We start from the raw sequence: 96,495 nt of genomic DNA on the forward strand, positions 1-96,495 counted from the left end.
GGTACTCCACCTCGTTCATCGCCGGGTGGAAGAACAGCGTCAGATACACACCCGTCAAAATGATGATGATGAAGCTGTAGAGCGCAACCTCACCCAGCATGAACGACCAGTGGTCCGGAAAGATCTTGCGCATATTGGCCTTCGCCAGGCCATAAATGCCCAGCCGGCCGTCCGCCCAGTCCGCCACCCGCTCGCCCGTCCGCCTCATCACGTAACCTCCCTCCCCAGAAACGGGGAGGACTCCCCGGTTCACCGCGGACGACCATAGCAGCAACTGGGGAGGTGTCCCCAGTTAGGGGGTTGCTCCTGCTAGGGTCGCCCTCGTGGGCAAGACCGAGCGACCGGCGACGCTGCGACGCGACGCTCAGCGCAACAGGGAACTGCTGATCGCGGCCGCCCGGCAGGTGTTCGCCGAACAAGGCCTGGCGGCACCGCTGGACGACATCGCCCGCCGGGCCGGCGTCGGCAACGCCACGCTCTACCGGCGCTTCCCCACCCGGCAGGACCTCATCGAAGCCGTCTTCGGTGAATCTCTCGCCGCGACCAGGCAGGCCGGTGAGGAAGCCCGGCTGGCCGCGGATGCCTGGAGCGGGCTGACCCGGTACCTGGAGCGGATCTTCGAAGGCCTGGCCGATGACCGCGGCGCCAACGACCTGCTGACCACCGGCATCCGAGGCGTCCCGTCCCTCGACGCGCTGCACCCCCACAACCGCGAGACGATCGGCATCCTGATCGCGCGCGCTCAGGAGCAGGGCACCGTACGGGCCGATGTCGTTGCCGAGGACCTGCTGTTCACCCTCGCGGCGCTGGGCAAGGTCGTGCCGGCCTCCGTCGCCGTCGCCCCCGATGCCTGGCGCCGATACCTCGCGCTGTTCCTCGACGGGCTCCGCCCCGACGCCGCCCGCCCGCTCCCGGCTCCGCCGCTCACCTACGGCCAAATGGCGGGCGCCCTGGACGAGTTGCGCACCGATCGCTCGGGCTAGGCACTGCGCCGCCGGCGCCCGACGGCCGGGCCGTCGGGGGGTTGCGCTCGCGCGTCGAGTGCATCGCGGGCGGACGGATCACGTGACCCGGGACCCTGCCGTGCCGTGCCCGCACCCTGCCGTGCCGTGCCGTGCCCGCACCCTGCCGCGCCGCGCCCGCGCGAAATCCAACAACTCAGTACGCGAGTCCATTTTCCGGAGCAAGCCCTTGCGGCAGGCTTGGCATAGACCGACGTCAAGGGCCGCCATCGAGGAGAAGCATGAGCAACCCGCAGGACGTCCTCGCCGAACGCGATCTCCCGTACTACGAGGACGTCTCCCCTGCCCGGGGCACCCTCCCGCCCCGCGCCTGGTTTGCGTCCTCCGATGCCGCCCGGCTGTGTCTGAACGGCATCTGGCGCTTCCGGCTCTCGCCGACCGCGACCGCCGCGGACGACTCCTTCGCACACCGCGAGTTCGACGTCTCCGGATGGGACGAACTGCCCGTCCCCGCTCACTGGGTGCTGCACGGGCACGGCTCCCCCGCGTACACCAACACGCCGTACCCCTTCCCGGTCGACCCGCCGCACCTGCCCACCGAGAATCCGACCGGCGACCACCGCTTCACCTTCGACCTGCCGCCCGGCTGGGGCGGCGGCGAGACCGGCCAGGCCGCCGTGCTGCGCTTCGACGGCGTCGAGTCCTGTGCCCGCGTGTGGCTCAACGGGCAGGAGCTGGGCACCTTCAAGGGCAGTCGGCTGCCGCACGAGTTCGAGGTCGGCGGGCTGCTGCGGCCGCGCGGCAATCTGCTGGCCGTACGGGTCCACCAGTGGTCGTCCGGCAGTTATCTGGAGGACCAGGACCAGTGGTGGCTGCCCGGCATCTTCCGGGACGTGACGCTGCTGCACCGCCCCGAGGGCGCGGTGCGCGACTTCTTCGTCCACGCCTCGTACGACCACGCCGACGGCACCGGCACCCTGCGCGTGGAGGCGGAGCCCGGAGGCCGCGTCACCGTGCCCGAGCTGGGGCTCGACCTCGCGACCGGCGAGTCGGCGACCGTGCCCGTCGAGCCGTGGAGCGCCGAGATCCCGCGGCTGTACGACGCCGTACTGGAGACGGACGGCGAGCGCGTCCCGCTGCGCATCGGGTTCCGTACGGTCGCGGTCCAGGGCGGCGTGCTCAAGGTCAACGGCCGCCGCATCCTCTTCCGGGGCGTCAACCGGCACGAGTTCCACCCCGAGCACGGGCGGGCCGTCGACCTCGAGACGATGCGCCGCGACCTGCTGCTGATGAAGCAGCACAACATCAACGCCGTGCGCACCAGCCACTATCCGCCGCACCCGGCCTTCCTCGACCTGTGCGACGAGCTGGGCCTGTGGGTGATCGACGAGTGCGACCTGGAGACGCACGGCTTCCACGCCGTGGGCTGGCGCGGCAACCCGGTGGACGACGAGCGCTGGACCCCGGCGCTGCTCGACCGGGCGGCCCGGATGGTCGAGCGCGACAAGAACCACCCGTCCGTCGTGCTCTGGTCGCTGGGCAACGAGTGCGGGACAGGTCGCGGTCTGACCGCCATGGCCCGGTGGATCCGGGAGCGTGACCCGGCGCGGCCCCTCCACTACGAGGGCGACCTGTCCTGCGCGGACGTGGACGTCTACTCCCGGATGTACGCCGACCACGCCGAGGTCGAGCGGATCGGCCGGCGCGCCGAAGCCCCGTGGGCCGACGGCGAGTTGGATGCGCGGCGGCGCGCCATGCCGTTCATCCTGTGCGAGTACGCGCACGCGATGGGCAACGGACCCGGCGGCCTCTCCGAGTACCAGCGGCTGTTCGAGACGTACGAGCGCTGCCAGGGCGGGTTCGTGTGGGAGTGGATCGACCACGGCATCGCCCGCCACACGGGCGACGGGGAGTCCTGGTACGCGTACGGCGGGGATTTCGGCGAGGAGTTGCACGACGGGAACTTCGTGTGCGACGGGCTGCTGTTCCCCGATCGCACCCCCTCCCCAGGGCTGACCGAGTACAAGAAGGTGATCGAGCCCGTCCGGATCGGCGGCGACGGCAGGGCGGGCACGGTGCGGATCGCCAACGGGTACGACTTCGCCGACCTGTCGGGCCTGTCGTTCCACTGGTCGTACGAGGTCGAGGGCCTGGCGGTCGGGCACGGGGAGCTGGCCGTACCGCCGCTCGGGCCCGGCGAGTCGACGGAGCTGAAGCTGCCGGAGCCGCCCGCTCCGGAGCGTCCGGGCGAGGCGCTGTGGACCGTGCGGGCCGTGCTCGCGGGCGACACCGACTGGGCGGGGGCCGGGCACGAGATCGCATGGGCTCAGCTCCCGGCCGTACCGCACCCGCCGCTGACGTCCTCCGGCGCGCCGGCTTTGCTGCGGCAGGGCGAGGGCAACCTGTTCGTGCTCGGCCGCGGCGCCTTCGACACGGCCACCGGCGAGCTCCGCTACCTGGACGGGTTCGAGATCGTGCCGCCGCGGCTGGACGTGTGGCGGGCCCCGACGGACAACGACGAGGGCGCGGAGTGGCAGCCGGACGCCCGCCACGGCACGATCTGGCGCCGGCTCGGCCTGCACCGGATGCGGCACCGGGTGGTCTCGGTACGGGAGGGGGAGACCGAGCTGGTGGTCCGTACGCGGGTGGCCCCGGCCGCGACCGACCTGGGCCTGGACACGGCCTTCCGGTGGACCGCGGACGGGACGGCGCTGCGGCTCGACGTCTCGGTGGTACCGGAGGGCGACTGGCCATGCCCGTTGCCGCGGCTCGGCGTACGGCTGGGGGTGTGCACCAGCCTCGGACTCGCGGAGTGGTACGGCGGCGGGCCGGGTGAGGCGTACCCGGACACGCGCGCGGCCTCCCGGATCGGCCGCTGGACACTGCCGGTTGACGCGCTGCAGACCCCGTACGTGCGACCGCAGGAGAACGGCGCGCGGGCGGATGTGCGGTGGGCGGAGCTGCGCCGCGAGGACGGCATGGGGCTGCGGGTGGAGGGCGCGCCGGCCTTCTGGTTCACGGCGAGGCGCTGGACGAGCGAGGATCTGGACGCGGCCGCGCACACGACGGACTTGCGGCCGGGCGGGGCGGTGTGGGTGAACCTGGACCACGGGCTGCACGGCATCGGGAGCCAGTCCTGTGGGCCCGGGGTGCTCCCCCAGCACCGTCTCACTGCGGCGCCGGCCGACTTCTCGCTCACCTTCCGCACGGTGGAGCCAGACGCCGGAAGTCGCCCGTAGCGGGTGCGGCCAGCGCTGTGGCGGAGACCGGCGGTGTCGAATCGACCGCAACCCTCGCGGTCGCAGGTGACGGAGCGTTCACTACCGCCGGGGTCCGCCCGCGGCGGGGAACCCGTACGGGCCTACGCCGTTGCCGAACCGGCGCTGGTGCTCGTCGTGCCGTCCTTCGCGGCGGCGTCGGCGGCGCCCACGTCCGCAGCGGGCACGGTGCCCGGGGGCCGACCGGCCGCCCCCAACTCCGCGGCGACCGCACGCCACCACGCGTCGACGGCCTGCTCGTCGGCGGGCCGCACATCCGCGGGCTCGAACGGTACGCCCGGCCGCGGCACGGCGACCTTCGCCCTGGTCTCCCGCGCCGCCGCGACCGTCCGCTCGGCCGGCTCCGCCCACGGGTGCGGAGCGAGATTGAACGTGCCCCAGTGGATCGGCAGCAGCACCCCGGCCGGGCTCCCGCCCGACAGGTCGGCGTGCGTCAGGAGCCCCTCCTCCGGCGTCATATGGATCTCCGGCCAGAACTCGCTGTACGCACCGATCTGGATCATCGTCACGTCGAACGGCCCGTACTGCGCGCCGATTTCCCGGAAGCCGGGGAAATAGCCGGTGTCCCCGCTGTGGAAGATCCGGTGCTCGGGTCCTGCCACGACCCAGGAGGCCCACAGCGTACGCATCCCGCCGCGCAGCCCCCGCCCGCAGAAGTGCCGGGCAGGCGTCGCGGTCAGGGTCAGCGACCCGACCCGGGCCGATTCGTTCCAGTCCAGCTCGGTGATCTGCTTCTCCGCGACGCCCCAGTGCTCCAGGTCGGCGCCGACGCCCAGCGGCACGGCGAACAGCGTGCCCGTACGGGCCAGGGCGCGGATCGAGGGCATGTCGAGGTGGTCGTAGTGGTCGTGGGAGATGACGACGACGTCGACCGGGTCGAGTTCCGCCAGCGGCACCGGCACGGGGTGCAGCCGCCGCGGCCCGACGAAGGTGAAGGGCGAACAGCGCTCGCCCCAGACCGGGTCGAACAGCACCCGGTCCCCGTCGATCTCCGCGAGCACGCTGGAGTGCCCCATCCAGGTCAGTCGCAGGCCGGAGGCGGGCGGCTCGCCCCAGTCGGCGGCGGTGGGCCGGTGTACCGGCACGGGACGGGCGGGTGCCCTGCGGGCCCGGTCGGCACGGCTCAGCTGGGTGCGCAGCATGGGCAGGGTGGCGCCGGGGACCATGGTGCGGGTAAGGACGGGGTTCCGGAACTGCCCGTCGCGGTAATTGGGTGACCGCCGGACCCGCTCCAGCCGCTCTCCGGCCGGGTCCGCGCCGAAGGATGCGGGACGCAGGCCCACCAGGGGGGAGCGACGGGGGCTGGATCCGGACACGAAACCTCCAGGACGAGGACGGCGTGGACTACGCCCCGTGCGCGGGCGCACTCCGGTCGTTCCATTATGTGCGCCGAGATGTGATCTCGGCGGGTCGTCCCAGCATCTGCCCTGGTCACGGACCGTGAGAGGGGTCACCTCCGCGCGGGGCGGGCGCGGGTCACCGCCCGCACGGATCGCCCCCGGTGGAATCCGGCAACGTGAGCGCATGCTCATCGTGATCGCCTGCGGGCGGGCGGGCTGTGGGGCAGGTGCGAGAGGCGTTGGAGGGCGGGGAAGCGCGGGGCGGCGAAGCCGAGGGAGTGGTAGAGGCTCAGGCCGTCGGGGGTGGCGTTCAGATTGATGACGCCGACGTCGGTCTCGTCCCGGTACCAGGCGAGGAGCGCGTCCAGGCAGGCCCTGGCGTATCCGAGCCGGCGGCGGCGCGGATCCGTGCTGATGTTGAAGACATGGCCGTGCAGGCCGCTGAGGTTCGCGGGCCCGGGCGCGTGGCGGTCGCAAGTGCCGACCGCGCTGCTGACCACGCCGAGTTCCGGCTCGTGCGCGACGAAAGCGGCGAAGTCCCCCTTCTCGTGGAGCCGTTGTACGAACCACTCCTCGGCCGCGCGGCGCCAGGGCGCGTCCTGACCGCCGACATCCACCCCCATGTCGTGGAGCATCTGCGCCCGCAGGCGGACCAGGGCGGGGGCGTCGCCCGCCCCCGCGCGGCGAATTGAGGCTCCGGTTGCGGATGCGGAAGCGGATGTGGATCCGGCTCCGGCTTCGGATCCGGCTTCGGCTCCGGCTTCAGGCGGCCTCGCGGCGTTGGTCGTCATGCAGCGCCCTGCCCCGAGGAAGCGGGCTCGAAGAAGAGCTGGAGGTGGTCCTCCACCGGCCGGTAGCCGATGCGCTGGTAAAGCGCGTTGCTCGTGGTGTTCGCGAGGTCCGTGAAGAGGAGGACCTCCTCGGCGCCGGAGTCCAGGGCCGCGCCGCTGACGGCGGCCGTTGCGGCGCCCGCGTAGCCGCGGCCGCGCAGCGGCTGCGGGGTGTATACGGGTGCGACGCGCGCCATGCCCGCGATCGTTCGCGTGACACCGGCGAAGGAGACGGGAGCTCCGTCGACCTCCCAGAGCGTGAGCCCGCCGTAGCTGAGCCGGTCGTCGACACTGCCGGCATGGTCGCCTCCGTGGGCGGAGGTCTCCCGGTCGAACGACTCGTACCACTCGATGAGCAGTTCGCGGTCGGCGGGCCCGGCCACGCGGGCGCGGCCGGGTGGCGCGGGCCGGGGCCAGGTGAGCTCGCCGAGGCGGTAGAGCCGGTTGGTCTCGCCGTGCCGCGCCGTCGCGCCCGTCCGGCGCTGCCAGCCCGCCGCGAACGCCTCGGCGGCCACGCGACCGCCGTTGACCCCGCCGGTCGGCCGCTCCCGCTCGACGAGTACGCCCGCCAGGTCGTCCGCCGCCTCGCCCGGCATCTGCGACAGCAGGACGGGGTACGGCGGGGTGCGCAGGAAGGCGCCCGCGGTTCTGCCGTCGGGCGCGCGCCACCAGCCGTATTCGGGCGGGGCGGCGCCGAACACCCGCGTGCTGGCCCGCAGCGATGCGGTGACCGTCAGCAGGACGGTGTGCTGCGCGGGGTGCGCTCGCAGGAAGCCGCCCGCGGCGGCCAGAAACTCTTCGAGGTCATCCGTCGTGATCCACGCCATGCCACAGCTTCCCGCGCGGCCGGGGCGGGCCGCACGATATTTTCGGGCTGCCCGCACCGGCGGGCGGGGGCGGGACGGGGCGGGGCTGGGTCAGCGTGGGCGGCTCCGGTCAGGGCGGTCAGGGCGGTCAGCGCGGGCGGCGGGGGCGGCTCCGGTCAACGCGGGCGCCGGCGGCGCCGGGCGGCCCGCTCAGCGCGGGAGACGGTGGCCCTCGCGGCTGACGCGGACGAACGGTTCGCTCACGTCACGGCTCGTCAGTGTCGCGTAGGCGCTGGGGCGTCGGAACGCGTTCCCCCAGGTTTCCCGGCGCCGGTAGTCCCGCAGTGCGTCGAGATCGAAGACCGCCGGATACACCCCCGGGCTCTCACCCGCCTCGACGACGAGCATGTCGCGGGAGCCCCCGTCGGCGTACGCGATGCCGTCGAAGGCGATGGAGTGCCCGAGGCCGGGCCCCGCGTAGTTGGCCATGGCCAGGCCCACCATGTTCTCGAAGGCACGCGCGCGGTACTGGGCGAGCCGGTTGATCTCCAGCTCGCAGGCGTTCGGGGTGAGGATGATCTCCGCCCCGGCGAGCATCAACGCGCGGGCGCTCTCCGGGAATTCACGGTCATAGCAGATCATCGCGCCCACCGAGACCGCACCGGCCGCGGTGTCCAGCGTGCAGACGTCGAAGGAGTCAGCTGGTGTCAGGGCGGCTTCGGGGAGGCCGAAGGCACAGGGGTGCACCTTGGCCTGGCTCAGCGCGATACGGCCGTGCCGGTCGATGAGGGAGGCGGTGTTGCGGGGTGCCCCGTCCCACTGCTCGAGGTAGGTCAGGGCGATCGCCATGTCCAAGTCCGCGGCCAGCTCTCGGAAGTGGCCCACAAAGGCCGAGTCCCGGGTGATCGCCTCGCCGCGCCACGCCGCCGCGCCGCGCCCAGCCTCCGCCTCGCCCCCGGGGCAAGCGTCGGCATCGGCACCGGCCCACAGCCCCGGATGCCGGTAGACGTTCTGCTCCCCCGGCTCGGGCGGGACGGCCGAGGCGTAGCCGTTGCTCCACATCTCGGGGAACAGGGCGATGTCCGCCCCAAGTGCCTTGGCCCGGCGGCAGCCGGCCTCCCCCGTGACGAGGTTCGCCCGGAGACCGTGCCCGGGCCGGGCGAGCTGGAGCAGGGCGATGGTCAACGTGCTCATGATGAGGGCTCCTCCGTTGCCTGGCCTGATGAGGCACTGCCGCCGTCAGGGTCGTTGACAGGCCCGGACGCGGTCCTGATACTGAATCGCTATTCAGTTAACCGGCCCAGGAGGTACCATGTCCGTCCTCCCCACCGAGCCGTGCCCGCTCTCCCCCGAGCAGAGCGACATCGTCGAGCTGACCCGCGCCTTCGCCCGGGACGAGATCCGGCCCCGGGCCCGTGCCGTCGACGAGGCCGACACCGCCACGCCGTGGGACCTGTGGCGGGCCGCGGCAGAGGTGGGCATCACCGGTTTCATGCTGCCGATCGAACCATGGATGCGGGACGCCAAGTTGGAGGAGACCGAGGAAGGCACCTCCGACATCATGCGGCTGATCATCTCCCGGGGCCTGTGATGCGGCCGTCCACCTCGATGCGGTCATCCACCACGATGCGGCCGTCCACCTCGTGTTCCCGGAGGCTGACCGGCGGGGAGGCTGTCGTACGGGCGCTCGCCGCGCACGGCACCGACCTCGCCTTCGGCATCCCGGGCACGCACAACCTCGAGATCTACCGGCACCTCGGCACGTACGGGATCCGGCACATCGCGCCCCGCCACGAGCAGGGCGCCGGCTACGCAGCCGACGGATACGCCCGTACGACCGGCCGGCCCGGGATCGCCATCACCACCACCGGGCCCGCGCTGCTCAACATCGCGGCAGCCGTCGGACAGGCGTACTCCGACAGCGTGCCGCTGCTCGTCGTCTCGCCCGGCATGCCGCTGCGTCACCCCCGGCAGCCGGTCGGGCTGCTGCATGAAACCCACGGCCAGAGCGAGATGTTCGGCAGCATCGCCGCCTTCGGCCACCGCGTGTCGTCGGTCGGCGAGATCGACGCGGCGGTGGCCCGCGCGTTCACGCTCTTCCGCGGCGAACGTCCACGGCCGGTGCACATCGAGATCCCGCTCGACCTTCTGGAGACGGCCGAGGAGGTGGGCCCGGCGCGCCTCGCGCCTGCCGCGGCGCCCGCGCGGCCCGCGCCCAAGGCCGTACGCGCGGCAGCCGCGGCTCTCGGCGCGGCTCGCCGCCCGGCCATGGTGCTGGGCGGCGGAGCGCGCGGGGCCGCGGAGGAGTGCCTGGCGCTCGCGTTAGCCGAGCAGTTGGACGCGCCGGTGGTGACGACCGCCAACGGGAAGGGAGTCGTCCCCGAGTCCCATCCGCTCTCCGTCGGTGTCGCCCTGCACAGCCGCGCCGTACGCGACTGGCTCGCGGACTGCGACGTGGTTCTCGCGGTCGGCACGGAGCTGGCGGAGTCGGACGTGTGGTGCGACGACCTGGAGCTGCGCGGCACGCTGATCCGGGTCGACATCGACCCGGCGCAGATGTACGTGGGGCTGCCGGCGGGGATCGCCCTGGTCGGCGACGCGCGCACGGCCTTGGCGGACCTCCGGCACGCCGCATGGGCCCCCCGGGGCGGCTCGGCCGATGTGCCGGAAGGCCGCGAGGCGGCAGCCGCGCTGCGCGCGGCCCTGCTCGCTGAGACCGCAGAGCGCGACGCGCGCTGGCTGCCCTACCTCGCCGCCATCCGGTCCGTCCTCCCACCGGAGGCGATCCTCACCTCCGACAGCGCGCAGTGCTGCTACTACGGCGCCCTCCCGCACCTCCCCGTCGACCCGCCGGGCCGCTACCTCCACCCCACCGGCTTCGGCACGCTCGGCTACGCGCTCCCCGCGGCCATCGGCGCGAAAGCCGCCGCCCCGGAGCGGCAGGTGGTCGCGCTGAGCGGCGACGGCGGGCTGCAGTTCACCGTCCAGGAGCTGGCCACCGCCGCTCAGCTCCGACTCCCGCTCCCCGTCGTCGTGTTCGACAACGGCGGCTACGGCGAGATCCGGGACGAGATGGCCGCGCGGGGCGACACCCCGGACGCCGTGGACCTGGCGCAGGTGGACCTGAGCGCCCTCGCCCGCGCGTACGGCGGCCACGGCGTCCGCGTCTCGGCTCCCGACGAGCTCGCGCGCGCCCTCCGTACCGCCCTCGACACGCCCGGCCCCACCGTCATCACCGTGCCGGAAGAACCCGCCGTACACGACACGCCCGGGCCACTCGAAGCCCTCGACGCACCCGGGCAGCCCGAGTAGCCCGTAGCAGCCCGAGCAACCCCAACAACCCGAAGAGCCGACGAACCCATAGAGCCCAACGAACCCATAGAGCGCAACGCGCCCGAAGAACGCCGGGAACCCGAGGAGAGCGCCCCGTGACCACGCCGCCCCTGCTGTCCACCACCTGGACCGACCACGTCACCGGCCGCCAGGGCTTCCTCGTCGTGGAACGACTCGTGCGCGGCGTGTGCAGCGGCGGTCTGCGCATGCGAGCGGGCTGCACCCTGGAGGAGGTGGCCGGGCTCGCGCACGGCATGACCATGAAGGAGGCCCTGCACTACGACCCCGGCGCCCGGTACGTCCCGCTCGGCGGCGCCAAGGGCGGCATCGACTGCGACCCGCACGACCCGGAGGCGTACGGCGTCCTCGTCCGCTATCTCCGCGCGATGCGCCCGTACATCGAGCGGTTCTGGACCACGGGCGAGGACCTCGGCCTCACCCAGGACCTGGTCGACGGGGCGGCCGTCGAGGCGGGGCTCGTCTCCTCCATCCAGGCCGTGTATCCCCTGCTGGACGACGAAGGGGCCGCGCGCCGGCGGCTGGCCGACGCGTTCGCCGTCGAGGTGGAGGGCATCGGCCTCGACGAGCTGGTCGGCGGCTGCGGGGTTGCCGAGTCGGTGCTCGCGGCCCTCGACCGGGCGGGCATGCCGTACGAGGGGACGCGCGTCGCCGTACAGGGCCTCGGCACGATGGGCGGTGCCACCGCGCGCTTCCTGGCCCGCGCGGGCCTGCGGGTCGTCGCCGTCGCCGACGTCAAGGGCACGATCGCGAACCCGGCAGGGCTCGATATCGAGGCGCTGCTCGCCGCCCGCGACCCCTTCGGCACGGTGGACCGCTCCGCCCTCCGCGCCGGAGCCGACACCGAACAGCCGGGGGCGGCCTGGCTGGAGGCCGAAGCGGAGGTGCTGGTCCCGGCCGCGGTCTCGTACGCCATCGATGCCGCCAACCAGCACAGAATCACGGCGCGTTGGGTGGTCGAGGCGGCCAACATGCCGGTCCTGCCGCAGGCCGAGGAGCTGCTTGCGGCGCGCGGGGTGACCGTCCTGCCGGACGTCGTCGTCAACTCCGGTACGAACGCGTGGTGGTGGTGGACGCTCTTCGGTGACATCGGGCCCGACGCGGATGATGCCTTCGGCCACGTCCGGCGGTCCATGCGCGCCCTGATCGACCGGATGCTGGCGAGGGCCGAGGCCGACGGCAGCACGCCCCGCGCGGCGGCCCATGCGATCGTCGCGGAACGGCTTCCGGTGATCGCGGAGCGTTTCGGGTGGTACGGGTGACGACGAGGGAGCGCGCGGACGCCCAGCCCCCGGGCCCGCCACCCTGTGGGCCTGACCGGCGAAACGGAGGCAGGCGGCGGCGCCCTGGGGATTCAGGACGAGGCCGGACTGCGGGCGGCGTCCTCCCGAATGCGGTCAGCGACCGGCGCGACCCGCCACGCGGTGGAGGCCACGGCATCCCCGCCGCACACGGTCGAGCTCATCGCCGGTGTGCACACGCACAGTTCGTAGTGGACGACTGTGGCCCCCGCCTCGCGGGAGTGCCAAGGGGCCGTCAGGAACCTTCCGGCCGGTGAGAGGCCGTGACGGAGGTAGGGTGGCGGCGTGGCGAGAGTCCGGTTGAGCGTGCAGGAACGGCGCGAGGAGCTGCTGCGGGCGGCCGTCGAGCAGATCGAGGAGCGCGGAGTCGCCGCGCTGCGCATCGCCGATGTGGCCACGGCGCTCGATGTGAGCAACGCCCTCGTCCTGTACCACTTCTCGACCAAGGAGAAGCTCGTCGCGGCGGCCTTCACGCACGCCGCCGAGGCCGACCTCGAGCGGCTGCGCACCCTGGTCGGACGCGGCGGCAGCGCCGTGCGCAGGCTGCGCTCCGCGGTGCGCTGGTACTCGCCGACCGGGCAGGCCAAGGGCTGGAAGCTGTGGATCGAGGGCTGGGCCGTCTCGCTGCGGGAACCGGGGCTGCGCGAGGTGACGCTCGGTCTCGACCGGCAGTGGAAGGCCACCCTCACCGAGGTGATCGCGCAGGGTGCGGACGCGGGCGAGTACGACTGCCCCGACCCGCGGGCCGCGGCCTGGCGGCTCACGGCGCTCCTCGACGGCCTCGCCGTGCAGATGACGGCGTTCTCCGGCGCGCTCAGCCGGCGGCAGATGGAGTCCTGGGTCGACGACGCCCTCGCCGGCGAGCTGGGTCTCGACCGCGCGGAGCTGGTGGCGGGCCGCTGACGGCGCCGGGAGGTGTGCGGCCGGGCCCCGGGCCGATGGCACGGCCGATGTCACATCCTGGCGATCCCGTCCGTCGCACAGGTGCAAGCAGCACCACAGCGCACACGCACAGGACAGGAGGCCCGCCATGGCCCGCATCTCGCTCGACCCGCCGCGCACACTCCTCGTACGCCTCACCGACTGGTACTCCCGCCGCACCTACGGCACCGTTCTCGACCCCGTCCGGGCCGGGGCCCACAACCCGCGCGTGCTGATCTCCCAGGCCCGCTTCGAGCGCTCCCTCGCGAAGTGGAACAGGCTCGACCCGGGGCTGAAGGCGCTCGCCGTCATGGCCTCGGCCGCCTCCATCGGCTGCTCGTGGTGCATGGACTTCGGCTACTGGGAGAACAGGCGGCACGGCATGGACCACCGCAAGCTCCATGACGTACCGGCGTGGCGCGACAGCGACGTCTACACGCCGTTGGAGCGGGACGTGATGGCGTACGCCGAGGCCGTGACCGCCACGCCGCCGACCGTCGACGACGAGCTGGTGGAGCGGCTCCGCAGGCAGCTCGGCGAGGCCGGTCTCGTGGAGCTGACCGCGATGGTCGCCGTGGAGAACCTCCGTTCGCGCGTCAACGCGGCACTCGGCCTCACCAGCCAGGGTTTCAAGGACAGCTGCGACGTGCCTCAGCCCCTAGGCTGACGACGCCCTGGACAGCCGGGACAGCCGGGACAGCCTGGACAACCTGGACGAGGGGCGCGGCAAGGCGGCACCGGCGGCAGTACGTACGGGAGAGGCCCGTACGGGAGAGGACGGACACGGCATGAGCAGCACGGAGGAGCGGGCGGACGCGCCGTACGACGTCCTGGTCGTCGGCGGGGCCGGCGTCGACACGGTCGTACGCGTGGACACCCTGCCGGTGCCGTATGCCGACTCGTACGGCGTGCCGCCGATCCGCGAGTGGGCCGGGCACACCGGCACGGGCGTGGCGCTCGGCTGCGCCGCGCTCGGACTCGCCACCGGCTTCCTCGACCTGATCGGGGACGACCCGCAGGGAGAGCTGGTGCGGCGGCGGCTGGCCGAGAGCGGCGTGCAGTTCGATCCGCTGGTGTCGCCGCACGGCACCCGGCGGGCCGTGAACCTCGTGGACGCCCAGGGACGCCGCACCTCCTTCTACGACGGCCGCGACCCGCAGCTCGACCTGCGCATGCCGCCCGACCACTATCTGCGGCACCTGCGGCGCGCCCGGCACGTACACATGTCGATCATGCACTTCGCGCGCTTCCTCTTCGACGACATCGAGGAGCTCGGCGTCCCGGTCTCCACCGACCTCCACGACTGGGACGGGCTCGACGGCCACCACCGCGAGTTCGCGCTCCGGGCCGACCTGGTCTTCCTCAGCGCGTCGGGTGCGGGGGAGCGGCTCGCCGACGTGATGCGCCGCATCATCGCCGACGGGCGGGCGGAGGCCGTGATCGCGACCGCGGGCGCGGGCGGCGCGTACGTGCTGGCGCGCGAGGGCGGCGGCTCGCTCCGCCACGTGCCCGCGGCCGCGCCGCCCGCGCCCGTGGTGGACAGCAACGGCGCGGGAGACGCCTTCGCCTGCGGCTTCCTCTACGGGCGGCTGGTGGGCCTCGACCTCGAGGACTGCACCCGGCTGGGCGCGGCGGCGGGCGCGTACGCCTGCACCGGGGAAGGCACGCATACGACGCTGATCGACGAGGCCGGCCTGGCCGCTGTGCTGGACGAGGACGGTCCGGCCGGCGGGGCTGATCAGGGTCTTCGCGAGAACGCCCAGGAGGGCCGGGCGGGCGGACCGGCCGCAGTGCGCTCGTGATCGACGATCACCCAGCAGGTGACGGCCGGATCCTCAGCTCTTGCGGCCCACCCCGCCGTAGAAGCCGATCCTGCCGAGCTCCTCATCGGACAGCGGCGGACCCTCAGGGCGCCACAGCGGCACCTGCACCAGCCCGGGTTCCAGCAGCTCGAACCCGTCGAAGAACGGCAGGATGTGGGCGTACGAGCGGGTGTTCAGCGTGGCCGTGGCGCTCTGGTAGACCTGCACGGCGGTGGGGAAGCCGTCGGGGTGGAAGTCCGCGGTGCCGTGGGACAGTACGAGATGGCTGCCCGCGGGCAGCGCCTCGGCCAGCGTCGCGACGATCCGGCCCGGCTCCTCCTCGTCCCTGACGAAGTGGAGTACGGCGACGAGCAGTAGCGCCACCGGCTCGTCGAAATCGATGACCTTGCGGATCCCCGGGTGTTCCAGGACCGACTCCGGCTTGCGGACGTCGGCCAGGGCGAAACTCGTATTGCTGGTGCCGGTCAGCCGCGCGCCCGCGTGCGACGCGACGATGGGGTCGTTGTCGACGTAGGCCACCCGGACGTCCGGGGAGACCGCCTGCGCGACCTCGTGGGTGTTGGGTGAGGTGGGGATGCCCGTGCCGATGTCGACGACCTGCCGGATCCCGCTCTCCACCACGAACTTGACGGCCCGTCGGAGGAACGCGCGGTTCGCCTGCGCGGTGGGCCGTATCTCCGGAATCTCCCCGATGACGCGCTCGGCGGCCGCGCGGTCGACCTCGTAGTTGTCCCGCCCGCCCAGGTAGTAGTCGTACATCCGGGCGGGGTGCGGCCTGCTGGTGTCTATCTCTTCAGCGGAGAAGCCGTGGTCGGTCACGACGGTCTCCCTTCGGTGGTCGTGGTGCTGGAGGTGGCCATGGCTGTCAGGCGAGCAGGAAGTCGGCCTCGCCGGCCTTCGCGCCCTGGATGAACGTCTTGATCTCGTGGTGGGTGTAGATCAGGGCGGGACCGTCGGGGTCGGTGGACTGACGCAGTGCCACGCGTCCGTCGCTCAGCTTCATGGCTTCGAGACAGCTTCCCCCGTTGCCGCCGCTCCACGGCTTGCGCCAGCCCTCGGTGCCGAGGTCCTTGGCAGGCATGCCGTTGTATATGCGACCCATCTATCAGAACTCCTTGCGAATGCCACCGAGGTATCCCTCTGTGGTGTGTGCCGGCGCGGCTTGCGCGCACATCCGGTCCAGTGCCTCCAGGAATGCCGAGACGTCGTCGCGCTGGTCGAGGTAGACGCCGCCCACGAGGCTCTCGGTGTAGGCGATGTCCGGCAGTTCCTGGATCGGAAACCGGAAGATGTGGAAGGGCCCGTACATCGCGGGGTGCGGGCCCGCGGCGAACGGCATGATCTGCAGCCGGACGTTCGGCATCGAGGTGGCCTCGATCAGCCGGTCCACCTGCTCCCGCATGACGGCGGGTCCCCCGATGGGCCGGCGCATGACGGTTTCGTCCATGACGACCCACAAAAGCGGCGCGTCCTGCTTGGTCAGCACCGCCTGGCGTTCGATACGCAGGGCGACGCCGCGCTCGATCTCGTCGTCCGGGGCGTGCGGCTTGCCTGCGCGGAGCACGGCCCGGGCGTAGGCCTGAGTCTGCAGCAACCCCGGGACGTAGTGCGGCTCGTAGGCGCGTATGAGGTTGGCCTCGCCCTCCAGCGCCACGAACGCGCTGAACCACTCGGGCAGTACGTCCCGGAAGCGGTGCCACCAGCCGCGCCGATTCGCCTGCCGGGCCAGCGAGAGGAAGTCCTCGAGCTCCTCCTGCGCGGTGACGCCGTACGTCCTGAGCAGCTTCTCGACGTACGGGATCTTCAGGCCGACCTCGGCCTTCTCCATCCTGCGGATGGTGGCGTGGGTGACGTCGAGGGCCCGGCCCGCGTCCTCGTACGACAGTCCCGCCCTCTCGCGAAGGTCCTGCAGGCGCTTGCCGAGCACCACACGCAGGACGGTCGGGGCGCCGCCGGACCGCGTATCCGCCACTACCCATCCCCTCCAACTGCCGTCACAGCACGAAAGTGTGGCATGCCGTCACCTGAGGCAACAGGCTGTCCTTGAAACTCTGCAATTTGCAGATTGAACCTTGCCATACGTCAGTCACGACCCGCATAGTTACGGAGTGGCTTCCTTCCAAGACGCTCTCCGATTAGCGGACCGGGGTGACTTCGTTGCCGTGGACCGTCGGAACGCGTTCCAGTTGCCGGCGCTGCGCACCTCCGCCGCCGAGGCGCGGCGCCGCGTGCTGGCGCAGCTGCGCGAGTGGGGTGCGAACGGGGAGACGCTGGACGGTGCCGAGTTGGTGATCTCGGAACTGTTCACCAACGCCGTATGCCACACGGACAGTGACGCCATAGGCTGTGAACTGCAGCTTGTCGGGTCGCTGTTGAGGATGGAAGTGGTTGACGAGGGGTGGGCGTCGACGGCGCCGCACCCGGGGCCCGGCGACCTCGACGGCGAGGGCGGGCGCGGCCTGCTGTTGGTCGATGCCCTGTCGGAGGCGTGGGGCGTACGACCGGCGGCCGGCGGCTGCGGGCATGTCGTCTGGGCCGAGCTGCGGTACGGGCCCGCGAACGACCGCTAGGGGCGCTCGCGGCGATTTTCCCGTCCCTTGCCGCTGGGGGCACCTCCCAGCGGTCGTGGGGGAGTTCGGTGCACCGCCCTTCCGCCCTAGAGCGGGAGCAGGTCCGGCCGCTTCGGCTCGACGCCGTCCCCCGAGGACTCGCCGCGCAGCCGCCGCCCGATCCAGGGGACGAGGTGTTCGCGCGCCCACTGGACGTTGTCCTGGATGTTGTCCCGGCGCACCGCGGAGGCCGGGCGCTCCGGCTGCGGCGGCCAGGGCTGGTCAGGGTCGGCGGGCACGTCGAGGCCGAGGACCTGGGCGGCCCGCAGCGCGACCCGGGTGTGCCCGTCGGGCGACAGGTGGAGCCGGTCGGGGTCCCAGGCGCGCCGGTCCTGCACCGAGCGCAGCGACCAGAGGTCGAGCACCGGGCACGCGTACCGGTCGGCGATGGCCCGTACATGTGCGGTGTAGGTGGCGATCTTGCCCCGGAGGTGGCGGAGCACGGGCACGCCGCGGGTGTCGAACCCGGTGGTCACCATGACGACGGGGACCGCGTTCGTCAGGTCCGCGACCGCGGCCTCGAACCGCTCGGCCACGTCGTCGGGGTCGCTGCCCGGCCTGATGATGTCGTTGCCGCCGGCACAGAAGGTCACGAGGTCGGGGCCGAGCTCCTTGGCGCGGGGCACCTGCTCGGCGACGATCCTGTCGAGCAGCCGGCCGCGGATCGCAAGGTTGGCGTAGCGGAAGTCACCGTCGGGCCGGTGATCGGAGAGGAGTACGGCGAGGCGGTCGGCCCAGCCGATGAAGGTGCCGTCGGGCCCGGGGTCGCCCACACCCTCGGTGAAGCTGTCCCCGACCGCCGTGTACGACCCGATTGCGCCACTGGTGATTGATGTCGAATCGTCTGCCACGGCAGCACATACTTCCGCCCCGGTAGTGACTTACGCCACCGTAACCAGGTGTTGACGAGGCGTGATTTAAACCACCGGGTCAATTGCTGTCACCCCGGAATAGAGCGGCCGGGTCATGATGATTGCCCAGTGAACCTGTTGTCGTATCGTCGACATGTCACTGAGTCGGCAGCGAGAGCCGACGCCAGGACACCCGCACAGAGGAGCGCCCGTGACGCAGACGCCGCAGGTCCCGCAGCCCCCGTCGACCGAGCCCGAGCTGTCGGGGGTTCGCAACTTCCGCGACGTCGGCGGGCTGCCGACCGAGGACGGCAGGCTGTTGCGGACCGGCGTGCTCTTCCGCAGCGGCCATCTCGCGCACGCGACCCCGGAGGACGCCGCGTTCCTGTCCTCACTCGGCCTGCACACGATCTTCGACTTCCGCAATTCGGCCGACATGGCCCTCGAAGGCCCGGACGTCGACCTGCCGGGCGTACGGCATGTGAACCTTCCGCTCACCGACCCCGCGCAGGGTGCGGACTTCTGGCGGATGGTGCGCGACGGCAAGGTCTCACAGCTGCGGGAGGCGCTCGCGGACGGCAAGGCGGCCCAACGGATGACAGCCACGTACCGGCACATCATCCGCACCCGCACCGCCGAGCAGGGCCAGGTGCTGCACGCGCTCGCCGACCACAGCGTCCCCGCGCTGATGCACTGCGCGGCCGGGAAGGACCGCGCGGGGCTGTCCATCGCCGTGACCCTGCTGGCGCTCGGCGTCGAGCGGGACGCCATCGAGGCCGACTACCTGGCGAGCAACGCCACCCACCGCCGCTACCGGGTGCGCCGCGGCAACGAGACGGAGGCCGAGATGTCCGCCGAGGTCAGGGGGTTGCTGAGCCCGCTCTTCGACGCCCGAGCCGAGTACCTGGCGGCCGCCTTCGCGACCATCGACGAGATGTGGGGGTCGGTCGACGCCTACCTCACGGAGGGGCTGGCGTTCGGCCCGGAGCATCGCGAGCGGCTGCGCGCCCGGCTCCTCGACGGCTCGGCCTGAGCGCCGCGCTCCAAGGCCAGCGGGGGGCGGGTCAGCGCAGGGCGACGGCCTGCTTGACGAGCGTGCGGCCGAAATCCCAGATCAGGCCGCCTCCGCTGTGGGCGTCATCCATGACCTGCGTAAACGCGCCGACGAAACGGTCGACCTCCCGCTCTCCGATGATCAGCGGCGGGATCAGCTTGATCACCTCGAGGTGGTCCCCGGAGACCTGCGTCAGGATCCGGTGCCGCTGCAGCAGCGGCACCACCACCATCTGCGCGAAGAGTCCCTTACGAGCTGCCTGGAGCATCGCCCAGCGGCTGCGCAGGCCCAGTGACGTGGGCCTGCCGAACTCGATGCCGATCATCAGGCCGCGGCCGCGTACGTCGTGCAGCAGCTCGTAGCGGTCCACGAGCTCGGCGAGCCGGGATCTCAGCAGATCCCCGGTGAGCCGGGCGTTGGCGGTGATCTGCTCGTCCTCCATCACCGCGAGGGTGGCGAGCCCGGCCGCCATCGCCTGGGCGTTGGCACCGAAGCTCGCGGAGTGCACCAGCACCCGGTCCATGGACGAGTACACCTTCTTGAAGATCCAGTCCTTGCCGAGCGTCGCCCCGACCGGGACGTAGCCGCCCGACAGCGACTTCGCGACACACACCAGGTCCGGTTCGACGCCCTCCTCGTGCTGGTAGGCGAAGAAGTCCCCGGTCCGGCCGAGGCCCGTCTGCACCTCGTCGGCGATCAGCAGCGCCTTGTGGCGGCGCAGCAGGTTCTGTGCGGCACGCAGGAAGCCGGGCGGCGCGGCGTGTACGCCCTTGCCCTGGATCGGCTCGATGATCAGCGCGGCGACGTCGCCGCGCCCCAGCTCCCGCTCGAGCGCGGCCAGATCGCCCAGGTCGACCGGCGTGTCGGGCAGCAGCGGCTCGAAGCCGGAGCGGAAGCCGTCCTCGCCGTTGACCGACAGCGAACCGGTGGTCAGCCCGTGGAAGGCGTGCGTGCAGTAGAGGACGCGCGGCCGGCCCGTGGCGTAGCGGGCGAACTTGAGCGCGGTCTCGACCGCCTCCGCCCCGCTGTTCCCGAAGAACACCCGGTCCAGGTGCGGGACATGCGCCAGCAGCCGCTCGGCGAGGAGACCGGGCAGCGGCTGGCAGTCGAAGCGGACGAGGTCGGCGAGGGAGGCGTCGAGGACGTCGTGCAGCGCCTTGCGTACGACCGGGTGGTGGCGGCCGAGCCCCATCACCCCGAACCCCGCCAGCATGTCGAGGTAGTCCTGCCCGTCCGTGTCCCAGAAGTACGCGCCCTCGGCCCGCTCGTAGACCTTGTCGAAGCCGATGGTGTGCAGCATGCGCGGCAGCTGATGGTTGAGGTGCCGGGTATGCAGCTCGTAGCGCTCGGCTCCGCGTTCCGCCAGCAGCTTCCCCAGGTCGAAGCCCAACGCCGTGGAACTCCCGGCCTCTCGGGACACGCCGGGCCCTCCGGACTCGCCCGAGCCGGCGGACTCAGTGGGGTGGGCGGACGTCATGCGCGGTTCTCCTCACGGACGAGGGTGCCTCCCCGCGGGCCAGGGCGGCGCTGATCCGGCCCGCGATCTCGGCCGGGGTGAGCCCGATGTCGGCCAGCACCTCGCTCCGCTTGGCGTGGGCGAGGAACTGCTCGGGGATGCCGAAGGTGCGTACGGGCAGGTCCACGTCGGCGTCGCGCAGCGCCTGGGCGACGGCGGCGCCGACGCCGCCGTTGCGGCTGTTGTCCTCGACGACCGCTACGAGGCGGTGCTGCTCGGCCAGTTCGGTCAGCACGGGGTCGACCGGCTTGACCCAGCGCGGGTCCACGACCGTGCAGCCGGTGCCGCGCGCCGCGAGCAGCTCCGCGACCTGCAGGCATACGGGCGCCAGGACGCCGACGGAGACGAGCAGCACGTCCGTCCCGGCGCCGGCGTCGCCGTCCCGGTGGAGCACGTCCGTGCCGCCGATCCGCTCCACGGCCGGAACCGGCTCGCCGACTTCGCTCTTGGGGAAGCGGACGACGGTCGGCGCGTCGTCCACATCCACGGCCTCGCGCAGCTGGGCGCGGAGCTGGTCGGCGTCGCGCGGCGCGGCGATCCGCAGCCCGGGCACCACCTGGAGGACCGACATGTCCCACATGCCGTTGTGGGAGGCGCCGTCGGTGCCGGTGATCCCGGCCCGGTCCAGGACGAAGGTGACCCCGCACTGGTGCAGGGCCACGTCCATCAGGAGCTGGTCGAAGGCGCGGTTGAGGAAGGTCGCGTAGACGGCCACGACCGGGTGCAGACCGCCGGTGGCCAGGCCCGCGGCCGAGACCGCCGCGTGCTGCTCCGCGATACCCACGTCCCATACGCGGTCGGGGTACGCGGCGGCGAACTCGGTGAGCCCGACGGGGTGCAGCATCGCGGCGGTGATGGCCACGACGTCGGGCCGCTCGGCCCCGATCCGCACCAGCTCGTCGCCGAAGACAGACGTCCACGACGGGCCGCCGGGCGCGGACAGCGGCTCGCAGGTGAGCGGGTCCATCACCCCGACCGTGTGGAAGCGGTCGGCGTCGTCCTCCAGGGCGGGCGCGTAGCCGCGGCCCTTCTCCGTGCGGCAGTGGATGAGGACGGGTCCCGTGAAGCGCTTCGCGCGGCGCAGGGCGGACTCGACGGCGGCGACGTCGTGGCCGTCGATGGGGCCGACGTACTTCAGGCCCAGGTCCTCGAACATCCCCTGGGGCGCGAAGGCGTCCTTGAAGCCCTTCTTCGCGCCGTGCAGCGACCCGTACAGCGGCTGTCCGACCACCGGCGTGTTCTGCAGCACCTCCTTGCCCCAGGCGAGGAAGCGCTCGTAGCCGTCGGTGGTACGGAGAGTGGCGAGGTGGTAGGCGAGGCCGCCGATCGTGGGGGCGTACGAGCGCTCGTTGTCGTTGACGACGATGACGAGCGGGCGGTCCTTGGCGGCGGCGATGTTGTTCAGCGCCTCCCAGGCCATGCCGCCGGTCAGGGCGCCGTCGCCGATCACCGCGACGACGTGGTCGCGCCTGCCCAGGACCTGGTTGGCCTTGGCGAGGCCGTCGGCCCAGCCGAGGACGGTCGAGGCGTGGCTGTTCTCGATGACGTCGTGCTCGGACTCCTCGCGCGAGGGATAGCCGGAGAGACCCCCCTTGCCGCGGAGCTTGGAGAAGTCCTGACGGCCCGTGAGCAGCTTGTGGACGTAACTCTGGTGCCCGGTGTCCCACAGGATGCGGTCGGCGGGCGAGTCGAAGACCCGGTGCAGGGCGATCGTCAGCTCGACGACGCCGAGGTTGGGCCCCAGGTGGCCGCCGGTCTTCGCCACGGCCTGGATCAGGAACTGCCGGATGTCCTCGGCCAGTTCGTCGAGCAGCTCTTCGGGAAGCGCTTTGAGGTCACGCGGTTCCCTGATGTTGTCCAACAACGACACTCCGGGCCCCCTCTGTGTTTCTGTGCCTGTTCAGCCCAGCTTGCTCAGCCCAGCTCGTTCAGCCCACGCTCACGCCGGGCGCGGCCGTCACCCGCGGTTCCCGGTGACCGTCTCCCGTGCCGCGCGCAGGGACTCCTTGAGCGACCCCATGGTGGCGAGCACGGCCGTCGGCTCGTATCCGCAGTGCGCCATGCAGTTCGCGCAGCGATCGTCCTTCCCGCGCCCGTACGCGTCCCAGTCGGTCTCCTCGATCAGCTGCTTGTACGTGGGCACATACCCGTCGGCCATCAGGTAGCAGGGCCGCTGCCAGCCGAAGAGCGAATAGTTGGGAATCGCCCACGCGGTGCACGGGAAGTCCGCCTTGCCCTCGAGGAAGTCCAGGAAGAGCGGGCTGTGGTTGAGCCGCCAGCGCCGCCGGTTGCCGCCCGCGAAGGACTTCTTGAACAGCTCCCGGGTCTGCTCCACACCCAGGAAGTGCTCCTGGTCGGGGGCTTTCTCATAAGCGTAGGCAGGCGAGATCATCATCTGGTCCACGCGCAGGTCGTCGTTGAGGTAGTTGAGCACCTCGATGACGGTCTGCGGGGTGTCGGTGTTGAAGAACGTCGAATTGGTGGTGACCCGGAAGCCGCGCCGCTTGGCCTCCTGGATGGCCGCCACCGCCTCGTCGAACACGCCCTCCTTGGCGACCGACTCGTCATGCCGCTCTCGCAGCCCGTCGATGTGCACGGCGAAAGCGAAGTACGGCGACGGCTGGAATTTATCGATCTTCTTACGCAGCAGCAGCGCATTCGTGCAAAGGAACACGTACTTCCGCCGGGCCACGAGCTGCCGGGCGATTTCGTCGATCTGCGGGTGCATCAGGGGCTCGCCGCCCGCGATCGAAACCATCGGCGCGCCGGACTCCAGCACCGCACCGACCGCCTGCGCGACCGGCATGCGCTGCTTGAGCACGCCGGCCGGGTGCTGGATCTTGCCGCATCCCTCGCACTTCAGATTGCAGGCGTACAGCGGTTCGAGCTCGACGATCAGGGGGAACTTCTCGCGACGCCGGAGCCTCTGTTCAAGGAGATACGTCCCGACCCTGATGGTCTGGCGGAGCGGCATGGCCATCTGGCTCACCTCCTGGGGAGCAGTAAAGAACGGTGCCATTCGAAGAAAGCCGGAAGGACAGCGCGCAGGACTCGGAAAGCTGATATTCCACCGCGCAGTGTCCCGATTCGGACGAGCTCATGCTCTGGAGCGTCCACGACCACCCGTACGGCCGCAACCGGGCGGGGCCCGGCGCGCACGGCGCTGCGGAGCGTGGCCGCGGACTCCATGTCGACGGCGATGGCGCCGGTGGCGCGCAATTCGGCCCGCTCAGCACCGCGCACCACGTGGCCGGAGCCGGTGAGCGGCCCGGTGTGGATGGCGCGGCCGGGGCGGCCCGGGCGGTTCGCGACGAGCTCCGCGAGCGCCGCGGCGAGCACATCGGTGCCGGTGCAGACGGTACGACCCGCCGCGTCGCGGGTCTCGTCGGCGACGACCAGGTCCCCGGGGTGCATCCCGGGTGCGAGGCCCGCGCAGAAGCCGGTGGCGATCACCGCCGCGTCCGAGGCCGAGGGATCGTCACCGAGCGCACGGGCCATGGCCCGCTCGGCGGCCTGCGGGCCCATGCCCGTACGCAGGATGGTCACGGGCCCCGGCGCGGCGCCGCTGCGCAGGGCCAGCCGCTCGATGCCGAGCGCGCAGGCGATCAGCAGCGGTGCCGTGCGGGCCGGCGCGCCGGGGGCGTCCGCCATCAGGCCCCCTGCGGGTGTCTGAGCAGATCCGGCTCGCCGTGGACGTACCGGCCCAGTGCCGTGAGCGGGAACACGTGCCGGTAGAGGTGGTAGTTGATCGAGAAGTCCCAGGGGAAGCCGGTGCCGGTGAAGTACGGCTCGTCCCAGGTGCCGTCCTCGGTCTGCGTCTGCGCGAGCCAGCTCACCCCCCGCTGCACGGCCTTGCCGTCCCGCTCCCCCGCCGCCAGCAGGGCGAGCAGCGCCCACCCGGTCTGCGACGCGGTGGAGGCGCCGCGCCCGATCCACTCGGGGTCGGGGTACGAGCGCTGGTCCTCGCCCCAGCCGCCGTCGTCGTTCTGGACGCTCTCCAGCCAGGCGACGGCGCGGCGGATCCCGGGGTGCGAGGCGGGGATCCCGGCGGCCACGAGCGCGGGGACGACCGACCCCGTGCCGTACACGTAGTTGGTGCCCCAGCGGCCGAACCAGGCGCCGCAGTCCTCCTGCTCCGCGAGCAGCCATGCGACACCGCGCCGGGTGCGGCTGTCGTGCGCCCTGCCCTCGGCCGCGAGCATCTCCACGACGTGCGCGGTGACGTCGGCGGACGGCGGGTCGATGACCTCGCCGAAGTCGCAGAACGGCAGCCGGTCGGGAAAGGAGCTGGTGTTGTCGACGTCGAAGGCGCCCCAGGCGCCGTTCTTCGACTGCATGCCGAGATTCCAGCGCACGCCCCGCCCGACCGCGGCGTCGACCCGCCCGGGGTCCGGGTGCCGTACACGGCGCAGCGCCAGAACGACTTCCGCGGTGTCATCGATGTCGGGGTAGTTGTCGTTGTGGAACTCGAACGCCCAGCCGCCCGGGGGCAGCCCCGGCCGCCGTACGGACCAGTCCCCCGGCCGTACGATCTGCTCGCCGAGCATCCAGTCCGCGGCCTTGACCAGGGCCGGGTGGTCGGGGCGCAGCCCTGCGTCCGCGAGCGCGATCGTGGCGAGGCAGGTGTCCCAGACCGGTGACTGGCAGGCCTCGATCATGCGGCTGCCGTCCTCGGGCCACACGGCGAACCGGTCGAGCGATTCGAGGCCCGCGCGGAGCACGGGGTGCTGGAGGTCGTAGCCCATCAGGTGGAGAGCGATGATCGAGTAGACGGCCGGGGGCTGGATGCCGCCCCAGCAGCCGTCGTTCTCCTGCCGCTCGACGATCCAGCGGGCGGCCGACCGCATCGCCGCCTTGCGCAGCCCGGGGATCGCCACCTTGTGGTACGCGTGCAGGGCCCGGTCGAGCCGCTGGAAGACGCCGTCCCAGGTGGTGGCGAGGGCCTTGCGGCGCGGGGGATTGGGGCGCGCGGAATCCAATGAGGCGCGCAGCGCCTTCGAATGAGGGTGGCGGTGGGCGACGGGCGGGAGCAGTTCGTCGAGGGGGAACGGAGCGGGCCGTACAGGGCGCTTGGCGGAGACGACGGTGAGCGGCACGATGGTCTGCCGCGCCCAGCAGCCGAAGTCGTAGATGTTGAGCGGGAACCACTTCGGGAAGTAGATGAGCTCGGGCGGCAGCTCGGGCAGCTCCTCCCACTTCCACCAGCCGAAGAGCGCGAGCCAGATGCGGGTGAAGACCCGGGAGGCGGCGATGCCGCCCTGGGCGCGGACCCAGGCGGAGGCGGCCGCCATGTGCGGCGCGTCGGGCGCGTCCCCGGCGAGCCGGAGCGCGACGTACGCCTCGATGGTGGTGGAGAGCTCGCCGGGCCCGCCGTGGAAGGTGGCCCAGGTGCCGTCCTCGCGCTGCTCGGAGCGGATGAAGCGGGCGGCGGCCTGGGTGGTCCTCTCGTCCCTGATGCCGAGGAACTGACGGAGCAGCAGGTCTTCGGCGTCCATGGTGACGTTGGTCTCCAGGTCGCCCTTCCACCAGCCCTCGGCGTCCTGCCGACCGAGCAGGTGCTCGACCGCCCGGGCGGTCGCCCGCTCGGCGGCGGCCTGCGTGCCGGGGGCCTCCTCGGGCGGTCCCGAGGGCTCACGGACCGGTGCGGGCACTTCTGCCGTGGCGGCCGCGTGCTCCTGAGGCGGTACCGCCCCGCCGCTGCCGCCGGTCGTCGCTGTCATGGCTTCCCCTCCGTGCAGTGGTTCCTCTGCTGTGCTGGGGCTTGCCGTCGGCCGGGCCCGTCCGTCAATCCGTGGAGGTCGTACGGGCTTCCGGCCGGCGACTGCGAGCTATATGACGTGGCCGCCCATCATCGCTCTCGCACGACCACGAAGTCCGCGAGCGCCACCAACTGCTCCCGGACGTGTCCTGGGATCTCCACCCGGCTCAGCGCCTCGATGGCGGTGGTGTGCTGGCGGCGGGCCTCGCTGGAGGTCCACTCGCGGCCGCCCGCCTCCTCGATCAGCGCCGCGCGGGTGGCGAAGGCGTGCTCGTCGAAGTTGGACAGATCGTGGCTCTTGGCGTCCCTGGCGAGGAGTTCGGCGAGCCGCTCCGACGCGGGCCCGCCGGCGGCCAGCGCGGCCACGACCGGGAGGGACTTCTTGCGCTGCCGCAGGTCACTCCAGGTCTGCTTGCCGGTGGCCTCCGGGTCGCCCCAGATGCCGAGCAGGTCGTCGACGGCCTGGAAGGCCAGGCCGAGGTGGTACCCGTACGCCTCGAGCGTGTCGGCCAGGTCATCGTCCGCGCCGCCGAGGACCGCGCCGATGGAGCAGGCACAGGCCAGCAGGGCGCCGGTCTTGTTGCCCTCCATCTCCAGGCACTCCTCGACGCTGACCCGCTCCCGGTGCTCGTAACTGATGTCCTGGGCCTGACCGTCGATCAGCTTGCGGGTGGCGGTGGTGAGCCGGCGTGTCGCCCTGCCCGCCGCGACGGTGCCGAGCTCCAGCAGGATCTCGTTGGCGAGGGCGAAGAGGGCGTCGCCGACGAGGATGGCCTGGGCGGCGCCGTGCACCTTCCACACGGTGTCGCGGTGCCTGCGCTGCTCGTCACCGTCCATCAGGTCGTCGTGCAGCAGCGAGAAGTTGTGCACCAGCTCGACCGCGACGGCGCCGGGGATACCGACCTCGGGCGGGGCGCCCGCGGCCTCGGCGGACAGCAGGGCGAGGGCGGGGCGCACCGCCTTGCCGCCGTCCGCGGCGGAGGGGCGTCCCTCCGCGTCGATCCAGCCGAAGTGGTAGGCGGCCACGGTGTCCATGGGCGGGGCGAGCCGGTCCACGGCGGCGCGGAGCACCGGCGTGGCGAGCGTCCGTCCGCGCTCCAGCAGCGCCGCGACGCCCGCGGTGTCCTTGGCCGGGTCTTGCGAAGACACGGTCTCTCCTCTGTGTCCTGTGGTCGTGCTGGTGTTGCTCGTGGTGCTCATCGTGCTCATGCCGCCTCCGGCTGGGGGTTCCCCCGCCCGAAGGCGGGGTGAGGGTTGAGGTGCGGGCGGCCGAGTTGGGCGAGTGCCGCGCCCGCCGCGGTGATCCCGCTGCGGACGGCGCCCTCCATGGTCGCGGGCCAGCCTGTGTCGGTCCACGCGCCGGCCAGGAAGAGGCCGGGAGCACGGGTACGGGCCCCTGGGCGGAGCCGTCCGACGCCCGGTGCCGGGGCGAACGTCGCTGTGCGCTCCCGGGTGACGAAGAAGTCGCGCACCCGCGCGCGCCGGGCGGCGGGCAGCAGCCGCTCGAGCTCGGGCAGATAGCGCTCGCGCAGCGCGGCGACCGGCGTGTCGATCTCGTCGTGAGCCGCGGACTGGGAGAGGGCCAGGTACTGGCCGCCGCCGGTGAGCCCGGAGGCGGCCGTACGGTCGAAGACCCACTGGACGGGCGTGCCGAGCGCCGCGAAGAAGGGGCGGTGCAGCACGGTGCGGTCGTAGACGACATGGACGTTGAGGATCGGCGATGTGCCGATGGACAGCAGCCGGTCGGGGTCCTCGAGGGCGCCGTCGGGCAGCAGGCCGTGGGTCTCGTGCTGCGGTACGGCGAGGACGACCGTGTCGGTGTGCAGTTGCTCCGAGCCGGTGTGCCCGGCCCCGCTGCCCCTGGGTCCTGAGGTGATGTCGACGAGCCAGCCCCGGTCGGCGGCGCGGCTGACGACCTGGGCGCGCCCCTGCAGCACGGTGCGAACCCCGGCCTTGTCGAGGGCGGCGCGCGCGAGCGTGTCGTGCAATTCGCCGAGCGGTACGCGGGACCAGCCGATGTCGGCGGCGCCCGGCTCGGAGAGCAGGCCGGTCTTGAACACCATGGCGGCGAGCCCCAGAGAGGCCTGCGCGGCGCGGGCGTTGAGGGTCGCCACGCCGACGAGGTCCCACAGGGCTTCGACGGCGCGCGGCGACTGGCCCTGCCGGTGCAGCCAGGTGGCGAAGTCGGTGCCGTCCAGGGCCGGGTCTGCCGGGTCGAGGCCCTTGAGGGCGAGGGCGGCGCGGGCGACCTGGGCGCGCTCGGCCAGCGAGAGGTGGGGGTAGCGGGCGAGGCTGGCGGCCAGGTGCAGGGGCACCGGCAGCGCGGTGCGGCGCAGCCGACCGAGCCGCAGCCCCCGGGCGTCGAGGACGGGTACGTCGAGCCGGTCCTGGAGCGGTGCGAGGCGGCTGCCGTCGATCCGGTCGAGGAACCAGCGGTACGCGGTGCAGCAGCGCAGATAGACGTGCTGACCGTTGTCGACGCTCAGCTCGCCCGCCTTCCCTTCGCGGCGGAAGGAGAAGGCGAGGCCGCCGAGCCGCGGCCGGCCCTCGACGAGGGTCACCCGCAGACCGCCGTCCGCCAGCGCGAGCGCGGCGGTGATCCCGGCGATTCCGCCCCCGATCACCACAGCCACCCCCTGGGAGCGGGCTGCCGCACTCGGACTCGCTGCGTCGTCACGGCCGTTCGCGCGCGTGGACATCAGGCCCGCCTCCGGACCGTCTGCCGGGAGATGTACCGGGCGTCCAGGCCCGACAGGCCGCGCACCGCCACATACGCCTTCTCGCGGCCCGGCAGGGAGACACGCCCGCGCAGCACGGCCTCCGGATCGCGGGAGATGCGGTCGAGCAGCCGCCGGTAGATGCCCGCCATTGCGGCCACGCAGGCGCCGCTGCGCCGGTCGAGCATGGGCAGCAGCCGGAAGCCGGAGGCGAACAGGGCGCGGGCACGCTGGACTTCGAAGGTGACGAGGCCGGTGAAGTCGGAGCCCACCGGCGGTTCGGCGCTGTGAAAGCCCCCGGAGCAGCCGAACTTGGCGAGGTCCTCGGCAGGGAGGTAGCTGCGGCCGCCCTCGGCGTCCTCCCTGAGATCCCGCAGGATGTTGGTGAGTTGGAGAGCGAGCCCGAGCGTGTCGGCGTACTCGGGGGCCTGTTCCGCGTCCCGCACGCCGGGCGTGGTGCCGAACACGCCGAGCGAGAGCCGGCCGATCGCACCCGCGACACACCGGCAGTAGACCCTGAGGTCGTCCCAGGTCTCGTACGTCTGGCCGCGCACGTCCATCAGGACGCCGTCGATGAGTTCGTCGAGGCCGCCGAGCGGGATCGGGAAGCGCCGCGCCGCGTGCGCGAGGGCCACGGCCACGGGATCGGTGTCGTCGGGGTCGATGCCGCCCTCGCGGATGCGGCCGAGCAGGGTGCGGGTGTCCTCGAGCCTGGCGCGCTTGGCGTCCGCGGGGAGGCTGCCGTCGCCGATGTCGTCGACCCGGCGCGAGAAGGCGTACAGCGCCGACATGGCTTGCCGCTTCTCGGTCGGCAGCAGCCTGATGCCGTAGGCGAAGTTGCGGGCCTGCTGTCCCGTCACGGCCTCGCAGTAGCGGTACGCAGCGAGCACCTGCGCGGACGCGTGTACGGATCCGTCCACGGTCCGGCTCACCCCTCTCTTCGCAGTGTCGCCCCCACCTCGCGCACGAGGGCGAGCTTGGTGGGCTTGGGCGGTCCAGGGAGTACGTCGTGTCCTGCGGCGGCGATCGCCTTGAGCGCGGCGCGCCCGCCGGCCACGAACCCGGCGAGCAGCAGCTTGAGCCTGCCGTGGACGCTACCCACGAGGGGGGCGCCTTCATTCAGCTGAAGACTGGCGCGTTCGGCGACGCATGCGACCAGGGCGCGCACCTCCGCGCTCCCGGTGGGGGCGGCGAGTCCGGCCTCCTCGACGCCGAACCGCTTCATGTCCTCCGCGGGCAGGTAGATACGGCCGCGGCCGAGGTCCTCGGCCACGTCCTGGAGGTGCTCGACGATCTGCAGGGCGGTGCAGATGGCGTCGGAGCGGCGGACCCGCTCGGGGGTGGTGGTGCCGGTGATGCCGAGGACGAGCCGGCCGACGGGGTTGGCGGACAGCTCGCAGTAGGCGAGCAGGTCGTCGTAGGTGGCGTAGCGCCCGGTGCGCTGGTCCTGGCGGTTGGCCTCGATGAGGTCGAGGAAGGGCACGGGGGTGAGGCCGCAGCGGCGTACGGCCGGGCGGAGGGCGCGCAGCAGCGGGTGCCGCGGGCCCTCGGCGGAGCCGTCGAAGACGCGGCGGAGGTCGGCTTCGAAGGCGTCGAGCAGGGCGAGGCGGTCGTCGGCGCGCTCGGGGGACACGCCGAGGAGGGCGGCGTCGGTGCCGCCGGGGGCGAGGTCGCCGTCGCCGATGTCGTCGACGAGGCGGGCATAGCCGTAGACAGCCATGAGGTCGCCGCGCCAGGTGCGTGGCAGGAAGAACGGCGCCACGGGAAAGTTCTCGCGCGCCGCCTTGCCGAGCACGGCGCGCGCGTGGGCGTGAGCGTCCGTCGCCGCGGTCACCGCGGCCCGCCCGGCGAGGCGCTCTCGGGGGCGGGGGGACAACGCCGGGGAGCGACGGCGGACGTGCCTCGGAGCCGGAGAGTACTCGTCGCCATGGCCGTCATATCTCCCGTTCTACACCGCCGACCCAGAACATCCTATTTCGGACACGCCGCCCGCTCGCCTGCGGCGATACCGGCCTGCCGCCCCCCCGACGCCGAGTCGGGGGTCCGGGTTCTCCGCGGGGAGGCACAGTGCCCGACTTGCCGCGAATCAGCACCGGTACAGCCTACGCCGTACAGCACTCCCGGGCGCGTCAGGGTGACTACCCGGTCCCCACAACACGCGCGGACCGGTCAATCTTCCCCGGGCGCATAGAAGTTGACGGTGGAAAAGCGCCGCGCCGGGGCCGTGCGGCCGGCTGACGGGGTCGGCCGGGAGGACTACCGGGTCAGCCCCGCGACGACGGTGGTGAGGGTGCGCTCCACGACCGCGTCGCGCTGGTCGGCCGGGAGCCGTGCGAGCGGGCCGTCGAGGATGAGCAGGGAGATGCCGTGGACGGCCGACCAGGCGGCGATCTCGGCCGCGGGCCGGTTCTCCGGCCGCATCCGGCCCGTGTCGACGAGCGCGTCGAGCACGCCGGAGAGCAGGACGAACGCGGAGAACTCCGGCCTGTCGTCGGGGGCCTCGAGGCCGGTGAAGCCACTGGCCTCCGCCGAGGCCGTACGACAGAAGGCGACGCGGTAGAGGCCAGGGTGCTCGATCGCGAACCGGACGTACCCGCGCCCGATCGCCTCGGTCCTGCGAACGGCCTCCTCGCCCGGGTCGGCGACGCCGGGGAGTGCGCGCAGCGCCTCGGCCATGGAGGCCGCGAGCGCCTGCTGGGCACGGACCTTCGCGGCTTCGAGGAGATCTCCGTGGCCGGTGAAGTGCCGGTACGCGGCCGTCGGCGACACGCCGACCCGGCGGGCCGCCTCGCGCAGCACGACACGCTCGGGTCCGCCCTCGGCTCCCAGCTCGACAGCGGCCTCGATCAGCGCGTTGCGGAGATCCCCGTGGTGGTAGCCGGACTTTGCGCTCTTGATCGAACCCATGACCTCATCCTGCCCGATGTTGACGCCATTAACATCCTGTGCCACCGTCAATGTTAATAGCGTAAACATCCGGAGGCGATGACCGTGTTCGACCGCATTGCCGAGCTGGCCCTCCGACGGGCCCGGCTCGTACTGACCCTCAGCGTCGTGGCCGTGGTCGCCATGGGAGCGATCGGCTTCGGCGCCTTCGGCAAACTGCTGGGCGGCGGATTCGAGGACCCCAGCGCGCCGTCGACCCAAGCCCAGGAGCTCATCGACGAGAAGTTCGGCGGCGAGACCAACCTGGTCCTGCTGGTGCGGCCCGACGACGGCGCCGTCGGCTCGCCCGCCGCCGAGCGCAGCGGCCGCGCTCTCACCGCGCAGCTCAAGGGCGAGCCGACCGTGTCGAACGTGATCTCGTACTGGGACTCCGGGGCAGCCGCGCTGACCTCGCGGGACGGCGACGAGGCGCTGGTGCTGGCGCATGTCAAGGGCGACGACACCGAGCAGGGCGACAACGCCGAGGCGCTCATCGACGAGTACACCGGCGACAAGAACGGCCTCACCGTGCAGGCGGGCGGCACGGCCGCCGTCAGCGACGAAGTGCCGGCCCAGGTCGCCAAGGACCTCGCGCTCGCCGAGACGATCGCCGTGCCACTGATCCTGGTCCTGCTCGTCCTCGCCTTCGGCAGCATCATCGCGGCCCTGCTGCCCCTGGTCATCGGACTGATCGCGATCGCCGGCACCTTCGCCCAGCTCTATGTGCTCGGCAGCCTGACCAGCGTGTCCGTCTTCTCGATCAACCTCACCACGGCGCTCGGCCTCGGCCTCGGCATCGACTACGCGCTCCTCCTGGTCAGCCGGTTCCGCGAGCACCTCGCGGAGGGCGCGGACGTCCCCGACGCCCTGCGCCGCACCGTACGGACGGCCGGCCGCACCATCACCTTCTCCGCGGCCACCGTGGCCGCCGCACTGGCCGCGCTGCTGATCTTCCCGCAGTTCTTTCTGCGGTCCTTCGCATACGCGGGCATCGGCGTCGTGGCCGTCGCAGCGATCAGCGCGCTGCTCGTCATCCCGGCGCTGCTCGCCGTGCTGGGCCACCGGGTCAACCGCGGCCGCCTGCCCTGGGCCAAGACCGTACAGAGCGCCGAGGCACCGCTCTGGGGTCGCCTCGCGCGCACGGTCATGCGCAGACCCGCCCTCACCGCCCTGCCGGTCCTCGCGGTGCTGCTGCTCGCCGCGAGTCCACTGCTCGGCGTCGCCTTCGGCACACCGGACGAGCGGGTGCTGCCCGAGAGCGCCCAGAGCCGGCAGGTCGCGACCGCCGTGCAGAACAACTTCACCGGCAGCGACGAGTCGGCGGTGCAGATCGTCACGACGGGTCCTGTGGCCCCGGCCGCGCTGGGCTCGTACGCGACCGAACTCTCGCGGCTCGACGACACCGTACGGGTCGAGACCTCCACCGGTACCTACAGCGAGGGGCAGTCTTCGCCGCCCGGACCCGCGAACGCGGCGCTCGCCCGGCCCGACGCCCAGCGCATCACCCTGATCACCGACCTCACGCCCAAGTCGGGTGCGGCGCAGGACCTGGTCGAGGACGTACGGGCCGTCGATCCGCCCGCCGGGACCGAGACGCTGGTCGGCGGCACCGACGCGCGGCTCGTCGACTCCAAGGACTCGATCGCCGACCGGCTGCCCGCCGCCATCGGGCTGGTCGCGGGCACGACGTTCGTGATCCTCTTCCTGTTCACCGGCAGCGTCGTGCAGCCGCTGCGGGCACTGGTGCTCAACGCCGTCAGCCTCACCGCGGCCATCGGCGTCATGGTGTGGATCTTCCAGGACGGCCATCTGTCCTCGCTGCTCGGCTTCACGCCCCAGCCGATGGACACCTCCATGACCGTCCTGATGTTCTGCATCGCGTTCGGTCTGTCGATGGACTACGAGGTGTTCCTGACCAGCCGGATCAAGGAGCTGCACGACGCGGGCGCGGACACCCGGACCGCCGTCACCGAGGGGCTCTCGCACACCGGCCGGATCGTGACGATGGCCGCGGGCCTGCTCGCGGTGAGCTTCTTCGCCTTCGGCACCGCGAACGTCAGCTTCATCCAGATGTTCGGGCTCGGCAGCGGCCTGGCGATCCTGATCGACGCAGTGGCCGTGCGCGGAGTCCTCGTGCCGGCGGCGATGCGGCTGCTCGGGCGTACGGCCTGGTACGCGCCGGAGCCGTTGCGCAGACTGCATCGGCGGCTGGGCATCAGCGAAGGGGAGCCCGCTCCGGCGCGGACGCCCGCCAAGGTCTGACTCCGCCCGCCTGCCCGCGTACACGCGAAAGGCCCCGCCGGATCGCCCGGCGGGGCCTCGCGCGCAGTGCGTGCTGTTCGTGCTTGCCGCGCAGTGGGTGCCATACGTGCCGTCCGGCGCGGCCGGCCTACTTGCTGGTCTCCTTCTCGTAGGCCTTGATGACCTCGTCGGTGGGCCCGTCCATGACGAGCTCGCCCTTCTCCAGCCACAGCACCCGGTCGCATGTGTCCCGGATCGACTTGTTGTTGTGGCTGACCAGAAACACCGTCCCGGCTTCCTTCCGAAGCTCCCGGATCCGCTCCTCGGACCGCTTCTGGAACTTCCGGTCACCGGTGGCCAGCGCCTCGTCGATCATCAGCACGTCGTGGTCCTTGGCCGCCGCGATCGAGAACCGCAGCCGGGCCGCCATGCCGGAGGAGTACGTCCGCATCGGCAGCGTGATGAAGTCGCCCTTCTCGTTGATCCCGGAGAAGTCCACGATCCCCTGGTAGCGGTCCCGGATCTGCTCGCGCGACATGCCCATCGCCAGGCCGCCGAGGATCACGTTCCGCTCGCCGGTCAGATCGTTCATCAGCGCCGCGTTCACGCCCAGCAGCGACGGCTGGCCATCGGTGTAGACCCGGCCCCGCTCGGGCGGCAGCAGCCCGGCAACCGCCTTCAGCAGCGTCGACTTGCCCGAGCCGTTGGAGCCGATGAGACCGATCGCCTCGCCCCGGTAGGCGGTGAAGGTCACCCCGCGTACGGCGTGCACCTCGCGCATGCCCGGCGCGCCCTTGCTGCGGCCCATCATCCGGGAGAGCGCGGCGGTCGCGCTGCCGCGGCCGCGGGTGCCGCCGTTGACCCGGTAGACGATGTGCAGGTCGTCCGCGATGACGGTGGGGACATGCGCCTGGTCGGCACCGTTGTGCTCAGCCACGGCCGTACCTCTCCTCCGCCTTCCAGAAGTACACGAAGCCCAGGGCGCCGACGACGACCGCCCAGCCGAGGGCGAACGCCCAGACGTGCGAGGGCAGGTACTCCGATCCGTACCCGTCGATCAGGGCGAAGCGTACGAGATCCATGTAGACGGCGGCCGGGTTCCACTGGAGCACATCGGTGACCCAGCCTGGCAGATCCTTGTCCGCGAGCATGTGGGGGATGCTGAACATCACGCCCGAGCCGTACAGCCAGGTCCGCATGACGAACGGCATCAGCTGTGCCAGGTCAGGGGTTTTGGCGCCCATCCTGGCCACGATCAGAGCGAGGCCGGTGTTGAACACGAACTGCAGGGCGAGGGCGGGGACGACCAGGAGCCAGGACCAGGTGGGATAGCTGCCGAAGCCGATGGCGAACAACACCAGCACGATCATGGAGAACAGCAGTTGCTGAAGCTGCTGGAGCGAGAACGAGATCGGGAGCGCGGCGCGCGGGAAGTGCAGTGCTCTGACCAGACCGAGGTTGCCCGAGATCGCTCGTACCCCGGCCAGCACCGAGCTCTGGGTGAAGGTGAACACGAAGACCCCGGTCACCAGGAACGGGACGAAGACCTCGTGCGGAATCCCTCTCTTCGTGTCCAGCAGCAGACCGAAGATCAAGTAGTAGACCAGCGCATTGAGCAGCGGGGTCGCGACCTGCCAGAGCTGGCCGAGCTTGGCCTGGCTGTACTGGGCGGTCAGCTTCGCCTGCGAGAACGCCAGAATGAAGTGGCGCCGCGCCCAGAGCTGGCGGACGTACTCGCCGAGCCCTGGGCGGGCCCCGCTCACCGAGAGACCGTATTTGGCGGCGAGCTCGGCCGGGGACAGTCCCTCGTCAGGGGATGGCCGGGCGCTCACCGCGACCGCACCGTCATGCGTTGTCTCACTCACAAATGGAAACTTTCGTCTTCAAAATGCGCTGCCGGATCGGGCGCAGGCAGGCGTAGGCGACGTGTCAGCCGTTTTCCCGCAGTACGACCGATGCTCTCAGACACGAAGCTTGTCAGATCACCGGAGGTCGGCCCAGTCGGGTCAGGCGCCATACCGTACGCCACTTCATGGGCCTGCGGGGACCGCACGGTGTGGTCCAGCCCTCTCTGAAGCCGCCGAGCCAGGCGCGCAGCGCCGGCCGGGAGGGGCGGCGGGCCAGGGTGAGCAGCAGCCATACGCCGAGGTAGGCGGGGACAATGGCGGCCGGGAGATTGCGGCGGGCCAGCCAGACCCGGTTCCTGGCGACCATGCGGTGGTAGACGGCATGACGGCTGGGAGCGGTCGTCGGGTGGTACAGCACCATGTCCGAGCGGTAGTCGATCATCCACCCCGCGTCCAGGGCGCGCCAGGCGAGGTCGGTCTCCTCGTGCGCGTAGAAGAAGTCGTCCGGCAGGCCGCCGACCTGCTGGAACACCGTCGTACGGACCGCGTTCGCGCCGCCGAGGAAGGTGGTGACCCGGGAGGAGCGCATCGGGTCGGAGGCGCGCAGCCGGGGCACGTGGCGGCGCTGTGTGACACCGGTCTCGGGGTCGGCGATCCGGAAGCTGATGATGCCGAGCTCCGGGTCGGCGGCGAAGGCCCGGCGGCACAGTTCGGCGGTGTCGGCGTTCGGCAGCAGGCCGTCGTCGTCGAGGAAGAGCAGCACGTCGACCTCGGAGCCGCCGGGGCCGAAGGCCTCGATGCCGACGTTGCGACCGGCCGGGATGCCCACGTTCTCGGGCAGCTCCACGGTCCGTACACCCTCCGGGAGTTCGGGCAGCGGGGAGCCGTTGCCGACGACGACGACCTCGACCGGGTCGCCGTCCTGCTTGGCGACCGAGTCGAGGAGCGCGCGCAGCTCGTCGGGGCGGTTGCCCATGGTGAGGACGACCGCGCCGAGCCGCAAGTCCCCCCCGCTCATCGCAGCCTGCTCGAGGCGAGGATCGATACGAGGTGCAGCACGGTCTGCACGATGGCGATGCCCGCGAGCACGGCGACGCCGAGCCGGGTGAAGAAGAGGTCGCCGCCGAACGCGTCCAGGATGGCGGTGACCAGGATGAACAGCGACGCCTCGACGCCGCCCACCAGGCGGTGGAACTTCAGCGCGGCCGCGGCCCTGCGGGCCAGGGCCAGGCCCGAGGACCGGGGGACGGATGCCTCGTCCTGGACGGCCGGAAGGCCGCTGCGGGAGCGGGCGACGTCGACCAGGTCCGTCTCGGCCTTGATCAGGATCGCGCCGAGGGCGGCGAGGGTGCCGAGGAAGGCCCACAGCCAGTCGATCCCGCCGTGCTGGAAGAGGTCCGCGGCCCGCAGGCCGAAGCCGAGCAGGAGGGCCGCCTCGGAGAGGTAGTGGCCGATCCGGTCCAGGTAGACGCCCGTGATCGAGGTCTGCTTGCGCCACCGCGCGACCTCGCCGTCCACGCAGTCCAGCAGCAGGTAGAGCTGGATGAGCAGGGCGCCGAGGAGCGCCCCGGCCAGGCCCGGCACCAGCAGTGCCGCGCCGGCCAGGACGCCCGCGACCACCATCAGATGGGTGAGCTGGTTCGGGCTGATCCTGGTGTTCACCAGGTGCCGGGTCCAGCGCAGCGAGAGCTCCCGCATATACAGGCGCCCGGCCCAGTGCTCACCGCTGCGCCGGTCCTTCACGCCCGCGGGGTGAACGACCGGACGGAGTTCAGCTACTGATGGCTTTGGCATAGTCGGCGTATGCGTCCCTGATCTGGTCGGCGGACAGGTCCAGGTGCTCGAGGATCGTGAAGCGCCCGGGGCGGGTCTGCGGTGCGTAATCCACCACCCTGACGAACTCGTCCACGCTGAAGCCGATCTCCTCCGGCTGCACCGGCAGGCCGTGCCGGTGCAGCACCTCGGCCATCAGCCCCGACTCCTCGTACGCACCGCGCAGGTGCATCGCGAAGGCGGCGCCGAGGCCGCACTGCTCGCCGTGGCTCGCGGCGCGCTTGGGGAAGAGCAGGTCGAAGGCGTGGTTGATCTCGTGGCAGGCGCCGGAGGCCGGGCGGCTGTCACCGGCGACCGACATCGAGAGGCCGGTGAGGACCAGGCCTTCGGCGAGCACGGTCAGGAAGCTGTCGTCGCCGACGCCGCCCGGGTGCCGGAGCACGGCCTCGCCGGCCTGGCGGGCCATGGCGGCGGCGAGCCCGTCGATCTGCTCGCCCTTCTCGCGGACCGCGAGCTCCCAGTCCGCGACGGCGGAGATGTTCGACAGCGCGTCACCGATGCCGGACCGGACGAAGCGGACCGGGGCCTCGCGGATGATGTCGAGGTCGATGACGACGGCGATCGGGTTGGGGACGCCGTACGAGCCGCGGCCCGCGTCGTTGTCGAGCGTCGCGACCGGCGAGCACAGACCGTCGTGCGAGAGGTTCGTCGCGACGGCGACCAGCGGCAGGCCGATGCGCGCCGCGGCGAACTTCGCACAGTCGATGATCTTGCCGCCGCCCAGCCCCACGACCGCGTCGTAGTGACCGGACTTCATCGCGTCGGCGAGCTTGATCGCATCGTCCAGCGTGCCGCCGCCGACCTCGTACCAGGTGGCTCCGGGCAGCGCCGGGGCGATCCGATCGCGCAGCGCCGCCCCCGAGCCGCCGCTGATCGCTATGGCGAGCTTGCCGGAAGCGGAGATCCGCTGGTCGGCCAGCACGCCCGCGAGATCGTCGAGCGCGCCCGCGCGGATGTCGACGACGAGCGGCGACGGGATGAGCCGGGTCAGTACAGGCACGCGATCTCCCGGCCCTTGGCGAGGTCGTCGTGGTTGTCGATCTCGACCCACTTGACGTCACCGATGGGGGCCACGTCGACCGTGAAGCCGCGGTTGACGAGCTCCTGGTAGCCGTCCTCGTAGTAGAGGTCGGGGTCCCGCTCGAAGGTGGTCCGCAGCGCGTCGGCCAGGTCGGCCGCGGCGTCGCCCTCGATGAGGGTGACGCCGATGTACTCGCCGGTGGCCTCGGACGGGTCCATCAGCTTGGTGATGCGCTGAACGCCCTTCTCGGGGTCCACGATGACCTTCATCTCCTCGTCGGCGAGCTGCTTCACCGTGTCGAGGGCGAGGATGATCTTCTGGCCCTTGCCGCGCTCGGCGAGCAGGGTCTTCTCGACGGAGACCGGGTGCACGGTGTCGCCGTTAGCGAGGATCACGCTGTGCTTGATCGCGTCGCGGGCGCACCACAGGGAGTAGGCGTTGTTCCACTCCTCGGCCTTGTCGTTGTCGATCAGGGTGAGCTTGAGGCCGTACTTCTGCTCCAGGGCCTCCTTGCGCTCGTACACGGCCTCCTTGCGGTAGCCGACGACGATCGCCACCTCGGTCAGACCCACCTCGGCGAAGTTGCCGAGGGTGAGGTCGAGGACGGTGGTGTCGCCGTCGACCGGCACCAGCGCCTTGGGCAGGGTGTCGGTGTAGGGGCGCAGACGCCGCCCGGCGCCTGCTGCCAGCACGAGGCCGATCATGCGGGTTCTCCTGTTTCGTCGTGTACTGCGGGTGCTCCGGAAGAGACCCAGAAGCGGATGCTCTCGATGAGCACCGCCAGCGCCAGGACCACAGCGAGGGCCGTCAGCGCGATGGTGAAACCTGTGCCGTGCAGCAGGGCAGCGGCGACCGCAACCGCCAGAACCCGTCCCTCGTGCCCCCCGATCGCCCGCACCAGCCAGTGCGGGGGCGCACCGGTGCCGCCGCGGATGCGGTACACCGTGTCGTAGTGATGGTAGGCGACGGCGGCCACCAGCCCGAAAGCCGCTGGCAAGGCACCGTTCACCTCCGAGCGGGCGGCGAGTACCAGGATGGTGGTGTATTCCGCTGTGCGGAAGAGTGGCGGCACGAGCCAGTCGAGGGGGCCCTTGAGGGGGCTCATGACCGCCCGGCCCGCCGTGATGGCGTAGACGAGGGGGCCGAAGAGCATCAGCCAGCTGCCGAACGGCCGCTCCCACACGGTCAGGAGCAGGTACGCCGTGCCGACCGCGGCGTACAGCGGGGCGCGGTATGCCTGGGGCCGCGATCCGCGGAAGGAGGTGGCAGCGACGACCTCGGCGATGAGACCGGAGTCGGCGAGGTCGGCCAGAGCCTGGGCGGCCCGGTCGGTCCTCCCCCAGGGCTTAACGCCTGGGGGGACCCCCATGACCTTGCGTCGGGTGAGCGAGCGCAGGACACGGCCCGTGGTGGTGTAGCAGGCGGCGAGGGCGCAGCCGACGAGCAGGGCGTAGAAGACGATACGGGGGGTGGCCACGGCCGTGAGGACGGCGATCATCGCCCAGCGCTCGCCGATCGGCAGCACGATCATCCGGCGGACCCAGACGGTCCAGCCGACGCCGTCCAGCTTGCCGGAGAGGGCGGCCGTGGGGCTCGTGTTGCCCGAGGCGTCGTGGTTGGCCTCGGTGAAGGAGAAGTCCACGACGTGGCGGCAGGTCTGGAGCACCATCGCGCCGAGAGCGAGCGCCCATACGTCGTCGCCGCCGCGGGCCGCGCCGAGGGCGAGGCCCGCGTAGAACGCGTACTCCTTGGCGCGGTCGAAAGTGGCGTCCAGCCAGGCGCCCATCGTGGAGTACTGCAGCGAGTAGCGGGCCAGCTGGCCGTCGGTGCAGTCGAGCACGAAGGAGGCGAGGAGCAGGATGCCTGCCGCGACGAAGCCGGGGCGCGTGCCGGCGGCCGCGCAGCCCGCCGCGATGAGGGCGGTGAGGAGGGAGGCCGTGGTGACCTGGTTGGGGGTCAGGCCGCGGCGGGCGCACCAGCGGGCGATGTAGCGGGAGTACGGGCTGATGAAGAAGGTCGTGAAGAACCCGTCCCGCGCCTTCACGGCACTCCGCAGCCGCACCTGCTCGTCGTCGACTCCATCGACGACGGCCAGGGCTTCGGCGCGCTCCGCGTCGTCGCCGGGCACGGTGGCGACGAGCGCCCCGAGCTCGGGCCGGTGCACGGGCACGCCTGCGGCGAGCAGGGCACCGGAGACGACGTCCGGCACGCAGCCGCCTGCGGCGGGCGGAGTGGGGGCGGCCTGGTCGGGCGCGGTGCCGACGGCCGCGGCGCTCTCGCCTGCGGCGGGGCGGCTGGGGACCGCCTGGTTCGGCGTGGTGGCGGCGGCCGGCGCTGTGGGGGCGGTGGTCGTGCCGCGGAGGGTGGTCGTCAGTGCGTGCAGGAGTGCCGGGCGCTGCTCGGGCTGGGCGGTCACGGCGCCCGGTACGGCCGCGGCCGGGAAGCGGGGGTCCGTCAGAGCCAGCCGCAGCGCGTGCACGTGGGCGACCAGGCGCGCGTCCACCAGCGCCACGCGCTCCGTCGCCGGGAGGGCGCCGGCCAGCGCCGCCAGGTCGTCGTCCGCACCGGCCGTGACCACGTCGAGGCCCAGCGACCGCAGGTCGCCCTCGAGCCGCGACCCGGCGACCGGCTGACCGGTGAGAATGGCGGTCGACAGTCGAACTCACTCCTTGGAAACTGGCGCGGCCGCGCCGGTACGCAGGCTGTCCGGGCAGCGTCGTGGCACACCCCGGCTCCGTGACCGGCGGCAACACGTCGGCAGAGGCTATCGGATTCTCGGAAGCGACCGTTCATCGCCCGTTTACGCCCTGATAAGGCCGAATGGGTTGCGGGAGACGACCGAAGCGGATCCGCCTCCGAGCATCATGGTGGATCGCGGCGCCCCGGGACAAACGGCCGCGGGCACCCGCCCGCGCTCGCCCCTGGCTAGGCTGCCGGGCATGACGTGGCTGATCACAGGCGGAGCAGGCTATATCGGGGCGCACGTGGTGCGGGCGATGACGGCGGCCGGGGAGGACGTGGTCGTGCTGGACGACCTCTCCTCGGGCGTGACCGACCGGCTGCCGGAGGGCGTCCCGCTGGTCCGGGGCACGGTCCTGGACCGGGAGCTGCTGGACCGTACGCTCGCGGAGCACCGCGTATCAGGAGTGGTGCATCTCGCAGCCAGGAAGCAGGTCGGGCAGTCGGTGGAGCAGCCGCTGCTCTACTACCGCGAGAATGTGCACGGCCTCACCGTGCTGCTCGAGGCCGTGGTCGCCGCCGGGATCAAGCGGTTCCTCTTCTCCTCCTCGGCCGCCGTGTACGGCATGCCCGACGCGGAGCTGGTGACGGAGGACACCCCCTGCCTGCCGATGAGTCCGTACGGCGAGACCAAGCTGGCCGGCGAGTGGCTCGTACGGGCCGCCGGCCGCGCCCACGGGATCGCCACCGCCTGTCTGCGCTACTTCAACGTGGCCGGGGCCGCCCGCCCCGAGCTGGCGGACACCGGGGTGTTCAATGTCATCCCGATGTTCTTCCAGGCGCTGACCCGCGGCGAGGCCCCGCTGATCTTCGGTGAGGACTACCCGACCCCGGACGGCACCTGCGTCCGCGACTACATCCACGTCGCGGACCTGGCCGACGCCCACCTCGTCGCCGCCCGCCGGCTCACGACCCAGGGCCACCCGGGCGACCTGACCGTGAACATCGGCACCGGCCGCGGGGTCTCCGTACGCGAGCTGGCCGATCTCGTCGCCGAGGTCACCGGGCATACGGAACCGGCCGCCAGGGTCGTGGGACGGCGGGCCGGGGACCCGGCGCGGGTGGTCGCGTCCGCGGAACTGATCGCCAAGGAGCTCGGCTGGACCGCCCGGCACGGGGTACGCGAGATGGTCGAGTCGGCGTGGGAGGGCTGGTGCCTGCGTATTTCAGCGGAGACCAAAAGCCCAGGTCAGGGCACATGACAACGGTGTTCAGTCCCGTGTTGCCCGGTACCCCCCGCCCGTAGTTCACTGTGATCGCGCCGGCACCCGCCGACGCGATCGACAGCGGTACGAGCGACGAAGCGACGAGAGCGACAGGAGGCAGCCGGTATGGGCGCAGGGCACGACCACGGGCACGCGCACGGCCCGCCGCCCGGCACCACGGGCACAGCGGCAGCGGCGTACCGGGGGCGGCTGCGCATCGCGCTGTGCCTGACCGTGACCGTGCTCATCGCGCAGATCGTCGGCGGCATCCTGGCCGATTCCCTGGCGCTGCTCGCCGACGCCGGGCACATGGCGACGGACGCCGTCGGGCTCGCGATGGCGCTGCTGGCCATCCACTTCGCGGGCCGCCCGCCGAGCGAGCGCCGCACCTTCGGCTACGCCCGCGCCGAGATCCTCGCCGCGGTCGCCAACTGCCTCCTGCTGTTCGGCGTCGGCGGCTACATCCTCTACGAGGCGGTGCTGCGGCTGCTCTCGCCGCCCGAGGTCGACGGCGGTCTGACCGTCGCCTTCGGCGCGGTGGGCCTGGTCGCGAACGCCATCTCGCTCACGCTGCTCATGCGCGGACAGGCCGCAAGCATCAACGTCCGCGGGGCGTTCCTGGAGGTCGCCGCGGACGCGCTGGGCTCCCTCGCGGTGATCGTCTCGGCGGTGGTCGTCCTGGCCACCGGCTTCCGCCAGGCCGACCCCATCGCCTCGCTCGTGATCGGCCTGATGATCGCGCCGCGCGCCTGGAAACTGCTGCGCGAGGCGCTGGACGTCCTGCTGGAGGCGGCCCCGCGGGATGTCGACATGGCCGAGGTCAGGTCGCACATCATGGACCTGCCCGGGGTCGAGGACCTGCACGACCTGCACGTGTGGACGATCACCTCAGGACTGCCGGTGCTCTCCGCGCACGTGGTCGTACGGGAGGACGTGCTGGACGCGGTCGGGCACGAGAAGCTGCTCCACGACCTGCAGGGGTGCCTGGGCGAGCACTTCGACGTGGGCCACTGCACCTTCCAGCTCGAGCCCGTCGGGCACGCCGAGCACGAGGCCAAGCTCTGTCACTGACCGTGACAGTGCCCGCGTCACCGCAATGGACCACCCGCCCTGGACATATGAACCGCCTATCAGGCTGACATGCGCGCTGAGCAGCACATCCGCGCCCGTTTTGTGCGGCAGACTTGAGCTTCGTAGCCCAACCGAAGGATGGCCATGCCGACCACACCAGCCTCCACGGCGGACGTCTCGTCGAACCGCGCCGCGGCACCGATCATGCTCGAACTGGTCGATGAGAACGGCGCGACGATCGGCACCGCGGAGAAGCTCTCCGCGCATGTGCCGCCGGGCAGGCTGCATCGGGCCTTCTCGGTCTTCCTCTTCGACGGCTCGGGGCGGCTGCTGATCCAGCAACGGGCGCTGGGCAAGTACCACTCCCCCGGTGTCTGGTCGAACACCTGCTGCGGCCACCCGTACCCCGGCGAGGCGCCGCTTGCCGCGGCAGCCCGGCGTACGGCCGAGGAGCTGGGCGTCTCCCCCTCGATGCTGTCCGAGGCGGGGACGGTCCGCTACAACCACCCGGACCCGGCATCCGGCCTGGTGGAGCAGGAGTACAACCACCTCTTCGTGGGTCTTGTGCGAGCTGAGCCGAAGCCGGACCCGGAGGAGGTCGGGGAGACGGCCTTCGTGACGGCGGAGGAGCTGGCGCGGCTGCACGGGGAGCGGTCCTTCTCGTCCTGGTTCATGACCGTGCTGGACGCCGCGCGCCCGGCGATCCGCGAGCTGACCGGACCGTCGGCGGGCTGGTAGAAGCCCGGTGTCAGGCCGTGAAGGGCGCGCCCGGTAGGCGAGGTCCACCACGGTGCCCTTCTGCACAGCCCTCTTGAGGGCAGCCGGGTCAGCGGAACGGCAGGGCGGCCCAGATCACCTTGCCACCGGTCGCCGTGTGCTCGACGTCGCAGATCCCGCCCGCCTCCGTGGTGATCGCCTTGACGAGCAGCAGCCCGCGCCCGCCCGTCTGTCCCTCCTCCGCCACCAGCGCCTTCGGCCGGTACGGGTGGTCGTCCTCGACCGCCACCCGTACCCAGTCGGCGCCGACCGAGACCACCACGGCGAGCTCCGGTGAGAGCAGGGCCGCGTGCCGTACGGCATTGGTGACCAGCTCCGAGACGATCAGCAGCAGGCCGTGGACGATGTCGTCCGGGACCGGGACGCCCTGGTTCCGCAGCAGGTCGCGGACGGCGCGCCGGGCTTGCGGGACCGAGGACTCCAGGGCCGGGGCGGTGAGGCGCCAGACGCCCTCGTAGGGCATCCGAGCGGTGAGCCCGTCCGCGGCGGCGGCAGGAAGGTCGGCGACATCGGCGACGGCCTGTCCTGGGTCAGGCGGCCCGCTTCCGCGGATCTCCATGTCCCGCACCCTTCTCCAATTTGCGCGACGATCCCCGCAGCTCTGTCCCCGCAGCTCTGTTCTCGCACCGCATTGTCCTCGCGGTACGCCGCCAGAGTCCGCCTCACACGTCGAGTGTTGGGAATGGGTTGGTCCGTACCGGTCCGGTGCCCGGAAGTCACCACGTATCGACGGATTCTGAACATGTGCGTATGTCAGCGCCAGTTGTGCGACTGGTCCTGTTCACCTTGGTTCCGCCTTCACCGACCTGCCCGGATAGCATCCGGCGCATGGAGCCCGCACTGCAGCTGGACACCGCCGACGGAGTCGCGACGGTCGTCATACGCAACCCCGCCAAGCGCAACGCCATGACCACCGCCATGTGGCGGCGACTGCCGGGCCTGCTGGACCGGCTGGCGGCCGACCCCGCCGTACGCGTGCTGGTGCTGACCGGCGCCGGGGACACCTTCTGTGCGGGCGCGGACATCGGCTCGCTGCGGGAGTCCGCGGGCGAGTCGCAGGGCCTGGCGGTGGCAGCGGAGGACGCGCTGGCCGCCTTCCCCAAGCCGACGCTGGCCGCCGTGCGCGGCTACTGCGTGGGCGGCGGCTGCCAGCTCGCCGCCGCCTGCGATCTGCGGTTCGCCGCCGAGGGCTCCTCCTTCGGGATCACCCCGGCGAAGCTCGGCATCGTCTACCCGGCCTCGTCCACCCGGCGGTTGACCGGTCTGGTGGGCCCGGCGACCGCCAAGTACCTGTTGTTTTCCGGCGAGTTGATCGAGGCCGGGCGGGCGCTGCGCACGGGTCTGGTGGACGAGCTGCTGCCGGCGGGCGAACTGGGCAAGCGGGTGGCGGAGTTCACGCGGATCCTCGCCTCGCGGTCGCTGCTGACGCAGGCGGCGGCGAAGGAGTTCGCGAGCGGCGAGGTGCGGCCGGAGCGGGAGGCCTACTGGGCGGAGCGGGCGCGCGACAGCGGCGACACGGCGGAGGGGGTCGCGGCGTTCCTGGAGCGCCGGGCACCGCGCTTCTCATGGTCGGGCTGAGAGTCCTCAGCGTTTGAGCCGCGCTGAGGTCCAGCGAGCCGGAGTCGTCGCGGACCTGACCGGTGTGCTCGCCGACGAACACGGTCTCGGCGCCTGGCAGCCGGCTCAGTATCTGGTACGTGGTCCACCGCGTCCAGCAGCCGGGCTGAGGCCAGGGCTCGCCCCTGCCCCTCCCCGGGGGAGCAGGGGGCAGGGGAAGGGGGACTCAGGGCGGGTGGGTGGTGGGCGGCTCGGCGGGTACGCGAAGGGGTGGGTGCGTGGGCTTCAGGCGGGCGCGGGGGGCCGTCGGGGGCTTCTGGTGGAGGCGGGGGCGGGGCTTCAGGAGATTGCTACTTACAGGTAACGTGCGGGCATGAGCACTCCTCTGCCTGCCCGCGCCGGGCGACGCTGTCACAACGCCCTGAACCCGCTGCACTCGGCGGTCTACTTCACCGCAGAGCACGCCCAGGAGATGGCGGCCATCGGCCACGACGACTGGTCCGCCGCGTACTTCGCGTCGCGGGCCTCCGCGATGGGAGCCGCGGGTGCCGGCGCGGTCACCGCCGCGTTCTACAACTTCAACCCCGAGCTGGTGGCCCGCCACGTACCGCGGATCTGGCGCACCGCCTCCCCCGAGGACGCGCTCGCCGCCCGGCTGCGCGCCGTCGACGCCGGACTGCGGCGGCTGCTCGGCGAAGAGGCCGTGGCCTCGGCCGAGATGGCGGAGGCGGCGAAGCTGGCCCTGCGCGCGGCCGAGGCGTGCAGCCGCCCCGGCCGGACGCTGTACGCCGCGCACGCCGACCAGCCGGCGCCCGAGGAGCCCCACCTCGCCTTCTGGCACGCGGCGACGCTGCTCCGCGAGCACCGCGGCGACGGTCACATCACGGTGCTGATGGGCGCCGAGCTGGATGGGCTGGAGGCGATGGTCACCCACTCGGCCACCGGCAAGGGCCAGAGCCCCAAGTGGCTGCTGCGCACGCGCGCGTGGGGGCAGGACGACTGGGCCGCGGCCCAGGACCGGCTGCGCGAGCGCGGACTCCTCGATGCGGGGGGCGAGTTGACCGAGGAGGGCCTCGGGCTGCGCAAGCGGATCGAGGAGGACACGGACCGGCTCGACCGCGCCCCGTACGAACACCTCGGCGAGGCCGGGGTCGCGCGGCTCACGGAGCTCGCCGGCGGCTGGTTGGCAGCCGCGGTCACCGCCGGTGCCTTCCCCGCGGACCTCTTCGGCAAGGGCTGAGGCCGGACCACCGGCGCGGGCCGGGCCGGGGCCACCGCCGTGCGCGCGGCCGCAGCGCGCGGAGGTCCCGTACCGCTTCGGACTGTCTGCGCAGGGCTGTCGGCGCCACCTGGCACAATGCGGGCACCAGCAGCAACGACAAGGCGGATCGGATCGTGACGACGTCGATTGAGGGCAGGATCGCCGAGGAGCTCGGCGTACGGGAGCGGCAGGTAAAGGCGGCCGTCGAGCTGCTCGACGGCGGTTCGACCGTGCCGTTCATCGCGCGCTACCGCAAGGAAGCGACCGAGATGCTCGACGACGCCCAGCTGCGCTCGCTCGAGGAGCGGCTGCGCTATCTGCGGGAGCTCGAGGAGCGGCGCACCGCGATCCTCGAGTCGGTCCGGTCGCAGGGCAAGCTCGACGAGCGCCTCGAGGCGCAGATCCGGGCCGCGGACTCCAAGGCCCGGCTCGAGGACATCTACCTGCCCTTCAAGCCCAAGCGCCGTACGAAGGCGCAGATCGCGCGCGAGGCGGGGCTTGAGCCGCTCGCCGACGGGCTGCTCGGCGACCCGTCGGTCGAGCCGCTCGCGGCCGCCGCCGCGTTCGTCGACGAGGGCTCGGGGGTCGCGGACGCCGCCGCCGCGCTGGAGGGTGCCCGCGCCATCCTCACCGAGCGGTTCGGCGAGGACGCGGACCTGATCGGCGAGCTGCGCGAGCGCATGTGGCAGCGGGGGCGGATGGCCGCGAAGGTGCGGGAGGGCAAGGAGGAGGCGGGCGCGAAGTTCGCCGACTACTTCGACTTCGCCGAGCCGTTCACGGAGCTGCCCTCGCACCGGGTGCTGGCGATGTTCCGCGGCGAGAAGGAGGAGGTCCTCGACCTCGCCCTGGAGCCCGCCGGTCCCGGCGACGAGGCGGACGAGGGCCCGAGCTCGTACGAGCAGGCGATCGCCGCCCGCTTCGGCATCGCGGACCGCGGCCGCCCGGCCGACAAGTGGCTGACCGACACGGTCCGCTGGGCCTGGCGCACCCGCGTCCTCGTCCACCTCGGCATCGACCTGCGGCTGCGGCTGCGGCAGGCCGCCGAGGACGAGGCGGTCCGGGTGTTCGCGGCCAATCTGCGCGACCTGCTGCTGGCAGCCCCGGCGGGCACGCGCGCGACGATGGGCCTGGACCCGGGCTTCCGTACGGGCGTGAAGGTGGCCGTCGTCGACGCGACCGGCAAGGTGGCCGCGACGGACACGATCTATCCGCACGTACCGCAGCAGAAGTGGGACGAGTCGCTGGCGAGGCTGGCCCGGCTGGCGCGCGAGCACCGCGTCGAGCTGATCGCCATCGGCAACGGCACGGCGTCCCGGGAGACCGACAAGCTCGCGGCCGATCTCATCGCGCGGCAGCCGGAGTTGAAGCTGACGAAGGTGATGGTCTCGGAGGCCGGGGCCTCGGTGTACTCGGCGTCGGCCTTCGCCTCACAGGAGCTGCCGGGCCTGGACGTGTCGCTGCGCGGCGCGGTGTCGATCGCGCGGCGCCTGCAGGACCCGCTGGCCGAGCTGGTGAAGATCGACCCGAAGTCGATCGGCGTCGGCCAGTACCAGCACGACCTGTCCGAGGTGAAGCTCTCCCGCTCGCTCGACGCGGTCGTCGAGGACTGTGTGAACGGTGTGGGGGTGGACGTCAACACCGCATCCGCGCCACTGCTGGCCCGGGTCTCGGGCATCGGCGCGGGCCTTGCCGAGAACATCGTGGCGCACCGCGACGCGAACGGCGCCTTCCGCGCGCGGAAGCAGCTGAAGGAGGTGGCGCGGCTCGGGCCCAAGGCGTACGAGCAGTGCGCGGGCTTCCTCCGCATTCGCGGCGGCGACGACCCGCTCGACGCGTCGAGCGTGCACCCGGAGGCGTACCCGGTGGTGCGGCGGATCGCGGGTTCGACCGGCGGGGAGGTGAAGGCGCTCATCGGCAACACGGCGGTGCTGCGCGGACTGAAGCCTGCGGACTTCGTGGACGAGTCCTTCGGCCTGCCGACGGTCACGGACATCCTGAAGGAGCTGGAGAAGCCGGGGCGCGACCCGCGGCCCGCGTTCAAGACGGCGGCCTTCAAGGAAGGCGTGGAGAAGATCGGCGACCTCGCGGCCGGGATGATCCTGGAGGGGGTCGTCACGAATGTCGCCGCCTTCGGGGCCTTTGTGGACGTGGGCGTCCACCAGGACGGTCTGGTGCATGTCTCGGCGATGTCGAAGACCTTCGTGAAGGACCCGAGGGATGTGGTGAAGCCGGGGGACATCGTGCGGGTGAAGGTGCTCGACGTGGACATTCCGCGGAAGCGGGTTTCGCTCACGCTGCGGCTGGACGACGAGTCGCCGTCCGGCGGGGGGAAGCCGGGGGGGCGCGGTGACCGCGGCGAGGGCCGGGACCGGCCGCGGCGCGGCGCGCCGCAGCAGCGGCAGGGCGGCCGCGGCGGTGACCGGGGCCGTGGCGGTGACCGGGGCCGCGACGCCGCCCCCGCGAACGGAGCGATGGCGGACGCGCTGCGCCGCGCGGGCCTCCTCGACCCCAAGCGCCGCGGCTAGCGGCCCGCCTCACCTGGCGCACTGCCCCGGTCCGGAGCCCGGACAGTGGTGCGTCCGTGGCCGGGGCAGGGGTGCGTCCGTGGCCGGGGCAGGGGTGCGTCCGTGGCCGGGGCAGGGGTGCGTCCGTGGCCGGGCCCAAGCGCCGCGGCTAGCCGCCTCACCTGGCGCACTGCCCCGGTCCGTGGCCGGGGCAGGGGTGCGTCCGTCCTGCCGGTGCCCTTGCCGCGCCGCCAATCGGCAAGCACAGCACGCCCGTTCACCGCAGATTTACCGGATTCCGAGCCTAGACTGACGGACCGTGCGCGTTCTGATTCTCGAGGACGACCCCGAGCTCGGACCCGTGATCTCCGCGAGACTGCGAGAGGCGGGCTTCGCCGTGGATCTCGCCTTGACACTCGCCGACGCCGATTTCCGCCTCTCCATCCATGCCTACGACTGCGTGGTGGCGGACCGGGCCGTCCCGGACGGTGACTCGCTACGCCTCCTCGCGGCGCATCGAAGGGCGGGTTCCGCCTTGCCCTTTCTGCTTCTCACGGCCCTGGACACGGTCGCCGACCGCGTTGCGGGGTTCGAGCACGGGGCCGACGACTACCTCATCAAGCCCTTCGCCTTCGCCGAACTGACCGCCCGCGTACGCGCGTTGTGCCGCAGGGCCCAACCCGCCCGGCCGCCGGAACTCAAGGTCGGCGACCTGGAAGTCGACCTGCCCCGTCGCAGGGTGCGCCGCGCCGGAGTCCTGCTCAGCCTCACCGCCAAGGAGTTCGCCGTGCTGGAGGTGTTGATGCTGCGGGTCGGTGAAGTGGTCACGCGCACGGAGCTGATCGAGCACTGCTGGGACGAAATGGGCGAACCGATGTCCAACGTGGTGGACGTACTGATCGGCCAGCTGCGGCGCCGACTGGGTCCACCGGATCCGATCGAAACGGTGCGGGGCTTCGGCTACCGGCTGGCGGATGCGGAGGCACAGCGCTGTTAGGCCGTACGCCCTCCCGGGCCGTGGCGCGGCTGCGCCGCTGCCGCCGGGTGATGACGCTGCTGTTCGCGTTCACCACCGCGGGCTGCCTTTTCGTTCTCGCGGCGATCGCCGCGCACATCGACGCCGGCTCCCGCGCCGGCGACCTCGACAGCGACGTCAACAGCCGGGCCGTCGGGCTCTCCCGCGCGGTGTGGTTCGACAATCAGGGACAACTGCACCTCGATCCGCTGTACGAGGACTCACTGGCGCAGCGCGTAGAAGCAGTGGTCGTCCTGACCGGGCGACCGGGCAGGCCGCCGGTCGTCCATGTCGCCGAGCCTTTGTCCTCTGCAGCCCCCCTCCAGGCGGAACTCCAGCGACGGTGGCGGGAGATGGTGGCCGATGAGGACACCGTCCTGTTCACCGCGGTCGCGGCTGACAAGCGGGAACTGCGGTGGGCCGCCGCCCCCGTCTGGAAGGGCGAGGACATCGGGGCCGCGATCCTGGTCGGCGGGGATCCCGGGAACAGCGAACGCCGTCACGAGCTGCTGATCCGCTGGCTGACGATCGGCTGCACAGCCCTGGTCGTGTTCGCGGCGGCTGTCGGGCACCTGCTCTCCGGCCGTGCGATGCGGCCTGCCATCACGAGCCTGCAGCGACAGGAGCAGTTCCTGGCCGAGGCGGCTCACGAGCTGCGGACTCCGCTGGCCACCTTGCAGTTGGTGGTGGAAGGCGGGAGCTCGGCCCCCGAGCGGGCCCCGGCAGCCCTGAGCGAAGCGGTACACCTGGTCGACCGGCTCAGTCGCCTCGTCACCGGTCTGCTGGCGAGGGCACGGCTGGCTGCGGGTACTCAGGAGGTCGAACGTACGCCCTTGCGGCTGGACCAGTTGGTCGAGCTCACCCTTCAGGAGCTGCCCGGCCCGGCGGCGGTCACCATCAGCACCGAGCCGGTGGTGGTGCTGGGCGACCCGGGACTGCTCGCCCAGGCGCTGCGCAACCTGGTCGAGAACGCGCAGCAGCACGGCGGCGGCGGACCGTGCTCCCCTCGCCGGCCAGTGGAGGTGACCGTCTCCCCCGGCCGGATCGCGGTCCGTGACCACGGGTCGGGTGTGCCGCCCAAGGATCGCGAGAAGGTCTTCCGCCGTGGGGTCACCGGTGGGTCGGGGACCGGAACAGGACTGGCGATCGTCCGCTGGATAGCGCAATTGCACGGCGGCAGCGCCCAACTCTTGGATGCCCCCGGCGGCGGACTGATCGCGGAGTTGCGGCTTCCGCAATACAAGGACGATTGATCCGCCCGATTCTGCCCAGTCTTGACCGGTCTCGCCTCATCTTCATCTCATGCAGCCTTCGCCAGGCTGGGTGCACGCATGAACGCTCCACCGTTCCGAATCCGGGCCAGTTTTCAGGACGTGGAAGATCAGACGGCTACGGCGCGTGGCCGACATGCGACCAGGCTGCCGCCGGACCTTAGTGGAAGGTTCCTCGATGCACTTGGTCTTGGGTCCGCTGCCCCCACAGCGGCCTCTTTCGGATACTGCGCTGAGCCACGCGATCCGAGAGGGACAGGTCGAACTCTTCCGGTATCTCTATCGCCGCCACTACGCCGCCGTGCAGGCCTATACGACCCAGTGCCTGCCGGGTCCCGTACATGCGCACGAGGCGACCTCACATGTCTTCGCCCAGCTGCTCCAACGGATGCTGTCCGGGGAGTCCTTCATCGAGCGCCGTCATCCGGGGTGCCTGCGACTCCAGTTGCTGGACGGCGTTCGCACCACGGCGGTCACGCGCCTGCACCTCGAGGGCGAAGCGCTGTCGCCGTCCTTCCGCGCCTGGGCCGCTGCGGGATTCCGCTGGCCCTGGGGTGAAGACGGCCATCTCGCTCTCGCCTTCAAGCGTCTCCCGCCCACCACCCAGTGCCTGCTGTGGCACTCGGTGGTGGACCGCGACGACCCCGCGCTGACAGCCCGCATCACGGGCCTGGCCCGTGATGCGATCCAGGACCTGTGCGCCCAGGCCAGGGGCGAGCTGCGCCGGGCCCGTACGGACCTGTATCTCGAACGGCTGGGGCGTCAGGACTGCAAGGAGGTGGTCAGGCAACTGGCTTTCCAGCCCGAGTCGCCCCCGGCCAAGGAGGCCGCGGACCACCTTCGGATCTGTCCGGGCTGCATGCGCGTCTACAAGGACGTGTCCCGGCTCGATGCGCAGCTGGAAAAGCAGTTGCCCCTGCGGCTGCTCGGTTGGTGGCCTGGAGAGGAATATCTGCGGGCGAAGGCGGACCTCCCCGTTCCGCTGGGCGATCCGCCGTTCCTGACACGGCTGTTGGAAAGCGCCAGGACCGAAGCCGAAGCCCCGGCACAGCGCTTAGGCAGGCGCCCCGTCGCGCCGGACGGGGCGCCGAGCCCCGGAAGGAGGAGCCGGGTCCCGCGCCGGGGCCGCCGGCTCTCCCCCACCACCGTCGCCGTCATCGGCTTCCTGATCGGCGTCACCGTAGGCATGATCACGCTGCCCGGCTGCCAGCAGCAGCATGCGGCCCGGGGGTACCTGCCGCCCGGTTCCTCCTCCCCGACCGCACCGGACACTCCGCCGCCCTCGACCGCGCCACCTCCCCCCGTGCTCCTGGCGAAAGACCGTATCCAGGCCGGCGCCTTCACGGTGGAGAGCGGGACCACCACCGGGTCTCTCCGCGGCAGCCGCCTCCTGGGGCGCTTCTCCCTCCTGCGGTACGACCGTGTGGACTTCTCCAACGGCAAGGAGACTCTCGCCAAGGCCAGACTCGCGGGACCACCGGGCGGAGGCGCCTCGATCGAGTTGCGGCTCGACTCCCCCACCAGGCCCCGGCTGGCACGGATCAATCCCGTGCCCGACGGGTCATTGGACGACATCTCCGTGCCGATCGCTCCCGTCGGCGGGGTACACCGTGTCTACGTCACCGCGCACTGCCCGTCGAACGCCGAGCCGTGCGTCGAACTCCATGCGTTCGGTACGGGGTCGCCTCCCTGACGCCGGATGCCGGATGACGGCCTGTCTCCGGGGAGCCGCGCACCGGGTCGGGCCCTCTCTCAGCGGTGCTCCGTCACGCGCCCCGCGGCGAGCTCCAGGCGGCGCGTGACGTGCACCGCCTGGAGCATGCGGCGGTCGTGGGTGACCAGGAGGAGCGTGCCCTCGTACGACGCCAGGGCAGACTCCAGTTGCTCGATGGCCGGGAGGTCGAGGTGGTTCGTGGGCTCGTCCAGGACCAAAAGGTTCACGCCGCGGCCCTGGAGCAGGGCCAGCGCGGCGCGGGTCCGCTCGCCGGGTGAGAGCGTGGACGCGGGCCGGAGCACATGGGCCGCCTTGAGGCCGAACTTGGCCAGCAGCGTACGGACTTCCGCGGCTGCCACGTCCGGGACGGCCGCGCCAAAGGCGTCCATCAGCGGCTCGTTCCCGAAGAAGAGCCCGCGGGCCTGGTCCACCTCGCCCACCACCACGCCCGGTCCGAGCGCCGCGTGCCCCGCGTCGAGCGGGAGCCGGCCGAGCAGGGCGGCCAGGAGCGTGGACTTGCCCGAGCCGTTGGCTCCGGTGATGGCCACACGGTCCGCCCAGTCGATCTGCAGGTCGACCGGTCCGAAGCCGAAGGAGCCGCGCTTGGCCTCCGCTCCGGTGAGCGTCGCCACGACCGCACCGGAGCGCGGGGCCGCCGCGATCTCCATGCGCAGCTCCCATTCCTTGCGCGGCTCCTCGACCACCTCGAGCCGTTCGATCAGCCGCTCCGTCTGGCGTGCCTTGGCCGCCTGCTTCTCGCTCGCGTCGGAGCGGAACTTCCGGCCGAGCTTGTCGTTGTCGCCCGCCTTGCGGCGGGCGTTCTTCACGCCCTTGGCCATCCAGTTCCGCTGCATTCTGGCGCGCGTCTGCAGCGAGGCGCGCGTGTCGGCGTACTCCTCGTACTCCTGGCGGGCGTGGCGCCTGCCGACCTCGCGCTCCTCCAGATACGCCGCGTAGCCCCCGCCGTAGAGGTTTACCTGCTGCTGCGCGAGATCGAGTTCGAGGACCTTCGTCACGGTCCGGGTGAGGAACTCCCGGTCGTGGCTGACGACCACCGTTCCGGCGCGCAGCCCCGTGACGAACGATTCCAGGCGTTCGAGTCCCTCGAGGTCCAGGTCGTTCGTCGGCTCGTCGAGCAGGAAGACGTCATAGCGGCTGAGCAGCAGCGATGCGAGCCCGGCGCGGGCGGCCTGGCCGCCGGAGAGGGCCGTCATCGGCAGGTCGAGGCCGACCGCGAGGCCGAGGCCGTCCGCCACCTCCTCGGCCCGCTCCTCCAGGTCCGCGCCGCCGAGGCCGAGCCAGCGCTCGAGACCGGTGGCGTACGCGTCGTCGGCGCCAGGCAGGCCGTCGGCCAGGGCCTGGGTGGACTCGTCGAGAGCGCGCTGCGCGGCGGCCACGCCGGTGCGCCGGGCGAGGAACTCCCGTACGGTCTCCCCCGGCCGCCGCTCCGGCTCCTGCGGCAGGTGGCCGACGGCGGCCGTGGGCGGGCTGAGCCGCAGGGCGCCGCGCTCCGGCGCGTCGAGGCCCGCGAGCAGGCGCAGCAGGGTGGACTTCCCGGCGCCGTTGACGCCGACGAGCCCGATCACGTCGCCGGGTGCGACGACCAGGTCGAGCCCGGAGAACAGCGTGCGGTCGCCGTGCCCGGCGGCGAGGTCCTTGGCGACGAGGGTGGCAGTCATCAGGCGGTCGATCCTACGGGCTCGGGCAGCGGCGTCACGAACGGCGTCAGGACGGGCGTCATGACCGGCCCGGCGGCCTCACGCGCGGCCTCATGACCGGCCCGGCGGCCTCACGGGCGCCTCACGACGGCCGCTCCCCACGCCGTACAGCCGCCGCCAGGACGCCGCCCGTGGTGCGGGCGACCACGAACGCCTCTCCCTTGGCCGCCTGCGCGTCCGGCTCGATGACGTGCCGGCCGGGCTCGAGCCGGTCGTCGAACAGCTCGCGGGTGCGGGTGCGCTGGAACCGGTCGAGGCGGTACGCGGTGAGCTGGACGCGGCAGGGCGCCGCCACCTCCACGGTCACCTCCACCGCGCCCCGGACGCTCGTCGCCGACAGCGCGGTCAGCCGCCGCCGGTCCTCCGGAGTCCGGTCCAGCGCCTGCTCTATCTGCGCGACGAGCAGCGGAATGACCGGCGCGAGTGCTTCGACGAACACGGCGTCGGCTCCCGCGGCCTCGAAGGCACGGTGCACGGCGTCCCGTTCCCGCTGCTCGACGGCTCCGTCGAAGGCCACGGCCCCGTACGCGCGCAGCTCGTCGGCGTCCGCGCCCGCCGCGTCCCGGGTGAGGTCCGCGCCGATGCCGATCGTGCGGAGCGCGGAGGCGAGCCTGGCCAGTACGGCGGCCCGCCGGCCGACGAGCAGGACGCGGCGTGCGGCGGCCCGCTCGCCGGCGCCGGAGAGCAGCCGTTCCAGCTCGGCCCGGTACTGGCCGCCGCGGAAGCGGAAGGGGCCCACCCCGGGGTAGCCGCCCTGCTCGAGGTCGGCGACCTCGTCCGTCTGCCAGGCGAAGTCCCGCCAGACGACGTCGGTGCCGTCCCGCTCGATGACGGCCGTGACCGCTCCGCACTCGAGCCCTTCGCACTCCGGGCAGCCGTAGATCACGTACCGCCCGCCGGCGAGCGGCGGTTCGGTCTCGAGCAGCAGCCGTCGCACGTGCGCAGTGAAGACGGAGGGCCCCAGGTCGGAGGCGAGCGGCGAGACGGCGTCGGGGTCCGCGAGCCGGAGCAGCAGCGGCCTGCCGTCGACGATGAAGTCCAGGAAGTCCCGGTGCACTTGATAGGCACCGTCGGAGAGGACGCCCCCGGCACGAGTCGCCGGCGCCAGTCCGAAGGTCGCGTACGCGGGCTCGGCAGCCATGTCCTGAGCATCCCCATCCACGGACGGAACTACAGATTCCGGGCCTCGTCTCCGCTCTCGTACGGGCCGCATGGAGCGGATAGCGTCCCGGCATGGAGAGCGATGTGATCGTCGTCGGCGGCGGGGTCATCGGGCTGACCACCGCCGTCGTCCTCGCGGAGAGCGCCCAGCGCGTACGGGTGTGGAGCCGGGATCCCGCCGGGGACACGACGTCCGCGGTGGCGGGCGCGCTGTGCTGGCCGTACCGCATCCAGCCGGAGGAGCGGGCCGTCGAGTGGTCGCTGCACTCCTTCCACGTCCTGTCCGGGCTGGCCGAGCGGCCGGACGAGACGGGGGTGCGGCTGGTCGCGGGAATCATGGCCGACACCGGTGGCTGGGACTTCGGCGCGTGGGCCGAGGGGGTGCCGGGGCTGCGCGCGGCCCGCATCGAGGAACTCCCCGACGGGTGCCGGGCAGGCATCCACGCGCGCGTGCCGCTCCTCGACATGCGGGCCCATCTGCCGTACCTGGAGCGGCGGCTGGCCGCCGCGGGCGGTGTGCTGGAGCGGCGGAGCGCGGCCTCGCTCGACGAGGCGGGGCGGGAGGCGCCGTTCGTCGTCAACTGCACCGGGCTCGGGGCACGCGAGCTGGTCCCGGACCCGGAGGTGCGGCCCGTTCAGGGGCAGCTGGTGATCGTGGAGAACCCGGGCATCGAGGAGTGGTTCGTGGCGGCGGACGTGGGGGCGGCGGACACGACGTACGTGCTGCCTCAGCCGTACGGGGTGGTGCTCGGCGGCACGGCGCGCGAGGACGTGTGGGATCTGACCCCCGATCCGGCGACGGCCGAGGCGATCGTCCGCCGTTGCGCCCGCTTCCACCCGGGGCTCGCGACGGCCCGGGTCCTCGAACACCGGGTGGGTCTGCGGCCGTTCAGACCCAGCGTGCGCATCGAAGTGGAACGGCTGCCCGGCGGGGCGCTGTGCGTGCACAACTACGGGCACGGCGGGGCGGGAGTCACGGTGTCGTGGGGATGCGCGGAGGAAGCGGCGTGGCTGGTGGTCGCGGGCGGAGAGGCGACGGCGCAGCGCTGACGCCCGACACGGCGGCCCGTCAGTGCCGCCACGTATACCGCCGCTCGGGCCGCCCCGTCGTCCCGTACCGCAGGTGGACCTCGGCCCGTCCCGCGTCCGTGAAGTGCTCCAGGTAGCGCCGGGCGCTGACCCGGGACAGGCCCGTCTCGGCCGCGCATTCGCTCGCCGACAGGCCCTCCGGCGCCCTGGCCCGCAGGGCGGTCTCGACCAGGGACGCGGTGGGGGCGCTCAGCCCCTTCGGCAGCGGGGCCGCGCTCCGGCCCCGCTCCGGCGCGGGCGCGGGGAACAGCCGGTCCACGTCCGACTGAGCGGTGTCGGGGGCCCCGGCCATCGCCAGATGGGCTGCGCGGTAGTGGCGGAGCCTGGCGCGCAGCTCCGCCTGTTCGAACGGCTTGATGAGGTAGTTGACCGCGCCCGCGCGCTGCGCCTCGCGCACCGTCTCGGCGTCCTTCGCGGCACTGACCACCAGGAAGTCCGTATCCGGGTCGTCCTCGCGGATGCGGCGCAGCACCTCGAGGCCCGACCCGTCCGGCAGGTACAGGTCGAGCAGCACCAGGTCAGGAGCGAGCCGGGCGGCCTCCCGTACCGCCTCGGCAGCGCTGAGCGCGACCCCAGCCGAGCGGAATCCGGGGGTCCGGTCGACGCACACGCTGTGCAGCCTGGCGACCATGAAGTCGTCGTCGACGACCAGAACACTGAGTTCCATGAGGACCACAAGGTACTCAACGACCTTTGTTTTGCGAATAGTGACCGGGCACACATCTCCTGGGATGGTCTGCGCACCGCCCCCCGTCACACCGAGGAAATGAGTCCCCCGTGAACAGACGGACACTGCTGCGCACCGCCGCTCTGGCGGCTCTCGCCCCGGCTGCGACGGCTGCCACGGCCGGCTGCGGAACGACCGGGAAGAGCCGGACCGGAGCGAAGGGGCCGCTCACCGGGCTCCGCATGATCGTCGGCAACAGCCCGGGCAGCGGCTTCGACATCACCGCCCGTACCGTCGGCAAGGCCCTGACCGCCTCGAACGCCGCCCGCGGCATGGAGGTCACGAACATCTCCGGGGCGGGCGGCACCATCGGTCTGTCCCGGCTGGTGAACTCCCGTGGCAGCGACGAGATGCTCATGATGATGGGCCTCGGCGTCGTCGGCGCGGTGTTCACCAACAAGTCGGCCGTCTCGCTGGAGGACACCACCCCGCTGGTCCGGCTGATCCAGGACCCGAGCGCCATCGTCGTACCGAAGGACTCGCGGCTGCGCACCCTGAAGGACTTCCTCGACGCATGGCGACGCGCCCCCGACCGGCTGTCGGTCGGCGGTGGCTCATCCCCCGGCGGTCCTGACCACCTCCTGCCCATGCAGGTCGCCGAGGCCTCCGACGTCGATCCGGCCAAGGTCCGCTACATCGGCTACGACGGGGGCGGCGAGCTGCTGACCGCGCTGCTCGGCAGCAAGATCGACGTGGCGGCCACGGGCATCGGGGAGATGGTCGACCAGATCGCCACCGGCGACGTACGGGTGCTGGCGACCACCGGCAGGACGACCGTCAAGGGCATCGACGCGCCCACCCTCGCCGACGAGGGAATCGACGTCTCCGCGATCAACTGGCGCGGGGTGGTGGCCGCCCCCGGCATCTCCCCGCAGCGCCGCGACCAGCTCGTCGAAGCCCTGCGCACCATGCGGGACTCGGACGAGTGGCACACGGCCATGCGGCGCAACGGCTGGACCGACGCCTTCCTGCAGGGCAAGGAGTTCGAGGACTTCCTCGCCGAGCAGAACAAGAAGGTCGAAAGCACCCTCAAGCGGCTCGGATTGACGAAGTGATCGATATGACGGCGAAGGAACGGGAGGACGAGGGCGAAGCCACTGCCGCGGGAGAGGAGACCGGAGGCCGCGTGGAGCTGCTGGTCTCCGCACTGCTCGCGGGGCTCGGCGCCCTCGTGATCCTCGACGCCGCGACGATGGGCACGGCGGCGACGGCCGCCGGGCCCATCGGCCCCCAGGCCGTGCCGTACGGGGTGGGCGGCGGCCTGGTGGTGTGCGCGCTGGTGCACGCGATCGACGTGCTGCACGGCGGACGCGGCGAGGCCGAGGGCGGCGAGGACATCGATCTCACCGCCAGGCTGGACTGGCGCGCGGTGATGCTGGTGATCGCCTTCTTCCTGGCGAACGCGGTGCTCATCGAGCCGCTGGGCTGGGCGATCTCGGGTGCGCTGCTGTTCTGGGGCATCGCGTACGCGCTCGGCAGCCGCACCTGGCTCCGCGACGCGGTCGTCTCCGTCGTGATGTCGGTCGGCTCTTTCTACGCGTTCGCCTACGGGCTCGGCATCACTCTGCCGCCCGGCGTGCTGGAAGGGGTCCTGTGATGGACGCGCTGTCCAGTCTGCTCGGGGGCTTCGCGACCGTACTCTCCCCCGTCAATCTGCTCTACGCGCTGGTCGGTGTGCTCATCGGCTCCGCGGTCGGCGTGCTGCCGGGCATCGGTCCGGCGATGACGGTGGCGCTGCTGCTGCCCGTGACCTTCGGCATGGAGCCGACCTCCGCGTTCGTCATGTTCGGCGGGATCTACTACGGCGGGATGTTCGGCGGCGCGATCACCTCGATTCTTCTCAACACCCCTGGGGAGTCGGCCTCCGTGGTGACCGCCATCGAGGGCAATCTGATGGCCAAACGCGGGCTGGCGGCACAGGCGCTGGCCACCGCCGTGATCGGCTCCTTCATCGCCTCCACCATCGGCACGGCGATGCTCGCCTTCCTGGCCCCGCTGGTCGTGGACTTCGCGGTGACGCTGGGCGCGCCCGCGTACTTCGCGATCATGGTGGTGGCGCTGACGACGGTGACCGCCGTCATCGGCTCCTCCCGGGTGCGCGGCTTCTCCTCGCTCGCGCTCGGCCTGACGATCGGGCTGATCGGCATCGACTCGATCTCCGGCCAGCAGCGGCTGACCTTCGGCGTGCCGCAACTCGCGGACGGTGTCGACATCGTGGTCGTCGCGGTCGCCGTGTTCGCGGTCGGCGAGGCTCTCTGGGTGGCCGGCCATCTGCGGCACACCCCGCCGAAGCCGGTGCCGGTCGGGCGGCCGTGGATGAGCCGGCAGGATCTCAAGCGGTCGTGGAAGCCATGGCTGCGCGGCGTCCTCATCGGGTTTCCGATGGGCGCGCTGCCGGCGGGCGGTGCCGAGATCCCCACGGTCATCTCGTACGCCACGGAGAAGCGCCTCGCGGGCCGGGACAGCGAGTTCGGGCGCGGCGCGATCGAGGGCGTGGCCGGCCCCGAGGCGACCAACAAGGGCTCGGCGGCGGGGTCGCTCGTGCCGATGCTGTCGCTGGGGCTGCCGGCGAACGCCACCGGCGCGGTGATGCTCGCCGCGTTCACGCAGTACGGCATCCAGCCGGGCCCGCTGCTGTTCGAGCGTGAGAGCGAGCTGGTCTGGGCGCTGATCGCGAGCCTGTTCGTCGGGAATGTGCTGCTGCTCCTGCTGAACGTCCCGCTGGCGCCGGTGTGGGCGAAGCTGCTGCAGGTGCCGCGCTCGTACCTCTACGCGGGGATCCTGTTCTTTTCCGCGCTGGGCGCGTTCGCCGTGAACTCCCAGGCCGTGGACTTGGTGGTGCTGCTGGTCCTCGGCCTGCTGGGCTTCATGATGCGGCGGTTCGGCCTTCCGGTGCTGCCGCTGATCCTGGGCGTGATCCTGGGTCCCCTGGCGGAGGAGCAGCTGCGCCGCACGTTCCAGCTGAGCAACGGCGCGGTGAGCGGGCTCTGGAGCGAGCCCCTCGCTGTCGTGCTGTACGGGGTGGCGGCGCTGGTGGTGTTGTGGCCGCTGATCACGAAGGTGCGGCCGCGTAAACGAGAAATCTTGCGGTGAGTTCGGCACCGCCGGTCTCCGTCGTACCGATTGCTCGCCGTCGCGGCGGGAAATTCTTACCGCCGCGACGGCGAAAAGCCCGGTGACGCGGCCCGGCGGTGCCGAACTCGGCTCAGCCCGGGGCGTGAAAGTCAGTCCGAGGGCCTCCGCTCGTTGGGGTTCCCGTTCGTCGAGGGACCGATGCGGAGTTCGAAGTCGCCGCCGAACTTCTCGTGTCCGGCGATCACCGCCTCCTCCACGGCCACCTCGCCCTTCTCGCCCCGCACGATCAGGGGGTCCCGCCGCAGATCCCGCATCAGCGCCCAGCACAACCCGACCATGACGAGCGTGAAGGGCGCGGCGACCAGGATCGTCAGATTCTGCAGGCCCGTGAGCGCATCGCCCGCGCCACCGCCGATCAGCAGCATGATGGCCGCCACCGCCCCGGTCAGCACGCCCCAGAACACGACGACGGGCTTGGTCGGTTCGATGGAGCCCTTCTGGGACAGCGTCCCCATCACGATCGACGCGGCGTCGGCGCCGGAGACGAAGAAGATCGCGACGAGGATCATCACCAGCAGGCTCATCGCGGTGGCGATCGGGTACTGCTGCAGCACGGCGAAGAGCTGCCCCTCGGGCGTGGTCTCGCCGCCGAGCCGCCCCTGGTCCTGCAGCTTCATCGCCGAACCGCCGAAGACCGCGAACCACAGCAGGCTGACCGTGCTGGGCACCAGGATCACGCCGCCCACGAACTGCCTGATGGTACGGCCGCGGCTGATCCTGGCGATGAACATGCCGACGAAGGGCGTCCACGAGATCCACCAGGCCCAGTAGAAGACCGTCCAGCTGGAGAGCCAGTCGGCGACTCCCTTGCCACTGGACGCCTCCGTGCGCCCCGCGAGCTGCGGCAGGTCCCCGACGTAGGAGCCGATGGAGGTCGGCAGCAGGTCGAGGATGAGGATCGTCGGCCCCGCCACGAACACGAAGGCCGCGAGGATCAGCGCCAGCACCATGTTGATGTTGGACAGCCACTGGATGCCCTTGGCGACACCGGACACGGCGGAGGCCACGAACGCCACGGTCAGCACGGCGATGATGCCGACCAGAAGCCCGGTGCCGACGTCTCCCATCCAGTCGAGTTCCCGGATGCCGCTGCTGATCTGCAGCGTGCCGAGGCCCAGCGAAGCGGCGGACCCGAAGAGGGTGGCGAAGATCGCCAGGATGTCGATGACCTGCCCGCCCCAGCCGTTCGCGTACTTCCTCCCGAGCAGCGGCTCGAAGACCGCGCTGATCAACTGCCGCCTGCCGCGCCGGAAGCTGCTGTACGCGATGGCGAGACCCACCACCGCGTAGATGGCCCACGGGTGGAGCGTCCAGTGGAAGAGCGTGGTGGCCATGGCGGTCTCCATGGCCTGGGCGGCGTCGGCCGGATCGGTGCCGGGCGGCGGCTCCTTGACGTGCGACAGCGGCTCACTCACGCCGTAGAACATCAGGCCGATGCCCATGCCCGCGCTGAACATCATCGCGACCCAGGAGATGGTGCGGAACTCCGGCTCCTCGCCCTCCCCGCCGAGGGTGATCTTCCCGTAGCGGCTTATCGCGAGCCACAGCGCGAAGACCACGAAGCCGGACGCGGCCAGCACGAAAGCCCAGCCGGCGTTGTGCATCAGCCCGCTGAGCATCGAGCCGGACGCGTCCTCCAGCGCGTCCGTGGCCGCGGCGCCCCATATGACGAACGCGAGCGTCACCGCGGCCGTGACCCCGAAGACCACCTTGTCGGTCTCCGGCCGGCGGGTCTCGTGCGGGCTGCCGGGGAGGTGTCTGACCACGACCTCGTCGGGCTCGCCCTGCGTGTCCTTGTCGTTGTCCATGCGGGTACGCATTACCAGGTGATCGGATCTCAATCCGGCTTCTTCCTGGGGCACCTCCGGGTGTGGGCACCCGTTCCGCCCCGCGGAACGAAGGCCCGCAACCGGCGTAGCCGTCAGGCGGACGGGATGCGAGCGGCGCGCGGATCGCGGACGCCGCTCAGCGGGCCGTCCTCGGGCGCGGTCGCCCGGGGCGGCACTCCGGTGGTCGCGCGTACGAACGCCTTCACGCCGCCGACCAGCGGCAACTTCGCGGACGTACGAGCCAGGTCGAGCCTGAGCCGCGGGGTGGAGGCGGGCGGGTCGATGAGCCCGGCGTCCGTACCGGCGACGATCAGGGCGAGACGGTGTCCGGCCGGGACGACGTGGTCGCTCGCGTGGAGGTCGAGGGTGATCGTGTACTTCTCGCCCGGGGTCAGCGGGCGGCCGGTGTACTCGGAGGCGTAGTTGCCCAGGTCCGCCCAGCCGCGGCTGAAGAGGGTGTGGTCGACGTCCGCCGTCTTCGCCTTCGTCTCCTTGAAGCAGGCGCTGTCACCGGAGTTGCTGCTCCCCCAGCAGGTGCGCTCGGGCAGGGTGGTGATGCCTTCACCCGAGGCGGCGTAGTCGCGGATGGTGGAAGGTCCGAGGTCCACGAGCACAGCGGACAGGTGGGCGCTGGAGGTGGACGGGGTCGCGGTGACGGTCACCTTTCCCGATCCGGACAGGCGCAGCGGCTTACTGAGCGGCCTGGTCGTGAACCCCACCTTGCCGGGTGTCGATGTGTCGGTCTGCGCGGCCCAGTCGGTCTCGCTCAGCTTCGGGTCGTCGGTGAAGGACTCGGCCGAGCCGGGGCGTGCCGGCTTCAGGCCGAGGGTGCCGACGCCGGGCGCCTCGCCCGTACGCGGCCGCAAGGTGGTGGCCCTGGTGCCGCCCGGGGGCCAGACGCCGTCGGTGGACCATTGGTCGGGGGCGCGCTCGATATCGGCCATCGGCTCGTCCTCGACGCCGTTGTCGTGGCCCAGGAGGTAGTGGTCGAACCAGCGGTGGAGGGTCTTCACCCACACCCCGCGGCGGAAGTCGAAGGGGTCGACGTGACCGGTCTGGGAGAGCCAGACCTTGCGCTCCACGCCTTCCTCGGCGAGGGCGTCCCACCACTGGCCGAAGTGCCTGGCGCGGACGTTGAGGTCCTGCATGCCGTGGACGGCGAAGACGCTGGCGCGCACCTTGTCCGCGTCGGGTACGTAGTCGCGCTCGCTCCACAGCCGGGTCCAGTCGCCGCTGCGCGGGGCCCCGTCGACGAGCCGCTGCTGCACGGCCCCGCAGCGGGCGCGGGCCTCCGGGCTCTCCACGTAGTCCGACAGCCAGTCGGGGCCGCTGTCGTAGAGGGGGGCGCCTTCGGCGAAGTAGTAGTCGTACCAGGAGCTGATGGCGCCGATCGGCACAATGGTCCTGAGGCCCTTGACGCCGGTGGCGGCGACGCCGTTGGCGACCGTGCCGTCATAGCTCTTGCCGATCATTCCGACGGCGCCGGTCGACCAGCGGGCTGTGACGGGCGTGGCGCCGGTGCGGGAGCTGTAGCCGCGGGCCCGGCCGTTCAGCCAGTCGACGACCGCCTTGGCGGACTGGATGTCGGAGCGGCCGCCGACGTCGACGCAGCCGTCGGAGCGGTTCGTACCGGCGAGATCGACGAGGACGGCCGCATAGCCGCGCGGGACGAAGTAGTTGTCGTAGAACAGCGGGAACTGGACCGGCTTCCCGCTCGCGTCGTACACCTTCTTCTGGCTCTCATTGCCGCGCCCGCAGCAGGAGTAGTACGGGCTCGCGTCCATGATCACGGGGATACGGCGGCCCTGCTGCGCGGGTTCGCGGGGCCGGACGATGTCGACGGCGACCCGGTCGGTCCTGCCGTCCGAGTCGCCGTCGATTCCGGTGTCCACCCACACGGACTCGCGTATCGCGGCGTCGTAGGAGTAGACGGGCTTGCTCTCCGCCGGGGCCGCTGGGGCGGCTTGGGCCCCGGTCGGCTGGACGAGCACGGCCATCAGGGCGGCCAGCGCCGCCGGCACGAGCGTTCTCCACTGGTTTCGGGTGACCCGCGCGCGTATCGCCACCAGTTGGACGTTACACGCGTCAACTCTTGCGGAAAAGAGGGCCTGTTGTGGCGATTGCGGCGTCCCCGCGAGGCCACGCGCGCGTGCCGCCGATGCCGCCTCCGTGGTCCGCGGGGCGCTATGCACGCCATCTATACATGGCCTCTATACATCATGTGTATAGTGGCGCCGCATGACGCAGACCTACCTGCTGCCGATCCGCACGGCAGCGCTGCTCTTCCCCGCGCTCGCACTGCTGACCTTCGTGCCGACCGCGATCGTCATCTACCGGCGTCACGGCATCATGACCCGCTGGCGGGTGCTGTCGGTGTACGGCGGTGCGTACTACGCACTCTCCGCATTCTGCATGACCGTCGTGCCGCTGCCGTCCCGCTCCCTCGACGTCTGCGCCGCGTACCCCTCCTTCGCCCGGCCCCAGTTAACGCCCGGCACCGCCTTCGCCGACATCTGGAAGGAGGCGCACCACCGCGTCACCTTCGGCGCACTGGTGCTGCACAACTCGGCGGTCTGGCAAACGGTGTTCAACCTGGTCCTGCTGCTGCCGCTCGGGGCGTTCGTACGCGTCCACTTCCGGCGGGGCCTGGCCGCCGCCACGGCAGCCGGTCTCGCGGGATCCCTGTTCTTCGAACTCACCCAGTACAGCGGGCTGTGGGGCCTGTACGCGTGCCCGTACCGGCTGTTCGCCGTCGACGACCTCATCGTCAACACCGCGGGCGCCGCCCTCGGCTGGGCGGCCGCGGGGCCGCTGGCGCGCGCACTGCCCGACCTGGACAACCTGGACGACCGCGCGCTCGCCGCACTCGCCACGCTCGCCTCCGGCAGGATCCCCTTCGGGCGCCGCCTGATCGCGCTGCTGCTGGACGTCACGGGCGTCACGCTGCTGACCGGTGGCATGGCGGGCATCGCCTTCTACGTCCTCGGCACGGAGGCCGTGGTGTGGGTGCCGCCCGCGGTCGCCACGCTGTGGTTCGTCGTCGTGCCGTGGCGCACCGGGGCGACCCCCGGGAAGCACGTACTCCTGCTGCAGTTGGTGACGTCCGGCGGCGGCCGTCCGTCGCCCGCCCGCCTCGCGCTGCGCGCGAGTGCGCTCGGACCGCCGCTGTTGGTCGTATGGTTCACGACCGGCGCGATCCTCCCCGGCTCCCCGGCCGGAGCCTCCGAACTGATCGGGATCGCGAGCGAGGTCAGCTACCAGCACATCGGCTACGCCGTGGCGGAGGACCCGGTCGGCGGGTTCGTCCTGCTCGTCGCCGTGTCCGCCTGCCTGGCGCTCGTGGCGCGCTACGCGGGCACGGTCCGCCGCCACCCCGAGGGCCTCGGCCTGCACGAACGCCTCTCCGGCGTACGGAACAGGGCCCTGCCGCACGCGCGGGCGCGGCGGGACGGCGCCGGCAGTCCGGCATCATGTCCGCCGAGTGGCGATCTTGTGACAGCACAGGCCGCCCGCGTGGCGGTAGGACAGACGTCCGAATAGGGTCGAACGCATCCTTCTCCCCGACCAGTTGGAGGACTGACCCGTGCACCGCAGACTTCTCGCCCCGAGCGCACTCGCCGCCTGCCTGCTGCTGGCGATCCCGGCATCAGCCGCGACGGCCACCTCGCAAGAGGCCGCGCCCGGCGCCCCGGGCCTCGGCGACCCCTACTACCCGGACTACGGCAACGGCGGATACGACGTCTCGCACTACGACTTGCACCTGAAGTACCAGCCGAAGACCGACCGCCTGGACGGCACCGCGACGCTGCTCGCCACCACCACCGAGGCGCTCTCGCGCTTCAACCTCGACTTCGCCCTCGACGTGAGCGAAGTGCGGGTGAACGGGAAGAAGGCGGACTTCACCAGGTCCGGCGCCCACGAGCTGGAGATCACCCCGGCCGTGCCGCTGGACAAGGGCAGGCAGGTCAGCATCGTCGTGCGTTACTCCGGCACGCCGTCGCAGGTGGAGGTGAACGGCTTCACGTCCTGGCTGCGGACCCCGGACGGCGGGGTGGCGGCCAACGAGCCCGAGGCCGCCTGGTGGTGGTTCCCGAGCAACGACCACCCGCTGGACAAGGCCACGTACGACGTCTCCGTGTCCGTCCCCGACGGCACGCAGGCCATCAGCAACGGCGTGCTGCAGTCGCAGAGTTCCCGCCTGGGCTGGACCAAGTACAGCTGGCGCTCCAACAAGCCACAGGCCACGTACCTCGCCACCCTCGCCGTCGGCAGGTTCGACGTCACCACCGACAAGACCACCGGCGGCCTGCCCGTACTCAACGCGTACAGCAAGGATCTGGGCGACAATGCGGGGGCGGCGCGGGCGAGTGTCGAGCGGTCCACTGAGGTCGCCGAGTGGCTCACCGAGGCCTTCGGCCCGTACCCGTTCAACGCGCTCGGCGGATACGTCCCGAACGTGCCTACCCGGTACGCGCTCGAGACCCAGACCCGCCCCTTCTACAGTCCCCGGCAATTCGCCAAGGGCGCGAACGTCTCCGTCGTCGTCCACGAACTGGCCCACCAGTGGTACGGGGACAGCGTCTCGGTCAAGGGCTGGAAGGACATCTGGGTCAACGAGGGCTTCGCCAGGTACGCACAGTGGCTGTGGTCCGAGAAGGAAGGCGAGGGCACGGCTCAGGAGCTGGCCGACTACGTGTACGCCCAGTACCCGGCCGACGACCCGTTCTGGAAGGTCAAGCCGGGCGACCCCGGCCCGGAGAACCAGTTCCACGACGCCGTGTACGACCGGGGGGCCCTCGCTCTCCAGGCGCTGCGCAACGAGATCGGCGACCAAGCCTTCTTCGCGATCCTCAAGGGCTGGCCGAAGGAGAACGCGTACGGGAACGGGTCGGTACGTGACTTCGCCCGCTACGCGGAGAAGGTGTCGGGCAAGCCGCTCGCGGACCTCTTCGAGACCTGGCTCTTCACGGAGGGGAAACCGGCTGCGGCGGCCGCGGCGCGCGCCCAGATCAGCGCGAAGAAGGCCCCGGCGAAGCCCAAGTCGTGGAAGAAGATCGCCGCCACACACACCGTGCACGACCGCGGCAACGCCCAGGGCGGCCACCACGGCCGCTGAGGTACTGACCGTTCAGGGCCCGCCGCGCCGGGCGGCGGGCCCCGGACGGGACGCCCGGCACGGCTATCACACGCTCAGCAGACAAAGTCCGGCGCGTTCGCCCAGAAGGTAAGGAACGACCAGGTCTGGGCGCCGATGATGCCGTCGATCGTAATGTCCGCGCACTTCTGGAATCTCTTCGTGGCGGCATCGGTTACGGGGCCGAAGATTCCGTCCTCGAGAAGCTTTTCCCCGTCGAGCGAAAAGTTGAGATAGCACTGCGCCTGCTTGACCGCTTCGCCCTTCGCGCCAATCTTGAGCGTGGGCCGCGCGTTGGTGTAGTCGCAGGGCTGGCTTCCATTGGGCATCGCGAGGCTCCTCAATGGTTCGTCGAGAGCGCGTGCTTCCCGCACGTTTCTCTCAGGGAAGCACAGGACCGCACCCGCCGCATTTTCTCGCTAGGCGGGCGGGGCCTGCGGTTCGCGAACCGGCTTGCTCGGCACGGCGTTCGGCCCTCTCACCGAGTTCAATACCGACTGTGCCTGATTGTCGACGACTCTGGTGAAGAGCTGCTGGGCATAGCCGAAGATGACGGCCCAGGCGATGATCTGCGCCGACGAATCCAGGGCTCTGAGGCCCGGGACGAACTCCCCGCGCATGAGGAGAAGTCCGAGCACGGCCGTCAGAGCGCCAGTGGGAAGTTTGAGCAACGCCAGTGCCACGGGCACGTTGTACGGCGTTGACGTGCCTCTGATCCGCCGCAGTGACGTGGCCGCGGCGACTGTTGCGGCCACGAGTCCCACGAACTCCACGACGAGGTAGTCCCATCGGGAGGCGACCATCGCATAGAGATCATCGACATCGCCGTTCCGGTTCGGGTTCTGACCCTGCGGGGCGCTCGCCGTGGGACAGACGACTCCGATGCCCTCCGGATTGAAACACAAGGGCACCGTCTTCGGAGATATGCCGCCGAAAACAGCGACGAGAACGGCGATGACCGCCAGGGCGGCGGACATCCCGTACACGATACGCGTGAAGCTGCGGACGCGGATGTTCTCCCGCAAATAGCCTTGGCGGGCGACGGCTACCGCGTCGACGAGCACTTCGCGCTGCGCGTCATCAAGACTTCCGCCCGTCCGCACGGCAAGTGCGATCTCCTCAACCTGCACTCTCCGCTCGTCGCTGACGGGGAGTTGCTCCCGGATGAAGGACACCAGGCCGGGCAGCATGGCTCTGACATCGTCCAGTGGCGACAGCCGCAGCATGAGGATGTGCGCCACATCGAAATGAGTCTGAGCAACCGCCAGGTGTGCGGCGGGCAGATGCCGGGGGTGATCGTGACGCAGCGCGCTTCTCGCTTCTTCCAGCTCCCTGAACGCCTGTTCCGCCAGCACCTGCACCGCCGAAGAGGGCGGAGGCCCTTGCTCCGTCTTGGTTTTGAGAAGCGCCTCGAGTTCGCTGATTCGTGACCAGAGGGCCTCCCGGAGCTCCCACAGCCCTGTTTCGTACGTTCCGGCCCTCCGACGCCCCCAGACAGTTCTGGTATTCGCCATACACCGACTATCGCCGTTTTCGATACGAACAACCACTGCCGGCCGACTGCGGTTGGTCGCCGAATTGCGGGCCTTTACTGATCGTGTTAGGACGTAGGAATTGCGGGTAGCCCGCCCTCTCACTTGAGCCGGCGCAAAGCGACCGCGCCCGAAGTTCCCGCCGCGCGGCGCGCCGCGCGGCGGGCCTGTCGGCGGGCCACGCGCGCGTAGGGCAGGTAGCGCAGGCGCTCCGGCAGCAGCGGCACCACGACCCGTACGGCCCGCCCGAAGCGCCGCAGCGCGCGCTCCTCGCCGTCGGTCCACTCCAGGCCGATGGCCACGCGCGCGTCCGGCGGCATCAGCCCGATGGTCAGGAAGCGGCGCACCCGCAGAAGCGGCGGCAGCAGCAGCGGCCAGGCCGCCCGCACCGACAGCCGCAGGAGCCGGGGGCCCCACCCGGGCGGCGGCACGTACACATCGGTGGCGACCAGCTCCCGTACGACCACCGTGGCCTCCAGCTCCTCCTCCAGCACCTTCTGGTAGTACGGCCAGAACTCCTCCAGCTTCTGCGGCATGTCGCCGTCGCTGATGCCGAGGACCCGGCCGACCTGGAGCCACTCCGCGTACAGCCGCCGCTCCTCCGCCGGCGTGAAGGGCCGGCGGCCCATGACGCGCTGGGCGTGCCGGTAGACCGGGAAGCCGGTGGCGTGCACCCACGCGTAGTAGGCGGGGGTGAGCGCCTGGTAAGGGCGGCCGTGGGCGTCGGTGCCGCGGATCGGCTCGTGCAGCTTCCGCAGCCTGCGGCCCTCGGCGACGGCCGCAGCCCTGCCCCCGTACACCCACAGCTGTGCGGACGCGACGGACCGCGCGGCGCGGCCCCACGGATCGGTGCGGAACGTGGAGTGATCGTCCACGCCCGCGCCCACGGCCGGGTGCGCGACCTGCATGGTCAGCGCGGCGGGCATCGACAGCACGGCCCGCACCTCCCCGGCGAGGCTCCACAGCATCCCGCCGGCGGGAGGCGGTACGGGATCGGCGGCGTCGCGGCGTACCCGGGCCACCGCTCCGTGCCCGGTGGTCACACCTCCATCATCGCTCTTCCACGACCGGTCCGCGCCGCGCGGGGCGGCCGCCCGGTCACGGGTCGCTGTTGTGGCCGCTGCTGGTGCTGACGTAAGCCCGCTGGCACGCCTTCTGGTTGTCCGCCGCGGAGCAGGGCAGATGGCCGTGCTTTTCCATGAGGTTCCGTCCGGTGTCACCGGCCATGTAGTCGAGGAATTTGGAGGTGAGGGAATTGGGCGGCGGCGACCCGTAGGTGTACGCGTACTCCGGCTCCCAGAAGGGGTACGCGTCGTCTCGGACCGCGTCGACAGCGGGTTCCTGACCGTCGAGGCGCAGCAGTTGGATGCCGCCGCTCCGGGCGGCGCGCCGCAGTTCGGCGTAGCCGATCGCGCCCGGTATGCCGGCCACGGTCTTCAGCACGTCGTCAGTGCCGTCGAGCTCGCAGCGGACCACTTTCTCGTTCTCGAATTTCCGCGTCCGGCAGTTCTCGGAGGTGCGCGAGGGTTCGGCCTTGCCGCCCAGCACCCGGTTCTCGAACACGCCGCGCGTCCCGGACTTCCCGTCCCGGCTCACGAGTCTGACGGGCAAGTCCGGCCCACCGTCGAGCTGATTCCAGTTGCTGATCTCGCCCGAGTAGAGCTTCCGCAGATCCGTGAGGGAGAGATTCGATATCCGGACCTGTCGGTTCACCACCACGGCGTAGACGGACAGAGCCGTCAGATGTTCCTTGAGCTTCGGGTCTCCGATCCCCTGCCGGCCGTCGGAGAGGGCGAGATACGGGGGGAATTGGCCCTTCGCCGCCTCTCCGGCACTCTTGAGCTTACTTGTTCCGCGTCCGCTCCCCCGGGCGTCGACGGTGATGTGGGCGCCTGGGCAATCGTCTTCGTACGCCGCATCCAGATCCTTCATCACCGGTTGGAACGCGGTGGAGCCGACGACGGTCAGCGCGCCCCCGGCGCACCCCTGAGGGAGCGGGTCCTCCCGCAGGAGCTGAAAGCCCGCCGGCTGGAGAACCAGGAGGAGGAGCAGGCTGCCGATGAGCCCGAGCATACGGTTGCTGGGCCGCCGGAATTTCTCGTTGTTCCGGATCCTGCCTTCCCGGATACGGCCTACGACGTGCGGTTCCCTGTCGGTCCCGGCACCGGTCAGCAGCACGAGCAGCTTGAAGTGGTCGCCCCTGTTCAGCGGAACTCTCGGCAGGGAGATCTCGTCGCCGTGGAAGATCAGGCCCGGATTCGCCTCGTTTCCGTTCCTGGGCAGGTGCCTGAGCAGGTCCGGATGGCTCGGTTCGGTGACCGCAACGTCTCTGACCGTGCGGTTGGGAAAAGTGGCGGTGAGACCGCGGTGTTCGGTCGAGGGCGCCGTGATGTAGTCGTCGGCGTCGATGCTGCGGAAGCCGTCGTTCTCGATCCTGAGCAGCACCAGCGAGGCCCCCGCCAGGTCCGGGGTGTTCTCCAGCATGCGCAGCCGCTGATGAACAGGGCCGTGGTGCGTATTGTCGTCGATCAGCGTGTCCATCTGCACGCGGTATCCGATGCGCTTACGGCCTGGGATGAGCCGCTCGTACGAGAGTCCTCCGACCGTGACCACGACGCCGAGAAGTGCCAGCAGATTCTCCGGAGCCAGCAGCTCCTCCAGCCATTCCATGATCTTCCCCCGACCCGAGCCATGACCTCAGGGGGGCAAATGTACGAGTGAGGGGTGGCTACAGGGCTGATGTGGCCAAGCACTCACGCACTGTTCCTCGTGCGTTCAACAGCCACGTATGCCCGCTCCGGGCCACGTTCCCCTCGCACAGGGTTACCTAGAGGTAACACCACCTGCTTTGATGTGCGGCGCCAGGCTCAATGCCCGTCAACCCTCCACACATCACCGGGAGATGCAGTGCCGCACTCCACGCTCCGCAAGGTCCAGGGCGGCGCGGTCGCCGCCGTGCTCGCGGCGGCCGCGTTCGTCGCGTCCGCGCCGTCCGGATCGGCGGCCGAGGCAACCGAGGCCGCCCGGTCCGCCGAGGACGCCGCCATGGCCGCCGAAGGGACCGCCGCCGCACCGCAGTTGAAGGTACTCACGTACAACGTGTTCCTCTTCAGCAAAACGCTCTACCCCAACTGGGGCCAGGACCACCGGGCCCGGGAGATCCCGGCCACGGACTTCTTCCGCGGCAACGACGTCGTCGTCCTCCAGGAGGCGTTCGACAACTCCTCCTCCGACGCGCTGAAGAGCTACGCATCCTCGCAGTACCCGCACCAGACGCCCGTCATGGGCCGCAGCAAGAGCGGCTGGGACGCCACGGGCGGCGCGTACTCCGCCACCACGCCCGAGGACGGCGGCGTCACGGTCCTCAGCAAGTGGCCGATCGAGCGCAAGGAGCAGTTCGTCTACGTGGACGCGTGCGGCGCCGACTGGTGGTCCAACAAGGGCTTCGTGTACGTCGTCCTCAACGTGAACGGCACGAAGGTGCATGTCGTCGGCACACACGCCCAGTCGACCGACCCCGGCTGCGACCCGGGTGAGGCCGCCGCGACCCGCGCCAAACAGTTCAAGGCGATCGACGCCTTCCTCGACGGCAAGAACATTCCCGCGGGCGAAGAGGTGGTCGTCGCGGGAGACCTCAACGTGGACTCGCGCAGCTCCGAGTACGCCTCGATGCTCGCGGACGCGGGCCTCGCCCCGGCCGACGAGCGCACCGGCCACCCGTACTCGTTCGACACCCAGGACAACTCCATCGCCCGCTACCGCTACCCCGACGACCCGCGCGAGGACCTCGACTACGTCCTCCACCGCCGGGGCCACGCCCGCCCGGCCGCCTGGCGCAACACCGTCGTCAAGGAGCAGTCGGCCCCCTGGACGGTCACCAGCTGGGGCACCGACTACACGTACACCAACCTCTCCGACCACTACCCGGTGGTGGGCGGCTAGGGTGCGTTCCCGGTTCTCAGCGCGAAAGCTGTCCCTCGAACCATCTGCGGCTCTACGGCAGTGAAGCACTGCAGCTGTCACCCAGTCGGGATACCGCTTGTCGCGGCAGGAGGCTCAGCTTTCTCACCGTCGAGAAGACGGACGGGGGTGACCTCTTGGACGTGGATGACGGCATCGAACCAGTCTGCGAGCGATCCGCCGGACATGTGGTAAGCGCCGTCGTCACGGGGATCGTAGGCCGGGCCGATCAGACGTGTCCTGGTCGGTGTGCTGAGCCAGGTCCTCACGCGGCCCGGACCGTCAGCCTTCAGGTCCAGAAGGTAGGTATCCAGGTCCGCGCTTCCCAGCATCGCGTCGGCGAACTCTGACGGCGGGGCGGGTACGGGGTAGAGGGTCATGCCGTGGTGAAACGTCAGGCCGATGGATACATAGCCAGGCCCGAAGCGCTCGCGCAGATAGCTGCCCGCGTTCCGGTGCGTCATCGGAGGGGACGAAGGGGAAACGGTCCGCGGATTGCCGTTGGCGGTGTGCGCGAGACCACCCCAGTAGACGATTTTGTCTGCGGTGCGCTCGTGCCACCAGATCGTCTCCTCGGCCAGGCCCCGCTCGATGTCGGCCAGGTCGTCGTGCTGAGAGGGGTGCCGCTGGGAGGGGGCAATCCCAGCGAATCGAACCGGGTCGCCGGGATGCTGGTGGTTGTATGAGCGCATCCACTGGATGAGGTCGAGGATCTCCTCGGTCTGCCAGAACGACCGGGCTTCAGTCAGCAGTGCCTGCGGGTCACCCGTTCCGGTTCTGACGTACTCATCGAGCCCGACCCTCGATGCGTCGTCCCCTTCCAGCGCAAGTGAGCGGAACCCCAGTTCCTCGACCAGCAGTCGGACGACCCGGTGCGAGACAGCGGACAGCTCGTGGGCGTTGCGGCAGGCGACACCCACGGCCACAACCTTGGCATCGCGCACCATGTCGGCCAACGGCCGAAGGTCGCTCAACGGGGCGCGGGGGTCGAGCGCGGTGAGGCGATGGGCACGACTCCTGATCCACTGGGTCACCTCGTCGGTCATGGCAAGCCTCCGATACACGTGATCGGTTCCGGGATACGACCCCGTCGCGGCCGGCGCCGCACGAGCAGCCTCGGACATGAACCAAGGTTGAGGTCAAGCCGACCCATGTGCGGGGCAGCCCTTAGGGTCTGTCCGGCAGATCATCGCTGGACAGCTCGCGGTTCGGATGGGGGTGAGGTCGCAGGCCGGTTCTCGAGCGACGCCTCCCTGCTCGTCATGGGGTCCGCGTGCGGAAAAAGCGCTTCAGGCGTGAACGGCCTCCGTGCTTGCATGGGCTTCATGGTGTCTACCGACCGACTACTGGCATTCGCGGCCATGTCGTTCCTGCTGATCGTGATTCCCGGCCCCAGCGTGTTGTTCGTGATCGGGCGGGCGCTGGCCCAGGGGCGCCGTGCCGCGCTGACCACAGTCGTGGGGAACACGCTCGGAGCCTACGTACTCGTTGTGGCCGTGGCCCTGGGAGTCGGGACCATCGTGGAGGGCTCGGTCCTCGTCTTCACGGCGCTGAAGCTCGTGGGTGCCGCGTACCTGGTGTACCTCGGTGTCAAGGCGGTGCGGCAGCGTCAGGCCTTGCATGCCTCGTTCACCGGCGACGGGCCCGCGCATGGCAGCTGGCGCACGTTGTGGGAGGGGTTCGCGGTCGGCGTGGCCAACCCCAAGACCATCGTGTTCTTCGCCGCCGTACTGCCTCAGTTCGTCGACCATGGCCAGGGGCACGTGACGGTTCAAATGCTCTTGCTCGGCCTGGTCTTCAATGTCATCGCGGTGGCTTCCGACAGCGTGTGGGGATTGGCCGCGGCCACCACGCGGAGCTGGTTTGCCCGCTCACCGCAGCGGCTCTCCCTGGTCGGCGGGGTCGGTGGGCTCACGATGATTGGCCTCGGCGTCACCGTCGCCACGACAGGCCGCAAGGATTGAGTTCTGCCTCGCAGATCATGTACGGAGCCAGAGTCTGATCGCTGCGACGGCGACAGTGCCGTGAAGAACGTAGGCCCGCTTGTCGTATCTCGTGGCCACGGCCCTCGCCGACCGCCCCGCCGGCTTCTGCCCGTCAATGGCCCGAGCGGGCCCGGGCGCGCACCCGCCTCACCCGTTTCACAGGGCTGGTGAGACAGCAATACTGTTGAACCGGATGGTGCAGAGAGGGAGGGCGCAGCCGATGACCCAGCAGACGACGTCTGAGACCACGACGGATGAGTCCGGCGGACCCGCTGAACTCGCCCTCACCGTCGACGAACTCGCGGCGCGTGCCGGGATCACGGTCCGCACGGTTCGCTTCTACAGCACGCGCGGCCTGCTGCCGCCGCCCGCGATAGGCCCGCGCCGCGTCGGCCGGTACGGCCACGAACACCTCTCCCGGCTCGCGCTGATCGAGGAGTTGCAGCACCAAGGCATGACGCTCGCGGCGATCGAGCGCTATCTGCGCCACCTGCCGCAGGACATCAGCGCGCACGGCCTCGCCATCCACCGCGCCCTCGTGGCCTCCTGGGTGCCGGACAGCGCGGAGGAGGCGACGCGGGAGCAGCTGGAGCGGCGGATGGGCCGCGAGCTGTCGGAGGAGGACCTGGACCGGCTCGCGGCGATGGGCGTGCTCGTACGGACCGAGGCCCCCGGCGTCTTCCGGGTCGAATCGGGCCTGCTGCATCTTGGCGTACGGCTCCTGGACGTCCCGATCTCGCTGGACGGGATCGCCGCGGCCCGTACGGTCATGCTCGAGCACACCCGCTCGGCTGCCCGCGAACTGAGCCGCCTCTTCCGCGAGGAGGTGTGGGACCCCTCACGCGAGGACGAGCCGGGGCCCGAGCGGGTGGCACGGACGAAGTCCCTGTCCGCCCATATGCAGCCGCTGGTGGTGCAGGCGCTGGTCACGGCCTTCCAGCGGTCGATGAAAGAGGAGCTGCGGAGCTGGCTCGGCGACGGCCGGGAAGCGCAGGAGCCCGGGTGACACCCGTTCGATAGCCTCGGGGCATGTCCCCTCAGGAACCGTCCGGTTGGAATGCGCCCGGCGCGGGCGGCTACGGCCAACCGCCCGCACCGCCGCCGCAGCAGCCGTACCCGAATCCCCAGGCGCAGCCGTACGGGTACCAGCAACCGCAGCCGTATCCGCAACCGCAGTCGCACCCGCAGCAGGCCGGATACGGGCCGTACGGACCGCCGCCGCCCGGCCCGTACGCGACGTATCCTCCAGGCCCGGGTTATCCGGCCGTTCCCGGGACCATGCCGGGCCAGGTGCGGACCGCGCAGGTCATGTTCTTCGTCCTCGCCGGTCTCGTGCTGGTCGGATCCGCCGCCGCCGGGGCGATCGCCGGCGGAGAGGCCGCGGGCAAGGTAATTGGCTCCAACCTGCCCGTGATCGGCGGCTTCATCTGCGCCCTGCTCTTCGGCAAGAGCGGCAACGGCGCGAGGATCACGGCCATCGTCTTCGGGTCGCTGATGATCCTCTTCGGCCTCGGCGCCCTGGGACAGGAGCAGCCCGCCGGACTTCTGGAGATCGCGTGCGGCATCGTCATCATCGTGATGCTCGGGCAGAAGCAGGCCACGTACTGGTTCACCCGCCCTCGCGCCTGAGCGGCGAACACCACGACGGCCGGACCCGCGGCCACGCGCGGGTCCGGCCGTAGCGCTTTGCCGGCTGCCTCCGGTCAGGGAGCGTCGGTGAAGGTCTCGCCCCTCTCGGCCTTGCCCAGCAGCAGCTCGGGCGGCGCGAAGCGGTCTCCGTACGCCGACTGGAGTTCGAGGGCGCGGGCCACGAAGCCCGGGAGGCCGCCCTCGTAGCCGTTGATGTACTGGAGGACGCCGCCGGTCCAGCCGGGGAAGCCGATGCCGAGGATCGAGCCGATGTTGGCGTCGGCGACCGAGGTGAGCACGCCCTCCTCCAGGCACCGGACCGTGTCCAGCGCCTCCGAGAACAGCATCCGCTCCTTCATGTCCTCGAAGGGGACCGGTGGGCCCGGCCGCTGCCCGAAGTGCTCGCGCAGGCCCGGCCACAGACCCGCCCGCCTGCCGTCCTCGCCGTAGTCGTAGAAGCCCGCTCCCCTGCTGCGGCCCGGACGGCCGAACTCGTCGATCATGCGGTCGACGACCTCGTCCGCCGGGTGCGGGGTCCACCTGCCGCCCGACTCCTGAACGGCCCGGCGCGTCTCCTCGCGGATCTTGCGCGGCAGGGTGAGGGTCAGCTCGTCCATCAGGGACAGCACCTTGGCCGGGTAGCCGGCCTGGGCCGCGGCCTGCTCGACGGAGGCGGGGTCGGCGCCCTCGCCCACCATGGCCACGCCCTCGTTGATGAACTGGCCGATCACGCGCGAGGTGAAGAAGCCGCGCGAGTCGTTGACCACGATCGGCGTCTTGCGGATCTGTCGTACGAGGTCGAAGGCGCGGGCGGTGGCCTCCTCACCCGTCTTCTCACCCTTGATGATCTCGACCAGCTGCATCTTGTCGACGGGCGAGAAGAAGTGCAGGCCGATGAAGTCCTGGCTGCGCTGGACGCCCTCGGCGAGCAGCGTGATGGGGAGGGTGGAGGTGTTGGAGCAGAGCAGCGCGTCCGGGGCGACGACGCTCTCGATCTCCTGGAAGACCTTGTGCTTGAGGGCCGGGTCCTCGAAGACGGCCTCGATGACGGCATCGCAGCCCGCCAGGTCCCGTACGTCGGCGGTCGGGATGATACGGGCGAGCAGCTCCTCGCGCTTCACCTGGGTCGTACGGCCCTTGGCCAGCGCCTTGTCCAGCAGTCCCGCCGAGTACGCCTTGCCCTTCGCCGCGGCCTCGGCCGAGACGTCCTTCAGCACGACCTCGATCCCGGCCCGCGCGCAGGAGTACGCGATGCCGGCGCCCATCATGCCCGCGCCGAGGACCGCCACCTTGCGGACCTGACGCCGCTCGATGCCGGACGGGCGGCTTCTGCCTGCATTGACGGCCTGGAGGTCGAAGAAGAAGGCCTGGATCATGTTCTTGGCGATCTGGCCGGTGACCAGCTCGGTGAAGTAGCGGGACTCGATGACCTGCGCGGTCTCGAAGTCGACCTGGGCGCCCTCGACGGCCGCGGCGAGGATGTTCCGCGGGGCGGGGTAGGGCGCACCGCCCGTCTGCTTCTTCAGGTTGGCGGGGAAGGCGGGGAGGTTGGCGGCGAACTTCGGGTTGGCGGGGGTCCCGCCAGGGATCTTGTAACCCTTGGCGTCCCAGGGCTGCTGCGACTCGGGGTGGGCGTCGATGAAGGCGCGGGCCTTGGCCATCATGTCGTCCTGCGTCGCCACGACGTCGTGGATCAGGCCCGCCTCGAGGGCCCGCCGCGGGTTGTACTGGGTGCCCTGCAGCAGGACCTTCAGCAGCGCGTCGGCGATGCCCAGCATCCGTACGCTGCGGACCACACCGCCGCTGCCCGGCAGCAGCCCCAGCGTGACCTCGGGAAAGCCGATCTTGGAGCCGGGGGTGTCGAGGGCGATGCGGTGGTGGCAGGCGAGCGCGATCTCGAAACCGCCGCCCAGGGCGGCGCCGTTGATGGCGGCGACGACGGGCTTGCCGAGGGTCTCGAGGCGGCGCAGGTCCCGCTTGATGCCCATGCCGGTCTCGAAGACCTGCCCGGCGTGCTCGGGGCCGAGCTTGCTCATGTCCTTGAGGTCGCCGCCCGCGAAGAAGGTCTTTTTGGCCGAGGTGACGATGATGCCGCGCACGGAGTCCTTCTCGGCCTCCAGGCGGTCGGCGATCGCGGTGAGGGAGGCCTTGAAGGCCTGGTTCATGGTGTTGGCGGACTGGTCGGGGTCGTCGAGGACGAGTGTGACGACGCCGGTCCCGTCCTGCTCCCAGCGGATGGTGGTGCGATCGGTCATGTCTGAGTCTCCGTGAGGGTCTGGTCGGCAAGTAATTCCCGCCGCGACTGCGGTCGTCCAACGGCGCGGACCGGATGGGGGCACTCCCCCTGGCTTCGCCGGGGACGCCCCCACCCAGCGGTAGCTGGAGGAGCCGAATCGGCCGCAACCCGCCCGCGGGGCAGGGCCTCGGCTCCGCGGGAGCGCTACACGCGCTCGACCACCGTCGCGCTGCCCATGCCGCCGCCCACGCAGAGCGTGACCAGGCCGTACCGCTGGTCGCGGCGCTCCAGCTCGTCGATGACCGTGCCGAGCAGCATCGCGCCGGTGGCGCCGAGGGGGTGGCCCATGGCGATGGCGCCGCCGTTGACGTTGACCTTGTCCAGCGGGAGGCCCATGTCGCGGGCGAAGCGCAGGACGACGGCGGCGAAGGCCTCGTTCATCTCGACGAGGTCGATGTCGTCGATGGTCAGACCCGCCTTGGCGAGCGCCTTGCGGGAGGCGGGGGCGGGCCCGGTGAGCATGATGGTCGGGTCGGCGCCCGAGACGGCGGCCGAGAGGATACGGGCGCGTGGCTCGAGCCCGTACCGCTCCCCCACCTCGCGGTTGCCGACCGCGACGAGCGCCGCGCCGTCGACGATGCCGGAGGAGTTCCCGGCGTGGTGGACATGGTCGATCCGTTCCACCCAGTGGTACTTCTGCAGCGCCACGGCGTCGAAGCCGCCCGCCTCCCCGATCGTGGCGAAGGACGGCTTGAGGGCGGCCAGCGTCTCCGCGGTCGTCCCGGGCCTGATGTGCTCGTCGCGGTCGAGGACGACCAGGCCGTTGCGGTCGCGGACCGGGACGACGGAGCGGTCGAAGCGGCCGTCCTTCCACGCCTCGGCGGCCCGCTCCTGCGACCGCGCGGCGTACGTGTCCACGTCGTGCCGCGTGAAGCCCTCGATGGTGGCGATGAGGTCGGCCCCGATGCCCTGCGGCACGAAGCCGGTCTCGAAGTTGGTCATCGGGTCCGCGGCCCAGGCTCCGCCGTCCGAGCCCATGGCGACGCGGGACATCGACTCGACGCCGCCCGCGAGGACCAGGTCCTCCCAGCCGGAACGGACCTTGGCAGCGGCCAGGTTGACGGCCTCGAGGCCGGAGGCGCAGAAGCGGTTCTCCTGGACGCCGGCGACGGTGTCGGGGAGCCCGGCCGCGATGGCGGCGGTCTTGGCGATGTCGGAGCCCTGGTCGCCGACGGGGCTGACGACGCCGAGCACGATGTCGTCCACGGCCACCGGGTCGAGGCCGGGGAAGCGGCGGCGGATCTCGTGGATGAGCCCGACGATGAGGTCGATGGGCTTGGTGCCGTGCAGTGCGCCGTTGGCCTTGCCGCGCCCGCGCGGGGTGCGGATGGCGTCGTACACATACGCTTCGGTGCTCACGTCAGCAGCCTTTCGGGGGATGAGGCGGTGCGGGTGATGGGGCGATGAGGGTGGTGGGGGCGGGTCAGGAGAGCAGGGAGCGGCCGATGATCTCCTTCATGATCTCGGTCGTGCCGCCGTAGATGGTCTGGATACGGCCGTCGGTGAAGGCTCTGGCGACCGGGTATTCAGCCATGTAGCCGTATCCCCCGTGGAGTTGCAGGCACCGGTCGGCGACCCGCTTCTGGAGCTCGGTGGCCCACCACTTGGCCATCGAGGCGTGCACCGCGTCGAGCCCGCCGCTCGCGTGCTCGGTGATGCACCGGTCGAGAAAGGCTCGGGTGACGGCGCACTCGGTGGCCATCTCGGCGATCTCGAACCGGATGTGCTGGAGCCTGGAGATCGGCCTCCCGAAAGCCTCGCGCTCCTTCACATACGCGGTGGTGATCTCCAGCAGGTGCTCGGCCGCGGCGATTCCGGCGACCGCGATGGTCATCCGCTCCTGCGCGAGATTCCTCATGAGGTGGACGAAGCCGCCGTTCTCCTCGCCGAGCAGGTTTTCCTTGGGCACCTTCACGTCGTGGAAGAACAGCTCGGCGGTGTCCTGGGCCTTCTGCCCGATCTTGTCGAGGTTGCGGCCGCGCTCGAAGCCCGCCGTGCCGCGCTCGACGACGAGCAGGCTGAGCCCGTGCGCACCGCCCTCCGGCGTCGTCTTCGCCACCACGATCACCAGATCGGCGAGGATGCCGTTGGAGATGAACGTCTTCGAGCCGTTCAGCAGCCAGTGGTCTCCCCGGTCGACCGCCGTCGTACGGACGCCCTGGAGGTCCGATCCCGCGCCCGGCTCGGTCATCGCTATCGCCGTGACGATCTCGCCGCTGCAGAAGCCGGGCAGCCAGCGCCGCTTCTGCTCGTCGGTGGCGAGGGAGTTCAGATACGGGCCGATGACGTCGTTGTGCAGCCCGATCGCCAGGCCCGCGGCGCCTGCCCGGGTGAACTCCTCGGCGAGCACCGCGGCGTAACGGAAGTCGTCGTTCCCGCCGCCGCCGTACTCCTCGGGGACGGCGATCCCGAGCAGCCCCTGGCGCCCTGCGGCCAGCCAGGCGTCCCGGCTGACGATGCCGTCCTTCTCCCATTGCTCGTAGTGGGGCAGCACCTCCTTGGTGAGAAAGGTGCGGACGGTCTCACGGAAGGCGTCGTGCTCGGCGGTGAAGATCCGGCGCTTCAACTCAGCTCTCCTCGGTGAGTGCGGGAACGTCCCAGTCGCGGGCCACTTCTGCGGTGTCCGCTCCGGGCTGCGCGGGCGGGCGGCGCAGGGCGCCGGGCGTGGCGGAAAAGCGCGGGGCGGGGGCGGGCTGGGTGATGCCGCCGTGCTCAGTGAAGGTGGCGCGGGCGGCGAGGTGCGGGTGGGCCGGGGCCTCGCGGAGGGAGAGCACGGGCGCCACACAGGCGTCCGAGTCCTGGAAGACGGCGGTCCACTCCTCGCGCGTGCGCTGCTTGAAGCGGGCGGTGACGGCGGCGCGCAGCTCGCCCCAGCGCGCCGCGTCCTTGCGCGCGGGTGCCTCGTCCGCGATGCCGAGGAGCCGGACGAACTCCGCGTAGAACCGCTGCTCCAGTGCCCCGACGGCCATGTGGCCGCCGTCGGCCGTCTCGTACGTGCCGTAGAAGGGGCAGCCGCCGTCCAGGAGGTTGGCGCCGCGCCGGTCCTGCCAGCCGCCGGCCGCCATCATCCCGTGGATCATGGCGGTCAGATGCGCGGTCCCGTCGACGATGGCCGCGTCCACGATCTGGCCCTCGCCCGCCGTACGGGCGTGCTGGAGCGCGGCGAGAACACCGATGACGAGGTAGAGCGAGCCGCCGGCGTAGTCACCGAGGAGGTTGGCGGGGACCGCGGGCGGCTCGCCCGGCCGTCCGATCATCCCGAGAGCCCCGGTGATGGCGATGTACGCGATGTCGTGCCCGGCGCGGTCGGCGAGCGGGCCTTCCTGGCCCCAGCCGGTCATCCGGCCGTAGACGAGCCGCGGGTTGCGGTCGAAGCAGTCCTCCGGGCCGACGCCGAGGCGCTCGGCGACGCCTGGCCGGAAGCCCTCGATCAGGATGTCGGCGCGCTCGGCGAGGCCGAGGAGGGCCGCCGGTCCCCCGGGGGACTTGAGGTCGAGGAGCACGGAGCGCTTGTTGCGGTTGGTGACGTCGTAGGCGGGGTCGATGTTCAGCCCGGCGCCGCCGGGGCGGTCGACGCGGACGACGTCGGCGCCGAGGTCGGCGAGGAGCATGGCGGCGAACGGCCCGGGGCCGATTCCCGCCAGCTCCACGACCCGAACCCCGGCCAGCGGGCCCCTCCCTGCGGCCTTCCCTGCGGCTGCCATCAAGCCCCCAGCTCTTTGACACCATTGATGTAACATCAGTGATGCTAAGAACACGTTCCACTTCGCACAAGCCCCGGCTGATGTGAAACCCCCGATGGGCCGCCTACGGGTCGAGACCGCCGGGGTCGCGTCCGGCGGTCGCGGGGTCAGTCGGCGTCCAGCTCCGCGATGAGCTTCTTGGGGGCGATGACGCGGTAGCTCTCCTCCACCCAGTCGCACAGCAGATCGGGCTCCGGCGCGCCCGGCTCGGCGAGCGGGACGCTCACCCAGCCCGCCTTGCCCAGCCCGTACCCCGCCGGCTCCGCGCCGGGTGCGGACATCGCGTGCTCGTGAGTCGCCTCGTCCTTGAGCTTGACGGTGACACCCGGCGGGTAGCTGCCGTCGTCGACGCCGAGGAAGACGAAGACCTTCTTGTTGACCTTGATCACGCTCTCGCCCCAGGGGAACTCCTCCACCGCCCCGGGCAGCCCGAGCGCGAACTTCCGCACTTTCTCCCGCACCTTCAGCGGCGCCTTCAGAGCCTTCGGCGGACCCTTGTCCTTCGCTGCGCCCATCGCTCCTCGCCTCCGCCTCGCTCGCCCGGCTCGCCTCGCTGCTCGCCCCGCTGCTCGCCCCGCTCATGATTCGCGCGCTCCACGCTAACCGGGGCCGCTGACATCGGCGCGTGAACCAGGCGGTCGGCGTCGGCCGTGCGGTCGGTCAGCCGGTGCAGGCGGTGCGGGATATTGCCGCCGACCAGCACGATCACGACCGCGGTCAGGCCGAAGGCCAGCACCGCGAGCGCCCGGCCCAGCGGCATCCCCTCGGCGAGCCGCGCGCCGAGCACCGGGGCCACCGCCCCGCCGAGTGCGCCGACGTTGTAGACGAAGCCGAGCGAGGCGGCGCGCGTCGCGACCGGGAAGTGGCCCGCGACGTACTTGGGCAGCAGGCCCGAGATGCCCTGGCTCAGCGCCAGCATGAAGAAGAGCAGCACGCCGAGCCCGACAAGGCTGTCCTGGACCGCGAAGACCGGGAAGATGAAGGCCAGTGAGGCGATCAGCGTGACGGTGTACGCCGTGCGCGTGCCGAGCCGGTCGCCGACGAAGCCCGCGAGCCAGCAGCCGAACATCGTCCCGAACCCGGCGTAGTACATGACGTCCGTGACCTGCCCGGGCGAGTACCCGAGCTCGGTCTTGAGATAGGTCGGCAGCAGGGCCTGGATCGGCCAGCTGTAGAGGAAGCAGCAGAAGACGGTCGCCATCAGCCCGACGTACAGCACCCAGCCGCTCCGGCCGCCGAGCTGCACGGCGAAGGCGACCAGGCAGGCCGCCGCGACCGCTGACAGCGCGGGCACCGCCCCGGCACCGGCCGGCGTGAAGACGCAGAACAGGGCGGTGCCGGCGACCGCGGTGAGGACGGAGTTCACGGTGGCACGCGCGCGTGTGGCGAACAGCGGCCGGAACGGGTTGGGCCGGGCCTCGGCGGCCCCGACCTCGGCGCTCCAGTCGTCGGCCTCCGGCAGCGCCCGCCGCACCCACAGCGCGACCAGCACCGGCAGCACGCCGATCCAGAACATCCAGCGCCAGCCCAGCCCTGGCACAACCCACTTGTAGACCTCGGCGGCCAGGACCGTGCCGAAGGCGTAGCCGGAGATCAGGAAGCCGGAGGCGCGGTTGCGCAGCCGGATCGGCCAGGTCTCCAGCACGTACGTCGCGCTGGCGCTGTACTCGCCCGCCATCCCCATGCCGATCGCGAGCCGGGCGACGAAGAGGCTGGTGTAGCCCCAGGCGAAGCCGCACGCGAAGGTGCCGAGCGAGTAGAGCAGGATGCTGGCGATCATCGCGGCCTTGCGGCCGTAGCGGTCGCCCATCGCGCCGAGCAGCGCGCCGCCGAGCCAGCGGGTGATGAAGGCGCCGGAGACCAGGCTCGCGGACTGCACGGTGCTCAGCCCGAAGTCGTCGGCGATCTCGGTGAGGACGAGCGTGATGAGCACGAAGTCGAAGCCGTCGAGGACATAGCCGACCCAGGCGGCGAACATCGACTTCCACTGGCGCCGGGAGACCTCCCGGTACCAGCGGAGGGGTAACGCTCCGGGCGCGGGCTCGGACGCCGATTCGGACGCCGGCTCGGACCCCGATTCGGGCGCGGGCCCGGGCCCAGGTGCGGAATCGGACCCGGGTGCGGACTCGGACCCCGCCCCGGGACCGGACTCGGACCCTGGCGCGTTCTCCGGTCTGCTCACAGCAGTCCTCCCTCTTCGAGCAGGCGGCTCACGGACTTGGTTGCGGCGTCGCCCAAGGGGACCTGCGGGGCGGCGGTGGCCGGGCAGTCGATGACGCCCAGCAGGTGGAGTGCGGCCTTGAAGGCGCCGAGCGCGGACGAGCTGCGGCCCATGGCCGCCTCGTCGCCGACGTCGGTGATGGCGAACAGCGCGGCGAGGCGGTCCTGCTCCGCCGCGGCGTCCGCCCAACGGCCCGCGCGCGCCTGCGCGTAGAGCCGGACGTAACCGCCCGGATCGACGTTGCCCAGGCCGGGTACGACGCCGTGGGCACCGGCGAGCAGGGCCCCGTCGACGGCGAGTTCGGACCCGGTGAGCACGGAGAACGTGCTGTCGAGGCCCCGGTGGCGCAGCTCGACGAGGAGACGGCGCAGTGCCCCGTCGTCGCCGCTGCTGTCCTTGAGGCCCGTGAGGGTGCCGTCGGCGGCGAGCGCGAGGACGATCGCGGCCGGGAGCTTGGTGTGCACGGCGAGCGGGATGTCGTACGCGAAGAGCGGCAGGTCCACGCCCTGGCGGATGCGCCGGAAGTGGTCGGCGATCTCGACCGGGTGGGTGCGGGTGTAGAAGGGCGCGGTGGCCACGAGGGCGTCCGCGCCGAGTTCCGTTGCCGCGCGCGCGTGGTCGAGGACGCGCGCGGTCGTCATGTCGATCACCCCGGCGAGTACGGGCACGCGGCCGTTGGCCGCCTCAACGGCCGTACGGAGGACTGTATGGCGCTGGGCGTCGCTCAGGTAGGCGGCCTCACCGCTGGAGCCGAGCGCGAAGAGCGCGTCAACGCCGGCGCCGATGAGACGTTCGGCGAGGGAGCGGAGGGAGCGGGTGTCGATGTCACCGCCGGGGGTGAGCGGGGTGCACAGGGGTGGCACGACGCCGGTGAGGGGAGTGGGGAGTGGCATTGCGGGCTCCACAATTTCGGGCAATCGCGAAGAAGTCTGATTGCATTGGACGTTGGACGTCCTATGTCTTGGGGCCGACAGTGCCCGAGCGATATCGCCGCGTCAAGACCCGTCCGGGCATGGTGAGTAAGTGGTGAGTAAGTGGTGAGCAAGCGGTGTGGCCGCGGGCCCTGACTGCACGTGCGGTGGCGTAGCCCTGGTCGTCGAGGCCAGGGTCAACGGGCGGGTGCCGGCCAGACGGTCGGCCGGGGCGTCAGCGGCTCAGGCGGGCGATGCGGCCCTTTTCTCCCGAGGCCCAGCAGGCCAGGTCTTGCGTGCAGTCGACCGTGTCGAAGGAGCCTGTGCCGAACGTGTGCCAGGTGCGGCCTGCATCGACGGTCAGGTCGCTGCCTGTCGGGCCGACCGCGATGGCCGCGGCCCGGAAGGCGGGAAGCCAGGTGACACCTGAGCGGTAGGCCGTCGGCGGACGCTGCGGCTGTGTCCACGTACGGCCGCCGTCGCGGCTGACTGCGGCGGCCCTTGGGGACGCCTGGTCCGCGCGGTAGTCGCCGCCCACCGCGAGGCCGTGCGTACGGTCGCGGAAGGCCACCGCGAACACGCCCTTGGCCGGGTCGCCGGCCGGGATCGTCGAGTCGGCCACCGTCCACGTACGGCCACGGTCCAGGGAGTGCAGCACGCGCGCGGTGGCCGCACCGCCCGTCGCCAGCCACACGTCCCGCGGGCCGGAGGACACCAGGCACTGGCCGCTCGCCGCGAAGCCCGCCTCCCCGGCCTGCGCCGGGGGCATGCCGTCCGACGGCAGCACCGTCCAGCTGCCGCCCCCGTCATCGGTCGCCAGGATGCGGAACTTCCCGTCCACCGGGTCGCTCATCGCCAGACCGTGCCACCGGTCGAAGAAGGTCATGCAGTCGTAAAAGGCCCGGGGGTCGGTGTTGCGGAAGCTCTCCGTCCAGGTCGCACCGCCGTCCTCCGTACGGAAGACCCGCGAGGCCTCGCCCTCGCCGATGGCCAGGACGACCGCACGGCGCGCGTCGAACGCCTCGACGTCGCGGAACTCCAACTCCCCCGCGCCGGGCGGCGAGACGTTCCGCCAGTCGCGGCCGCCGTCGACCGTGCGCAGGACCGTGCCCTTCGAGCCCGCAGCCCAGGCCGTGCCGCGGCTCACCGCCGCGAGTCCGCGGAACCGGGCGTCGCTGCCGGTCGCGGTGAGGTGCCAGCCGATGAGATGCCGGCCGATGAGATGCCGGCCGGTGCGCGGGCGCTCGCTTGCCGTGGCGCCGGCTGCGGTGCCCGGCGGGGTGGCGACGACCGCGAGCGCCGCCGCGCACAGCCCCGCCGACGCCGAACGCCTCAGCCTGCTCCGTAGCCTCGTGCGCCTCGTGAGCCTCATGGCGGGCGAAGCTAGTCCACCGTCAGCTCACCGTCCAGGGCGCCAGGGCGTCAGCCGACGGGCTGCTGGCGGTACTCCGCGAGCCCCGGCGCGGTCCTCGACATCGTGAACTGCGTGACCCGGTACGCGCAGACCTCCTCCTGCACGAACGGGTCGCTGGCGACGACGGCCTCGATGCGGTCCCGGTCGTCCCCCACCGCCAGGATCACCCCGCCGTCGGGCGGGCTCTTGCGTCCGGACGCGACGAACACCCCTGCCTCGAACTGCTCGTCCACCCACTCCAGGTGGGCTTCGCGGAGGGCGTCGACCTCGTCGGCGGGTGCGGTGTAAGTCAGCTCAAGCACGAACATGATCCGAGCCTACGTGCCCGGGAACCTCCACCGCGTAGGGGCCCTCATCTCGTCATCCCAGCCGAATACGACCCGCGGCCGCAGCCGGAAGACGGGCCCGGCGGCGCCGGAGCTGTCGGCCACACCCTCGCCGGCCGCGACGAGATCCCAGTCGTACTTGGCGTTGTACGCGGCCAGGAAAGCGGTCAGCGGCCCGGCCCCCGCGACCGCCTCCGCCGTACCCTCCACGATCACCGGGCGGTCGCCGTCCTCCAGGTGCACGGTGATCTCCGGGTTGCCGCGGAGGTTGTGGCGGGCGAGCGAGCCCGTGCTGAACCAGAGGCCGTCGTTCAGCCAGACCGCCCAGATCGGGCGGGTGTGCGGGCGTCCGCCGGGGCGGGTGGTGGCGATCCAGTAGGTACGGGCGGCGATCAGCCGGTCGAGCGCCCACTGCCAGGGCAGGAGCTGTCCCGGCGGCACCGGGCTGCCGAACATGACCGGGGACTCGGCTTCGGGAGCGGGCAGGGCGTCCATACGGCTCACCGTACGGCGGGAGTGCCGCCGAACCGGGGAAGATCCCCCGGACTCAGCCCGCCAGGGCCGCCGCGAGGGCGCGGCGGCACAGGGCGTCCGCGTGGCGTGTCGTCTCCGGCAGCCGGTGGCGCGGGGTCAGCCGCAGCGTGTGCGCGCAGGCCGCCTCCAGGCCGATCGCGTGCCCGACCGAGACGAAGACCGGCTTGACGCCGTCGCGGGTACGGAGCGCGCGCCCGACCACCTCGCCACCGTCGACCAGCGGCGCCCACGCGCCGCGCGAGGGGCCCGGCGGCTCGTACGCGAAGGAGAACGGCGTCTTGGCGACCCCGAAGGACGGGATACCGGTCAGCACCCCGAGATGGCTGGCCAGCCCGAGGCGGCGCGGGTGGGCGATGCCGTAGCCGTCGCACACGACCAGGTCGGGCGGGGCGGCCAGCCGCTCCAACGCCCGTAGGACGGGCGGCAGTTCGCGGAAGGCCAGCAGTCCCGGCACGTACGGGAAGGAGGCCGTGGAGACGGCCGTCGCCCGCTCCACCACCTCGAGGGTCGCCAGGTCCAGGACGACGGCAGCGGCGGCCACCCGGTCGGTGCGCTCGTCGTACGCCACGTCCACGCCGGCGACCCGGCCCGGGGCGCCCGGAGCAGGGCCCGCGCTCTCCAGGTCGACGAGCCCGCGCAGCCGCTCCTGCTCCGCGACCGCCTCGGCCTCGGAGCCCGGCCAGCCCCGGTCCGTCCCTGCCCATCCCCCGGAGGTCCATCCCATGCAGCCGTCCTATCACCTCCCCGCGGCCGTGACAGACGTCACCCTCCCCTCCGATGCACGGATCCGGCCACGGAGCCGTCCTATCCAGTGCGGACCGTCGTCCAAGGATCCCTACGAGCGCGAGGAGGCAGGCGTGTTCCCTGTCATCGACCAAGCTGTCCGGGCCGGCCTCATCACCGCCGATGCCCAGGTGCAGGCCATCACGGCGGTGCTGCGCTACCAGCGGGACGACCCGCTCGCCGTACGCGTCTGCTTCCCGCCGCGGGCCTCGCTCGCCGGCTCGGACGTGGCGTGGGTCTTCGGCCGGGACCTTCTCGCCGCCGGTCTCGAAAAGCCGGCGGGCGACGGAGACGTGCACGTACGGCCGTTCGGCGACGATCTGACCGTGCTGGAGTTCCACGCCTCGGTCGGTACGGCGATGGTGCGGATGGAGTCCGCCGATCTGCGCCGCTTCCTGCAGCGGACGTATCTGGTGGTCCCGGTGGGCCGCGAGGGGCTGTACCTGGACGTGGACGGTGATCTGGCGGCGCTGCTGAGAGAGGCGTGACCGCCTCAGCGGGCAGGACCGGAGTTCCGGGGCCCGGGTCCCGGGGTCAGCTGCCCGCGGTCGTGATCGTGGGGACCAGCACGGCCGTGGTGACCGCGACGATCAAGGCCGCCCGCACCTCGTTCATGACCTTCTTCAGCGCCGGAGCCGCCCGGCCGCCGCGCTCGGCCAGGGCGGCGATCTCCGCGCCTCGTACGCCGTGACGTCCGCCGCCGACACCACCGTGCGCAGCTGCCCCGCCGCGAGCGCGATCAGCGCCGCGAACGGGGGCGTGGTCCGGCGGCCTGTTTAATTGCGTTGCGACGGGGCGGCGCCGCGCCGTACGGTCGTTTCTGGCCCCGTTGTCGTCGAATGGAGAAGGACGTTGCTCGTCTGAGGTTCTGGGACACCGAGCTCCGCAGTGATGCTGCCTGCGTGAGCCGTGTGCGACCTCGGCACTGAGCCGTCTTCCCGCGACCGGGGCCTTCTTCCTCCCCTTTCACCGCCGTTGCTGCCGTTGGCCCGGCCGCCCCGCTCGCTCGCCGCCCTTGTCGCACTCCCGGTGTCTCCTCCGTGCTGCCGCATGACTTCACGTCACACCACATCGCTTCGAGCAACCGGGAGGCCGTGCATGGCTCATTCCGCCCCCTCATCCGTCACCTGCTCGGGACTCGCCTTCGCCTGGCCCGACGGGAGCGCCGTGTTCGAGGACTTCGACCTGTCGGTCGGCCCCGGCCGTACCGGCCTGATCGGGCTCAACGGCTCCGGCAAGTCCACGCTGCTGCGGCTCATGGCAGGGGAGCTGACCCCGGCGGCGGGCAGCGTCCGGATCGCCGGGGAGGCCGGCTACCTGCCGCAGAATCTCGTACTCGACACCGCCCTGCGGGTCGACGAGGCGCTGGGTATCGCCCGCACCCGTGCCGCGCTGCACGCCATCGAGGGCGGCGACGTGAGCGAGGAGCACTTCGCCACGGTGGGCGACGACTGGGACGTCGAGGAGCGGGCCCGCGCGACGCTCGACCAGCTCGGCCTCGGCAGCATCGACCTGGACCGCACCCTCGGGGAGGTCTCAGGCGGCGAGTCGGTGCTGCTGCGGCTGGCGGCCCTGCTTCTGCGGCGGCCCGACGTCCTGCTGCTCGACGAGCCGACCAACAACCTCGACCTGGAGGCGCGGCGCCGGCTGTACGACGCGGTGGCGTCCTGGTCCGGAGTGATGATCGTGGTCAGCCACGACCGCGAACTGCTGGAGCTGGCCGACCAGATCGCCGATCTGCGCGGCGGGGACGTCCGCTGGTACGGCGGGAACTTCTCCGCGTACGAGGAGGCCCTGGCCGTGGAGCAGGAGGCCGCCGAGCGGATGGTCCGCGTCGCCGAGGCGGACGTGCGGCGGCAGAAGCGGGAACTTGCGGATGCGCAGGTCAAGTTGGCGCGTCGGGTGCGCTACGGCCAGAAGATGTACGACACCAAGCGGGAGCCGCGTGCCGTCATGAAGATGCGCAAGCGGACGGCCCAGGAGTCCGCGGGCAAGCACCGGATCATGCACGCGGAGAGGCTGGAGGAGGCGAAGGGGCGGCTGGACGAGGCGGTGGGGGCGGTACGGGACGACGACGAGATCCGTATCGACCTCCCGCACACGGCGGTCCCGGCGGGCCGGGCCGTCCTCACCCTGCGGAACCTGGAACTCCGGCACGGCATCGCGCGCGTGCCGGGATTCGAGATCCGCGGCCCTGAGCGGGTCGCCCTGATCGGGCGGAACGGCTCGGGGAAGTCGACGCTGCTGCGGACGGTCGCGGGCGAGCTGGACCCGGCGGGCGGCGAGGCGGTGGCCCACGTGCCGTTGCGCTGTCTGCCGCAGCGGCTCGACGTTCTCGACGACGGGCTGACCGTGGCCGAGAACGTGGCCCGCTTCGCCCCCAGCGCCACCAACAACCGTATCCGTGCCCGCCTTGCCCGCTTCCTCTTCCGCGGCGCCCGCGCCGACCAGCCCGCGGGCACCCTCTCGGGCGGCGAACGCTTCCGCGCAACCCTCGCCGCCCTGATGCTGGCCGAGCCCGCCCCGCAGCTCCTCATGCTCGACGAGCCCACGAACAACCTGGACATGGCGTCAGTGCGGCAATTGACGGCCGCCCTGGACTCGTACGAGGGCGCGCTGCTCGTCGCGAGCCACGATGTGCCGTTCCTCCGGGGGATCGGGATCACCCGGTGGGTGCGGCTGGAGGGGGAGTTGGCGGGGGTGGAGCCGGACGAGGAGTGAGGCGAGCCGGACGAGGCGTGAGGCCCCGGCGCCCCTCTCCGGGCTCCGGCCTCACCCCTGCGTGTGCGGTGGTCGCCTCGTCAACGCGCCCACGCGCGCGTCATTGGGCGGCGCAGCGTGGCTGGAGCGCCCAGAATCGGGTATCCACTGATCCACCAACGGCCGATGCCGACAGCCGATCGACGGAGACTCCGCGGATGACGACCCTGACCTTCGACTTCTACGTACGCGCCACACCCGAGAAGGTCTGGGAGGCCCTGACCGACCCCGCCCTGGTGCCGCGCTGGCGTTTCGGCATGTCCTTCGAGACGGACTGGCAGGCGGGTTCGCCGCTGGTCAGCCGGTCCCCGGACGGAACGGGGACGGTGGCGGAGTCGGTCCCCGGCCGGCGGCTCGTCTACGACTGGTCCCAGACCGACCAGCCCGAGGCCAACGGCGGGCACCCGTCCACGGTTTCGTTCGACCTCGGCCCGATGGGAGAGGTGACCCACCTGGCGGTGGTCCACAGCGACCTGGACCCGGACGGCCTCTTCCTCAAGGTCGTCCGGCCTGGCTGGCCGATGCTTCTGTCCAGCCTGAAGAGCCTGCTCGAAACCGGTGAGCCGCTGCCCTTCCGCAGATGACCGACGAGGGCGTGCCGGCGGGCCTTTCCCATCGATGTGCGTCACGCGGCGGAGCCGCATATCGGTGCTGCGCCGCGTGGCCGCCGCAGGCGCCATGGTCCGCCCGGCAGCGCCCTAATTCATTCGACGATCCGATGGGGAGTTCGGCAGGCTCTCGTTATGGAGAGGCGTTTCTGGCCCGTGTACGGGCTGCGGATGACGACGCCGCGGCTTGAGCTGCGGTTGCCGGACACAGAGTTGCTCGATGAGCTGGCGGCGGTCGCCGCGGACGGGGTGCACGATCCGGCGGAGATGCCGTTCCTCTTTCCCTGGAGCGATGCCGGGCCGGAGGGGCGGGGCCGGGCCACCTTCCGGCACGTGCTGGGCACCATCGCGGACTGGCGCCCGGAGAAGTGGACCCTGGGCCTGGCCGTGCTGCGCGACGGGAAAGTGGTGGGTCGGCAGGACCTGTTCGCGACGGACTTCGCCGTGACCCGGGAGGCGAAGACGGGCTCCTGGCTGGGGATCGCCCATCAAGGACAGGGCATCGGCACGGAAATGCGGGCGGCGGCGCTGCATCTGGCCTTCGAGGGTCTTGGCGCGCGCTGGGTGACGTCGGCCGCGATGACGGACAACCCGCCCTCGCTCGGGGTGTCGCGGAAGCTCGGCTACCGCCCGGACGGTCTCAGCACCGCGTCAGTGCGCGGGGAACTGCGGACCATACAACGGCTGCGCCTGGACCGCGCGGAGTGGGAGTCACGGCGTACGGTCCCGGTGCACGTGCATGGCCTGGAGGCGTGCGGCGAACTCTTCGGAGTGTGACGCGTGATGAGACGCGTGATGACGTCCGACCACGGGAACCGGTCCGCGTACGGCGTGCCGGCGGCGGTTCATGATCTCGTGGCCTTCTTGCCTCATGACCTCGTGTCCTCAAGGACTCATGGCCTCATGTCCGCCGCTCGCGCCACTCACGGACGACGCGCTCGGCGTCGAAGGGAACGAGGTTGAGCTGAGGACCGGAGAGCGGCTTCCTGATCGCCTCGCGGATCTTCTCGTTGATGTCCGCCACGATCTGCCGGACCTCGGACTCCGACGCGGCCTGCGACGCCGCGGCCAGCGCGTCCTCCGCCTCCTTCCGCAGGGCGAGCGTCGGCGGCAGATAGGACACGTTCTCGCGGTGCATCTTCTCCTTGATCCACCACAACTCGTCGTAGGGCCTGTCCAGGCCGGGGATGGGCTTGCCCGCGCCGGGCAGGTCGTCGAACTCGCCACGGTCCGCAGCTTCACGGATCTGCTTGTCGACCCATGACTCGAAGCCGACGCCGGGTGGCTTGCGCTCGGTCATACTGCCATTCTCCCCCACCCGGCCTCCGTACACACGGGCGGCGTCCGGTCCCGCCGCGCTCACTCACGGCCCCCGCGCGGGTGCGGGCGCGGGCGGCTGCTCGCCGGCCGGCTCCAGGCGCAGCCGGACGAACCGCGGGCGGTAGAGGGACACGTTGCGGTTGACGTTGGCGTGCGCGGCCGACGGGTCGGAGCCGAGCCAGTTGACGTCGTAGCTGAGCAGCAGCCTCCCTCCGGAGGTGAACTCCGGGTGCGCCTGCGGGTTGTAGGCGGCGACCTCGCGTCGCGCCGCGGAGTCGGCCGGCAAGGGTGCCGCGAAGCCGCCGGACGGCCCATGCCAGGGGCCACGCGGGGAGCAGGCCCAGTACGAGGTGATGGTGGAGAGGCCGGCCGCGTGCGGGCCGCCCGCGTCCATGGTGAGCAGCACCCAGGTGCCGTACTTGCGCACCACCGTGAACGCGCTGCCCACGCCCCGTCGCCCGCCGTCGCCGAGGACAGGCGCCGCACGGTCGGGGTCCGGCTGCCAGCGCCCGCCGTCCCAGTAGCGCCAGGCGGCCGGATCGGCCAGCCGCCCATGCGGCACGCGCGCGAGGTAGGCGTGCGAGGAGGGGCGGGCGGGGGTGGCACCGCGGCCGTCGTCGCCACCGAACACGTACGTCCAGCGGCCGCTGCGGACGGCCGTCGTGCCGTAGAGGACACGGCGCGCCGGGTCGGCGGTGCGGGTCTGGTCGGAGATCCGTTCGATGCCCTCGAGGCGCAGGTCGGGCAGCGAGAGGGTGGCGACCTCGGTGGCGGCCGGGACGCCGTAGAGCCAGGGAGGGGCACCTGCGGTACGGGTCCACAGCAGGACGCGGACTACGCTCTCGGACTTCTCGGACTTCTCGGACTTCTCGGACGGTGCGCCTGACGAACCGGGCGTGCGCGGCTCGACGACCGCCTCGACCGGCCACCGCCACTGCTGCGGCCCCGCTGACGGCGGATTGGGGAACAGCGGCGCGGGGGCAGCCGCCGTACCGCCGGTCAGCGTCCGCTCCAGGCGGCCGGAAGGGGACATCACGACGGCCGCGTTCCGCAGCCAGGCGGGAGCGCCGGGGGTGCCGCCGAGAGCGCCCCCGGGAGCGGAGTCGTCCCGCCAGGAGTGCGGCTGCCCCTCCGGGTTGGGCGGGGGGTGGACCTGGCCGAGGAAGGGGTCGGAGAACAGCCACAGGGTGCGGCCGCCGGGGAGCCGTACGGAGTGGGTGCCGTCGCCGCCGGTCCAGTCGTCGAAGCGGCTGCCGTCGTCGCCGTAGCGGGCGAACTCGCCGGTCGTACTGTCGTCGGCGGCCCACGAGCCGACCTTCAGGCCGCGGCAGCGGGGTGCCTCGTCGTGGGGGGAGCCGGGGAGCGCGAGGAGCAGGGCGGCTGCCGCGGCCAGTGCGAGGGCGAGCGCGGCGAGGGTGATCGTGCGGTGCCGATGCGACGTGACGGAACGTATGCCGGAAAAACCCACGCGGCACGCACCTCTTTGACGAGACGTCAGGTCCACGTACCAGGCTAGCGACCCGCCGGCCGGGCGCCTCTTCCCGCCCACCCGCCCTTGAAGGGGGCAACCCCTTCACCCCGG

83 protein-coding genes and 3 pseudogenes are annotated in these 96,495 nt (G+C 71.5%); 35 read left to right on the forward strand and 51 right to left on the reverse strand.

Annotated elements, in window-relative coordinates; translation table 11 throughout:
• Positions 1-208, reverse strand: a pseudogene (locus ACTWQC_RS26920) (ubiquinol-cytochrome c reductase cytochrome b subunit); the annotation flags it as partial.
• Between the two features lie 115 nt (positions 209-323).
• On the opposite strand from ACTWQC_RS26920, the gene ACTWQC_RS26925 reads away from it, so the two are divergent.
• A complete protein-coding gene (locus tag ACTWQC_RS26925; RefSeq protein WP_443318394.1) occupies positions 324-983 on the forward strand; it encodes a TetR/AcrR family transcriptional regulator in 660 nt (219 codons plus the stop codon).
• Positions 984-1,243: 260 nt separating this feature from the next.
• Positions 1,244-4,201, forward strand: a complete 2,958-nt coding sequence (locus tag ACTWQC_RS26930) for a glycoside hydrolase family 2 TIM barrel-domain containing protein (RefSeq protein ID WP_443318395.1) — start codon at positions 1,244-1,246, stop codon at positions 4,199-4,201.
• 122 nt (positions 4,202-4,323) lie between these two features.
• Here the strand turns inward: ACTWQC_RS26930 and ACTWQC_RS26935 are convergent, their stop codons facing one another.
• From ACTWQC_RS26935 to ACTWQC_RS26950, 4 genes are all read right to left on the reverse strand, one after another.
• Positions 4,324-5,556 carry an MBL fold metallo-hydrolase gene (locus ACTWQC_RS26935; protein WP_443318396.1) on the reverse strand — a complete coding sequence of 411 codons (1,233 nt, stop codon included), beginning with the start codon at positions 5,554-5,556 and terminating at the stop codon, positions 4,324-4,326.
• A gap of 212 nt (positions 5,557-5,768) precedes the next feature.
• Positions 5,769-6,203 (reverse strand): GNAT family N-acetyltransferase, encoded by a 435-nt coding sequence (locus ACTWQC_RS26940; protein WP_443318397.1) that lies wholly within the window; start codon positions 6,201-6,203, stop codon positions 5,769-5,771.
• A 164-nt stretch (positions 6,204-6,367) separates the two neighbouring features.
• Positions 6,368-7,237: a GNAT family N-acetyltransferase gene (locus tag ACTWQC_RS26945; RefSeq protein ID WP_443318398.1), complete on the reverse strand. Its 870-nt coding sequence runs from the start codon at positions 7,235-7,237 to the stop codon at positions 6,368-6,370.
• A gap of 189 nt (positions 7,238-7,426) precedes the next feature.
• Positions 7,427-8,410: a carbon-nitrogen hydrolase family protein gene (locus tag ACTWQC_RS26950; protein ID WP_443318399.1), complete on the reverse strand. Its 984-nt coding sequence runs from the start codon at positions 8,408-8,410 to the stop codon at positions 7,427-7,429.
• Positions 8,411-8,528: 118 nt separating this feature from the next.
• Here ACTWQC_RS26950 and ACTWQC_RS26955 point away from each other — a divergent pair, with 118 nt between their 5' ends.
• The 6 genes from ACTWQC_RS26955 (at position 8,529) to ACTWQC_RS26980 (ending at position 14,591) form a co-directional block, all read left to right on the forward strand.
• Entirely contained in the window at positions 8,529-8,807 is a 279-nt protein-coding gene (locus ACTWQC_RS26955; RefSeq protein WP_443318400.1) for an acyl-CoA dehydrogenase family protein, read from the forward strand.
• 17 nt (positions 8,808-8,824) lie between these two features.
• Positions 8,825-10,528 carry a 5-guanidino-2-oxopentanoate decarboxylase gene (locus ACTWQC_RS26960; RefSeq protein WP_443318401.1) on the forward strand — a complete coding sequence of 568 codons (1,704 nt, stop codon included), beginning with the start codon at positions 8,825-8,827 and terminating at the stop codon, positions 10,526-10,528.
• 116 nt (positions 10,529-10,644) lie between these two features.
• Entirely contained in the window at positions 10,645-11,829 is a 1,185-nt protein-coding gene (locus ACTWQC_RS26965) for a Glu/Leu/Phe/Val dehydrogenase dimerization domain-containing protein (RefSeq protein ID WP_443318402.1), read from the forward strand.
• A gap of 324 nt (positions 11,830-12,153) precedes the next feature.
• The gene (locus ACTWQC_RS26970) at positions 12,154-12,771 is read left to right on the forward strand and encodes a TetR/AcrR family transcriptional regulator (protein WP_443318403.1); all 618 of its coding nucleotides are present in this window, start codon (positions 12,154-12,156) and stop codon (positions 12,769-12,771) included.
• Positions 12,772-12,898: 127 nt separating this feature from the next.
• Complete coding sequence (locus tag ACTWQC_RS26975; RefSeq protein WP_443318404.1) at positions 12,899-13,456, forward strand: carboxymuconolactone decarboxylase family protein; 558 nt, start codon at positions 12,899-12,901, stop codon at positions 13,454-13,456.
• A 121-nt stretch (positions 13,457-13,577) separates the two neighbouring features.
• Positions 13,578-14,591: a carbohydrate kinase family protein gene (locus ACTWQC_RS26980; RefSeq protein WP_443318405.1), complete on the forward strand. Its 1,014-nt coding sequence runs from the start codon at positions 13,578-13,580 to the stop codon at positions 14,589-14,591.
• A 33-nt stretch (positions 14,592-14,624) separates the two neighbouring features.
• Here the strand turns inward: ACTWQC_RS26980 and ACTWQC_RS26985 are convergent, their stop codons facing one another.
• Genes ACTWQC_RS26985 through ACTWQC_RS26995 form a run of 3 tightly spaced genes read right to left on the reverse strand, consistent with a single transcriptional unit; the run spans position 14,625 to position 16,584 of the window.
• On the reverse strand, positions 14,625-15,431 hold the full coding sequence (locus ACTWQC_RS26985; protein WP_443318406.1) for an SAM-dependent methyltransferase: 807 nt from the start codon (positions 15,429-15,431) through the stop codon (positions 14,625-14,627).
• 46 nt (positions 15,432-15,477) lie between these two features.
• Positions 15,478-15,714: a DUF397 domain-containing protein gene (locus ACTWQC_RS26990; protein ID WP_443318407.1), complete on the reverse strand. Its 237-nt coding sequence runs from the start codon at positions 15,712-15,714 to the stop codon at positions 15,478-15,480.
• Positions 15,715-15,717: 3 nt separating this feature from the next.
• On the reverse strand, positions 15,718-16,584 hold the full coding sequence (locus tag ACTWQC_RS26995; RefSeq protein ID WP_443318408.1) for a helix-turn-helix domain-containing protein: 867 nt from the start codon (positions 16,582-16,584) through the stop codon (positions 15,718-15,720).
• A 190-nt stretch (positions 16,585-16,774) separates the two neighbouring features.
• Between ACTWQC_RS26995 and ACTWQC_RS27000 the strand changes: the two genes are divergently transcribed.
• Positions 16,775-17,182, forward strand: a complete 408-nt coding sequence (locus tag ACTWQC_RS27000; protein WP_443318409.1) for an ATP-binding protein — start codon at positions 16,775-16,777, stop codon at positions 17,180-17,182.
• A gap of 86 nt (positions 17,183-17,268) precedes the next feature.
• Here the strand turns inward: ACTWQC_RS27000 and ACTWQC_RS27005 are convergent, their stop codons facing one another.
• Complete coding sequence (locus ACTWQC_RS27005) at positions 17,269-18,072, reverse strand: SGNH/GDSL hydrolase family protein (RefSeq protein ID WP_443318410.1); 804 nt, start codon at positions 18,070-18,072, stop codon at positions 17,269-17,271.
• Positions 18,073-18,283: 211 nt separating this feature from the next.
• Between ACTWQC_RS27005 and ACTWQC_RS27010 the strand changes: the two genes are divergently transcribed.
• Positions 18,284-19,105 (forward strand): tyrosine-protein phosphatase, encoded by an 822-nt coding sequence (locus tag ACTWQC_RS27010; RefSeq protein ID WP_443318411.1) that lies wholly within the window; start codon positions 18,284-18,286, stop codon positions 19,103-19,105.
• A 31-nt stretch (positions 19,106-19,136) separates the two neighbouring features.
• Here the strand turns inward: ACTWQC_RS27010 and ACTWQC_RS27015 are convergent, their stop codons facing one another.
• The 10 genes from ACTWQC_RS27015 to ACTWQC_RS27060 all read right to left on the reverse strand — a co-directional run bounded on the left by ACTWQC_RS27015 (position 19,137) and on the right by ACTWQC_RS27060 (position 32,024).
• A complete protein-coding gene (locus ACTWQC_RS27015; RefSeq protein ID WP_443318412.1) occupies positions 19,137-20,603 on the reverse strand; it encodes an aspartate aminotransferase family protein in 1,467 nt (488 codons plus the stop codon).
• The gene (dxs, locus tag ACTWQC_RS27020) at positions 20,581-22,512 is read right to left on the reverse strand and encodes a 1-deoxy-D-xylulose-5-phosphate synthase (protein WP_443318413.1); all 1,932 of its coding nucleotides are present in this window, start codon (positions 22,510-22,512) and stop codon (positions 20,581-20,583) included. Before dxs ends, ACTWQC_RS27015 begins: the two co-directional genes overlap by 23 nt.
• 87 nt (positions 22,513-22,599) lie before the next feature.
• Positions 22,600-23,622, reverse strand: a complete 1,023-nt coding sequence (gene hpnH / locus ACTWQC_RS27025; protein ID WP_443318414.1) for an adenosyl-hopene transferase HpnH — start codon at positions 23,620-23,622, stop codon at positions 22,600-22,602.
• A gap of 5 nt (positions 23,623-23,627) precedes the next feature.
• Positions 23,628-24,293, reverse strand: coding sequence for a phosphorylase family protein (locus ACTWQC_RS27030; protein ID WP_443318415.1), 666 nt, complete (start codon positions 24,291-24,293; stop codon positions 23,628-23,630).
• Positions 24,293-26,362: a squalene--hopene cyclase gene (gene shc / locus ACTWQC_RS27035; protein WP_443318416.1), complete on the reverse strand. Its 2,070-nt coding sequence runs from the start codon at positions 26,360-26,362 to the stop codon at positions 24,293-24,295. The genes ACTWQC_RS27030 and shc overlap by 1 nt, the downstream gene beginning before the upstream one ends.
• A gap of 128 nt (positions 26,363-26,490) precedes the next feature.
• Positions 26,491-27,600: a polyprenyl synthetase family protein gene (locus ACTWQC_RS27040; protein WP_443318470.1), complete on the reverse strand. Its 1,110-nt coding sequence runs from the start codon at positions 27,598-27,600 to the stop codon at positions 26,491-26,493.
• A gap of 5 nt (positions 27,601-27,605) precedes the next feature.
• Positions 27,606-29,099, reverse strand: a complete 1,494-nt coding sequence (gene hpnE / locus ACTWQC_RS27045; RefSeq protein ID WP_443318417.1) for a hydroxysqualene dehydroxylase HpnE — start codon at positions 29,097-29,099, stop codon at positions 27,606-27,608.
• Entirely contained in the window at positions 29,099-30,049 is a 951-nt protein-coding gene (hpnD, locus tag ACTWQC_RS27050; RefSeq protein ID WP_443318418.1) for a presqualene diphosphate synthase HpnD, read from the reverse strand. Before hpnD ends, hpnE begins: the two co-directional genes overlap by 1 nt.
• Positions 30,046-30,912, reverse strand: a complete 867-nt coding sequence (gene hpnC, locus ACTWQC_RS27055) for a squalene synthase HpnC (protein WP_443318471.1) — start codon at positions 30,910-30,912, stop codon at positions 30,046-30,048. The genes hpnD and hpnC overlap by 4 nt, the downstream gene beginning before the upstream one ends.
• A 461-nt stretch (positions 30,913-31,373) precedes the next feature.
• A complete protein-coding gene (locus ACTWQC_RS27060) occupies positions 31,374-32,024 on the reverse strand; it encodes a TetR/AcrR family transcriptional regulator (protein ID WP_443318419.1) in 651 nt (216 codons plus the stop codon).
• A gap of 78 nt (positions 32,025-32,102) precedes the next feature.
• Between ACTWQC_RS27060 and ACTWQC_RS27065 the strand changes: the two genes are divergently transcribed.
• Entirely contained in the window at positions 32,103-34,304 is a 2,202-nt protein-coding gene (locus ACTWQC_RS27065; protein WP_443318420.1) for an MMPL family transporter, read from the forward strand.
• A gap of 127 nt (positions 34,305-34,431) precedes the next feature.
• Here ACTWQC_RS27065 and ACTWQC_RS27070 read toward each other — a convergent pair whose 3' ends face one another.
• From ACTWQC_RS27070 to ACTWQC_RS27100, 7 genes are all read right to left on the reverse strand, one after another.
• The gene (locus tag ACTWQC_RS27070) at positions 34,432-35,220 is read right to left on the reverse strand and encodes an ABC transporter ATP-binding protein (protein WP_443318421.1); all 789 of its coding nucleotides are present in this window, start codon (positions 35,218-35,220) and stop codon (positions 34,432-34,434) included.
• Entirely contained in the window at positions 35,213-36,148 is a 936-nt protein-coding gene (locus tag ACTWQC_RS27075) for an ABC transporter permease (protein WP_443318422.1), read from the reverse strand. The genes ACTWQC_RS27070 and ACTWQC_RS27075 overlap by 8 nt, the downstream gene beginning before the upstream one ends.
• Before the next feature lie 112 nt (positions 36,149-36,260).
• On the reverse strand, positions 36,261-37,148 hold the full coding sequence (locus tag ACTWQC_RS27080) for a glycosyltransferase family 2 protein (protein ID WP_443318423.1): 888 nt from the start codon (positions 37,146-37,148) through the stop codon (positions 36,261-36,263).
• A complete protein-coding gene (locus ACTWQC_RS27085) occupies positions 37,145-37,924 on the reverse strand; it encodes a CDP-alcohol phosphatidyltransferase family protein (protein WP_443318424.1) in 780 nt (259 codons plus the stop codon). Before ACTWQC_RS27085 ends, ACTWQC_RS27080 begins: the two co-directional genes overlap by 4 nt.
• On the reverse strand, positions 37,902-38,963 hold the full coding sequence (locus ACTWQC_RS27090) for an iron-containing alcohol dehydrogenase family protein (RefSeq protein ID WP_443318425.1): 1,062 nt from the start codon (positions 38,961-38,963) through the stop codon (positions 37,902-37,904). The genes ACTWQC_RS27085 and ACTWQC_RS27090 overlap by 23 nt, the downstream gene beginning before the upstream one ends.
• Positions 38,951-39,688, reverse strand: coding sequence for a phosphocholine cytidylyltransferase family protein (locus ACTWQC_RS27095; RefSeq protein ID WP_443318426.1), 738 nt, complete (start codon positions 39,686-39,688; stop codon positions 38,951-38,953). Before ACTWQC_RS27095 ends, ACTWQC_RS27090 begins: the two co-directional genes overlap by 13 nt.
• A complete protein-coding gene (locus ACTWQC_RS27100; protein WP_443318472.1) occupies positions 39,685-41,640 on the reverse strand; it encodes a DUF5941 domain-containing protein in 1,956 nt (651 codons plus the stop codon). The genes ACTWQC_RS27095 and ACTWQC_RS27100 overlap by 4 nt, the downstream gene beginning before the upstream one ends.
• A 283-nt stretch (positions 41,641-41,923) precedes the next feature.
• On the opposite strand from ACTWQC_RS27100, the gene galE reads away from it, so the two are divergent.
• The 3 genes from galE to idi all read left to right on the forward strand — a co-directional run bounded on the left by galE (position 41,924) and on the right by idi (position 44,737).
• Positions 41,924-42,925, forward strand: coding sequence for a UDP-glucose 4-epimerase GalE (galE, locus tag ACTWQC_RS27105; RefSeq protein ID WP_443318427.1), 1,002 nt, complete (start codon positions 41,924-41,926; stop codon positions 42,923-42,925).
• Between the two features lie 129 nt (positions 42,926-43,054).
• Positions 43,055-43,999, forward strand: a complete 945-nt coding sequence (locus ACTWQC_RS27110) for a cation diffusion facilitator family transporter (RefSeq protein WP_443318428.1) — start codon at positions 43,055-43,057, stop codon at positions 43,997-43,999.
• Positions 44,000-44,143: 144 nt separating this feature from the next.
• The gene (gene idi, locus ACTWQC_RS27115; RefSeq protein ID WP_443318429.1) at positions 44,144-44,737 is read left to right on the forward strand and encodes an isopentenyl-diphosphate Delta-isomerase; all 594 of its coding nucleotides are present in this window, start codon (positions 44,144-44,146) and stop codon (positions 44,735-44,737) included.
• An 88-nt stretch (positions 44,738-44,825) separates the two neighbouring features.
• On the opposite strand, the gene ACTWQC_RS27120 is transcribed toward idi, so the two are convergent.
• Positions 44,826-45,335: an ATP-binding protein gene (locus ACTWQC_RS27120; RefSeq protein ID WP_443318430.1), complete on the reverse strand. Its 510-nt coding sequence runs from the start codon at positions 45,333-45,335 to the stop codon at positions 44,826-44,828.
• A gap of 269 nt (positions 45,336-45,604) precedes the next feature.
• On the opposite strand from ACTWQC_RS27120, the gene ACTWQC_RS27125 reads away from it, so the two are divergent.
• The 6 genes from ACTWQC_RS27125 (at position 45,605) to ACTWQC_RS27150 (ending at position 54,077) form a co-directional block, all read left to right on the forward strand.
• Positions 45,605-46,354, forward strand: a complete 750-nt coding sequence (locus ACTWQC_RS27125; RefSeq protein WP_443318431.1) for an enoyl-CoA hydratase/isomerase family protein — start codon at positions 45,605-45,607, stop codon at positions 46,352-46,354.
• 352 nt (positions 46,355-46,706) lie between these two features.
• Positions 46,707-47,573, forward strand: coding sequence for an SCO6745 family protein (locus ACTWQC_RS27130; protein WP_443318432.1), 867 nt, complete (start codon positions 46,707-46,709; stop codon positions 47,571-47,573).
• A 155-nt stretch (positions 47,574-47,728) separates the two neighbouring features.
• Positions 47,729-50,119, forward strand: coding sequence for a Tex family protein (locus ACTWQC_RS27135; protein WP_443318433.1), 2,391 nt, complete (start codon positions 47,729-47,731; stop codon positions 50,117-50,119).
• A gap of 298 nt (positions 50,120-50,417) precedes the next feature.
• Positions 50,418-51,095, forward strand: a complete 678-nt coding sequence (locus ACTWQC_RS27140) for a winged helix-turn-helix domain-containing protein (protein ID WP_443318434.1) — start codon at positions 50,418-50,420, stop codon at positions 51,093-51,095.
• Positions 51,096-51,145: 50 nt separating this feature from the next.
• Entirely contained in the window at positions 51,146-52,366 is a 1,221-nt protein-coding gene (locus tag ACTWQC_RS27145) for a sensor histidine kinase (protein WP_443318435.1), read from the forward strand.
• Between the two features lie 196 nt (positions 52,367-52,562).
• Positions 52,563-54,077 carry a hypothetical protein gene (locus ACTWQC_RS27150; protein WP_443318436.1) on the forward strand — a complete coding sequence of 505 codons (1,515 nt, stop codon included), beginning with the start codon at positions 52,563-52,565 and terminating at the stop codon, positions 54,075-54,077.
• Between the two features lie 59 nt (positions 54,078-54,136).
• Here the strand turns inward: ACTWQC_RS27150 and ACTWQC_RS27155 are convergent, their stop codons facing one another.
• Both ACTWQC_RS27155 and ACTWQC_RS27160 read right to left on the reverse strand, forming a co-directional pair.
• The gene (locus ACTWQC_RS27155; RefSeq protein ID WP_443318437.1) at positions 54,137-55,777 is read right to left on the reverse strand and encodes an ABC-F family ATP-binding cassette domain-containing protein; all 1,641 of its coding nucleotides are present in this window, start codon (positions 55,775-55,777) and stop codon (positions 54,137-54,139) included.
• Between the two features lie 121 nt (positions 55,778-55,898).
• Positions 55,899-56,957, reverse strand: a complete 1,059-nt coding sequence (locus ACTWQC_RS27160; RefSeq protein WP_443318438.1) for an oxidoreductase — start codon at positions 56,955-56,957, stop codon at positions 55,899-55,901.
• A 92-nt stretch (positions 56,958-57,049) separates the two neighbouring features.
• Between ACTWQC_RS27160 and ACTWQC_RS27165 the strand changes: the two genes are divergently transcribed.
• Complete coding sequence (locus ACTWQC_RS27165; protein ID WP_443318439.1) at positions 57,050-58,027, forward strand: FAD-dependent oxidoreductase; 978 nt, start codon at positions 57,050-57,052, stop codon at positions 58,025-58,027.
• Positions 58,028-58,046: 19 nt separating this feature from the next.
• Here ACTWQC_RS27165 and ACTWQC_RS27170 read toward each other — a convergent pair whose 3' ends face one another.
• Positions 58,047-58,733, reverse strand: a complete 687-nt coding sequence (locus tag ACTWQC_RS27170; RefSeq protein ID WP_443318440.1) for a response regulator — start codon at positions 58,731-58,733, stop codon at positions 58,047-58,049.
• A 110-nt stretch (positions 58,734-58,843) separates the two neighbouring features.
• Between ACTWQC_RS27170 and ACTWQC_RS27175 the strand changes: the two genes are divergently transcribed.
• The 3 genes from ACTWQC_RS27175 to ACTWQC_RS27185 are packed head-to-tail and all read left to right on the forward strand — an operon-like array spanning position 58,844 to position 61,886.
• Positions 58,844-59,848, forward strand: a complete 1,005-nt coding sequence (locus ACTWQC_RS27175; RefSeq protein ID WP_443318441.1) for a Bug family tripartite tricarboxylate transporter substrate binding protein — start codon at positions 58,844-58,846, stop codon at positions 59,846-59,848.
• 5 nt (positions 59,849-59,853) lie between these two features.
• Positions 59,854-60,390: a tripartite tricarboxylate transporter TctB family protein gene (locus ACTWQC_RS27180; protein ID WP_443318473.1), complete on the forward strand. Its 537-nt coding sequence runs from the start codon at positions 59,854-59,856 to the stop codon at positions 60,388-60,390.
• Positions 60,390-61,886: a tripartite tricarboxylate transporter permease gene (locus ACTWQC_RS27185; protein WP_443318442.1), complete on the forward strand. Its 1,497-nt coding sequence runs from the start codon at positions 60,390-60,392 to the stop codon at positions 61,884-61,886. Before ACTWQC_RS27180 ends, ACTWQC_RS27185 begins: the two co-directional genes overlap by 1 nt.
• 131 nt (positions 61,887-62,017) lie before the next feature.
• Here the strand turns inward: ACTWQC_RS27185 and ACTWQC_RS27190 are convergent, their stop codons facing one another.
• Together ACTWQC_RS27190 and ACTWQC_RS27195 are read right to left on the reverse strand one after the other, a co-directional pair.
• Positions 62,018-63,736 (reverse strand): BCCT family transporter, encoded by a 1,719-nt coding sequence (locus ACTWQC_RS27190; protein WP_443318474.1) that lies wholly within the window; start codon positions 63,734-63,736, stop codon positions 62,018-62,020.
• Positions 63,737-63,849: 113 nt separating this feature from the next.
• Positions 63,850-65,823: a Xaa-Pro dipeptidyl-peptidase gene (locus ACTWQC_RS27195; RefSeq protein WP_443318443.1), complete on the reverse strand. Its 1,974-nt coding sequence runs from the start codon at positions 65,821-65,823 to the stop codon at positions 63,850-63,852.
• Between the two features lie 172 nt (positions 65,824-65,995).
• Between ACTWQC_RS27195 and ACTWQC_RS27200 the strand changes: the two genes are divergently transcribed.
• Both ACTWQC_RS27200 and ACTWQC_RS27205 read left to right on the forward strand, forming a co-directional pair.
• The gene (locus ACTWQC_RS27200) at positions 65,996-67,297 is read left to right on the forward strand and encodes a VanZ family protein (protein WP_443318444.1); all 1,302 of its coding nucleotides are present in this window, start codon (positions 65,996-65,998) and stop codon (positions 67,295-67,297) included.
• Between the two features lie 43 nt (positions 67,298-67,340).
• On the forward strand, positions 67,341-68,873 hold the full coding sequence (locus tag ACTWQC_RS27205) for a M1 family metallopeptidase (protein WP_443318445.1): 1,533 nt from the start codon (positions 67,341-67,343) through the stop codon (positions 68,871-68,873).
• A gap of 74 nt (positions 68,874-68,947) precedes the next feature.
• Here the strand turns inward: ACTWQC_RS27205 and ACTWQC_RS27210 are convergent, their stop codons facing one another.
• The 4 genes from ACTWQC_RS27210 to ACTWQC_RS27225 all read right to left on the reverse strand — a co-directional run bounded on the left by ACTWQC_RS27210 (position 68,948) and on the right by ACTWQC_RS27225 (position 73,093).
• Positions 68,948-69,220, reverse strand: a complete 273-nt coding sequence (locus ACTWQC_RS27210) for a peptidoglycan-binding domain-containing protein (RefSeq protein WP_443318446.1) — start codon at positions 69,218-69,220, stop codon at positions 68,948-68,950.
• 90 nt (positions 69,221-69,310) lie between these two features.
• Positions 69,311-70,405, reverse strand: a complete 1,095-nt coding sequence (locus tag ACTWQC_RS27215; RefSeq protein WP_443318447.1) for a hypothetical protein — start codon at positions 70,403-70,405, stop codon at positions 69,311-69,313.
• Between the two features lie 119 nt (positions 70,406-70,524).
• Positions 70,525-71,391, reverse strand: a complete 867-nt coding sequence (locus tag ACTWQC_RS27220; protein WP_443318475.1) for an oxygenase MpaB family protein — start codon at positions 71,389-71,391, stop codon at positions 70,525-70,527.
• Between the two features lie 130 nt (positions 71,392-71,521).
• On the reverse strand, positions 71,522-73,093 hold the full coding sequence (locus tag ACTWQC_RS27225; RefSeq protein WP_443318448.1) for a substrate-binding domain-containing protein: 1,572 nt from the start codon (positions 73,091-73,093) through the stop codon (positions 71,522-71,524).
• 237 nt (positions 73,094-73,330) lie between these two features.
• Between ACTWQC_RS27225 and sph the strand changes: the two genes are divergently transcribed.
• Entirely contained in the window at positions 73,331-74,365 is a 1,035-nt protein-coding gene (sph, locus tag ACTWQC_RS27230) for a sphingomyelin phosphodiesterase (RefSeq protein WP_443318449.1), read from the forward strand.
• Positions 74,366-74,442: 77 nt separating this feature from the next.
• Here sph and ACTWQC_RS27235 read toward each other — a convergent pair whose 3' ends face one another.
• Positions 74,443-75,429, reverse strand: a complete 987-nt coding sequence (locus ACTWQC_RS27235) for an erythromycin esterase family protein (RefSeq protein ID WP_443318450.1) — start codon at positions 75,427-75,429, stop codon at positions 74,443-74,445.
• A gap of 279 nt (positions 75,430-75,708) precedes the next feature.
• Between ACTWQC_RS27235 and ACTWQC_RS27240 the strand changes: the two genes are divergently transcribed.
• On the forward strand, positions 75,709-76,347 hold the full coding sequence (locus ACTWQC_RS27240; protein ID WP_443318476.1) for a LysE family translocator: 639 nt from the start codon (positions 75,709-75,711) through the stop codon (positions 76,345-76,347).
• Between the two features lie 15 nt (positions 76,348-76,362).
• On the opposite strand, the pseudogene ACTWQC_RS27245 reads toward ACTWQC_RS27240, so the two are convergent.
• Positions 76,363-76,461: pseudogene (locus ACTWQC_RS27245) on the reverse strand (IS5/IS1182 family transposase); the annotation flags it as partial.
• A gap of 127 nt (positions 76,462-76,588) precedes the next feature.
• Here ACTWQC_RS27245 and ACTWQC_RS27250 point away from each other — a divergent pair.
• Together ACTWQC_RS27250 and ACTWQC_RS27255 are read left to right on the forward strand one after the other, a co-directional pair.
• Positions 76,589-77,374 (forward strand): MerR family transcriptional regulator, encoded by a 786-nt coding sequence (locus ACTWQC_RS27250; RefSeq protein WP_443318451.1) that lies wholly within the window; start codon positions 76,589-76,591, stop codon positions 77,372-77,374.
• A gap of 23 nt (positions 77,375-77,397) precedes the next feature.
• Positions 77,398-77,997, forward strand: a complete 600-nt coding sequence (locus ACTWQC_RS27255; protein WP_443318452.1) for a hypothetical protein — start codon at positions 77,398-77,400, stop codon at positions 77,995-77,997.
• Between the two features lie 74 nt (positions 77,998-78,071).
• On the opposite strand, the gene ACTWQC_RS27260 is transcribed toward ACTWQC_RS27255, so the two are convergent.
• From ACTWQC_RS27260 to ACTWQC_RS27310, 11 genes and pseudogenes are all read right to left on the reverse strand, one after another.
• Positions 78,072-80,252 (reverse strand): 3-hydroxyacyl-CoA dehydrogenase NAD-binding domain-containing protein, encoded by a 2,181-nt coding sequence (locus ACTWQC_RS27260; protein ID WP_443318453.1) that lies wholly within the window; start codon positions 80,250-80,252, stop codon positions 78,072-78,074.
• A 185-nt stretch (positions 80,253-80,437) separates the two neighbouring features.
• Positions 80,438-81,652 carry an acetyl-CoA C-acetyltransferase gene (locus ACTWQC_RS27265; protein WP_443318454.1) on the reverse strand — a complete coding sequence of 405 codons (1,215 nt, stop codon included), beginning with the start codon at positions 81,650-81,652 and terminating at the stop codon, positions 80,438-80,440.
• A 64-nt stretch (positions 81,653-81,716) separates the two neighbouring features.
• Positions 81,717-82,859: an acyl-CoA dehydrogenase family protein gene (locus tag ACTWQC_RS27270; RefSeq protein WP_443318455.1), complete on the reverse strand. Its 1,143-nt coding sequence runs from the start codon at positions 82,857-82,859 to the stop codon at positions 81,717-81,719.
• Between the two features lies 1 nt (position 82,860).
• Positions 82,861-83,997 carry a CaiB/BaiF CoA transferase family protein gene (locus ACTWQC_RS27275; RefSeq protein ID WP_443318456.1) on the reverse strand — a complete coding sequence of 379 codons (1,137 nt, stop codon included), beginning with the start codon at positions 83,995-83,997 and terminating at the stop codon, positions 82,861-82,863.
• A gap of 146 nt (positions 83,998-84,143) precedes the next feature.
• On the reverse strand, positions 84,144-84,551 hold the full coding sequence (locus ACTWQC_RS27280; protein WP_443318457.1) for an MmcQ/YjbR family DNA-binding protein: 408 nt from the start codon (positions 84,549-84,551) through the stop codon (positions 84,144-84,146).
• Positions 84,512-86,065, reverse strand: a pseudogene (locus ACTWQC_RS27285) (sialate:H+ symport family MFS transporter); the annotation flags it as partial. The pseudogene ACTWQC_RS27285 and the gene ACTWQC_RS27280, both read right to left, overlap by 40 nt.
• Positions 86,066-86,214: 149 nt before the next feature.
• On the reverse strand, positions 86,215-87,150 hold the full coding sequence (locus tag ACTWQC_RS27290) for a dihydrodipicolinate synthase family protein (protein WP_443318458.1): 936 nt from the start codon (positions 87,148-87,150) through the stop codon (positions 86,215-86,217).
• A 253-nt stretch (positions 87,151-87,403) separates the two neighbouring features.
• A complete protein-coding gene (locus tag ACTWQC_RS27295) occupies positions 87,404-88,540 on the reverse strand; it encodes a WD40/YVTN/BNR-like repeat-containing protein (RefSeq protein ID WP_443318459.1) in 1,137 nt (378 codons plus the stop codon).
• A gap of 50 nt (positions 88,541-88,590) precedes the next feature.
• Positions 88,591-88,890 carry a YciI family protein gene (locus ACTWQC_RS27300; RefSeq protein ID WP_443318460.1) on the reverse strand — a complete coding sequence of 100 codons (300 nt, stop codon included), beginning with the start codon at positions 88,888-88,890 and terminating at the stop codon, positions 88,591-88,593.
• 9 nt (positions 88,891-88,899) lie between these two features.
• Complete coding sequence (locus ACTWQC_RS27305; RefSeq protein ID WP_443318461.1) at positions 88,900-89,403, reverse strand: pyridoxamine 5'-phosphate oxidase family protein; 504 nt, start codon at positions 89,401-89,403, stop codon at positions 88,900-88,902.
• Positions 89,404-89,455: 52 nt separating this feature from the next.
• The gene (locus ACTWQC_RS27310; RefSeq protein WP_443318462.1) at positions 89,456-90,166 is read right to left on the reverse strand and encodes an endonuclease V; all 711 of its coding nucleotides are present in this window, start codon (positions 90,164-90,166) and stop codon (positions 89,456-89,458) included.
• 133 nt (positions 90,167-90,299) lie between these two features.
• On the opposite strand from ACTWQC_RS27310, the gene ACTWQC_RS27315 reads away from it, so the two are divergent.
• From ACTWQC_RS27315 to ACTWQC_RS27335, 5 genes are all read left to right on the forward strand, one after another.
• Positions 90,300-90,713, forward strand: a complete 414-nt coding sequence (locus tag ACTWQC_RS27315) for an SsgA family sporulation/cell division regulator (protein WP_443318463.1) — start codon at positions 90,300-90,302, stop codon at positions 90,711-90,713.
• A complete protein-coding gene (locus ACTWQC_RS27320; protein ID WP_443318464.1) occupies positions 90,710-90,916 on the forward strand; it encodes a hypothetical protein in 207 nt (68 codons plus the stop codon). Before ACTWQC_RS27315 ends, ACTWQC_RS27320 begins: the two co-directional genes overlap by 4 nt.
• A gap of 407 nt (positions 90,917-91,323) precedes the next feature.
• Positions 91,324-92,946, forward strand: a complete 1,623-nt coding sequence (locus tag ACTWQC_RS27325; protein ID WP_443318465.1) for an ABC-F family ATP-binding cassette domain-containing protein — start codon at positions 91,324-91,326, stop codon at positions 92,944-92,946.
• Between the two features lie 197 nt (positions 92,947-93,143).
• Entirely contained in the window at positions 93,144-93,569 is a 426-nt protein-coding gene (locus ACTWQC_RS27330) for an SRPBCC domain-containing protein (RefSeq protein WP_443318466.1), read from the forward strand.
• A gap of 159 nt (positions 93,570-93,728) precedes the next feature.
• Positions 93,729-94,370, forward strand: a complete 642-nt coding sequence (locus tag ACTWQC_RS27335; RefSeq protein ID WP_443318467.1) for a GNAT family N-acetyltransferase — start codon at positions 93,729-93,731, stop codon at positions 94,368-94,370.
• A 124-nt stretch (positions 94,371-94,494) separates the two neighbouring features.
• Here ACTWQC_RS27335 and ACTWQC_RS27340 read toward each other — a convergent pair whose 3' ends face one another.
• Positions 94,495-94,893, reverse strand: coding sequence for a J-domain-containing protein (locus tag ACTWQC_RS27340; RefSeq protein WP_443318468.1), 399 nt, complete (start codon positions 94,891-94,893; stop codon positions 94,495-94,497).
• Positions 94,894-94,956: 63 nt separating this feature from the next.
• Positions 94,957-96,381 carry a DUF4185 domain-containing protein gene (locus tag ACTWQC_RS27345; RefSeq protein WP_443318469.1) on the reverse strand — a complete coding sequence of 475 codons (1,425 nt, stop codon included), beginning with the start codon at positions 96,379-96,381 and terminating at the stop codon, positions 94,957-94,959.
• Positions 96,382-96,495 lie beyond the last annotated feature (114 nt).

The sequence above is a fragment of the Streptomyces sp. 8N616 genome (assembly GCF_052246385.1).
GTDB lineage: Bacteria > Actinomycetota > Actinomycetes > Streptomycetales > Streptomycetaceae > Streptomyces.

What these genes read in the sequence shown, in the direction of transcription:
- ACTWQC_RS26930 (WP_443318395.1), top strand. Translation starts at nt 1,244, where the DNA reads ATGAGCAACCCGCAGGACGTCCTCGCCGAACGCGATCTCCCGTACTAC.
- ACTWQC_RS26940 (WP_443318397.1), bottom strand. Translation starts at nt 6,203, where the DNA reads ATGGGGGTGGATGTCGGCGGTCAGGACGCGCCCTGGCGCCGCGCGGCC.
- ACTWQC_RS26945 (WP_443318398.1), bottom strand. Translation starts at nt 7,237, where the DNA reads ATGGCGTGGATCACGACGGATGACCTCGAAGAGTTTCTGGCCGCCGCG.
- ACTWQC_RS26950 (WP_443318399.1), bottom strand. Translation starts at nt 8,410, where the DNA reads ATGAGCACGTTGACCATCGCCCTGCTCCAGCTCGCCCGGCCCGGGCAC.
- ACTWQC_RS26955 (WP_443318400.1), top strand. Translation starts at nt 8,529, where the DNA reads ATGTCCGTCCTCCCCACCGAGCCGTGCCCGCTCTCCCCCGAGCAGAGC.
- ACTWQC_RS26960 (WP_443318401.1), top strand. Translation starts at nt 8,825, where the DNA reads ATGCGGTCATCCACCACGATGCGGCCGTCCACCTCGTGTTCCCGGAGG.
- ACTWQC_RS26975 (WP_443318404.1), top strand. Translation starts at nt 12,899, where the DNA reads ATGGCCCGCATCTCGCTCGACCCGCCGCGCACACTCCTCGTACGCCTC.
- ACTWQC_RS26980 (WP_443318405.1), top strand. Translation starts at nt 13,578, where the DNA reads ATGAGCAGCACGGAGGAGCGGGCGGACGCGCCGTACGACGTCCTGGTC.
- ACTWQC_RS26990 (WP_443318407.1), bottom strand. Translation starts at nt 15,714, where the DNA reads ATGGGTCGCATATACAACGGCATGCCTGCCAAGGACCTCGGCACCGAG.
- ACTWQC_RS27015 (WP_443318412.1), bottom strand. Translation starts at nt 20,603, where the DNA reads ATGACGTCCGCCCACCCCACTGAGTCCGCCGGCTCGGGCGAGTCCGGA.
- hpnH (WP_443318414.1), bottom strand. Translation starts at nt 23,622, where the DNA reads ATGGCCATGCCGCTCCGCCAGACCATCAGGGTCGGGACGTATCTCCTT.
- ACTWQC_RS27030 (WP_443318415.1), bottom strand. Translation starts at nt 24,293, where the DNA reads ATGGCGGACGCCCCCGGCGCGCCGGCCCGCACGGCACCGCTGCTGATC.
- shc (WP_443318416.1), bottom strand. Translation starts at nt 26,362, where the DNA reads ATGACAGCGACGACCGGCGGCAGCGGCGGGGCGGTACCGCCTCAGGAG.
- ACTWQC_RS27040 (WP_443318470.1), bottom strand. Translation starts at nt 27,600, where the DNA reads ATGAGCACCACGAGCAACACCAGCACGACCACAGGACACAGAGGAGAG.
- hpnE (WP_443318417.1), bottom strand. Translation starts at nt 29,099, where the DNA reads ATGTCCACGCGCGCGAACGGCCGTGACGACGCAGCGAGTCCGAGTGCG.
- ACTWQC_RS27060 (WP_443318419.1), bottom strand. Translation starts at nt 32,024, where the DNA reads ATGGGTTCGATCAAGAGCGCAAAGTCCGGCTACCACCACGGGGATCTC.
- ACTWQC_RS27065 (WP_443318420.1), top strand. Translation starts at nt 32,103, where the DNA reads ATGACCGTGTTCGACCGCATTGCCGAGCTGGCCCTCCGACGGGCCCGG.
- ACTWQC_RS27080 (WP_443318423.1), bottom strand. Translation starts at nt 37,148, where the DNA reads ATGAGCGGGGGGGACTTGCGGCTCGGCGCGGTCGTCCTCACCATGGGC.
- ACTWQC_RS27085 (WP_443318424.1), bottom strand. Translation starts at nt 37,924, where the DNA reads ATGCCAAAGCCATCAGTAGCTGAACTCCGTCCGGTCGTTCACCCCGCG.
- ACTWQC_RS27095 (WP_443318426.1), bottom strand. Translation starts at nt 39,688, where the DNA reads ATGATCGGCCTCGTGCTGGCAGCAGGCGCCGGGCGGCGTCTGCGCCCC.
- galE (WP_443318427.1), top strand. Translation starts at nt 41,924, where the DNA reads ATGACGTGGCTGATCACAGGCGGAGCAGGCTATATCGGGGCGCACGTG.
- ACTWQC_RS27110 (WP_443318428.1), top strand. Translation starts at nt 43,055, where the DNA reads ATGGGCGCAGGGCACGACCACGGGCACGCGCACGGCCCGCCGCCCGGC.
- idi (WP_443318429.1), top strand. Translation starts at nt 44,144, where the DNA reads ATGCCGACCACACCAGCCTCCACGGCGGACGTCTCGTCGAACCGCGCC.
- ACTWQC_RS27120 (WP_443318430.1), bottom strand. Translation starts at nt 45,335, where the DNA reads ATGGAGATCCGCGGAAGCGGGCCGCCTGACCCAGGACAGGCCGTCGCC.
- ACTWQC_RS27125 (WP_443318431.1), top strand. Translation starts at nt 45,605, where the DNA reads ATGGAGCCCGCACTGCAGCTGGACACCGCCGACGGAGTCGCGACGGTC.
- ACTWQC_RS27130 (WP_443318432.1), top strand. Translation starts at nt 46,707, where the DNA reads ATGAGCACTCCTCTGCCTGCCCGCGCCGGGCGACGCTGTCACAACGCC.
- ACTWQC_RS27145 (WP_443318435.1), top strand. Translation starts at nt 51,146, where the DNA reads ATGACGCTGCTGTTCGCGTTCACCACCGCGGGCTGCCTTTTCGTTCTC.
- ACTWQC_RS27150 (WP_443318436.1), top strand. Translation starts at nt 52,563, where the DNA reads ATGCACTTGGTCTTGGGTCCGCTGCCCCCACAGCGGCCTCTTTCGGAT.
- ACTWQC_RS27155 (WP_443318437.1), bottom strand. Translation starts at nt 55,777, where the DNA reads ATGACTGCCACCCTCGTCGCCAAGGACCTCGCCGCCGGGCACGGCGAC.
- ACTWQC_RS27160 (WP_443318438.1), bottom strand. Translation starts at nt 56,957, where the DNA reads ATGGCTGCCGAGCCCGCGTACGCGACCTTCGGACTGGCGCCGGCGACT.
- ACTWQC_RS27165 (WP_443318439.1), top strand. Translation starts at nt 57,050, where the DNA reads ATGGAGAGCGATGTGATCGTCGTCGGCGGCGGGGTCATCGGGCTGACC.
- ACTWQC_RS27170 (WP_443318440.1), bottom strand. Translation starts at nt 58,733, where the DNA reads ATGGAACTCAGTGTTCTGGTCGTCGACGACGACTTCATGGTCGCCAGG.
- ACTWQC_RS27180 (WP_443318473.1), top strand. Translation starts at nt 59,854, where the DNA reads ATGACGGCGAAGGAACGGGAGGACGAGGGCGAAGCCACTGCCGCGGGA.
- ACTWQC_RS27185 (WP_443318442.1), top strand. Translation starts at nt 60,390, where the DNA reads ATGGACGCGCTGTCCAGTCTGCTCGGGGGCTTCGCGACCGTACTCTCC.
- ACTWQC_RS27190 (WP_443318474.1), bottom strand. Translation starts at nt 63,736, where the DNA reads ATGGACAACGACAAGGACACGCAGGGCGAGCCCGACGAGGTCGTGGTC.
- ACTWQC_RS27200 (WP_443318444.1), top strand. Translation starts at nt 65,996, where the DNA reads ATGACGCAGACCTACCTGCTGCCGATCCGCACGGCAGCGCTGCTCTTC.
- ACTWQC_RS27210 (WP_443318446.1), bottom strand. Translation starts at nt 69,220, where the DNA reads ATGCCCAATGGAAGCCAGCCCTGCGACTACACCAACGCGCGGCCCACG.
- ACTWQC_RS27215 (WP_443318447.1), bottom strand. Translation starts at nt 70,405, where the DNA reads ATGGCGAATACCAGAACTGTCTGGGGGCGTCGGAGGGCCGGAACGTAC.
- ACTWQC_RS27220 (WP_443318475.1), bottom strand. Translation starts at nt 71,391, where the DNA reads ATGCTGTGGAGCCTCGCCGGGGAGGTGCGGGCCGTGCTGTCGATGCCC.
- ACTWQC_RS27225 (WP_443318448.1), bottom strand. Translation starts at nt 73,093, where the DNA reads ATGGAATGGCTGGAGGAGCTGCTGGCTCCGGAGAATCTGCTGGCACTT.
- ACTWQC_RS27235 (WP_443318450.1), bottom strand. Translation starts at nt 75,429, where the DNA reads ATGACCGACGAGGTGACCCAGTGGATCAGGAGTCGTGCCCATCGCCTC.
- ACTWQC_RS27240 (WP_443318476.1), top strand. Translation starts at nt 75,709, where the DNA reads ATGGTGTCTACCGACCGACTACTGGCATTCGCGGCCATGTCGTTCCTG.
- ACTWQC_RS27250 (WP_443318451.1), top strand. Translation starts at nt 76,589, where the DNA reads ATGACCCAGCAGACGACGTCTGAGACCACGACGGATGAGTCCGGCGGA.
- ACTWQC_RS27255 (WP_443318452.1), top strand. Translation starts at nt 77,398, where the DNA reads ATGTCCCCTCAGGAACCGTCCGGTTGGAATGCGCCCGGCGCGGGCGGC.
- ACTWQC_RS27260 (WP_443318453.1), bottom strand. Translation starts at nt 80,252, where the DNA reads ATGACCGATCGCACCACCATCCGCTGGGAGCAGGACGGGACCGGCGTC.
- ACTWQC_RS27275 (WP_443318456.1), bottom strand. Translation starts at nt 83,997, where the DNA reads ATGGCAGCCGCAGGGAAGGCCGCAGGGAGGGGCCCGCTGGCCGGGGTT.
- ACTWQC_RS27280 (WP_443318457.1), bottom strand. Translation starts at nt 84,551, where the DNA reads ATGGGCGCAGCGAAGGACAAGGGTCCGCCGAAGGCTCTGAAGGCGCCG.
- ACTWQC_RS27290 (WP_443318458.1), bottom strand. Translation starts at nt 87,150, where the DNA reads ATGCCACTCCCCACTCCCCTCACCGGCGTCGTGCCACCCCTGTGCACC.
- ACTWQC_RS27295 (WP_443318459.1), bottom strand. Translation starts at nt 88,540, where the DNA reads ATGAGGCTCACGAGGCGCACGAGGCTACGGAGCAGGCTGAGGCGTTCG.
- ACTWQC_RS27300 (WP_443318460.1), bottom strand. Translation starts at nt 88,890, where the DNA reads ATGTTCGTGCTTGAGCTGACTTACACCGCACCCGCCGACGAGGTCGAC.
- ACTWQC_RS27305 (WP_443318461.1), bottom strand. Translation starts at nt 89,403, where the DNA reads ATGGACGCCCTGCCCGCTCCCGAAGCCGAGTCCCCGGTCATGTTCGGC.
- ACTWQC_RS27310 (WP_443318462.1), bottom strand. Translation starts at nt 90,166, where the DNA reads ATGGGATGGACCTCCGGGGGATGGGCAGGGACGGACCGGGGCTGGCCG.
- ACTWQC_RS27325 (WP_443318465.1), top strand. Translation starts at nt 91,324, where the DNA reads ATGGCTCATTCCGCCCCCTCATCCGTCACCTGCTCGGGACTCGCCTTC.
- ACTWQC_RS27330 (WP_443318466.1), top strand. Translation starts at nt 93,144, where the DNA reads ATGACGACCCTGACCTTCGACTTCTACGTACGCGCCACACCCGAGAAG.
- ACTWQC_RS27335 (WP_443318467.1), top strand. Translation starts at nt 93,729, where the DNA reads ATGGAGAGGCGTTTCTGGCCCGTGTACGGGCTGCGGATGACGACGCCG.
- ACTWQC_RS27340 (WP_443318468.1), bottom strand. Translation starts at nt 94,893, where the DNA reads ATGACCGAGCGCAAGCCACCCGGCGTCGGCTTCGAGTCATGGGTCGAC.